The following is a 114,006-nucleotide window of genomic DNA, read 5'->3' as shown; positions in this document are numbered from 1 at the left end:
TTGCCGGTGAACACATTGCGGCCGCCGCGCTCGGCGATCGTGGGGTCGGCCAGCAGCGCCGCCTGTTCCTCGTCGCTCTCGGTGCACCAGATCAGCACGTCGGCCGAGCCCGGGTCCTCGGAGTCGGCGGCGAACCCCATCTGGGTGAGGAACTCGGTGCGCCACGGCGGTGTCATCGCTTGCGGGCCACCCTCGTCGAGGCGGCCGTGCAGTAGCAGCGCCTTCTTGCCGGCGAACTGGGGGTTGTCGGCGCCTGCCGTGGTGAACCGGTCGTCGACGGCCGCGATGAGTGCCTGCATCTCGTCGTGTTTGAACACCGCCTGACCGATGGTGGTGGCCTGGTCTTTCCACGGCTCGAAGAATGGGTCGTGGCCGGTCTGGGCGACGGTCGGCGCGATCGCGGACAGCCGTGTGTAGGTGTCGGAGTCCAGGCCGGCGTTGGTGGCGACGATCAGGTCGGGGTTCAGCGACGCAATCTGGTCGATCTGCACGCCGTCGGCGAGGCTGAGCACCACCGGCTGGGTCCCGCCCAATTTCGGTTGCGCCCAAGGCCATACGGCGAACGGCTCACCGCCGAACCAGTCGGTCACCGCGATCGGCACGACGCCCAGCGCCAGCAGGTCGTCCTGTCCGGTGAGTCCGGCGCTGACGACCCGGGTGGGTGGTGCGGGGATCTTGGTCTCACCGAAGGTGTGCTTGACCGTGACCGAGCCGTCCTCGGCGACGGTGCCCGGTTTGTCCGATCCGCACGCCGCGACCGCCGCGAGCGTCCCGGCCGTCAGCGCCAGGAAACTCCGCCGGGACAACGCAGCAGGCACCCGGCGAGAGTAGCTAACTCACTCAGGAGTGCGCGAGCTTCTTGTTGACCAGTCGGGTCAACCAACCCGGCGAGAACCGGGAGCCGACCGTGAGCATCTTGGTCTGCGAGCCGACGGGGAAGTGCACCTGGTGGACGGCGCGGCGCAGCCATGACGGCTCTGTCGCCTTGACGATGGCGTCGGCGATGTCCTGGGCGGTCAGGCGGATGCCGAGTGACTCCGTGGTTCCGGTCTTGACGTTCTCGGTCATCGCGGTCTGCACGTACAGCGGCCACATCGCGATCACCCGGATGCCGTAGCGACTCCACTCGATGTCGAGCGCTTCGGTGATGCCCCGAACGAAGAACTTCGTCGCGCTGTAGTTGGCCAGTTCGGCCTGACCGTAGATGGCCGACGCGGAGGACAGGTTCACCACGACGGAGTTCGGCGTGGAGCGCAGGTAACCGAACGCGGCATGCAGTCCGTTGACCACACCCTTGGTGTTGATGTCGATCTCCTTGAAATGACCGCGCAGGTCCATTTCCTCGAAGCGCCCGGCGCGCAGGATGCCGGCGTTGTTGATCATCACGTCGAGGCGGTCACCGGCGGCCCTGGCGAATTCGCCGACGCAGCGTGCCATCTCGTCGGGATCGGTGACGTCGAGGTGCCCGACGACGGCCTTGGCGCCGAGTCGGTCGATCTCGTCTGCCAGCGTCTTCAGTCCGACCTCGTCGATGTCGTAGCCCCCGACGGTGAACCCCTTCTTGGCGAACGTCAGCGCGGTGGCCCGCCCGATGCCTGCGGCGGCGCCGGTGATGAACACGGCCTTCTGTTGTTGAGCTCTCGGTGTGGTCATCACAGCGGCATACCCGCTTCGATGAAGTCCAGTGCACGCAACATGTCGTCCTCCACTGAGCCTTTCGTCCGATCGATGACGACCATCAGCGCCCCGACGACGGCGCCGTAGAACGTCCTAGCCGCGAAATCGTCGAGTCGCCTGCCCAGCCGATGGTTCTCCGCCTCGGCAAGTTTCCAGATGGACCGACGATAGGTGTCGAATTGCGCGGCCTTGAGTTCGGGTATCGAGAACACGATGCGTTGACGGGCCCGCTCGAGTTCCCAGCCCTTCTTCGACACCGTCGCCGCGGTGATCTCGATCGCGCGGCGAAACGCCTGCAGGGCCGGCAGCTGACGGGGTTGTGCCGCGAGCGCCTCGACCATGACGTGCTCGAGGTCGTCGGCCAGCAGCACCGCTTCCTTGGTCGGAAAGTACCGAAAGAAGGTGCTGGGCGCGATCTCCGCCGCCTCGGCGATCTGATCGATGGTGGTGTTGGCCCAACCGTTGTCCGTGATGAGCCGGATCGCCTCGCGACGGATTGTGTCACGGGTCCGCGCCTTCTTGCGCCCCCGCAGGCCGAGTGTTTGCTGGCTTCGCGCCATGGGGCGATTGTGTCAGGTCAGCGCCAGAGACACACCGAGTCCGATCATCGTCGTCGCGATCAGTGCGTCGAGGACGCGCCAGGTGAGCGGGGTGGCGAAAAGCCCGGCGAGTCGGCGGGCGCCTAGACCGAGGCAGACGAACCACACGGCGCTGGCGGTGACCGCGCCGATGCCGAACAGCCACCGCTGGCCGCGGTGTTCGTTGGCCAGCGTGCCGAGCAGGACCACGGTGTCGAGATACACGTGCGGGTTGAGCCAGGTGATGGCCAGGCAGGTGACCAGCACTTCGAGCAGACGGGTCGGACCGGCCGTCGACGGCGCCAGGGTCGACGGCCGCGCGGCGCGGCGCGCGGCGAGCAGGCCGTAGCCGGTCAGGAACAGCGCACCGCCGAACTTCGCCACGGTCATCGCCCCGGGGTGCGCCGAGATCAGCGCGCCGACGCCGGCGATGCCCGCCGCGATGAGCACGACGTCGGAGGCCGTGCACACCGCGACCACGGCCAGGACGTGCTCGCCGCGGATGCCCTGGCGCAGCACGAAGGCGTTCTGCGCGCCGATCGCGGCGATCAGGGTCAGCGACGCGACGAAGCCGACGAACAGCGGTGAGTCCACGGTGTCGACGCTGGCACGCCGCAGTGGATCAGTACAGCTAATGTTTCTGAATCCGCATTAGTGAACCTAATGCGAGCAGGCCGTCTGCTAGCCGGTCGGTACCGAGATCACCGGCGGGTTGGCGGCCGCCGGGTCGGGATTCTTGATCGGCAGTCCCATGAACCGGCGCGCGTTGTCGCCCAGATAGTCGTAGCTGCGGCGCTCGTCCATGTCCTCGGCGTACGTGTGGTACTTCCGGGGCTCCTCGAGGCCCTCGGGGTGCGGCCAGTCCGAGCCGAACAGCACCTTGTCCCATCCGACGCTGGTGACGACGTCGGCGACGTTGCCCTCCCAGAACGGGGAGACCCAGATGTTGCGCCGGAACACGTCGACGGGATGCTCCTCGAACGCTTTGGGCATCTTGCGGTAGATGTCGTCGAGTCCGTGGATCAGCGGGTGGATCCAGGAACTGCCGTTCTCCACGCTGGCGACGCGCAGTTTGGGGAACCGGGTGAGCGTGCCGTGACAGATCAGGCTGGTGATCATGTCGGCGATTTCGCGGTGGCCGAGCACCACCCACTTGAACGCCGACATCTCGAAGGCGCTGTTGGTGTCCGGCGGCTCCCACAGGTTGACGTACTGCTCAAGTGGCGGCTGGCTGCCGTGGATCACCACGGGCAACCCGAGCGACTCGACTTCGCGCCAGAACGGGTCGAACTCGGGCAGCGCGGGTGAGCGCCACCCGCGGAAGGTGTTCACCGGCGCGGGCTTGATCAGGATCACCTTGGCGCCGTTGTCGACGACGTATTCCAACTCCCGCATGGCGTTGTCGAGAATGCCCAGCGTGATAACCGGGGTGGAATAGATCCGGTCCTGGTAGGTGTAGCCCCACGTCTCCAGCATCCACTGGTTGAGCGCGTGGATGAGCGCGGCGGTGAGTTCGGGGTCTTCGGCCGCGGAGTGTTCCACCAGGTTGGCCAGCGTCGGATAGTTCAGGCACGCCTCGACGCCCTGGGCGTCGAGTTGCTTGATGCGCTCGTCGCGGTCGCGCGACGCCGCCGGCGGCTTGATCGGGGTGCCGCTCATCTCGCGCAGTGTCAGCCCTTCGGGATTGTTGTTGCCGTAGAACCGCTCGTGGGCTCCCGGGGCCGCCACCACTTCGAACGTCGGGTTGGGCATGTACTCGGTGATCTTGTTCAGGATCGCGATCCGGGTTCGCTTGCCGATCTTCACGAACTGCACGGCCTTGCGGTACTTCTCCGGCAGGTGGGTGGTCAGACAATCCGGAGTCTCATACATGTGCTGATCGGCGTCGAAGATCGGCACGTTCTGCGCGTCAAACATCGGCGAATCTCCTCTGTGGCGGGTGAGCCTAGCTTCGTCCAAGTTGACACTTGTGTCAAGTAGAAGCGCGAATCACCACCATAATGAGATGTGACCTGTGATCTTGCTGTTTGGCGAAAGCGTCAAGTACCGTCAGTGCCATGGTCGCCTCCACGCAGTCGCCAGCGGTCGATGTCGGCCGCGGCGAGCGCACCCGAGCGGTGATCCTCGAGGGCAGCCGCAGGCTGTTCTTGGAACGCGGCTACGCCGGGACGACGATCAACGCGATCACCGACGCGTGCGGGATTTCCCGCGCGGGGTTTTATACCTACTTCAAGGACAAACGCGAGGTCTTCAACATCCTCGGTGAAACCGTCTACCACGACACTCTGGCCGTGGTGGCGGAGTTCGAGAAGTTGCCTCGTCCGGTCGCGCTGTCGGACGTAACCCGCTGGGTGAAGACGTATTTCGATCATCTGGACACCCATGGCGCGTTTCTCATGGCGGCCCAGCATTCCGCTCCCGACGACGAGGAGTTCAAGCGCTCGCTTGCCCATACGTCCACCAGGACAGCGTGGAAACTCGGACAGGCGGTCGTCGGTGCGGGCGGACATCCGTACGAAGCGGTGGGCGTCTCGGTGATGGGTCTACTCGAACGCGCCTGGTACGCAGTTCAAACGCAGTCGGTACGCGTCGACAAAGACGAAGTGGCGGCCGTCGTCGCCGAGATGATCCACGCGATGACGCCTCAGGCGGAGAGCTGACGGTAGCGCTGCAGCCGACGCATGCCCGCAGCGGGCACCGGACCGTCGTGGGAGCGCAACGTGGCGTCGATGCGTGCGCGGACGCCGTCGACGTCGAACGCCGTTCCGATGGCGACCAAGCTGTTGGACCGAGCCGGCTTGGGCGGGGTCGCGATGTGCACCGAGGTGCCGACCACGTTGACGACATAACTGCGTGAGCGTGAGCCGGAGCGGACGTTGACGGTGCCCTTGAGCCGGTACACGCCGGCGGGTGGATCCTCGAGCAGGTCGACGAGGGCGCCGGGGTCGATGCAGCCCTCGCTGGTCGCGCTGACGGAGTCGGCGTGGACGTGGTGGTGTGCGTCGGCGAGCAGCAGTTCGCGAAAGGACAACTGTCCGGTCGCCTCGTCGGAATCGGCGACGTCGTAGAGCAACGCGGGATCCACCTGCCCGGCGATCGCGCCGACGACATGCGCATCCGGGTTGCGCTGGTGGACCCGTGCCTCGATTTTGTCGAGAACACCGGCGCGGTCCTCCCCTGCGATCTGGTCGAGCTTGTTGACCACCACCAGCGACGCCGCCCCGTATCGCGCGGGAGGCGTATCGCCGTCGTCCACGGTGTCGAAATGCGCGGTGACGTCGATGACGTCGACGATGCCGCCCGGCCGGATGCGTTCGACCCCGCTGAATCGGATGATCCGGGATATCGCGACGGGGTCGGCGAGGCCGCTGGCCTCTACGATGATGGCGTCCAGGCCGAGCCGTCGGTCGGAGAGTTTGGCCAGCGCTTCGTCGAGTCCACCCTCGTCGGGTAGACAACAGATGCAGCCACCCGCGATGGATGCGGGTTCGTCGACCTGCCCGGTCACCAGCGCGGCGTCCACGTTGAGTTCACCGAAGTCGTTGATGACCACGCCGATTCGGGCTCCGGGGCTCCGAAGAACATGGTTGAGCAGCGTTGTCTTGCCCGCACCCAGATAACCTGTCAACGCGATGACGGGGATCGTTCCCACTCTGCTCCTTCCCTCCGGCCGAGGCCAGTGTATGGGGTCGCGCGAAGCACAGCTCACTGCTGAAGAATTCGCTTGCGCATTAGCATCGTTGACGTGCGAATCGACGGACAGCAGCTGGCGGCGTTCGCTGCGGTGATCGAGCACGGCTCGTTCGACGTCGCGGCTACGCAGTTGCACGTCACCCCGTCGGCAATCAGCCAGCGCATCAAGGCGCTCGAACAGCGGGTGGGCCAGGTGCTCGTGGTGCGCGAAAAGCCCTGTTCGGCAACGGCTGCCGGAGTTCCGCTGCTGCGGCTGGCCGCGCAGACGACGCTGTTGGAGGCCGAGGCGATGGCCGAGTTGGCCGGCGGCGCACCCGCGGCACCGCGGATCACGATGGCCGTCAACGCCGATTCCATGGCGACGTGGTTCACCGAGGTGTTCACCGAACTCGACGATGTGTTGTTCGACATCCGGATCGAGGATCAGGACCATTCGGCCCGGTTGCTGCGCGAAGGCGTGGCGATGGGCGCGGTCACCACCGAGCGCACACCGGTGCCGGGTTGCCGGGTGCAGGCCCTGGGCGTGATGCGCTATCTGCCGGTCGCGGGCAAGGACTACATGAACAGGTATCTGCCCGACGGGTTCACCGCGCGTACGGCCGCGACGGCGCCCTCGCTGGCATGGAACCGCGACGACGCCCTTCAGGACATGCTGGTGCGCAAGGTGTTTCGCAGAGACATCGAAAGGCCCCTGCACTTCATCCCCACCGCTGAGGGGTTCGGCGCCGCGGTGCTGGCGGGACGGGGTTGGGGGATGTACCCGGAGAGCCTGGCCGCGCCGAACCTCGAGGCGGGCTCGTTCGTGCGCATCTGCGCCGCGTACCTGGACGTGCCCCTGTATTGGCAGTGCTGGAAGCTGGACAGCCCGGTCGTCGCCCGCATCACCGACGCGGTGCGACGCGCAGCGAGCGTGCTACGTCGTTCGCGATGAAGCCTCCGGCTCACTCGAAGGCGATGACCCCGCGGATGTTGCGGCCGGCCCGCAGATCCTTCATCGCTTCGTTGATGTCGTCGAGCTTGTACTTCTGGGTCACCAGTTCGTCGAGTTTGATGGTGCCCGCCTCATACATCGACAGCAGTTTCGGCATCGCGTCGCGCGGATTCATCTCGCCGTAGAGCACGCCCTTCAAGGTCTTACAGGAGCTGACCATATCGGGCAGGCTCAGCGGGACCATCAGATCGCTGACCTTGGCCATGCCGGTCAGCACGCAGGTGCCGCCCTTGCGTAGCAGCATCATCGCCACCATCACGAGGTCGGTCGGTACCACGCCGGGCGTCAGCACGACGCGGTCGGCCATGACGCCCCAGGTGATCTCCTTGACAAGCTCGAGTGCGGCGCCGGCGTCGATGGCGGTGTGCGTCGCACCGAAGGTGGGCGCGATCTCGCGTTTGAACTCATTCGGGTCGACGGCCACGATGTGTTTGGCGCCGGCCACCTTCGCGCCCTGCACGGCGTTCATGCCGATCCCGCCGACCCCGATCACCACGACGGTGTCACCGGCCTCGGTGCCCGCGGCCACCGATCCGGAGCCGAAACCGGTGGTGACACCGCAGGACACCAGGGAGGCCGCCTCGAGCGGGATCCAGTCGTGGATCTTGACCAGACTCCGTTCGGATGCGACGACGTACTCGGAGAACGTGCCGACCTGCATCATGGCCATCAGGTCCTCGTCGCCATTCGGACCGGACACGTGGCGCCTGCAGGTGCCGTCGGTGGTCATGGCCTTGCTGTAGAGATCGGCACCGACATCGCAGATGAAGGTGTGCCCGGTGGCGCACCAGCGGCAGTTTCCGCACGCCGGCAGGAACGAGATGGCAACGTGGTCACCGGGCTTGAGCGTCTTCACCTCTGGGCCGACGGCCTCGACGACACCGGATCCCTCGTGACCGCCCAGCATGGGAAACCATTCGGGCACCGGCACGCCGGAGGCCCGCATCATCTCCTCCATCTCGGGGCTCGGCACGCTGTCACCGGTATAGAAGTGCTCGTCCGAGTGGCAGATTCCGGCATAGGCCATCTTGACCAGCACCTCACCGGCGCGGGGTGGGTCCAGTTCGACGTCGGTGACCTCCCAGTCGACGCCGACTCCGCGCAGCACCGCGGCTCTTGATTTCATCTAGGACTCCTTTGGCCAGCCGACTGTCTTGGTTTCGGTGAAGATCTCAAGGCCCTCGATGCCGCACTGCCGCCCGACGCCGGATTGCTTGTAGCCGCCGAAGGGAGCGTCGGCGCCGTACCAGAGACCGCCGTTGATGCCCAGGGTCCCGGTGCGGATCCGGCTCGCGACGGACTTGGCCCGCTCCAGGTCCTTGGCGAACACCACGCCCGACAATCCGTAGATCGAATCGTTGGCGATGCGCACCGCCTCGTCGTCGCCGTCGAACCCGATGACCGACAACACCGGACCGAAGATCTCCTCCTGGGCGATCGTCATCCGGTTGTCCACGTCGGCGAAAACGGTCGGTTCGACGAAGAACCCCTTCGGAAGGTGTGCGGGAATGCTGCCGCCGGTGACCAGCCGCGCGCCTTCCTGCTTGCCCTTCTCGATATAGCCCATCACCCGGTCCTGCTGGCGTTTGGACACCTGCGGGCCCTGCAGCACCGACGGGTCGGTGGGATCGCCGTATTTGTTGTTCTCCATCGCGACCTTGACGATCTCGACGGCCTCGTCGTACCGGGAGTTCGGTACCAGCAGGCGGGTCGGCATCGCGCAACCCTGTCCGGCGTGCATGGAGATGAAGGCACTGCCGCCGACCGAGGCGCTGATGTCACCGTCGTCATCGAGCACCAGATACACCGACTTGCCGCCGAGTTCGAGGAACGTCGGCTTGACGGTCTCGGCGGCGGCCGCCATGATGCGCCGCCCGGTCGCCGTCGAACCGGTGAAGGCCACCATGTCGACCAGGGGGGAGGTCGAGAGCACCTCGCCGACGAGATGGTCCGAAGAGGTGACGATGTTGATCACCCCGGGCGGGATGTCGGTGTGCTCAGCGATGATCCGGCCGATGCGGGTGGCGTTCCAGGGCGTGTCGGGTGCGGGCTTGAGCACCATCGTGTTGCCCATCGCCAGAATCGGCCCGATCTTGTTGAGGATGATCTCGACCGGGAAGTTCCACGGTGTGACGACACCGACGACACCGACGGGTTCCTTCCACACTTCGCGGGCAGCCAGGGTGCCCATGCCGAACGCATCCTTGTCGGGAAGCGTTCGTTTCCAGGAGAACTGGCTGATCATGTCCGCGGGCCAGCTCAACGCCTCCTTGAGGGGCACGTCGAGCTGGGGTCCGTACGTGCTCAGCAGCGGGCAGCCGACCTCGGCGATGAGCTCGCTGCGGATCTCCTCGCGTTCGGCCTCCAGCGCCGCCTGCAGTTGACGCAGCCCGGCGGCCCTGGCCGCGCCGTCACGCGACCAGTCGGTGTGGTCGAACGCGTGCCGGGCGGCCGCCACCGCGCGTTCCATGTCGGCGCGGGTGCCGTCGGCGGTGCCGCCGAGAACCTCCTCGGTCGCCGGGTTGATGTTGTCGAACCGGCGACCGGTTTCGGATTCGACGAGCTTGCCGTCGATGAGCATGCGGGATTCGTGTGTCACGGGCGTTCCTTCACCACTGTCGAAGTTCGGCCACCGCGCCGGACGGTCGAGGAGCCAATGTCAGGTATGGAATGAAACTGCTGTTGCCACAAGCAAGTACGGAACGCACGACATCGACGAGGTGGTCGGCGTCGACGAGGCCACCCTGCATGTAGCCGTTGTCCATCCAGAACCGGATGGCGTCCTCCAGCGCCTTGGGGTCCCACGTCTTGTTGAACTCCGTCTGGGAGTCGCCCTCGCCGCCGAAGCAGTCACCGACCGCCAGTCGGGTGAAGCCGATGTTGGGATGCTCGATGCGCCACGCCTCGACGAGCTTGTCCAGGGCGGCCTTGGAGACGGCGTAAGCGCCGAGCAGCGGCCATGGCGCGGAGTAGGAGGCGCTCAGCGACGACAGGTACACCGCGGAACCGGCGGCCGCGGCGAGGTGGGGTGCGGCGGCCGCGGTGATGAGCGAAGCGCCGGTGACGTTGGTGGCGAACAGGTTTGCCCATTGCTCGGCAGAGACTTCGGTGAGGGGTGCGAGGACGCCCATCCCGGTGGTGTAGACGATCGCGTCCAGTCCGCCGAACTCGTCGACGACCTCTGCCACCGCCCGCCGGCAGGCGTCGGCGTCGGTGACGTCGCAGGTGACCGCAACCGCGCCGGTGCTGGCCTCGTTGGCGGCGTTGACCAGGCGATCGCGGCGTCTTGCCAAAAAGGCGACCCGCGCGCCCGTTTTCGCCAGCCCGACTCCGATGCACCTGCCGAGGCCTGCGGACGCTCCGATTACGGCAACTCGCAGTGGCGGCCGGTCCGGCATCAGATCTCCTTGAAAGAGGGGCGAACACACATTATCAGTTTGGTAGAAGCGTGATAATCAATAGCGGAAACATAGATTTCCGTTCGGGTGCCACCAGCCGGGCCCGGCCAATCAAAGGGCTAGCGCCTTAGTACTTCTCGGGGCTCGGTGGCGAAGCTGAGCAGCAACCGGTCGAGTACTTTCGCCGCTTGACGCCGCGCCCTGCCGGGACTCTTGGCATGCGCCACCAAAAGCGCCCCCTCCTCCAGCGATGCGACCAGCATGTGGGTCAGTTCGGCGACCGGAAGGTCGTCGATGACACCCTCGGCGATGGCGTTGCGAACCATCTCGTTGATCAGCGCGATGCTGTTGCCTTCTTGGATCGCGCGCAGGGTCTGCCAGCCCAACACCACGGGCCCGTCGACCAGCATGATGCGCTGCACCTCGGGTTCGGTCGCCGACTCGAGGAAGCCGTGGAGGCCCGCGCAGAGCCGTTCCCAGGAGTCCGCGCCGGACGGTGGGGAGGCCAACGACCGCAACGTGAGGTCGCGCTCGACCTCCTCGAACACCGCCCGGAAAAGCTCGGCCTTGTCCTTGAAGTGGTGATAGAAGGCGCCCCGCGTGCCGACATCCGAGGCGGTGACCAGGTCGCCGATGCTGGTGTTGAAATAGCCCTTCTCGACGAACAGGGCGCGGCCGGCGTCCACGAGGGTGCGTCGGGTTCGGTCTCCCCTCGCGCGCCGCTCCGAGTCTGTGCCCCCACGCCTGGCCATAGCGGTCATCTTAGCAACATTCATGTTGTAGGTTGCGGTGATGGCAGATGATCGTGTTCGCGCGTATGGCTGTGTGGCCCCACTGAAAGTCGGCCTGCTCAACGACTATCCGACCCGCGTGGGGACCGAGAACGACACGGTGGACGCGCTGCGGCTGGTGTTCGACGAGGCGGTCGCGGCAGACATCGTCGACCGGCCGATCGAGCTCGTCGAGCGCCACGTCATCGGCCTGCCCAACGGCACCTACCACGCCGTCGAGCGCGGATATGACGAGCTGGTCGACGAAGGTTGTCTGGCGATCTTCGGCCCCTACATCTCGGACAACGCGGTTCCGCTGACCGCGCACGCCAACCGGGTCGCCAGGGTCCCCAACATCATCCTGTCGGGGTCGGAGGGTGCGCTCGGCGAGTGGACCTTCGCCCTCAACAACGGGTCGATGCCGGAGGAACCGGTGATGCTGGCCGCGGTGCTGCTCGGGGACGGACGGTCGCGTATCGCCATTGCCTACGAGGCGTCGCTGATCGGCAAGGAGTACCTTGCGTTCGCCGAAAAGGCGTACTCTGCCGCGGGTTTGAAAGTTGTTGCCACGGTGGCTATCCCGCAGGTGGAGGCTGACAAGGCGGCGGTGGTCGCGGAGCTTCGCGCCGCCGAACCCGACGCCGTCGTGCACGTCGGCTTCGGTCATGGGTTGTGGGGATTTTCGGACGCACTGCTGGCCGCCGACTGGGACCCGCCGCGCTACACCACCACCGCGTTCGAGATGGCGCACATCAACGCCGATTGGATGCACCAGTTGCGGGGCTGGGTCGGGTTGGACAGCTACGACGAGCGAAACCAGGTCGGCCAGGCATTCCTGGACCGGTTCGAGGCGCGTTACGGCCGCCGGCCCGCGCACTCGATGCCGGGGCTCTGCCGCGATGTTGCCACCGTGATCGCCCGCGGACTGGCGGCGGCGCGCCCGCTGACCGGTGACGGGGTCAAGGACGGTATCGAGCAGGTGAAACTGGTTCTGGCGGCAAGCGGCGCGCCGGGCACGTTCCTGCGGTTCGGCCGCTACATCAGACAGGGCTGGCTGGGTTCGGACTACCTGATCGCGCGTCGGGTGCTGCCGGACGGCAGCGGGCACGTCTTTCACGCGACACCGAGCGAAAACTTTTGACTCTTGTCCGCCGAAACTGAGCTTGTGCCTCAAGATCCGGTGAATTTTCGTGCACAGCCTCAGTTTCGATGCTGGGCAAGCTGGATCGCCCCGAACACCGGCGCCGTGACGATTCCAGGCGGCTGCGCCAGCACATAGGGGATCGCACGCACGGCGCCCATCGCGATCATCAGATGCCCCGGCTGCGCGTGCTGTCCGGTGGGAGCCCGACCGTCCCAGCCGACGTCGAGTGCGAGCTCGAAACTCGGAACCCCCTTGATCACGGCGCGGATCAACGGCGCTTTCTCACCGGGCGCGAGCGGCGTGAGGCCCCACTGGGGTAGGTCGCGGGTGAGCACCCACTCCTCATGGATGGCAAGCAGCGGCCGACCCGACCAGTGGCCGATCCACGAGAACCGCTGTCCGACGACCGTTCCCGCCCCGATGGTGCCCGCGAGAACCTCGATGTCGTACGGCAGCGTCGTGGCGTCGACCGACACCTCGACGTGGTCCAGCGTGACGCCGAGAACATCGGCGGTCGCGTTGAGTGCCTGGCGGTATGCCATGTCGAGCTTCTTGATGATGGGTGAGTCGACGCTGACGTCCTCGGGCGGGCGGCCCATGCCCATGAGGTCGACGAGCATAGGACGGCTGTCGACGCCCGACACGTCGGTGGCTTCGTAGAGATCGATGCGGTCGATCGTCTTGCTCAGCCCGGTCACCGTCGCGACCAGCCGCTCGAACATGAATCCGGGGTTCTCTCCGGCGGCGTGGAAGCGCGACTGCCCCGCTTGACAGGCCGCCACGAACGCCGCCTCCGTTTCGGCGCCGTAGGTGGGCAAGTGGTTGTAGGACGTGGTGGTGATGACATTGGTGCCCGACGCCAGCAGTCGGCAGATGTCGTCGGCGTTGGTGTCGACGGTATGGGCCTTGCTGGCGGCATGGATGACGACGTCCGCGCCGAGTGCGACGATCTCGTCTTTGTCCGCGGTGGCCGACACCCCGGTGGTCGGAGGCAGGCCGCACAGCGCTCCGGCGTCCTGACCCGCCTTGGCCGGGTCGTACACCAGCACTCCGACCAGCTGGAAATCCGGGTTCTCGATGAGCTCTGTCAATGCGGCGCGTCCGACCGCCCCGGTCGCCCACTGCACCACTCGAACTGCCAATTCACCGCTCCGGGATCGAGTTTCGCAAACCTGCTGCGCTTAAGGGGGTCAACCTACAGTATGGTGGTTGCGACCGCCAGGGGGTATGTTGACAGCCATGTTTGAGCCCGCCAGCGTCGAGGAGCTCGAACAGAGCATTCGCGACGCGCAGGACAAATTCAACGAAGGCATGGGCGCCGACGGTGATGCCACGCCGTACCCGCTTCTGAAGGAACTTCGTGCGCAGGCGCCGGTGCACGCCGGGTGGCCCGAGATGGGCATGATCGGCAATTCCGGCGACGGGCCGCCGACGTTCACCGCCTACACGTTCGACACCGTCAAGGCGATCTTCACCGACCACATCACCTTCAGCACGCGGTGCTACGAAGACGTCGTGCGGCCGCTGCAGGGCCCGACGATTCTCGAGATGCAGGACCCCGACCATGCGGTCTACCGCAAGCTGCACGAGTTCGCGTTCGCGCGCTCGTCGATGAAGCGCTGGGACGTCGAACTGGTCGGCCCCCTGGTCGAGGGGGCCATGGCGAAGATCAGGGACGCCAAACGGGCCGATCTGGTCGATGCGGTGTTCATGCCGATTCCGGTGCGGGTGATCGCCGCGCTGTTGGGCCTCCCCGACTCTGACGTGTTGCATTTTCATCGGCTCGCGATAGATCTGCTGGGCTTCCGCGGCGACATGGAATGTGCGATGCGGGCGTCGGCGACCATGAAGGAGTATTTCGTCGACATCCTCGCCGACAAGCGCAGGTCGCCCAAGGACGACATGGTGTCGATCCTCGCGCAGGCCGAGATCAACGGTGTGACGATGTCCGACGAGCAGATCTACGGCTTCATGCGCAACCTGTTGCCGGCCGGTGCGGAGACGACGTCACGGTCGACCGCCAGCCTGGCGTACGCCCTGCTCACCCATCCCGATCAGCTCGACGCGGTGCGCGCGGACCGCAGCCTGCTGCCGGCGGCCATCGAGGAGGGCATCCGGTGGGAAACACCGTTGCTCAACTTCATGCGCGAGGTCACCTGTGACACCGAAATCGGCGGCGTCCAGGTTCCCGAGGGCGCGACGATGATGCTCAGCCTCGGCAGCGCCAACCACGACGAAACGCGCTGGACAGAACCGGAGAAGTTCGACATATTCCGGGAACGCAAGCCGCACATCGGATTCGCCCATGGCGCCCACGTCTGTCTGGGCATGCACCTGGCTCGGCTCGAAACCACCAAGATCTTCAACGCGCTGTTCGACGAATTGACGGGGCTGCGCCTCGACCCCGACGCGCCGCCGCCCTACATCACCGGCTCGGTGTTCCGATCGCCGTCACGCCTCGACGTGGTGTGGGACTGAGGAGGCGGTGACATGCCTCGAGTGATCCAATGGGCGACCGGCGTCACGGGCATGATGTCGCTGCGCCACGTCATCGGGCGTCAGGATCTGGACCTGGTGGGCGTGCGCGTCTACGACGACGCGAAGGCCGGCGTGGACGCGGGCACCCTGTGCGGGCTGGACGAGATCGGGCTACGCGCGAGCGCGGACCGCGATGACCTCATCAACACCGACGCCGATGTGGTGCTCTACATGGGCAAGGTGGAAACCGATACGCCCGGTTGCTTTGCCGACGTCTGCGACCTGCTCGCATCGGGTAAGAACGTGGTTGCGACCGGCAGCCGGTTCATTCATCCGCGGTCACTACACGAGTCGCTGGCTGACGACATCGAAAGTGCGTGCAACGTGGGAAGAACCTCGTTCCTGGGACTGGGTCTGTACCCGGGATTCGTGGCGGAGTCGCTGGCGCCTGTGCTCTCACGCCTGTCGCAGCGGACGAGCCGAATCAATGTCCGCGAGGTGCTCGACTACTCGACGTACGCCAGCCACGATCTGATCTTCAACGCCATGGGCTTCGGGCATGCACCAGAGGACACCACGCCGCTGCTGAGCAACACCGAGTACGCGGCGAGCGCATGGATGGGCAGCGCCACCGTGCTCGCACAGGCTCTGGGCCTGCACATCGAATCCGTCGAGGGATTCCGCGAAGTCGAGACGACACCAAGGACTTTGACCGTCGCCGCCGGCGAAATCCCGGCAGGCACCGTCGGCGCCATGCGCTTCGGTGTCGTCGTCGACTGCGGCGCAACCACGATCTCGGTCGAGCACCTCACCCGCATGGCCGACGATCTCGCGCCGGACTGGCCGACCGAGATCGGGTATACGGTCACCTTCGAAGGTGAGCCGAACCTGCGCATCCACCTCGAGATCGGTTCTCACGGAGAGGATCACGCCGAGCAGGGTTGCCTGGCCACCGCCATGCATGCGATCAACGCGATACCCGCAGTCGTCGCCGCCGAACCCGGACTCTACGACCTGTCCACGATCGTGCCGTTCGTCGGACCAAGTCCGTTACCAAAACCGGTGTAGCTGCGGATCAGTGGAAGGTCAGCCATCGTCGCGAAGCCGGCGGGCGCCGCGCAGACGGCCGGGATGGCGTTGACGACCTGCATCGCCACCGTGATGAGGCCGGCCCGAACATGCTCGGAGATCGACGCCTCGCGCGAGAAACTGGCCAGCGGAAAGAAGTGCGTACGCATCGACGGATCGCCCTCGATGGTCAACGTCCAACCGTCCAGCGGCGTGGGCCAGTGGTCGGGAAACTCGCCGCCGACGGTCCAGAGCGTCTCGAACTCGATCAGCGGCACGCCGTTGCGATGGCCGACGAAGTTCCAGCGCTGCCCCGCCGTCGTGCCTTGCCGTACCACGTGGTCGAAGACGTGGAGGTCCTTGCTCGCCGGCACGGTCTCCAAGGTCACCGAGACGTCATCGATGTCCGCGTGCAGGGCGTCGGACAGAAACCAGGTCTGCTCGACGAACAGCTTCGTCAGGAACCCCAGGTAGGTGTTGGCGGTCGGCGTCACCTCGTCGGTCGGTCGGCCGAACCACATTCCGTCGAAGGTGATCTCGGTGCTCTCCCACAGCGTCCAGTCAGCCCTCTCCTGCAGGGTGACCCGCTCGATCGTGCGGCTCATGCCCGACAGCGCGAGAGGCAGCACGCCGGAAAGATTGCCCGGGTTGAGGCCGCTGCCGTGAATGGTGCTGTTGCCCTTGATACATGCCGCCATCAACCTTTCCCGATCAGCCTCCGGAATTCGGCGTGGATGGAACAGGAACGACGGCGTCGCCACATTCTTGCCGCTCTCGAGCAGCGCGCAGACGTCGTCGAGGTCGGTGAACGACGGTGCGTACAACACGAGATCGGCGTCGAGCGCGAGGGTCGCGTCCACGTCGGTGGTGGCGGCGACCCCGATCGGCGGCCGGTTGACGAGCGTCCCGACGTCGACCCCGTTCTTCGTGTCGGTGTACACGCGGGCACCGACCAACTCGAGGTCGGGACGGTGATCGAGGATGGCGGTGACCATCTCGGTGCCGACGGCTCCGGTGGCCCACTGGATGACCCGCAACCGGCGGGTGCTGGAGGTCATGACCATCACCATTCCATGACATCGCCGATGATAATGTCTGTTCTCAATTACGGGCAAACAAAGTTCTCGACAGGAGCGTGCCATGCAGGATGTGCTCGGGTACCAGGGCAAATCGGTGGTCGTGACGGGCGCGGCGTCCGGCATGGGGCAGGCGACCGCGCAGATCCTCGTCGATCTGGGTGCGACGGTCACCGCCCTCGACATCAAACCGACGACGGTGCCGGTCGCCCGCGCGCTGCAGATCGATCTGCGTGACCGCGCCAGCATCGACGAGGTCGCCGCGGCCATCGACGGCCCGGTCGACGGGTTGTTCAGTTGCGCGGGGCTTCCCGGTCCGCCATTCAGCGAATGGGACACGATCCTGGTGAACTTCGTCGGGGCGCGTCATCTGGCTGAGCGTCTGGTGCCGAAGATGTCCGAGGGGTCGGCCATCAGCGTGATCTCGTCGTCGGCCGCGATCGGCTGGCAGGATCACATCAAGACCATCACCGGACTGCTCGAGACCCAGGGGTTCGAGGCGGCGGTCGAGTGGCTGACGGCGAACGAAAAGCTGTGGTCGTGGAGCGGTTACGCGTACTCGAAGTACATCATCGACGCGTGGGTGGGTTGGTGGTATCCCGACCTCGGGCGACGGGGCATCCGGATCAACTGCATCAACCCCGGTCCCACCGAGACGGCGATGATGCCGGCGTTCCAGGATCTGATGGGTAAGGACACCGTCGATCAGGCCGTCGGACCGGTGGGACGGTACTCGACCGCCGAGGAGCAGGCCTGGCCGTTGGTCTGCCTCGGTAGCCCGCGCTTCAGTTACGTCGGCGGTGAGGTGCTGTGGACCGACGGCGGCTGGAACGGCGCCATGACCATGGGCCGTCACCAGGCGCAGTGGGCCGACACCGCTGCCGGGGAGATGTCAAAGCACAGCTGACGGCGGTCAGATGAAGTCGGAGCCGCCGTCGACGTTGACCGCGGCACCGGTCACGTAGCCGTTCCGGCGCGACACGAGATACGCGGTGGCCGAGGCGATCTCCTCGGGGAGTCCGGCCCGGCCGAGGTCGCACGGATGGCCGTGGGTCCGCTCCACCCAGGCCATCACATCGTGCGGGTTCGCGGAATCCAGTCCATCGGCGGCCAGCGTGTCCTGGAGGATCTTGGTGAAACTCGACAGCGCCGCCTTGGTCGCGGTGTAGGCGACGAGCCGGGGACTTTGACGTTGAATCGAGTGGGCGGACAGGGTGGCGACCCGCGCCCACTCGGCGGCGCGCAGCATCGGCAGCGCTGCGCGCACCGACCGGACCGCGGCCATGGTGCCCAGGTCGAAAGCGGCCTGCCAGTCCCCGTCATCGAGCTCGTCAAAGGTGCCCGCGCCCGACCTACGGTGTGCACCAACACATTCAGCCGGTTCCAAGCCTCGTTCACCGCGGCGTATCCCGCCGCGATCGACGTCGCATCGGACATATCGACGCTCAGCGCGAGTACTTCGGGAGCGCCGGCGGCGCGGATCCGTTCGGCCGCTGAATCCAGCGCCTGCTGTCCGCGGGCCATGATCGCCACCGATGCGCCCTCGGCGCCGAGCGTTTCGGCGATCGCCAGTCCCATTCCCTTGCTGCCGCCCGTAACGACTGGGGTCGCACCTTCGAAGCCCAGATCCATTGCCAGTCTCTCCTATCGTCCTCTGCTCGTTCGGGGAGCGAGATGCACGATGTCGCTGACCACCGTGGGATTCGCGCGCGACATGGCGATCAACGACAGCATCGCGTTCGCCACGTCGGTTACCGCGGACATCTCGGCCGGAATCTGGCCTTCCTGGGCCCACACGCGGTACAGATCGGCCAGGAGGTCACGGTCCGCGCCGCGCAGAATCTCCGTTCCCCCCGTCGGGCCGACACTGACTCGGATCACCGCCAACTCCGGATGTTCGGCCCGCCACGATCGCAGTATCTCGTCCAGTGCGGCCTTACTCGCGTGATAGGCCGCGACACCTGAGCGGGGGCGACCCACATCGTGGCTCGACGCCACGAGCGTGACCGCGCCATCGGCGAGATGGGGGAGCGCCGCGCGCAGTACATGCGACGCGCCGACGGCGTTGACGGCGTAGGCGTGCAACCACGTTGTCACGTCGGTCTCCTCGATCAGCGCGAACGGCACCACGGCGCTGGTGAACACGACGGCGTCGAGTTGGCCGAATCTGGCGGCCACCTCGCCGATGACCCTCTCGATCGCGTGGGCGTCGGAGACGTCGAGTTCATGGGCGGAACCACCCAACCGCTCGGCCAGATCGGACAGCAGATCCACCCGCCTGGCCGCGAGCGCGACGTTGGCGCCTCTGGCGTGGGCAGCCCGTGCCAGCGCGTGCCCGATGCCCGAGGACGCCCCGATCACGAGCATCCGCGAGCCCTCGATATTGGAGTGCCGATCATTCATAGTCTGCTTCTCCTGCCGTGTTTCGCAGTCACTGGGTGGGAGTCGATGATTGCGCGGATCGTGTGCCGGCACCTGCCGCACTCCGCCCCGGCACCGCACGCTTCGGACACCTCACGGGAGGTTTTCGCGCCGGCGGCAACGGCGTCGGAAACCGTTTCGATGGTGACGCCGTGACACAGGCAGACATACATCAGTGCAGGTCCGTTCCCGCTGTCGGAGCCAGTCGCATCGCATGGACGAACCTCCCGACGAAAACGGGCGGATAGGCGCCGACTCCGGCGGACGCCAGCCAGTCCGAGGCGATGTCCGACCGACCAGCCCACTGCATCGCGGTGCGCTCACTCGCGAGCTGCTGAAGGAACAGCACCTCGCGGGGGGTGTCGAAGGCGCGGTAGACGAGCGTTCGACGTATCCCCGACTGCGCGAAGTCGTCGAGCGATTCCCGCACCCGGGCCAGGAAGGCCTCGACGTCCTCGACCCGAGTCACGGCTGAAACCACGACTTCTGTTCCCGGAGCCGGAGATTCGCCGAGGTCGAATCGCTCGACGGTCTCACCGGCGAACACGGCGGGAAGGTCTTCGACACCGACAGCGTCGAACCACTCGAAGAAGTACGGCGAGCGCAGCAGGTTCAGTAACGGTTCCTCGGTGCGGACACCGATGACGACCAGGACCTTTCCCGCCTCGAGGATCGATTCGTATACGAACGCGTAGTGCGCGCCGAGCTCGCGCAGGCTTTCCTCGTGGCGTGCGAGTACCGGTCCCACCCGCTCGGATCTGGCGATTCGAAACTCCACCGCGAAGACGAAGCTGCGAACGGCGGAACTCGCCATGGAGCCGCCTCCTTCGCCTTCAGGTGCGCCACTGCGGTCACCCACCCGCTACCGAGAATCTACATTCTCATCCCGGCGGTGCGTCGACGCGGCCCGGGGTGGGTCGACATCCGATCCGGAAAAGGGTCTTCACGCGGGCTGATAACGCTTACTCTCATGGGGTGACATACAGGGTGAAGGTTGAACCCTATTACGACCCGTTCGACTTCGACATCGACGACGATCCCTATCCGGTGTGGAAACAGCTGCGTGACGACGCGCCGCTCTATCACAACGACAAGTACGGTTTCTACGCGTTGAGCAGGTACTCCGACGTCGTCCGTGAGTTGGTGAACTGGAAGGACTACCGATCTGGCAAGGGCACCACGATCGAGATCATCCTCAACGGGGTCGACGTACCGCCGGGCATCATCCTGTTCGAGGATCCGCCCATTCACGACCTGCACCGACGTCTGTTGTCAGGCGTGTTCACCCCGCGTCGCATGGCGGCCATCGAACCCCTGGCCAGGGAATTCTGCCGGCACGCCCTGGAGCCCCTCGCGGACGCCGACAGATTCGACTTCATCGCCGACCTCGGCGCGTGGATGCCGATGCGCACGATCGGCTATCTGCTCGGAATACCGGAGGACAGCCAGGTCGCAATCCGCCAGAACACCGACCGGATGCTGGAGCTCACAGACAGCGGGCCTGTCGAGGTAGCCGATGACGTGCTGACCAGAACCGGCTCGATGCTCGAGGAGTTCATCGACTGGCGTTACGACCATCCCTCCGACGATCTGATGACCGACCTGGTCAACGCCGAGGTCGAGGAACTCGACGGCAGCCGTCGACGGCTCACGCGCGGCGAGGTGCTGACCTACACGGGCACCATCGTCGGAGCGGGCAACGAAACCACGACACGTCTGATCGGTTTCGCCGGCCAACTACTGTCTGACCACCCGGACCAGCGCCGCGAACTCGCCGCGGATTTCGGTCTCATCCCGTACGCGATCGAGGAAGTGCTGCGCTATGAGGCACCTTCACCCGTTCAGGCCCGCTCTGTTGCCCGAGATGTCGACCACTACGGCGTGAAGGTCGCCGAAGGCTCGGTGATGCTGCTGATCAACGGATCGGCGAACCGCGACGAGCGACAGTACCCCGACGCAGACCGGTTCGATATCCACCGGAGGCCCACTCACCTGTCCTTCGGGCGCGGTATTCACTTCTGCCTCGGCGCCGCGCTTGCGCGGATGCAGGCGCGTGTCGCGCTCGAGGAGGTGCTGTCGCGCTGGCCGGACTGGGAGGTGGACTACCAGGCGGCCAAGCGTGCGCACACCACCAGCGTCCGGGGTTGGGCGACGCTTCCGGTGAGCGTGTGAGATGACGAATACCGCAGACAGCCAACAGGTTCTCGGAGTCACCCCACCGGACGAAGCGCGGCTCTCGCCATGGCCCGCCAGGTTGGGGTGGGGTCTGTTCTTCTCCGGCTATCTGGCCTTCGCGATCGTGACCATCGCGACGGTTCAGACCGGCCTGCACGGGCACCCCGCGAAGACCAACCCGGATCCCGGTCCGGCTCCGTACCCGCCGTTCCTCGGCTTCGACAACTGGCCGCTCGCCGTGGCGTCCAGTTCGATTCCGCTGGCAATCGGTCTGATCAGCGTGCTGGGGTGGTTGTCCTGGCGGCAACGCAAGGTGCACTGGGCGGTCATCATCGCCTTCGCCGGACTAATCACGGGCGCGCTTGACCCCCTCGCCAACTGGGCGACGTTCGCGATCTTCGATCCGCGTATGCTGCACTTCCCGCTGTCGTGGCGATACGTCAACATCTCGCCGAATCTCGAACCCGCGCTGGCGTTCCTGGGCGGATACGCGGCCTACTATCTACTCAACGGGCTCGGCTTCCTGAAGTTGCACGACCGCCTCTTCGAGCCGGTGATGCGGCGCGCCGGTTGGTTGGCCTCACACCGGCTGATCCGGGTGTTCATCGGCGCGACGATCATTGCGATCCCGCTCAACGGCCTGATCCAGTTCAGTTGGATGCGGGCCGGCATCTTCTTCTACACCGAAGCCGTCGGGCCCGTCCTGCAGATCGGCCACATTCACTTTCCGCTGATCATGGCGGTCTACGATTCGGTGATCTTCGCGATGGTCGCGGTGATGTGTGTGCGCGACGAGAGCGGCGAACTGGTGCTGATCAACCGGATTGCGCGCTGGCTGCCGTCACGGCGAGGCCGCCCCAAGGTGACGCTGACCCGGCAACTGCTGGTATCCATGACGGTCGGTCTGGTGTCGTTCGCGGTGCCGTTGGCGGTGCTCGCCGGACTGCGCGAAGCAGGTCTTTCGCGACCCTCCTTCGACAAGAATCCCTATCCTGAGATGAATCTCTATGATCCGTACGGGCATCTGGAAGACGCCGGCAAACCAGGACCCTTCTACCGATGACTAGTGAACGTTACCGAGTGGTCCACGTGGGGACTGGGCTGACCGGCCGCGAGGCGTTGCGGGCGATCATCGACGACCCTGCGCTCGAGCTCGTCGGGGTGAAGGTGTCGACCCCGGAGAAGGTCGGGCTGGATGCAGGGGAGCTGTGTGGCGCACCATCTGTCGGAATATCCGCGACAGATGACCTCTCCGCTGTGCTGGCCCTGCAACCCGACTGTGTGACGTACTGCGCGACGGCGGTTCGGCGCGAAGAGGAGGCGATCGCAGACATCGCCAGGTACCTCGACGCGGGAATCAATACGGTGACCTTCTCGCTGATCCCGATGGTCTATCCCCGGTCCGCCCCTGCGGAATGGCGCAACGTCCTCGAAAAGGCGGCCACGAAGGGCAATTCGACGTTCTACGCGACCGGCAGCGAACCGGGGTTCATCAGCCTGAACATCCCCACCGCGCTGCTGACCGGGGCGGGTCGCGTCGACTCCTACCGGATGGACGAGTACGCGCTCGACCTCGACAAGTCCTACCCGATTTGGGACGTCCTGCACGAGTCCATGGGTTTCGGTAAGCCCGACGGCCATGTTCCGGTCCGTATCGCCTCCGGGAAGGTACGCAACGACTGGGGCGCGGTCGTGACCTACCTCGCCGACATCCTCGGTTTCGAACTCGACGGAATAGAACTGGATTGGGAGACGCTGCTGGCGCCGACCGATCTTCCGACCGCACTCGGCGTCATCCCCGAGGGAACGGTCTGTGCGCACCGATGGCAACTCGCCGGGATCGTCGAGGGCCGCCCCGCTGTCGCGGTCCAGTACTTCGCGACGGTCAGCAGCACCCCGTGGCCGGATCGCTGGCCCAAGCCGAGCCGCGAGGGCGAGGGTGGAATGGTGTTCCGCGTCAACGGTTCCCCCAACATGAGCCTCGAACTGTACCTCGAGCAGTCGGACACCGACCGGGTGAATCCCGGCATCACGGCCACCGCACTGGCGGCGGTCAACGCGATACCCGCTGTCATCGAAGCGCCGCCCGGCCTGATCGCCGACCCGCTGGCGGGACCGCCGGTCGTCACGCGACAGTCGAGCGCTTAGCTGCCCGTCACACCGACATCTACCGGTATCGCGGCGGCCGTGACGAATTTCGCGTCGTCGGATGCCAACCACGAGACCGCATTGGCGATGTCCTCGGAGGTGGTGATGACGTCCGGAATGAGTTGCTTGGTGAAGCCGTGCCGAAGCGCCGGATTCGACTTCGCGGCATCGGCCATCGCCTCGATCATCCGACCGCTTCCCATCGGCGTCGCCACCGAGCCGGGGTGCAGGCTGTTGACTCGGATGTGGTATTTGCCGAGTTCGGCGGCGAATGAGCGGGCCAGGGCAGTCACGGCGTGCTTACTGGCGGTGTAGCCGATCATGAATGGCTCGATCGTCAGGCCGGCCGCCGAGCCGACGAGGATGATCGAACCGCCCCGCCCGGCGGCGATGATGTGTTGTGCTCCGGCCATCACCGTGTTCCAGGTGCCAATGACATTGATGTCGATGGTGTCGCGAAAGTCACGTGGTGACACCTGATCCCACACCGCCGGTGCGCAGATGCCCGCATTGGCGACAATGACGTCGAGTCGCCCGAGCTCGGCGACCGCATCATCCACAACGGCGCACAATGCGTCGTGCTCTCGGGTGTCGACGATTGCGGTCACTGCCCGCCGGCCATGAGCCGTCACCATCTCCGCCGTCTCGGCAAGATCGTCCGGGGTCGCGGAATCGTAGGGGACGCTCGGGGGCAGCGGCCCTGCGATGTCGACGAGAATCACGTCGGTACCGTCGGCGCTGAGCCGAACGGCGTGAGCGCGGCCCTGTCCGCGGGCCGCGCCGGTGATGAGCGCGACCTTGTCGGTCATGTCTGGCACACGGCGCACGCTACCCCGACTGGAGAATCAGCATTACCGTTTTCGAGAAGGGGTGTTGCGAAAGTGATAGCTTCCGAATCATGGGTGTACTCGACGGCCAGACGGCGTTCATTCTTGGTGCATCGGCGGGAATCGCCCAGGCTGCAGCAGGCCTGCTGGCCGTCGACGGCGCGACGTTGTATCTGCTCGGCCGCTCCATGACGAGACTGGAAGCTACGCGTGACCGAATCCACAGCGTCGCACCAGAGGCGGAGATCGTCCTGCACAAAGGTGACCCCGAGGACGAAGACACCGTGAGAACGGCGGCACAGGCCGCCCACGATGTCCACAACCGGCTCGACATCGTCATCGGTACGGTCGCCAGCGGGGGCACGGGACCGCTGGTCGAACAGGATCTCGAGACCTTCACCAACTTCGTGATGGGCAACCTTCGCTCGAACTTCCTTGCGCTGCGCTATTCGGCGCCGCTGATGACGGGCGGCGGTTCCATCGTGTTCATCTCGTCGACATCCGCCAAGATTCCGATGGAGGGCCTGGGGCACTACTCGGCGGGCAAGGCCGCGCTCGAGATGTTCATCCGCGTCGCGGCCTCCGAGCTGGGCCCCCGCGGCATCCGGGTCAACGCGGTGCGTCCCGGCCTGACAGAAGCCGCCACCACCCAGGGCTACATTCACCTCGAGGAGTTGACGAGCAGCTTCCTCGAACGGGTGCCGCTCGGCCGGCTCGGCGTCTCGGCCGATATCGCTCCCGGCGTGCGCTACCTCGCCGGACCCGAATCCGCTTGGATGACGGGGCAGAGCTTCGCGATCGACGGAGGCAACGAGGTTCGAGGCGCACCTCGCGGACCGATGTTCACGGTCTAGCCGAACTGCAGTGCGTGGCGCGGCGCCGTGATCGGAAGATCGAGCGACGTCGCGATTCCCGGGGCCGCATCGACGACGTACGGGATGGCGTTGACGACCCGCATGGCCGTCGCCTCCATAGCGTTGGCGTTGCCTGACTCCGGCGTGTCCTCGGTGCCCAGTTTGAGGTCGCAGCGAATGTGGGGTTCGCCCTCGATGATGAGACGGTAGGTGCCGTTGGGCGCCGACGCCCACTCGGGCGCCAAGTCCGGGGCCATCCGGTTGATGTGCTCGATCGTGATCACCGGATGGCCGTCGACGACGCCGGTGGTCTCGGCGCGTACCGCGCCGCAGGTGCCCGCGGGGATGGTTCCGCATGCGACGTGCAGGTCGCGCGGCGTGAGGACCCGTTCGTAGGATTCGGTGACCTTCTCGAGTTCGACACCGAGGGCCTTGGCCACCAGTCCGATCGGCGGTCCCCACGCGAACTGTTGTGCGCCCTCGAGTTCCAGCAGGGGAGTGAAGTCGAGTGGCTTACCGAAGCCCATCGCGTCGATCATCAGATCGCGGTTGGGATACGCCGAGTAGTCGAAGATCTCCTGCGCGCGGATGGACCGGATGGTGTTCGACAAGGTGGTCAGCAGCACCGCGAACTGGTCGCCGGCGAAGCCGGGCTCGATACCCGAGGTGTAGATCGTGACCCCGGCGGCCTTCGCGGCTGCCCGCACCTGATCGGCCAGTTGCGGAATCCATCTGTCGGGGAACATCATTCCTGGAGTGTTGGTGGTCACGACGTTGAGTCCACCGTTGAGCAGACGTACGTAGTCACGCACCGCGGCGGCATCCATCTCGGGACTGGCCGCGCCGTAGACGACGCAGTCGGGTTTCAACGCGATGATGTCGTCGAGATCAGCGGTGGTCGTCACTCCGATCGGCCCCAGCCCGACGATCTCGCCGGCGTCGCGGCCGACCTTCTCTGCACTGTGCACCCACACGCCGACCAGGTCGAGGTTCGGTCGGCGAACGATTGTCCGGATCGCCAGGCTGCTGATCCAACCGGTCGAAATGACGGCAATCCGCAATGGCTTCACAGTCACGCCGCGAATCTACCCCAATGAGAATGATTATTTCCGAAATCGTGAAACGCCGTGTTCGAGTGGCCACTTGTTGGGCGTAGATCGACGAAGTCCGTGCCATAACTGGCCGCTCGGCGCTTAACGGTCGGCCAGCAACCCGCTCAGCTGCTTGGCGAGGTCTGACTTTTTGACCTTGCCGGTGGCAGTGAACGGCAGCGCGTCCTTGCCCGTGACCCAGATGAATTTCGGCACCTTGTATGCCGACAGACGATCGCGAAGTTGCGCCCGCAATGCCGCCGGATCCAGGTGCGCGTCCCCGCGAGGCACCACCGCCGCGGCCACGATGGTTCCATTGCGGTCCTCGGCGCCGACGACGTACGCCTCGAGCACGCCGTCGCAACCGGCGAGCGCCAGTTCCACCTCGCCCGGCGTGACGTTGGTTCCGCCGCCGGTCTTGATCAGATCGCCCAGCCGGCCGGTGAACTTGATCCAGCTGTCGTCGTACTCGACCCCGCAATCGCCTGTGCGGTAGTAGCCGTCTGGGGTGAACACGTCCTCGCGTTCGCGTTTGTGCAGCCGTTGCATCAGCGAGTATCCGCGCACCCAGATCTCGCCCTCGGTGCCCGGCGGGACGGGTTCGCCGGTGGCCGGATCGACCAGTAGATGTGACAGTCCCTCGACCGAGTAGCCGCCGGTCTCGCTGCGGTCGGGAGGCTGCGGCGGATACGGGTCGACCCCGACGTGGTTGCCGCACAGTTCGGTCATTCCCAATGCATTGGGGCCCTTCGGCCGGCGGTCGGGCGGCACCATCGCGGGCATGCTGGTGCGCTGCACTGAGCTGAGGTCGCGGTGCGCGAAGTCCGGATGCTCGGCGAGCGACTTGCCCTGTTGTGGCCAGCCCAGCGTGATCGTGGCGCGATGGCGCTCGATCAACTCGAGTGCCTCGGCCGCGTCGAACGCCGGTTGCGTGACGAGTGTTGCGCCGTGGTGGATCACCGCGTGGATGCCGGTGATCAAGCCGCCCACCCAGAAGAACGGCATCGCGGTGAACATCACCGTGTCGGCCGTGACGCCGTAGTGGAACGTGAGGTTGTAGGTGTGGCGCACCAGGGTGCCGTGCGTGTGCACCGGGGCTTTCGGGTCGCCGGTGCTACCGGAGGTGTAGATGATCATCACGTCGTCGGCCGGCGTCACGCAGGATTCGACGGCGACCAGGAAGTCGGCGTCGTATCCGGCGGTCGGTTCAGCCGGAACCGCTGATGCCCACCGGCGGTCGCATCCGCCCCATACCGCGATCCTGCGCAGATAAGGTGCACCGCGCAGGGCCAAGCTTTCCGGAGAGTCCTGTTCGGCCAACCCCGGCAGCGCCTCCTCCAGGCGGTCGAGGAAGTCGTGACCGCGAAAGCCCGACTGGGCGAGGACCGCGCGTAGATCGGCATGGCGGGCCGTCCACGCGAGTTCCGAGGCCTTGTAGAACGTGTTCAGCGGCACCGCGACCGCACCGATGCGCGTCGTTGCGAACCAGGCGATCGCCCATTCGACGCTGTTGGGCATCAGGATGCCGACGTGGTCACCCTTGCCCAGGCCCATGGCCAGGAGCCCGCTTGCCAGCCGGGCTGACTTCGCGTCGAGGTCCGAATAGGTCAGTGCCTGCCCGTCGGCGATCAGGAACGGCCTGTCCCCGAACCGGGCTGCGCACGACCTGACGAGAGTTGGGATCGTGGGCGTGATCGTCGGGAAAGGCACGGCGCGAGGGTCCTCCGCTCGGACGGGTTCTATCAGGATAATCTTCCTTTCAAGAAGCGAGAATACTGGTTCTCGCATACCGTGCCGGGTCGTACACTCCAGTCATGTCGCGCTCGGACCGGCTCGATCGCCTGGAGTCCAGCTTCGAGATCTCCCAGCTGCCCAGCCGCTACGCGATGGCGCTCGATGCGCGTGACCTCGACACGCTGGTCGGGCTGTTCGTCGAGGACGTCGACGCGGGGGCGCAAGGCAGCGGCAGGGCAGCCCTCAAGCGCTGGTACGACGAGGTGCTCCGGCGGTTCTACCGAAGCATCCACCTGATCTGCGGGCAGGTGGTCGATTTCGTGGACGCCGACCACGCGACCGGGTCGATCTACTGCCGCGCCGAACACGAGGACGGGGACGGCTGGTACGTCATCACCATGCGGTACGACGACGTCTACGAGCGGCGCGACGACCGTTGGTACTTCGTCAAGCGACGCGAACACCCCTGGTATTCAGTTGACGTGACCGAGCGTCCCGGACCGGAGTTCGTCCGGTGGCCGACCGACGTACCGCTGCGCGCGGCGATGCCGCACCGGATGCCGACATGGCGGGCGTTCTGGGACGGGGGTGACCCGACGCTGCCGCAGCGGCTGTCCCGACGGCCCTAGTCCGTTCAGCAACCGGTCCGATAGTGTGATTCTCATATCCGTAAATGGTGGTTAACACTTGCAGGAGGACATCATTACCGTCGACAAAGTGCTCAACGGGATCCGGGTGCTCGAGGTGGCCGCATGGACCTTTGTGCCGTCAGCGGGCGCAGTCCTCGCCGAGTGGGGCGCCGAGGTGATCAAGGTCGAGCCGCGTGATGGCGGTGACCCCCAGCGTGGCCTGGTGACCATGGGCCTCGTCGACGAAGGCGGTGGGTCGGTCAACTACATGATCGAGATCCCGAACCGGGGCAAGAAGTCGATCGGCGTGGACCTGCGCACGCCGGGCGGTCGGGACGTGGTCCGCGAACTCGCCAAGTCCTCCGATGTGTTCTTGACCAGTTACCTGCCGGAACGCCGCAAGAAGTTCGGCATCGACGTCGACGACATCCGTGAGGTCAATCCGAGCATCGTGTACGTGCGCGGTTCCGGCCACGGGCCCAAGGGGCCGGACAGCAACAAGCCCGGATACGACGGTGTCTCCTACTGGGCGCGCGGCGGCATCGCCACCGTCCTGACCGAAGACGCCGACGAGCTCGTGCGGTCCCGCCCGGCGTTCGGCGACCTCCTCGGCGGCATGACCATCGCCGGCGGCATCGCCGCGGCGCTCTACAAGAAGGCGACGACAGGCAAGGGGTCCGTGGTCGACGTGTCGCTGCTCGGACTCGCTGCCTGGAACCTCAGCCCCGACGTCGCGGTGAGCCAGATCCACGGTGGCAGTGCCATTCCCAAGTTCGGTCACGCCGACGCCCCCAACCCGCTGGTGGGGACGTACCGCACGAAGGACGGTCGCTTTGTGCAGTTGATGATGCTGCAACTCGACAAGTTCTACGCCGAGGCGATGCGGGTGATCGGCTTGCCCGAACTGGTCGACGATCCACGGTTCGCCGATCCCGCGTCGCGGTACACCAACCGGGTCGCCCTGATCGCGCTGCTCGACGAGGCGTTCGCCAAGCGCACCCTCACCGAGTGGCGCGCGACGCTGGCGCCGCTCTCAGGCGCCTGGGGAATAGTGCAGACGCCCGCGGAACTCTGCGAGGATCCCGCTGTCACCGCGAACGGGTATGTCGCACAGACCGAAACGGTCAACGGCGCACCGTTCTCGCTGCCGACCAACCCGGTCCAGTTCGACGAACAGCCGGTGATCCCGCCTGGGGCGCCCGAGCACGGCCAGCACACCGAGGAAGTGCTGATGGACGCCGGAATCGACTGGGACACCATCGAGAGGCTCAAGCAGTCGGGGGCAATCCTGTGAACGCGACGTCACCGGATGTCGACCACAGCTCCGCCGAGTTCGATCCGTTCTCGCAGGATTTCTTCGACGGGGCATACCAGACCTACCGCCGCCTGCGCGACGAGGCGCCCGTCTATTACAGCGCGCGGTGGGACTTCTGGGCGCTGACCCGCTACGACGACGTCGCACCGGCGACCAAAGACCACGAAACGTTCTCGTCGGCCAAGGGCGCCACCCTCGACATGGTCAAGGCACACGACGACGCCATCCCCGTGCCCAAGGTGATCATCTCGATGGATCCGCCCGAGCACCAGAAGATGCGCCGGCTGGTCAGCAACGTGTTCACCCCCCGCGCGATCGCCGCGCTGGAAGACATGGTGCGGGAGAAGGTCTACGAACGCATCGAAGCGTTGAACCCAGAATCCTTCGACGTGGTCGCCGATTTCTCGGCACTGTTTCCCAACGAGGTCATCACCACCATGCTGGGGGTCCCCAAGGAAGATCGGGACCAGATCCGGCACTGGCTCGATCTTCTGCTCGAACGTCGTCCCGGTGAGATCGCCGTCCCCAGAGAGGGATACGAGGCGTCGATGAACACCGGCCTGTACTACTACGACCTCGTCCAGCAGCGCCGGGCAGTGCCGCAGGACGACATGATCAGCCGGCTGATCGAGACCGAGATCGAACGTGACGGTGTGGTGGAAAAGCTCACCGATGTCGACATCACCGGCTTCGCGACGATGCTGGGAGGTGCCGGAGCCGAAACGGTCACCAAGCTGATCGGCAATGCCATGGTGGCGTTCGCCGATTTCCCCGACCAGTGGCGCAAGCTCCGCGAGGACCGCAGCAAGATTCCCGCCGCGATCGAGGAGCTACTGCGGTACGAAGCGCCGTCGCAGTATCAGGTCCGCACGGCGACAAGAGATGTCACCTATTACGGCACCACCATCCCGGAGGGCGCCGCGGTGTTGCTCGTCACCGGGGCCGCCCTGCGCGACGAGCGCAAGTTCGCCGACCCCGACCGGCTCGACATCGACCGCGAACGCATGATGGGCTTCAATCTTGCCCTCGGCTATGGCATCCACAGTTGCCTCGGAGCCGCGCTGGCGCGGATGGAGAGCCGCATCGCGCTCGGCGCACTGCTCGATCTCATACCCGAGTATCAGGTGGACCGCGACGGTCTGCGGCGGGTGGCGATGTCGAACGTCTGCGGCTACTCCAATGTGCCGGTGCGCAGGACGGGCTGAGGCTCGCGTCAACCCGGCGGGGCCGTCAGCGGATGTCGTCGGCCGTGAAAAGACTCGACCGGTGAGGACGACGGTGCGGCGTCCACTGCCTTCAACGCCTGGTGCTTGAAGGCGCACGCGGCGGCACTCAGGTGATGGCCGACGCTGGACGCGGAAGATGGTGCGGTGGGCCAACTTCCGCCCCACGCGACCACGTCGGCACCGTTTCGCCGGGTGGCCTCGGTGATGAAGCGACGGATGCCGCGGTGCCGGTCGAACATCGATGCGGCGAACGCCACGGCATCGGGCAGGTGCGAGCCGAAGTCGAAGGCGGACGGCAGAGTGCGGGCAGATACGCCGAGGATGCGCGGTGCCCGGGAATCGCAAACGGTCTCGAGATACAACTCCACACGCCAACCGGCGCGAAGCGCGTCCACAATGAGGCCCCCGGCCGCCGACGCGGCATCCGATGCTTCGGGCGCCAGCACCACCAGCCGATAGGGCGCTGCGCGTCCTCGCTCGGCCTGCTGCGACTGCCGCGCCGCCGATGCTGCTGTGGATTTCACCCAGACCCCCTTGAGCCGCCGCTGCCGATATCCAGGCTCAGCGTCGCCGGTCGACGAATCCGTTGACGACGTACGCCCGAACGAAGGCGGCCACCGCGTCGTCGTTGCGCATGTCGATGGTCGGCGAGGGAGTGGTGAACAGCGAGAACAACATTCGGGCGAACCACTCGGTCGCCGACGGCACATCCAGGTCGGCACGCACCTCACCGGTCAGCCTCGCCGCGGTCACATAAGGGGCCAGGAAGTCGGCGCACTCCTTGAGCAAGGTCGCGGCGTTCTTCGTCATCATGACGTTGACTTCGGCCGAGTCGAAGTACGCTTCCGGTTCGACGACCTGACGCGCCTGCGTGACGAAGACCGCGGCGCGTACCAACCGGCCCTCCAGGGTGCTGCCGCCGTGCCGGTCGATCGCCTTGGCCATGTTCCGGTAGAACCGCTGTGACGCCGCCTCCGCGCAGGCCGCGACGATGGTCTCCTTGTCCCGGAAGTATTCGTAGAACGTGCTGCGCGACACGGCGGCCATCCGGGCGATGTCGACGATGGTGGTCTTGGCCAGCCCGCGGGTGCGGAAGCAGGCGAAAGCCGCCGAGATGATGACATCTCGGGTATCGACCGCCACCGATTGACTCACGTCAGAAGCCACCGCACGACATTAACCACTCAGTGGTCGGGCGCCAGGATGAGGCCACTGGTCGGGACGCCGGTGCCAGAGGTGACGAGGACGTGCTCGACGTTGTCGACCTGGTTGTACGACGTGCCGCGGACCTGACGTACGCCCTCGGTGATGCCGTTCATGCCGTGGATGTAGGCCTCGCCGAGCAGACCGCCGTTGGTGTTGATCGGCATGCGGCCGCCCAGGGACAACTCGTCGACCGATACGAAGTCCTTGGCCTCACCGCGTCCGCAGAAGCCGAGTTCCTCGAGTTGCGTGAACACAAACGGGGTGAAGTGGTCGTAGAGGAATGCCGTCGAGATGTCGTCCGGTTTGAGCCCCGAGTCGCGCCACAACTTGTTACCGACCACACCCATCTCGGGCAGACCGGTGATGTCCTCTCGGTAGTAACTGGTCATCACCTCGCCGTCGTAGGCCGCACCCTGGGCCGCCGCGGCGATGACGGCCGGCGGCTTGGCCAGGTCTCGCGCCCGCTCGACGCTGGTCACCACCATGGCCACGCCGCCATCACTCTCCTGGCAGCAGTCGAGCAGCCGCAGCACCGGCTCGATGATCCACCGCGACTGCTGATGGGCTTCCAGGGTGATCGGTTTCTCGTAGAACCAGGCGTCCGGATTGCGTGCCGCGTGCTTGCGATCGATCACCGAGATCTTGCCGAAGTCGGCGTTGGTGACGCCGTAGGTGGTCATGTAGCGCTGGGCATGCAAAGCGACCCAGGCCGCCGGTGTCATGAACCCGAACGGCGCGTACGGCGCCATCCACAGCGGGGTGACGCCGGGTTGGCGTCCGGCGCCGCCGAACCGGAACCCGGAGCGCTCGTTGAACGCCCGATAGCAGACCACCGCCTCGGCGGCTCCTGTCGCGACCGCCATCGCGGCCTGCATCACCGTGCCCGCGGCCGCCCCGCCGCCGTGCGGGACACGGGTGAAGAAGCTGAGGTTTTCTATGCCGACGTTGCGGGCGACCTCGATCTCCTCGTTCTCGTCGACGGTGAAGGTCACCATGCCGTCGATGTCCTTCGGGCTCAGCCCCGCGTCCTCGATCGCGGCTTTGACTGCCTCGCAAGCCAATTGCATCTCGGTGCGGCCCGACTCCTTCGAGAACTCCGTCTGGCCGATGCCGACGAGCGCCGCCTTGCCGCCGATACCCGTCATGCCTCGACCCCGTCGAGCAGGCTCAGGACCGCGGTGCCCTTGACGTGGTCACCGAGGCTGTTGGTGCCCGTGAAGGTGACCTCTACGAGGCCTTCGCCATCCGAGGAGGACTTGCCGGTGACGCTGCCCTCGAACCGCAACGCATCGTTTGGATAGGCGGGCACCCCGAGCCGGATGGACAGCTTCTTGACCATGGCCTCGGGTCCGGCCCAATCGTGCAGGAACTTCACGCACAGCCCGTTGGTCGTCAGGATGTTCAGGAAGATGTCCTGGGATCCTTGGGAGTTGGCGAAGTCGCGGTCGTGGTGCACCGGCATGTAGTCGCGGGAGGCGATGGCTCCCGCGACGATCAGCGTGGTGGTGACGGGAACGTCCATCGGGGTGATCTCGTCGCCGACGTTGATGGAGTTCCACTTCAGCGTGGTGGTGGGGTTGAGCGTGGCAGTCATTGCGTCGGTCCTTCCGCATAGGTGTTGCCGAGCCGGGCGAGCTGCTGTGACGCCGACCCGAGTGAGAGCTCGATCTGTTTGGCCCACAGGAAGTAACGGGACAACGGATAGGTCACGTCGATGCCCATACCGCCGTGTACCTGCTGGGCGGATGCGGTGACGCGGGCCCCCGCCTCCGCGGCCCAGAACTTGGCGATCGCCGCTTCCCGCTCGGCGGGTCTGCCCTCGGCGATCAGCCACGCCGCATGCCAGGTGGTCCAGCGGATCGCCTCGGTGTCGATGAAAGCGTCGGCCAGCCGCTGTTGGACTGCCTGGAACGACCCGATCGGACGGCCGAACTGCTCTCGTTCGCTGGTGTAGGAGGCCGCCAGTTTCAGCGCACGTTCTGCGACGCCGATCTGCATCGCGCACAGACCGACCAGGGCCCTGGTGTACAGCGCCCGAACGATAGCGCCGTCGTCGTTGTCGGTGAGCCGCCAGCCGACCGCGTCCGTCAGTTCGAGGTCGGCGAACGGCTCGCCGTTGGTGGTCCGCGCCGGCGTCACATCCACTCCGCTGCCGCCGGTTTCGACGACGAACAGGCCGGGCCCGTCGTCGGTCCGAGCCGATACGACGATGGCCGCGGCCAGTTGAGCGGCGGGTACCAGCTCTTTGGTGCCGGTGAGTCGCCAGACGTCGCCGTCAGCGCGTGCGGTGGTGCGCGGGGCGGTCGGATCGGAGGTTCCCGGTTCGGACAGCGCCGCGGTCAGGAGCGTGCTGCCGTCGACCACTCCGGGGAGAAACCGTTGCTTGAGGGCCGAATCACCGTGCCGGGCGATCGTTTCGGCGCCCAAGGCGAGCGTCGCGTACACCGGAACCGGCGCCACGCTGTAGCCGACCTCGCTGAGTAGCACGCCGAGCTCGAGAAAGCCGCCGCCGGTGCCGCCGACGGATTCGGGCAGTGCGATGCCCAACAGATCGGCCGCCGCGAGTTCGGCCCAGAGTGCGGGGTCGTGACGTACCTGGCTCGATTCGAGCTCGGTCAGATGCTCGGGTGTCGCGCGGTGCTCGAAGAGCTGGCGGGCGACCTTGGCGACCGTCTCCTGCTCGTCGGTGAAGGTGAAGTCCACTCGTCGTTTCCTTCGCTCAGTGGGCGGGCCGAAATTGGTGCAAGACCAGCTCGTCCCCGCTGGGAAGGGCCTCGAAGGTCTCGTAGAAGGCCTCCACGGCCATTCCCACCTCGATCGCCTCGGGGGCGATGTCGCACAGGTTCGACACGATGCGGACGCCCTCGTCGAGTTCGATGAGCGCGACGACGTAGGGGTATTCGAGGAACGGCAACGGCGGGTACTGCGGCATCACGAAGCTGTACACCGTGCCGCGTCCGGTGGACACCACGTAATCCCAGTTCAATGACTGGCACTTACCGCACATCGGTCTGGGCGGAACCCGCAACGTCGTGCAGTCCGTGCACCGCTGGATACGAAGCTCATGGTCTTTGAGTCCCGACCAGAAGAACTCTGTGTCCGGGCTGATCGAGGGAGCGAGTCTGCTGGCCATTCAGTTTCCCGTCTTGAATCGCAGGGTGCGGAACCACTGGCGGCCGAGGACGTCGCCGTCCTGATCTCGGTAGGTGGTGACCCAGGTGACGAAGAAGCCGTTACCCATCGCCGTCTTCTTCTCATCCGAGATCGATTCGAAAACCGTCTCCGAGGTGATCTGGTCTCCGACACGGGGATAGCGCTCGATTTCGAACTCGGAGTTCGTCGCGATGATGCCGGTGTAACCGGCGTCGGAGAGAAACTGCAACGGGTTGGTCTTGATCTCGATCGGCACCCCGCCGCGCTCGTGGATGCCCGCGAGCTTCGGCGGCGGCATCGTCCAGGTCTGCAGCATCACCGGTGGGGAGACGATGCCACCGTAGCGGGAGTTCTCCGCGAACTCGGGATCGAGGTAGGCCGGGTTCATGTCGCCCAAGGCGTAGGCCCAGTGCCGAATCATCGCGGTGTTCACCGGATCCGGCGCGTGCACGGGCTTGCCGACGCCGTCGGTGGGTGTGCCGATGAGCGCGTCGAGGCGCTCGCGCAGGTCATTTTTGGCTGAATCGGTCACTGCTGGATTCCTTTCAAGACGCTCGCATATCGCGGGGTGCGCGCGGCATCCCCAGTCCGGCCATGGCAATGATGTCGCGTTGCAGTTCGTTCGCACCGCCACCGAAGGTGTTGATGACCGCCAGCCGGTAGGCGCTCTCGAGTTCACCCTTCAAGGGCGCGGTCTGCTCCTTGCGGGTACCGGCCTGGCCGACCACGTCGAGCAGCTCGCGGGCCACCTGCTGGGTGAGTTCGGTGCCGAAGACCTTCGCCGCCGAGGCCTCCCCCATCCCCAATGCACCGGAGCTCATGTTGCTGTTGACCCGCAGGTTGAGCAGTCGGTAGGCGGCGACCTGTGCCTCGACCCGGGCGAGCGCCTGCTGGACCCACGGCTGGTCGATCACCCGTCCGTCGTCGAGTGGCGTGGTTCTGGCCCATTCCAGGGTCTTGGCGAACAACGGTTCCAGCGCTCCGAGATTGCCCAGCGCGGCGCGCTCCAGGTTCAGCTGGTTGGTCACCAGCTTCCAGCCTTCGTTCTCGCCGAGCACGATGGCGCTCTCGGGGACCCGTACGTCGTCGTAGAACGTGTAGTAGGTCGACACCCCAGGCATGGTGGGCAGGGGTTTCCAGGAGAAGCCCGGTGCGTCGGTGGGCACGATGAACACCGTGATGCCCTTGTGCTTCTTGGCTTCCGGATCGGTTCGGGCTGCCAGCCAGATGTAGTCGGCGAACTCCGCGCCGCTGGTGAACATCTTCGAGCCGTTGATGACGAACTCGGCACCGTCGCGCACGGCCGCCGTCCGCAACGACGCCAGATCGCTGCCCGCGCCGGGTTCCGAGTAGCCGATCGCGAAGTCGACCTCACCCTTGAGTATCGCGGGTAGAAACTTCTGTTTCTGTTCCTCGGTGCCGTACTGGATCAACGTCGGGCCGACGGTGTTGAGCGTGACGAATGGCAGCGGCGCATGCACGCGACGCGCCTCTTCGCTGAAGATGTACTGCTCGAGTGCGGTCAGCCCACGCCCGCCGTACTCCACGGGCCAGGCCACACCCAGCAGGCCGGCGTCGCCGAGCGCCCGCCTGCACTCGGTCATCGCCGCGCCGCCCTCCATCAGGCCCGCCACGGCCGCGCGTCGTTCGGGCGTCATCACCGCCTCGAGGCGCTCCCGGAACTCGGCGCGAAGTCGCTCTTGTTCAGGGGTGTAGTCGAAATCCATCAAACGCTCGCTTTCAGCCGCACCGGCATGCGTTTGACACCGGGCACCATCGTGGCGCGCAACCGAGTCACGTCACCGGTCAACTCGATGCTCGGGTAGGCGCCGAGAAGCACCTCGAACATGATCCGTGCTTCCAGTCGTGCCAGCTGAGCACCGAGGCAGGCATGCTCACCGGCGCCGAAGGCGATGTGCGGGTTCGGGTTCCGGGTGATGTCGAACTGCTCGCTGGTAGCGCCGAAGATCTCCTCGTCACGGTTGGCCGAGCCGTAGAGCATCACCACCGTGTCGCCGGCCTTGATCTTCTGCCCACGGATCTCGACATCGGCGGTGGCTCGTCGTGCCATGTGCGTCACCGGGCTGGTGAAGCGCAGCATCTCCTCGACGGCGCAGGTCAGCAGCGACGGGTCCGAACGAAGCGTCGCGAACTGGTCGGGGTGTTCGAGCAGCACCGCGGTGCCGAGCGCGATGAGGTTCCGGGTGGTCTCGTTGCCGGCCACCAGCAGCAGGAACGAGAAGTTGAGCAGATCGGCGTCGGTGAGGCGTTCGCCGTCGACTTCGGCGGCGGCCAGGATGCTCAACAGATCGTCTTGTCCGGTGACCTCGCCGGAGCGGCGGGCCTCGATGAGCTTGGTGAAATATTCGTACAGCTCGCCGAGTGCCACCAGGTGATCCATCTCGATGTCCGGGTCTGCCGTCCCGACGGCGGCATCGGACCAGGTGCGGAACTTCTCCCAGTCCTCCGGGGCGGCGCCGAGCATCTCGGCGATCATCCTGGTGGGCAGGGGCGCGGCGATCTCCTCGGCGAACTCGTACTCACGGGAGGGATCGATGCCGTCGACGATGCCGTCGACGATCCGCCGGATGGTGGGTTCCAGCAACGAGACCTGGCGGCGGGTGAACCCCGCGTTGATGAGCTTGCGCAGCTGCCGGTGCCGCGGCGGATCGGTGAAGATCAGGTTGCCTTCCTGAACCGGCTCCGGCTGGCTGGGATCCGGAATCGTGATGCCGTACTGCGATGAGAACAACAGCGGCTGGCCGGAGACGAAGCGCACGTCCTCGTATTTGGTCAACGCCCAGAAGTTGGTGACGTCGTTCCACACCACCGGTGTGGTGTTGCGCAGTTCGCGATAGGCGGGATACGGATCGCCGGCGTAGAAGTCGGGGGAGTGCAGCGGGTGGGTCGAGGTCGGTCGGGACGTGGATTCAGTGGGCACCGCAGGCTCTCCTCAACACATCGGCCATCGGACAGATGCTGTCGCAGTGTCCGGTGCAATTGTGTCTACCGCACGTGAGTTAGGCCTGTCAATCGCCTATTAGCGCAGTAAATCGCGGTCTTTCGTTGACTAGCGGCGACAGATGGGTGTACACACATGACATCGATGTCGGACAGCCCACGTGTGAGTGGGACGGTCGGTCACCCTCAGTCGAAACTCAGGAAGGTCCAGTGATCTGATGGCCGCGTCGAGCCTCGTCGACAACTACGACCTCTTCATCGACGGCAGGTGGGTGGCGCCCGCTACCGGCAGGTATGACGTGATCGACCCGGCCACCGAAGCGGTCATCGCGTCTGCGCCCGACGCCGGGGTCGCGCAGGTCGAACAGGCGATCGCCGCCGCGCGGGCCGCTTTCGACAGCGGGCCTTGGGCGACTGCGGCGCCGCAGGAGCGGTCGCGGTGCCTGCAGCAGTTGAGCGATGCGCTGCTCGCCCACGGGGACGAAATCTACGGCCTCGCGCAGACCGAGTGGGGATGCACAGCAAACGAGCGACTGATCCATGTCGATGGGCCCGCCTTCATGGCTGGGCACGCCGCCGAGCTCGCGCTCGAGCCGGCCGAGGCGCCGATGGACGCCTGGGGCGCAGCGGGGACCACGCTGCTGCGGTACGAACCCCTCGGCGTGGTCGCGATCATGACGCCGTGGAACTTCCCGCACACCCTCAACGTCATGAAGGTGGGAGCGGCGCTGGCCGCGGGTAACACGGTGGTGCTGAAGCCCTCGCCGCTGACGCCGCTGGCGGGCTTGGCGCTGGCGCGAATCATCAAGGACGAGACCGACATCCCCCCGGGCGTCGTCAACGTCGTCACGCCCACCGGGCTCGAGGCGAGCAAGGCCCTGACCCTGGATCCGCGCGTGGACATGGTGAGCTTCACCGGCAGCTCGTCGGTCGGCCGCGAGGTGATGGCCATGGCGGCGGGGACGATGAAACGGATCCTGCTGGAATGCGGCGGCAAGTCGGCCTGTGTGCTGCTCGACGATGTCGAACCGACCGATGAACTGCTCGAGCGGCTGCTGTTCGAAGGTTGCACGCTGCACGCGGGTCAGGCGTGCATCCTCAACAGTCGACTCGTGGTGCCCGCCGCAATGCACGACACGGTGGTCACCCGGCTTGCCGATCTCGCACGCGCGGTGACGGTCGGCAATCCCGCCGACGACGGGGTGGCGATGGGCCCGTTGATCAGCGGGCAGCATCTGGAGCGGGTGCAGAGTTTTGTCCGGCGCGCTGAATCCGACGGCGCGAAGGTGGTGACTGGCGGGGCTCGTCACGAAAACCACTCGGGTGGATTCTATTTCGAGCCGACAATTCTCACCGATACGAGCCCCGACTCCTACATCGCGCAGGAGGAGGTGTTCGGTCCGGTGCTGACGGTCCTGCGTTACCGCGACGACGACGAGGCCGTGGCCATCGCCAACAACTCGGCGTACGGGCTCGGCGGTGCAGTGTGGGGTGGCGACGTCGACCGGGCCCTCGGGATCGCCCGTCGCATCAGAACGGGCCAGGTGTCGATCAACGGCACCATCCCCGGCGACGCACCCTTCGGCGGCTTCAAGCAGAGCGGTATCGGGCGTGAGGGCGGGGTGATGGGACTGCGTGCCTATATGGAGCCCAAGGCAATCGGGGTGCCGGCGTGAGTGAAGCACTGAGCGGGCTGCGGGTCGTCGAACTGGGAAGCGAGATCGCGGCACCGTACTGCACCAAGCTTCTGTGCGACCTCGGCGCCGACGTGTGCAAGATCGAATCGCCGCAGGGTGATCCGCTGCGCAGCTGGGGCCCGTTTCGCGACCACGCCCACCAGCACGGCGGACTATTCGAGTATCTGAACGCCGGAAAGCAGGGCCTGACAGTCGATCTCGGCACAACATCCGGTTTGGCACGAGCCCACGAGGTGATCGCGCAGGCCGACGTGCTCGTCGAGGATCTGCCTGCCGGGTCGGTCGACCGCTTCGAATGGGGACTCGATCACGAAGCCCTGCAACAGATCAACCCCGACCTTGTTGTCGTCAAGGTCTCCGACTACGGTCAGGAAGGTCCGCGGCGGGCGCATCCGTCGACCCCGCTGACGCTGCAGGCCGCCTCGGGATGGGTCAACACCCGGGAGTTCGGGCGGCCGCCGGTGCAGGCCGGAGGGCGCATCCCCGAATACATCGTGGGAGGCTATGCGGCTCTCGCGGCGTTGACCGCACTGCGCGTGGCCGACGCGCAGCAGGGCCGCGTCGTCGAAGCCGACGTCTCGGCCTTCGAATCGCTGTTGAGCACCCTGCCGTATCCGATGCTGCTGGCCGCGCGGCTGAAAGGCATGGGCCTGCCGACGAATTCGAAGGCGGCGCCGATGCTCGGCATCGTCCGGGCGGCCGACGGCTGGATCGGGATCAACTGTCTGACCGGACAGCACTGGCTGGATGTGTGCGCGATGATGGGGTTGGGTGAGTTCGGCGAACATCAACTCGCCATCATGCTCGGCGGTCCTGAGCGCGACGAGTTCTTCGCCAAGGCGCAGCCGTGGCTGGACTCGATGCCGGTGGCCGACCTGGTGGAACTGAGCCAGGCCATGCGGATTCCGGCCGCCCCGATCAACGACGGATCCTCGATTCTGGACTGTCCGCAGTACCGGGACCGCCATTTCTTCGTCGACGCCGGCCCCGACGGCGCGCGCTTCACACGTCCCGGGGCGCCATTCCGGCTGTCGAGGACCCCGGTGGGTGCCCCGCGTCCCGCGCCGCTGCTCGGCTCGGCCGACACGGTGCGGTGGAAAGGCCGGTGGAAAGACCACAACCAACGCGGCGCCACGAATAGCGGCGAGGCGGCAGCCGACGGTGCGAGCCCGTTCGGCGGCCTGAAGGTGTTCGACCTCAGTACGTTCTGGGCCGGTGCGTACCTCACGTGCTACCTCGGCGCGTTCGGCGCCGACGTGGTCAAGGTGGAGTCGATCCAGCGTCCCGATGGACATCGCTATTCGGGCTCGCTGCTGCGCAGCAGCGATGACTGGTACGAGATCGGGCCGTTGTGGCAGGGCACCAACCTCAACAAACGCGATATCACCCTCGACCTGAGCAGCGACACCGGACGAGAGTTGGCGCTGCGGCTGGCGGCCGACGCCGACGTGGTGATCGAGAACTTCTCGCCTCGGGTGGTCGAGCAGTTCGGGCTGGACTACGACTCGCTGAGCAAGATCAACCCCGGGGTGGTCATGGTCCGCATGCCGGGTTTCGGGCTGGAAGGGCCCTGGCGGGATTACGTCGGCTGGGCCTTGAACATCGAACAGTTGGCCGGGATGTCGGCGGTCACCGGTTATGCCGACGGTCCGCCGTGCAACCTGCAGGGTCCGGCGGATCCGATCGCCGGCGTGCACGCGTCGGTGGCGCTGCTCGCCGCGCTCGAGCACCGGCGCCGGACCGGCGAGGGGCAACTGATCGAGGTGGCGCAGATCGAGGTCGGCGCCGCGGTCACGGCCGAACCGGTCATCGAGTACTCGATGACCAAACGCGTGCGCGAACGTGAGGGAAACCGGCACCGCCACCGTGCACAAGGCGTATACCGCACGCAGGGCGACGACGATTGGATCGCCCTTTCGGTGCGGGACGACACCGACTGGGCCACGGTGACCGAGGTGATCGGCCGCCCCGATCTGCGCGACGACCCGAGATTCGCCTCGGCAAAGGCCCGGTTGCGCCATCACGACGAGTTCGACGAGGTGATCGCCGAGTACGCCGCGACCCGGTCGGCCGAGGAGTTCGCCGATGCGCTGCTGCGGCGCGGCGTGCCCGCGCAGAGATTGATGACCGGCGAGCGGATGTACGACGTCGACCAACTCGACGCCCGGGGATTCTACGAGGACCTCGAGCACCGGATCGCGGGACGGCAGCGTTTCCCCGGCTGGCCGTTTCGGATCACGCCCGGGCCGTCTCGCCACCACTGCTCGCCGTCGCCGACCCTTGGTCAGCACAACGACGAGGTGCTCGCTGAGCTCGGCCTGACGCCGGAGGAAATTTCGGACCTGCGTGAGCAGCAGGTCATCGGTGAGCGACTGCTGAATACTTGACCGTCGTTTCGGCGATTGACCGGCGCGATTGTTGTACAGTCTGCGCACGGATGAAAATGATGATTCTCAATCGTGGCGAATGCGCGTTCTAAGAGGAGGGCCGCATCGACAATGCATGAGGCGTCGCCGCGATACGGCTACCGGAGGCCGCTGGCGGGACTGCTGACGATCGCCGCAATCGTCTCGGTCTTCGCGCTGGCGGTACAACTGTTTCGCGGTGAACTGCTCACCGAGACCGTTCCGGTCACCGTCGTGGCGGAGCGCGCCGGCCTCGTGATGTATGCGCAAGCCAAGGTCAAGATGCGCGACGTCGAGGTCGGCAGGGTGTCCTCCATCGAGGAACTCCCGGACGGCAAGGCCGCCATCCATCTGGCCATCGATCCCGCCGAGATCACCTCGATTCCCGAGAACGTCGACGTGAACGTCGCCGCCAGTACGGTTTTCGGCGCCAAATACGTCGATCTGGTGCCGCCGACGGATTCGTCGCGAAACGCCCTGCGCCCGGGGCAGATCGTCGCTGCCCAGCACGTAACCGTCGAAATCAACACACTGTTCCAGAAACTCACCACCCTGGTCGCGGCGATCGAACCGACGAAACTGAACACCACGCTCACCGCCCTGGCGACGGCCTTGAGCGGCCGCGGCGAAAAACTCGGCCAAGCCATCACGGACATGAACGGTGTGCTGGCCGAACTCGACCCCAGCCTGCCGAACCTGAGTCACGACTTGTCCGTGGCGCCGTCGGTGCTGCATACCTTCGCCGAGGTTGCGCCCGATCTGATGCGCGTCCTGGAGAACTCGAGCGCGCTGAGCGGCACGGTCGTCGACCAGGCGGTGAACCTCGACCGGTTTCTGGTGAGCGTCACCGGTCTCGCCGACACGGGCAACGATGTGATCGGCGGCAACCGGCAGGCCCTCTCCGAGACACTGCACCTGCTGGTGCCGACCACCGATCTGCTCGATGAGTACCACCCGGCCCTGAATTGCCTGCTGTCCGGGCTGATCCCCCTGGTGAACGCACCGCCGCTGAGGCTGCCCGGCGCCGAGGTCAGCACGGGCTTCACCTGGGGGGTCGAGCGCTATCGCTACCCCCAGGACCTGCCGAAGGTCGCGGCCAAGGGCGGGCCGCAATGCGCGGGCCTGCCGGTTCCTTTCGAGAAACGACCTCCTTACCTGGTTGCCGACACAGGTGCCAACCCCTATCGGTACGGGAACTCCGGAATCGTCCTGAACGCAGACGGAATCAAACAACTGCTGTTCGGTCCGATCGACGGCCCGCCCCGCAACTCGATGCAGATCGGACAACCGGGGTGACGAAGATGCGCGCCACCTTCGCGAAGTTCGCCGTCTTCGCGGTCGTCATGTCGCTGCTGACTGCCGCCTTGTTGGTGGTCTTCAGCGAGCATCGAGGCGGCGCCTCCCACGGATACTCGGCGACGTTCCGTGACGCGACGGGGCTTGAGGTCGGCGATTCGGTACGCGCGGCAGGACTGCGGGTCGGCACCGTGAGAAGTGTGGCGTTGCAGCCGGACAAGACCGTCGTCGTCGATTTCGATGCTGACCGCGCCGTCGCGCTGACCATCGGCACCCACGCCGCGGTGCGCTACCTCAACCTTGTCGGCGACCGATACCTCGAACTGGTCGACCAACCCGGGTCCACCAGGCTGCTCCCGCCGGGCAGTCGGATCTCCGTCGACCACACGTCCGGGGCCCTTGATCTCGATGTCCTGCTCGGCGGCCTCAAACCGGTGATCCAGGGCCTCAATGCCTCGGATGTCAACGCGCTCACCGGCTCGCTCATCGGAATCATGCAGGGCCAGGGCGGCACGGTGGAGTCGCTGTTCTCGCGGACGTCGTCATTCACCAATGCGTTGGCCGACAACCACCAGATCGTCGAACAACTCATCGACAATCTGAATCGCGCGATGGGCACGCTCGCAAAAGACGGTGAGCGTTTCACCGCCAACATCGACCGGTTGCACCAACTTGTCGCCGAACTGTCGGCCGAGCGCGAACCGATCGGTACCGCCATCGACGGGCTCGCCGACGGCACCTCCTCATTGGCCGACCTACTGACCGAAGCAAGGTCACCGCTGGCGGGCACCATCACGGAATTGAGCAGGCTGGCGCCGAACCTGGAGGCCGGCAAGGAAAGATTGGACGCTGCGCTCACCAAGGCGCCGGAAAACTACCGCAAGCTGGCCAGGATCGGGGCCTACGGCGGCTTCCTCAACTACTACCTCTGCGGAATTCAGGTCCGGGTCAGCGACCTGCAGGGTCGCACCGCGGTGTTTCCGTGGGTCAAACAGGAAACCGGTAGGTGCGCCGAAAAGCCATGATCAAATACCGTGAATCGAACCTGATCCGCGCCGGGATCCTCGGCGCAGTCCTCATCGTGTTGATCATCGCGGTGGGGCTGCAGCCCGAGCGAATCATCAGCTGGGCGACGACCATTCGCTACCAGGCGCTCTTCGCCGAGGCCGGTGGGCTGACCGCCGGTAACGAGGTGAAGGTCTCGGGAGTCAAGGTCGGGTCGGTCACGGGCGTGTCGCTGCAACGAGGTAAGGCGCTAGTCGACTTCACCGTGGACAGCACCGTGGTCCTCGGATCGGAAACCACGGCGCACATCCGCACCGGCACGCTGCTCGGCGAACGCATCCTGACCTTGGAGTCGGCCGGTACCGGTTCGATGGGCGCTCGGGACGTCATACCCGTTTCGCGCACCGCCTCGCCCTACTCGCTCAGCGAAGCGATCGGGGATCTGACCGCGAACACCGCGGGAACCGATCTCGGTTCGCTCAATCACTCGTTGGACACGCTGTCGGCCACCATCGACCAGATTGCTCCGCAACTGGGGCCGATGTTCGACGGGCTGTCCCGGCTGTCGAAATCGATCAACAGCCGCAACGACACGGTGGCCGACCTGCTCGACGACACCGGTGCGGTAACCAAGATCCTCGCCGACCGCAGCCAGCAGGTGAACCAGTTGATTCTCAACGCCAACGACCTGACGGCCGTCCTGGTGCAGCGACGACATGCCATCGTCGCGCTGCTGAACTCGACATCAGCGCTCGCCCAACAACTCTCCGGTGTAATCGCCGACAACGAGCAGGAGCTGGCGCCGACACTGGAAAAGTTGAACACCGTGTTGGCGGTGCTGGAGAAGAACCGCGACAACCTCGCGAAGGGACTTCCCGGGCTCACCAAGTATCTGACGACACTCAGTGAGATCGTCGCCAACGGGCCGTACTACACCGCCTACGTTCCGAACCTCATTCCCGGGCAGTTCACCCAACCGTTCCTGGACTACCTGTTCGGCTTCCGGCGGGGAACCAACGCCGGTCAGCCACCCGACAACGCCGGGCCTCGCGCCGAACTTCCCTTCCCGTACAACGGAATCCCGCTGGAGCCACGATGACCGTCAGGAATCCCCGGGCCGCGCTCACAGCGGCACTGCTGATCGGACTGCTGGTGGCCGGCGCGGGCGTGCTGGTGCGCGGAACGTTCTTCGCATCGAGAACACTGACGGCTTATTTCGTCAAGACGACTGCGATCTATCCCGGCGACGAAGTGCGGGTCGCCGGGGTGAAGGTGGGGCTGATCAAGTCGATCGAGCCGGACGGACCGCAGGCGAAGGTCACCATGGCCGTCGACCACGACGTCCCCGTGCCCGCGGACGCCAGCGCGATCATCGTCGCACCGAACCTGATCGCCGCACGCTATGTCGCGCTGACCCCCGCCTATGAGACGACCGGACCGACGATGCCCGACGGCGCGGTGATTCCGATAGAGCGCACCGCGATACCGGTCGAGTGGGACGAAGTCAAAGAACAACTCACCCGATTGGCGACCGAACTCGGCACGAGCGGGGATGCACCGGACACATCGGCGGCGCGCTTCATCGACAGTGCTGCCAACGCCATGGGCGACAACGGAACCCGGCTTCGTACGATGTTGGCCCAGCTGTCGGAGTCAGGCCGGATACTCGCCGACGGCAGCGGCAATATCGTCGACATCATCGAGAACCTGGCCACTTTCATCGGCGCCCTGCGCGACAGCAACGCCCAGATTGTGCAGTTTCAGGACCGCTTCGCGACGCTGACCAGCGTTCTCGACGGCAGCCGGTCGGATCTGGATGCGGCGCTGACCAACGTCTCGGAAGTCGTCGACGACGTGGGGCGGTTCGTCCGAACAAGCCGGAATCAGACCGTCGAACAGGTGCAGCGGTTGACGAACGTCACGCAGGTGCTGGTCGATCACCAACGCGCCTTGGAACAGTTACTGCACGTGGGCCCGACCGGGATCGCCAATACCCTCAACTTCTTCGATCCGAGGGATGGCGGCATCGTCGGGACGTTCGCCTTCGCGAACTTCTCGAATCCGGTCCAGCTGATCTGCGGATCGATCGCCGCGGTGGAGAACGTCACATCCGCACAGAGCGCGAAACTGTGCGCCGACTATCTGGGTCCCGCGTTGAGCACGATGAACTTCAACTACCTACCGCTGCCGATGAACCCGCTCCTGGCCGCGGTCCCGCCGCCTCAGGATTACCTCTACACCGAGCCGCGCCTGGCGCCGGGCGGGGAGGGACCGAAGCCGGGACCGCCGGAGATGCCGCCGGCGGTGTCGGCGTATACCGGACTTCACAACGACGTGCCGGCCCCACCGGGATACGGCCCGACACCCGCTCCGTCGGCGCCCACGAATCTTCCCGAGATGATGCTTCCGCCGATACCACCCGGAGCCCCACCCTCATGATCGGTTTGCGGTTCGCGAAACGTGTTGTTGCCGTGGCATGTTGCATCGTCGTCAGCGCTACCGGCTGCAGCTTCACCGGGTTGAACTCGCTGCCGCTGCCCGGTGCGGTCGGGCGAGGCCCGGGTGCCGCTGTCTACCACATCGAACTGGCCAATGTCGGCACCCTCGAGTCGAACTCGCCGGTCATGATCGACAACGTCGTGGTGGGCAGTGTGGGTGTGATGAAATTCGACGACTGGCACGCCGACGTCGAAGTGTCGGTACTGCCGGACGTCGTCGTACCCGCCAATTCGGTGGCAACCGTAGGGCAGACGAGTCTGCTGGGGTCGATGCACATTGCCCTCGATCCGCCGGTCGGTGAGTCGCCGAAAGGCGCCCTGCCACCCGGGTCGACGATCCCGCGGTCAGCGACGTCGACCTACCCGTCCACCGAACAGACGCTCACATCTGTCTCGACTCTCGTTAACGGTGGCGGCGTCGGGCAGATCGGTGACATCGTGCGCAGTCTCAACGTTGCATTCTCGGGCCGCGAACCACAGGTGCGAGACCTGCTGGAGCGCCTCGACCGGTTCGTTGGAGTCTTCGACAGTCAGCGCGGCGATGTGATCGAGACGATGAAGGCACTCGATCGTCTGTCCGGCACCCTGGTGGCGCAACAGGACGTGCTGACTTCGGCGTTACGCGACATTCCCCCCGCCCTCGATGTGTTGATCGCCCAGCGGCCGAACCTGACAACGGCATTGGAACGTCTCGGCACCTTCGGTGACACCGCCACTGCCCTGGTCGACGACGCCGGCGCCGACCTGGTGGCCAATCTCAAGAACCTCGATCCGACACTGAAATCGCTGGCCGACGTCGGACCCGATCTGGCGAAGGTTCTGGGCTACCTGCCCACCGCGCCCTTCAACCAGAACATCATCGACCGCGGCGTCCGCGGGGACTACATGAACCTGTACATCATCTTGGACCTGACAACCGCTCGGTTGAAACGCACCCTGCTGGCGGGAACCCGGTGGGAGGATCAGCACGCTCAACTCGTGCCGGCCCCCGGCGATATCGGTTACGACGCCTACTACTCCAGAAACCCACTGGGTGCACCTATCTCGCCGCCACCGGCCACCTATGAGGACTCGTTGCGAATCGTGCCGCCGCCACCGCCAGGAGGTGGTCGCTGATGTTCACCCGGCTGATCCGTGTGCAACTCGTCATCTTCACCATCGCGTCCATCATCGGCATGACCGCGATGGCCGTGGGCTACCTTCAGGCCCCGACGCTTCTCGGAATCGGCAGGATCAGCGTCACGCTGGAGCTGCCCTCGGGAGGCGGCCTCTACGAATTCGCCAATGTCACTTACCGTGGGGTGAAGGTCGGCACGGTCGCAGACGTGACATTGACATCGACCGGAGCCAAAGCCACACTGTCGCTTGATACTACGCCCAAGATACCCGCCGACTTGGTCGCCGAGGTACACAGTCTCTCGGTCGTCGGCGAACAATACGTCGACCTGCTGCCGCGCAACTCGTCGCCGCCGTACCTGCAGGAAGGTTCTGTGATCTCGACGGGCAGCGTGCCCCAGCCGACAGGACCGATGCTCGACACGGCCAGCACGCTGCTGGACAGCATCCCCAGGGAGCGCCTGGGCGCGTTGCTCGACGAATCGGCGAAGGCGCTCGACGACGCCGGATACCATCTCGGCTCGCTGATCGATTCGGGGGCGACGGTGGCCCACGGCTTGCAAGGAGTGTCCGGACAGACCAGGGCGCTGATCGACGACACTGTGCCGCTGCTCGACGGCGCCGTGCAATCAGCGGACGCGACGCGGATATGGATGCGCAGCCTGGCCGGCGTCACCGATCAGTTGGTCGCCAACGACCCTCAGGTGCGCCCGTTGCTACAGGAGGGCCCTGCCGCCTTCGACGAGGTCAGCAGGCTGATGAGCGAGGTGAGACCGACGCTGCCGGTGCTGCTCGCCAACCTGACCAGCCTCGGCAAGGTCGCGGTGACCTACAACCCCTCGCTGGAGCAACTTCTGGTGCTGGTGCCCTCCTTCTTCGCTGGCCTTGGGGCGTTGTCGCACATCGCCAACGCAACCGGACTGCCGCTGGGAAACTTTCGGGCCGGCATGGGAGACCCGTCTGCGTGCACCGTCGGGTTCCTCCCACCGTCGCAATGGCGAAATCCAGCCGACACCACGACGGTCGACACCCCCGATGGGTTGTATTGCAAACTGCCGCAGGACTCTCCGCTCATGGTCCGTGGCCTTCGCAACCTGCCCTGCATGGCACATCCCGGTAAACGCGCCCCGACAGTCGAAATCTGCGACAGCGACGAACCTTACGTTCCTCTCGCGCTTCGGGAGCACGCGGTGGGCCCGTATCCGCTCGACCCCAACCTGATCTCCCAGGGAATCCCCCCGGACGACCGGGTAACCAGGGACGACCACCTGTACGGTCCCGTCGAAGGCACTTCCAACTCGGCGGCGGTGACCACTTATGACCCCAGGACCGGGCGCTATCTCGGCGCCGACGGACTGGCACGCACCCAGTCCGACCTGATCGAGCCGTCGACACCCAAGCGCTGGCAGGACCTCGTGTTCCCGGTGCACGAGTAGGCGAAGGGGCCCAGTATGTCGCGAACGAACCGGATGCTGGCCATCCTGGTGCTGCTCGTGGGGTGGGGCGCCGGGGGCCTCACACCGACGATCGCCAGCGCTGATCTCGACCGGTTCGCACTGAACGGCACGTTCACCGCGATCTCGGACGGTGTGTTCGCGAAGACGAACGAACGGCGCGAGAGACAGGCGACGGTGGTCAGCACGTGGACGATCACCACGTCATGCCGGACGGCGATCGACTGCTCGGGACGAATGACGAGCGATCAGGGCTGGACCGCGGACGTCACCTACACCGAGCCACTGTGGTACGTCACGCGCACGCTGCCGGACTGGCTGAAGTGTCCGGACGGGACGGCCGTGCCCGGCCAGCAGACGTTCAAGTTCTTCGAAGACCAGTTCGACAAGCCCAACCTGCGGGGGTGGGACAACACGCTGGCTGTAAGCGGGGCATGCGGGGTGAACAAGGTTCTCAACATCGAGATGCCGTTCAAGCTGATCCCGATCGGATGAGCCCCAACTGCTCGATCGCGTTGCCGCCCATGATCTTCGCCTTTGCCGTTTCGGAGACGCCGTCGAGCCGGTCCACGAAACTCAGCGGGTCGCCGATGCCTTCCGGATGAGGGAAGTCGGACCCGAACATCACGTGGTCCTCGCCCATGATGTCGATGATCCCGGCCAGGTCGTCCTCGAGAAACGGGTGAATGTAGATGTTGCGCTTGAACACCTCGACGGGGTGTTCGTCGAATTCCTTCGGCATGATCTTGTACGCGGTGTTGAGCTGGTCGAGCAGGTTGCGCACCCACCCGCTGCCGTTCTCGACACACAAGATCTTCAGATCCGGGAAGCGCGACAGCGCACCGTGGCAGATCAACGCCGCCAGGGTGTCCTCGATGGCGCGGTGGCCCATCACCACCTCGCGCAGCGCGCTGGGCTTGAACGACAGGTACTCGTCGCCGCCCTCCCATTCCATCAGGTGCTTCTGGTAGCCGCTGTCGGAGGCGTGCAGGGTGACCGGGATGCCTGCGTTGACGACCTCCTCCCAGAACGGGTCGAATTCGGGCAGCCCCATGGAGCGCGATCCACCGAACCGGCTCGGCACCGGCGCGGGCCGGACCAGGAAGGTCTTCATGCCGCGCTCGAGACCCCAGTGGAACTCGCGAATGGCCTCGTCGACCAACGGCAGGCAGATGACGGGCGTCGCGAAGATCCGGTCGTGGTAGTTGAACGTCCAATGCTCGTACATCCACTCGTTGAGCGCATGGATGATCGCGTGGGTCAGGATCACGTCGTCGGTGGTGCGTTCCTCGATCAGACTGGCGAGGGTGGGGTACATGACGCACTGGTCGAGGCCCAACTCGTCCATGAGCTCGAGACGGGGGGCCGGTTCCTGGTATGCGGGGATCACATCCATTGCCTCGCCGATGAATTCGCGGAAGTTCAACCCTTCGGGATTGTTCCCCATGAAGTAGTCTTCGGCGCTGCCGGGCCGCGCCACCCGTTCGAAGGTCGGGTTCGGGATCATATGGCTGATGTGGTTTTTCACGACGAGCTTCGGCCGCCCGTTGACCTCGACGTAGCCGACTTTGCCGCGGTGTTCCTTCGGCAGGTACTTCGTGAGGGCGTCCGTGGTCTCGTACATGTGGTTGTCGATGTCGAAGACCGGGTACGGCAGGGACCGGGTAGCCATGTGGCCGACCTCCTCAGAGCAGCGAATATGACCGTTTACGGTAAGTGAGAATGACGTTATCACCAAAGCGTCGGCGACATCCATACCGGGTTCAGCCGGCGGCGAGGTCCTTCCACGCCTGGACCACCGCGTCGGTCGTGGTCACCGTCGCGAGCAGGGCCAGCGAGTTGTCGATGACCGACTCCGCATACTCCCGCGGATAGCCGCTCACCGCGTCGCGAGGCAGGACGAACTGGTAGCTGCGGTTGACGGCATCCATCACGAAGTTCGGTATCGCGATGTTGACCGAAACACCGACTCCCACAATCGTGCTGATATTCAGGTTGCGCAGCACAGAGTCGAGGTCGGTGCCCGTCATGGGGCCGACGCCGTGCAGACGAGTCAGGACGATGTCGCTTGGGTCCTCGCCGAGCTCCGGTAACAGGGAGGCGCCGGGGCTTCCCGGCGTCAAGTCGGCGGGAAAGGACTTGCCCGCCATGAACAGCCTGGCGTTGGTGTTGGCCCCGCGGTTGTCTGGGCGCCTCTGAATCAGGCAGTGCACCACCGTGACGCCGGCCGCGCGCGCGGCGTCGAGCAGCCTGGCGATGTTCGGGATCGCCTCGCGACGCGCCTCCTCGGCGAGCATCGGCAGGCCGGCTTGCGGGCCGATCACCCCGCCCTGGCACTCCTGGGTGACCAGTGCGGTGGTGGCTGGATTGATCAGGTCGAGCAGGCTTGGTTGCGGCATGAGAACACACGTTATCGTGAGTCGGCAATTTATGTTTACAGGAGTGCAGATGGACAGCTGGGAGCTGGAGGTGCGGGAGTCCGTTCGTCAGACGCTGTCCGACTACACCGCGGCCACCGAACGTTTCGACCTCCACTCGCTGGCGCAGTGTTTCGCGCCCGACGGTGTCCTGGAATTCAGCGGCGGTGCCGAACCGCTGACGGGGCCCGCGGCCATCGAAGCGGGTCTCGCTGCGGCGATGGCCCAGGAGCCGGGTGCGGCCAAGCGAGGTCCGTCGCACGTCCGCCATCACGTTTCGAGCATTCGCTTCGGCGCGGTCGCGCGGGATCGTGTCGAGGTCAGCAGTTACTTCGCGGTGCACACCGACGTCGGGCTCGACCACTGGGGCCGTTATCGCGATGTCCTGGTACCGGTCAACGGGCGGTGGTTGTTCGCACACCGGCGGATCGGTGTCGACGGCTTTGCCGCCGACAGCCTCATGCGGTGATGAACTCCTCGGCGAACGCATGTGCGCGTTCGAGGACTTCGGCGCGGTTGGTGCCCTGGGGAGCGATGGTCAGCCAGGTCACGCCCATCGCCTCGAGTTTCGCGATGGTGGCGTGGCGTTCGTCGGCCGATCTGCTGTCGTCGAGCATGGTGCCCGCCGAGAAGCAGATGTCCAGCGGCTCGGTGCGACCGATCTCGGCTGCGTACTTCTTGGCCCAGCCGATCGCCGCCTCCAGTTCCTCGAGCGTGGAGATTTCGGCAGTGCGCGACGCCGTCGCGTAGCCGAAGGTGTTGAAGGGTGCCCAGCCTTGGGCACGTGTCACCGCGCGCCGCACGGCGGGTTTGCTGTTGCCGCCCACCCAGATCGGTGGAGGAGCCACAGGAACCGGTCGCAGCCGGACTCCGCGCGCGTTGAACGACGTGCCTTCGTAGGCGGTGTCCTCACCGGTCATCACCTTGGCCAGCACGTCGAGCGCTTCGTCGAGCAATGCCCCGCGGTTGTCGAAATCGACTCCCAGCGCCTTGAATTCGGGCTTGAGATAGCCGGCTGCCGTGCCGAGGATGAGCCTGCCCCCGGACAGCACGGCAAGGCTGTGGATCGACTTCGCGCCCAGGAAGGGGTTGCGGTAGGCGGCGATGTAGACGTTGGTCAGCAATTTCACGTCGGTGGTCGCCGCGGCCGCGAACGACAGCGCGACGAACGGATCCAGCGCGTGGTGTCCGCCGTGGTCGAGCCACTTCGCGTCGGGTGCGGGGTGGTCGGTGACGTGCACCGCGGCGTACCCGTTGGCCTCGGCGACGCGGGCGATCTCCGCAATCGCCTCGGCGGTGACGAACTCCGGCACTGCCTCCACCCGTTGGGTGGGCAGTTCGAGCGAGTACGAAACGGGCATCGTCGTCCTTCCGGCTAGTGGCTTGATCTAGTGGCTTGATGTGGTGACCAGGGTGGCCAGGCGTTGGGCGTGGTAGTCGGGGCTGCCGAAGATCAACTGGGTGGCTTTCGCGCGACGGACGTAGAGGTGTGCGTCGTGCTCCCAGGTGAACCCGATGCCACCGTGGATGCGCATGTTGTCCAGTGCCACCTGGAGAAACGCCTCCGAGCAGGCCATCTTGGCCACCGAGGCCGCCACGGCCCGCTGTTCACCGTCGGGAACCTCGGCGGCGTGCTGCAACGCGGACCGGGCGCCCTCCACCAGTACGAGCATGTCCGCGCAACGGTGCTTGACGGCCTGAAAGCTGCCGATGGCGCGTCCGAACTGGATCCGTTCTTTGGCGTAGCGCACGGCCATGTCGAGGCAGCGTTGCGCCGCACCCACCTGTTCGGCGGCGAGCGCGACGATCGCGAGGTGGTATGCCCGCTCGAGGCCGGCGGCCGCGCCGCCGTCGGCGCCGATGAGGCGGGCGGGGACGCCGTCGAAGCTCAGCTTGGCCACCTTGCGCGTACGGTCGAGCGTTGCCAGTGGTTCGCGGGTGAGCCCGTCGGCGTCCGCGCTGACCGCGACCAGAGAGATGCCCGCGTCCGTACTCGCCGCGGCCAGAATGATATTCGCCGTGTGTCCGTCGATAACCCGTTCGGCGTCTCCGGAAAGCCGGTAGCCGTCGCCGTCGCTGCGCGCCGTCAACGTCACCGCGTCGGGATCCCAGGCATCGAGAGTTCCGTTGAGAACAACGGTGGCGGTTTTCGAACCGTCGGCGAGGGACGGTAGGTACTCGCTCATCGCGATCGTGTCTGCGCTGCCGAGCAGCGTCGGGATCGCCAGTGCGACCGTGGAGAAGAACGGGGCGCACAGCAGGACCGCGCCCGTTTCCTCGAAGACCACCGCGAGTTCGGCCAGGCCGGCGCCCGCACCACCGAACTGTTCGGGCACGGCGATGCCATGTAGACCTAACTCGTTGGCCATCTGGGACCACACCGCCGGATCATGGCCCGCTTCGGTGGCCATCAGCTCGCGGACTCGACTCGTCGGCGAGACCGACCCCAGGAACTCGCGCACTGCCTGCCGAAGTGCGTCGGTCTCGCTTCCGGTCATGGGGGCCGAGGATAGTATGTTTTCTGGATTAGGAGAATACGGATTCTCGGGTGTGAAGGAGCCGGCAGTGACGACCAAACTCGATTACGAGATCTTTGACTGCGATACGCACTGCTACGAGACCCGTGATGCGTTTACTCGGTATCTGCCGAAGCAATTTCACGATCGGGCCATCACCCCGGTGCGGGCGGCCGATGGAAATGAAGTCATCCTCGCCGGTCATCGGGTTGCCACCTTCAACAGCGAGGCCGGCCTCGGTTTCGACCTCGCCTACCGACCGGGGTCGCTCAAGGAGATGCTCAAGCAGATGGGCTCGGGCAACCCCGATGAGACCTACCAGCCGCAGCCGATGCAGCCGGAGTGGCTCGAGCGCGAACCACGTCTGCAGGTGATGAGACAACAGAACGTCGAACGCGCGGTCGTATTCCCGGCGGGAATGGCGTTGGCCGCCGAGCACTATGTCGACGACACCGAGGCGCTCTACGCCAACCTGCGCTCGTTCAATCGCTGGTTCGACGAGACGTGGGGTTTCAACTACCGGGACACGATCTACGCCACCGCGCTGCTGTCGCTGCGGGATCTGGATTCCGCGATCGCCGAAACGGAGGCGATCATCGAGCAGGGAGCCCGCTTGGTGCTGTTGCCGACCGGGCCTGCCTACGGCCGTTCGCCCGGGGACCCCTACTTCGACCCGATCTACGCACGGTTGCAGGAAGCCGGCTGCACCCTGGTGTTCCACATCCAGCCCTTCTGGTACTTCGACGCCATCTCACCGGCCTGGGGGCACAACCCCGACCCCGCCGCCTGGCACATGTCGGCCTGGCAGTGGATGAACGTCTACGGCCAACGGCCGATCGAGGACACACTGTCGGCGCTGATCTTCGACAACCTCTTCGGCCGCTTCCCCGGGCTCAACGTGCTGGTCGCCGAACACGGCGCCGAGTGGGTCCCGCAGTTCGTCATCCACATGGACAAGAGTCGCGGCATGGGCCGCAACGGGCCGTGGATCGGCGGCAAGCTCACCGAGCGTCCGTCGGAGATCTTCCGCAGGCACGTCGGTGTGGTCCCCTATCCCGAGGACGACATCCCGGCGATCGTGGCGCGGTTGGGCTACGACGAATGCCTGCTGATGGGCTCGGATTATCCGCACGCCGAGGGGCTGGCCGAGCCCGCCGACTTCGTCAAGCTGCTCGACCCGCTCGATGACGCGGCCAAGAAGCGGATCATGCGCGACAACGCCGATCTTCTGCTCGCCTGGAGCTAACTGCGGTATGACGCAAGAGGATTCGGCGGACGTCGACCTCGATCTGCTGCGCGCCGAGGCGCGAGACTTCTTGGCAGGCCGGGGCGCCCAGAGCTCCGTCAAGGAGCTGGCGGCCATGGATTGGACCGGGTTGCTCGTCGACGAAGACCTTGGCGGCAGCGGGTGGCGGCCGGTGGAGACCACACTGCTCGCCGAGGAACTTGGTCGCGCACAGAGTGCGGCGCAGTGGCTCGGTTGCGTCATTGCCGCGTCGGCGCTGGGTTCGGCGCCGGGCGCGGCGCGCGACCGGTGGCTGCCCGGAATGCTCGACGGGACTGCCACGGCAGCGTGCGCGCTGACAGGCGATGTCGTCCGGGTTGCCAGTGCGGATGCGATCGACATCGTTGTCACGCTGGGCCCCAACGGAATCCAGCTTTTTGAGGGGGCCGACACGCTGCCGCGAGAGCACGACGACGAGCTGTTGGACGTCAGTCGTGGAGTCTGGCGAGTGCAACTCGGCGAGGCGCAGGGCACGCTCATCGGTGGACCCGAACGAGCGGACCAACTGCTTGCACTGGCCAGGGTCCTGCTCAGCGCGGACTCACTCGGGGCGTTGTCGGCGACATTCGACCGATTGGTCGGCTACCTCAAGGAGCGGGTGGCCTTCGGCGTGCCGATCGCGAGTTTCCAAGCGATACAACACCGGTTGGTCGATTTGTTGGTCTTCGAGGCGAAGGCCCGCGCGGTCGTCATGAAGGCCGCCCGGGCCTCGGCCGCTGGTGCTGACGACGCGCTCACCCTGTCCGCGGTAGCGCACGCGTTCGTCGCCGCCAAGGCCACCGCCGCGGTCGACGAGTGCATGCAACTGTCCGGCGGTATCGGATTCACCTGGGAGTATCCTCTGCACCACGAACTGCGCCGGGTGTTCACCAACGCCTTTCTGCTGGGCACGGCCCGATCCAGCAGAGCGCTTCTCGCCGACAGGGGCGGCTGGTGAACGCCCCGCGGCCAACGGAGGGCGAGTTGGCCGAATTCCGCAGCCGGATCAGGGCGCACATCGCCGAACATGCGCCACCATTCGAGGCGAGGGAAGGACGTCGGGCGCCGGACACCGCCGAGCAGCAGAACCAGCTGCGCACGTGGTTCGCGTCCTTGTTCGACGCGGGATTCGTCGGCGCGGATTGGCCGGTCGAGTTCGGCGGCCGCGCTGATCATCACCCGTTGCACGATCGCATCGTCTCCGAGGAGATCCTGCGCGCCCGCGCGCCGCGGCCGGTGGACCAGGTGAATCTGGCGGCTCATGTGCTGCTGCACTTCGGATCCGACGAGCAGAAGTCGACGCTGTTGTCGCCGATAAGGCGCAGCGAGCATGTGTGGTGCCAGCTGCTCAGCGAACCCGATGCGGGCAGCGACATCGCCGCCGTCCGGAGCAAGGGCGTACCGCAGCCCGACGGATCCTGGGTACTCGACGGACAGAAGACCTGGATCACCGACGGGCACTGGGCCGATATGGGTCTGGCGCTGATCCGCACCGACCCGTCGTCGTCGCGCCACCACGGACTGTCGGCGTTCATCGTGCCGCTGTCGGCGCCAGGGGTGGAAGTCCGCCCGATCCGAACGATCAACGACGCGATCGAGGTCAACGAAATTTTCTTCGACGGTGTGCGGCTCTCCCCGGACAGTCTGATCGGCGAACCAGGCCAAGGCTGGTCGATCATCATGGCGGGTTTGGACTTCGAGCGCTTCGGCATCGGCGGCAACGTCATCTTGCTGGAACTCTTGATCGACGACCTCGTCACGGTCGCCTCGCACGGTCTCATCGACGGCGTGCCCGGCACGCAGCACGAGGACATCCGCCAGAAGGTCGCCGAGTTGGCCGTGGAGGTGGAGGTGGCCAAGGCCTTCATCGACGACCACGTCGAACGTCTGGTCGCCGACGCCGAGCAGGTGGGCGACGGTTCGATCGCGAAGCTCAGTTTCGCCGAGACGTATCACCAGGTGTCGGCCTACGGCGCTGAGCTGGCCGCGATGGTTTGCACCGTCGACGCCGATCCGGGCGTCGGGCTGGCCAAACAACGTCTGAAAGAATGCTGGCTGTGGTCGCGGGCATACACCGTGTCCGGTGGGAGCAACGAGATGATGCGCAACATTCTGGCCAAACGGCGTCTGCTTCTCCCTTCCCGCTGATGGCGCAGACGTACTGGAGCCTGATCGACGCGGCGGCGCAGGCGTATCCGGACCGGGTCGTGCTCGTCGACGATTTCGGCCGCAGCCTGACCAACGCACAGTTGCGCGATGCGGCGCAGCGTACCGCCGCGGCGCTGGCCGAGCGGGGCGTCACCGACGGCACGGTGGTCTCCTGGCAGCTGCCGACCACGCTGGAGACGATGGTGGTGATGGTGGCGCTGACCCGGCTCGGCGCCGTCCAGAACCCGATCCTGCCGATCTGGCGTGAACACGAAGTCGGTTTCGCTACAGCACAACTCGGTACGGAAGTCATCGTGGTGCCGGGTAGATGGCGCGGGTACGACCATGTGGCGTTGGCCGAGGACCTGGTGAGCAAGCGGCCGATGACGGTCGTGGTCGTCGACCACGAAGCACCGCTCACCGACGGGCTGCGCCTGCCCGCGGGCGATCCGGCGACGCTGCCGCCGGTGCCGACGTCGGCAACGCTGCCGCGATGGGTGTACTACTCGTCGGGCACCACCGCGGCGCCGAAGGGGGTGCGGCACTGCGACCGCTCCGTGATCGCGGGATCGGCAGGAGTGGTCGGCATGGTCGGAGCGTCGAGCAGCGACGTCAACCCGATTCCGTTCCCGGTGTCACACATCGGCGGCGCCGCGATGTTGGCGGCCAGCCTGTTGACCGGCATGCGACTTGTCTTGTTCGACGCGTTCGATCCGGTGTCCGGCCCGCTGGCCATCGCCGCGCACCGGCCCACTCTGCTCGGCACTGCGACACCGTTTTTCGTCGCCTACATGGCCGCGCAACGCGAACACGGCAGCGAGCCGCTGTTCCCGAACCTGCGGGGCTGTGTGGGCGGCGGTGCACCGATCACCGCGGAGTTGGGTCGCCAAGTACGCGAAACGCTTTCGGTCGCCGGGGTCGCGAATTCCTGGGGTCTGACCGAGTTCCCGGTGGCCACCTCACCGCGGCCGGATGCCGAGCCCGAGGTGCTCGATCACACGGTCGGCAGGCCGGTGCCCGGGGTGTCGGTGCGGGTGGTCGACGAGTCCGAGCGCGACGTCGGCGCGGGTGAGGAGGGTGAGTTGCGGCTCAAGGGACCGCAGTGCTTCCTCGGCTACGTTGACGAGACCTTGAACGCCGACGCGTTCGACGCCGACGGCTGGTTTCGCAGCGGTGACCGCGGCCGCATCGACGCCGACGGCAATGTCGTAGTGACCGGACGGATAAAGGACGCCATCATCCGCAACGCGGAGAACATCTCGGCGCTGGAGATCGAGGGTGTGCTGGCCACCCATCCGGCGGTGGCCGACGTCGCGGTGATCGGCGTGCCCGACCCGCGCACCGGTGAACGGGTGTGCGCGGTCGTGGTGGCCCGCCCCGATACCGAGGTGACGTTGGCCATGCTCGCCGAGCACTGTCAGGCGCTCGGGCTCAGCAGGCACAAGTCACCGGAGAGCCTGGAGCTGGTCGAGGCGCTGCCGCGCAACCTCACCGGCAAGGTGTTGAAAAACGAACTTCGCGTGCGGTTCGCGTGAGTCACACGCCTATTAGTTGCTTGAGGTTGGCGCCCATGACCTTCGCGGTGGTCTCGGCCGGAAGGTTGGCGAGTTCCTTGACGAAATCCGCGGGTTGGGCGAGACCCTCGGGGTGCGGGTAGTCCGAGCCGAACATCACGCGGTCGGCGCCCAGCAACTCGATGAGCTGCGACATGTCTTCCTCGTGAAACGGATTGATCCAGACGTGCCTGCGAAAGACGTCACCAGGGTGCTCGTCGAAATCCTTCGGCCGCTTGCGATACACCCGGTCGAACACGTCCAGCAGGCGGTAGGCCCACGAACCACCGTTCTCGACAACGCCGATGCGCACCCCGGGGAAGCGCTCGAAGACCCCGTGCGCGACGAACGCCGCCAGGGTGTCGAAGATGTTCCTGCTCTCCTCGTAGATGAAACCGCGCAACTTGCTCAACGCGAACCCGTTGAACTCCGCGGCATCCTCCCAGTCGTCGACGTAGCGCTCGTAACCGGAATCCGAATTGTGCATCTGTACCGAGATTCCCGACGACTCCACCAGGCGCCAGAAGTCGTCGAACTCGGGCAGTGCGGGGGAGCGCGACGTGCCATCCTCACGCGGGACGGCCGCAGGCCGGATCAGCACCGTCCGGGCGCCGTTGTCCAGGCACCACTCCAGTTCCTTGACCCCCAGCGCGGGATCGTTCAGTGAGATCGCGGGGACGGGGAAGATCCGGTTCTGATAGTTGAACGTCCAGTCCTCGAGCAGCCACCGGTTGAACGCGTGCGTGACGGCGTGGGTGAGCTCGGTGTCGGACTTGGTCCTCTCCTCGAGCATCCCCGCGGTCGTCGGGAACATCACCGCACCGTCGACGCCCTGACGGTCCATCAACGCCAGGCGCAGGTCGGGGCGGCGGAACTCGTCGGGGCAGCGGATCGGCTCGGCGAGCTCGCGCAGCGTCTTGCCGTCGGGATTTATGCCCCGGAAGTAGTCGGACCAGGCGCCCGGCGTCGGGATCACCTCGTATGTCGGGTTGGGGATCGTTTCGGTGATGACGCCGAGAATCTGAAGTTTCTTGCGGCCGTTGACGTCGACGAATTTCAGCGCGTCCGAGTACTTCTCCGGAAGATAACGCGTGTAGGCGTCGATGGTTTCGTACATGTGGTTGTCGGCATCCCACACTTCGAAGGCGTTGGGCTCGGTCATCGTCGATTCCTCTCACTCGCCCCGGCGAGACGATAGCGTCGTTATCCTAAAACGAGAGGATACATTCTCGGTCGGTGTCGAGCGTACCCGGATGTGGGCCCTTCGTTTTCTGGCCGGCAACCGCAGCGACGTGCGGCAAGCAGTCGATGTCGCGGTGACGCGCTCTGGCAGCACGAGGTGGTCGACCGCCCACAGGCGGGCGAATCCGTGTCCTTCGGCGGCGTGCACGAAATCCCGGAGGACAAGTCCGGTTTCCATGGCGGTGCCTTCTACGGATTCGTGTAGTGGCCGCCGTCGATGCCCAGGGTCTGTCCGGTGACGTAGCGCGACTGAGGACCGACAAGGAAGGCGACGGCGGCACCGATATCGCGTTCCGGGTCGCCGATACGGCCCAACGGGATTCGGTGCGAGAGGCGCTCCTCCATGGCGGGCTCGGCCTCGATGGCGGCGGTCATGGCGGGCGAATACGCCAGGGGCGAGACGATGTTGACCGTGATGCGGTGAGGCGCCCACTCTCGCGCCAGGCTCTTGGCGAAGCCGCGCAGCGCGCCCTTCATGGTGGCGTAGAGCGGCAGCGTGGCGCTGCCTTCCATGCCTGCCGGGGAAGTCATCACCAGAAACGATCCACCGCGCTCTTTGAGCGCGGGATAGGCCGAAGCGGCGCAGTGGTGGGCTCCACTCAGCGACACCGAGAAATGGTCGGTCCACAGCGCGCGGTCGACGTCGACGAGCTGGTGGGGTTGGCTGGACATAGTGCTCGTGGCGTTGTGCACCACCGCGTCGAGTCGTCCTGTGCTGGTAACGGCCAGGTCGACGGCCCCGGCGACCGAGCCGGAGTCGGTCACGTCGCAGCGTACCCAGGTCGCCCGATGGCCTCGCGAGCCGATCTCGGCAACGACGGCCTGCCCGGTCTGCGATCTCGTGGCCACGATGACGTGGGCTCCCTCGGCGGCCAGCGCCATCGCGATGCCGCGGCCCACGCCGGCTCCGGCGCCGGTCACCAACGCGGTCAAGCCGGTGAGGATCACGGCAGCATCACCGACCCGCCGTCGGCGACGATCGTCTCGCCGGCGAGATGGGCGAGGTTCGGCTGGAGCAGGAACTTCACCGACTCGGCGACGGTGTGGATCAGGGTGGAGTCGTCGACCACCGCCGGCGCGGTCAGATGCCCGGCCGCAGCGGCGCCGTCGTCGGTGAACATGGACAGCGGGACGGCCACCAGGTTGGCGCCGATGCCCTGCGAAGCCCATTGGCGGGCAGCGGATTTCACCATTGCCCGAATCCCCTCGAGGGCGGTGGTGTACGCAACCAGGCCGGCGGCGCCCGCCATCCCGATGGTCGGGACGACCACCACGATCCGACCGCCCTCGGCGCCGAAAGCTGCCCGTGCCCGTTGCAGCGCAGACAGTGTGCGCCACATCGAGTCGTCGACCAGGCGACGCCAGTCCTCGCCGCTCAGCGTCACCACGTCGGCCGGTGGTGGACATGGGTCTGCGATGACGACGGCGCCCGTGACCTCGGTGGGTATTTCGGATTCTGACGCGACCAATACCGCGTCGAGTTCCGCTGTCAGCGCGCTGGAAGGTCCCTCGGGTGGACCGAAGACGACCGTAGGAGCAGCCACGTCACCGTCCCGACCGGTGCACGTCGGCGAGGGCGACGAGTTCGCGTTTGACCACCTTGCCGACGTCGTTGCGCGGCAGTCGATCGACGAAGACCACACGCACCGGGACGCGGTACGGCGTCAGGCGCTCACGGCACCAGGCGATCAGCTCCCGCTCGCCGATCCGGTCGTCGGCGCGCACGACGAAGGCCCACGGCACTTCGCCGAGGCGTTCGTCGGGTATGCCCACCACCGCGGCTTCTCGGATTCCGTCGGCGGCCAGAAGCACGTCTTCGACGGTGCCGGGAAACACCTTCAGCCCGCCGCGGTTGATCATGTCCGACACGCGGCCGTCGAGCCACAGAAACCCGTCGTCGTCGAACCAGCCGAGATCACCGGTGTGGAACCAGCCGTCGTCGGTGAGCCTGTCGACAAATGCGGGGTCGATCTTGCGCGCCGCTGTCGTCGGGGTGCGGACCATCACCTCGTCATCGGCGATCTTGACGTCGATACCCGGAAGCGGCCGTCCCACCGAGCCCAGTTTGGTCTCGCCCCATTCACGGGCGTCGGCGGCCGACCAGCCGACGACCTCACCGCCGAGTTCCGTCTGGCCGTACGAGTTCAACACGATCACACCGAACTTGTCACGGAACCGCGCGGCTTGAACCGGGGAGAGCGGAGCAGTGATGGATCGGACGATCTTCAGCGGCGACAGGTCTGTGACCGATTCGTCGTGCAGGACCATGGTCAGCGCTGCCGGCGGCAACACCGTGGAGCGCAGCTGGTGGCGCTGCACCAGCGCTGCGAAGTCTGCAGGCGAGAACCGGTCCATCAGCACGACGCCGGAGCCCGCCCGGAAGGCGAACAGTACCTGGTAGATACCAGCCCACAGCGACAACGACAGTGGCACCAGATTGGGCATCGGCGCACGATTGTCCTTGCGGCTCCGCCGTTTTGCTCCCCGTAGTTTCGCCAGCAGCCGGTCGATCAGGTCGAGCACGGTGGTGTGGCGCAGCGGCACCGGCTTCGGCGGCCCGGTGGTCCCGGAGGTGAACTGCAGCAACGCGACGTCGGGGTCGTACTGCCGGGTGCCCGCGGGTGGTGGTGGCGACGAGTTCAGCGTCCACGCCAGTCTGGTTCCGGTGATGACGGGCAACGAAAACGTCGAGAAGCGATGGGCCAGTGCGGGCGTCGTGATCACTGCGACCGGTGTCAGGGTTTCCAGCTGGACGGCCAACTCCGCATCCGCCGCTCTCGGGTTCAGCGGCGCGTAGACGCCACCGGCCCGCCAGGTGCCGAACAGTGCCGCGACCGTGGTGGCGTCGTTGGGTAGCATCGCCGCGACCACCTGACCGGTCGTCAGCCCGGCATCGGTGAGCACCGCGCCCAGCTGATCGGCGCTCGTGGTCAGGTCGGCCCGGGACACGTCGACGTCCAGTGTGTGCACGGCGGTGTCGGGAAGTTCGGACAACAGATCGGCGAGACTCACGAGTCCGCTTCCAGCGGCTGCCAATTGGGAGGCCGCTTGTCGGCGAATGCCTGCGGGCCCTCGTTCTGGTCGGGATGGCCCCACATCGACGTCAGGTGTTTGGCGCCTTCGCGGCATGCATCGGTCAGTCCGTGCTCCAGCGCACCCCACAGGGCCCGTTTGGTGGCCCGCATCGCCGCGGGTGAGTTCCTGGCGATCTTCTCCGCCAATTCCTGCGCGACGTCGCGCAACCTTTCGGGCGGATCGACGACCTGGCTGATCATGCCGAGTTGGTATGCGCGCTGGGCGCTGAGCCGTTCGTGGCTGCCGACCAGCGCCATCCGCAGCACCGCTTCGGCGGGCATCTTCCGCATCAGCGCGATCGTCTCCATGGCGCTGACCTGACCGATGGACACGTGCGGGTCGACGAACGTGGCGTCGGAGGCCGCGATCACCACGTCGGCGTCGGCGACCCAGTGCAGTCCGCCGCCCGCACACACGCCGTTGACCGCGGTGATGACCGGCTTACCCACATTGCAGTGCCTGCCCGTGAGTTTCAGGTCCATCGTGCGCATGGTCTCCCGGTACTGCTGCACGCCTTCGCCATCGAGATCGTCGACGTCGGCGCCCACCTGAAAGGCCCTGCCGTTGCCGGTGTGCACGATCACCCGCAGGTCGGGGTCGGCGTCGAGTTCCGCCCACGCCTTCGGGAACTCTTCACGCATCACCGAGTCGTAGGCGTTGAGCCGATCGGGCCGGTTGTTGATGATCCAGCCCACCGGGCCGCGACGCTCGACGATCAGCCTCTGATAGGTCACGAAACCTCCACTGAATCAAGTGGTTGCCAGCGCGCCGGACGCTTCTCGCGCCACGCCTGTGCGCCTTCGGCGTGGTCGGGGTGGTCGCGCAAGCGCCAGATCTCGCCAGCGGCCGCCGTCCTGGCCTCGGACAGGCCGACCTCCAGGCTGTGCCACAGCGCTTTCTTGGTGGCCCGCATCGCGGTGGGGGAGTTGGTCGCGATGGCCGCGGCCAGCTGCCCGGCCGCCGCCCGCAGCTCACCGAGCGGCACGATCTGCGAGACGATGCCCAGCTCGTACGCGCGTTGGGCGGAAATCCTCTCCCCCTTGCCGCTCAGTGTCATTCGGGTGATCGCCTCCATCGGTGACTTGCGAAGCAGGGTGATCGCCTCGTACGCGACGGCCTGGCCCACCGACACGTGCGGATCGACGAACGACGCCTCCTCGGCGGCGATGACGATATCGGCGTCGGCGACCAGATGCAGGCCGCCGCCCGCGCACACCCCGTTCACCGCCGCGATCACCGGCTTCCACACGTCACAGTGCCACGACGAGATCTTCAACTCGGCGTCGCGCGTGCGGCGAGAATGTTTGCGCATCGCCTGCTTGTCCCTGGCCACCTGGACCACGTCCATACCGGTGCAGAACGCCTTGCCGTCGGCGGTGTTGACGATGACACGCACCTCGGGGTCGGCGTCCAGCCGGGCCCAGGCGGCCTCGAGCTCGTCGAGCATCAACGCATCGAACGCGTTGCCCGCATCGGGCCGGTTCAAGATGAGCCACCCGACGCCGTCGGACTTGTGCACGGTCAATCGCTGGTAGACGCTCATGACCGCGGAATCTCCTTCCAGGGCTTACCCTTCCACGGATCAGGTTCTCTGGGCAGCCCGAGCACGCGCTCGCCGAGGATGTTCTTGTTGATGTCGGTCGTGCCACCCTCGGTGCTGTTGGCGAGGCTGCGCATCATGCCCTGGACTTCGCGTGGCAGTGCATCGGGGTCGTCGGTCGCCGGCCATGCCACCGCGGCGGTGCCCAGCAGGTCCACCATGAGGTCCTGGATCTGCTGGTTGAGCGTGGCCTGATGGACCTTGCCGATGGAGGACGCCGCGCCGGGAGATTGTCCGGCCGAAAGGGCCGCGCGCACACGGGCGTTGGTCCAGCCGCGGATCTGCTCTTGCGCCCACAGCCGCATGATCTTGACCCGTACGACGGGGTCGTCCCAGCGTCCGGTTTCGCGGGCCAGGGAGATCAGCCGTTCCGCGCTGGATCCGCCGAGGCGGCCCATGCCGCCGGAGCCCGAACCCGACACCATCTGTCGTTCACTCGACAGGGTCGACGCGCTGACCCGCCAGCCGTCGTTGACCTCCCCGACCCGATTTGCGTCGGGCACCCGGGCCCCGTCGAGGAATACCTCGTTGAACTCCGACTCACCGGTGATCTGGCGCAGCGGCCGCACCTCGACGCCCGGTTGGCGCATGTCGAGCAGAAAGTAGGTGATGCCCCGGTGTTTGGGCTGATCGGGATCGGTGCGGGCGAGCAGGATCGCGAAGTCGGCCTCATCGGCCCAGGTGGTCCACACCTTCTGTCCGGAGATCACCCAGTGGTCCCCGTCGCGCACCGCCCGGGTCGCCAGCGACGCGAGATCCGAGCCCGCGCCGGGCTCGCTGAAGAGCTGACACCACTTCTCCTCGTTACCCACGATGGGCGGCAGAAAGCGCCGCCGCTGCTCTTCGGTGCCGTGGCTGAACAGGGCCGCGGCGGTGTTGTTGAGCCCCAACGGGTTGAGCCGGGTCAACCGCAGCGGTGCGAGCACACTCTCGATCGCGCGAGCGACGTCGTTGCCGATGCCAAGGCCGCCGTGTTCGGGCAGCCAGGTCGGTGCCACCAGTCCCGCACGGGCGAACGTCGGGTACCAGTCGCGGTAATCCTGTGGTGTGCGAACGGACCTCAACGCGGCGGGCCCCTCGGCCGCGGCGGCACGCCAACTGGCCGGCACCTCGGCCTCGATCCACTGCCGCACCACACTGACGGCGTCGGCCGCGGATGTTTCCGGCGTGATCGGCAATGGCGTCATCTCGTCGTCAACGGCCCTTGAAATCCGCGTCGCGCTTGTCGCGGAAGGCGCCCAGGCCTTCCTTGAAGTCCTCGCTGCGGCTCGACAGTTCGAGCGCCATCGCCTCGTTCTGCAGATGGCGGTCGAGATCGAGCCCGTTGGCACTCTGCAGCAGCCACTTGGTCAGACCCAGGGCCACCGTCGGTGCGGCGGCCAGCTGGTCAACGAGTTGGGTTGCGGCAGAGTCGAGTTCGTCATCAGGATGGGCCTCGTGGATGATGCCCCACTCGGCCGCGGCGGCTCCCGACAGCTCTTCGCCGAGCATCAGCAACCGACGGGTGCGCACCATCCCGACCAGCCGGGGTAGCAGCCAGGCCGCGCCGCTGTCGGGGGTGAAGCCGCGCGCCATGAACGGCTCCCAGAACCGCGCGTCTTCTGCGGCCACACAGAAGTCCGATGCCATGGCGACGTGGAAGCCCAGGCCCGCGGCCCAACCGCGGACCACGGAGACGACCGGAACCTGTGTTTCGAGGAGCAACGGAATCAACCTGTTGGCCTTGTTGGGCAACCGGCGCTGGGTGCTGCCCACCCGGGGTTTGCGCTCAGAGCGCGCGTTGTTGGCGATCAGATCCGCCCCCGCGCAGAAGTCCGGGCCTTCGGCGTCGATGCGGATGACGCGCACCGATTCGTCGGTGCCCGCGGCGACGAGGTGGCCGATCATCGCGTCGAGCACGGTGTCGTCGACGGCGTTGCGCCGGTCGACGCGGTCCAGCGTCAGGCACAGCACAGCGCCGTCGTGTTCGGCCCTCAACCCGGAAACGCTCGAGTACGTCACGGCGGGTTCAACGCTCCCGGAACTGGGCCGACACGGCCGTCAACAGATCGGTGAGGTTCGTCGCACCGCCCGGCGGATCCGGCAGTCGGACCGGGCCACGGTCCCTGCTCGGCAACAGGATCGTGGCATGGCCGGGCGCGGTGATCTGGCCGCGGTGATTGGTGGCCGCGAGGTCGACGTCGACGGCCGGCCGGTCGCCCTCGGCGAGGTACTTGCGCGTGATGACACCGCTGATCGTCTGCAGGTCGCCGACGTAGTTGAACAGCCGGAACTCGCAGTCCAGCTTCCACAGCCAGGCGTCGTCACCCATCCAGTCGGTGCACAGGTGGATCAGCCATGTCTCGCGCATCCGGCCGTAGTCGAACGTCGTCGGGTTCCCCGCATTTCGGGCGGCGTCCGGCTCCCAGTGCACGCGCTGTGCGACGTCGGGAATCCCGTGTCCGTTAGGGGTGTAGAAGCGCGGGATGCGTTGCCGGTTACGCCAGGCCAGCCGCAGCGGGCGCACACCGTACATGCCGGTGCCCATGCCGACGTGCCAGCACACCATGTCGGTGACGGTCAGCGGGCCCTTGGTGAGCGGGCCCAACTGGTCGCCCTCGGCCACGTCTTCGAACCAGCGCGGCTCGGCGCCCCTGGGGGCCTCGCGTGCGTAGCGCTCGTCGAGCTCGGCGATCTCGTCGGCGGTCCATGTCTTGAGTTGCACGGACTCGTACTTCTTGCGGCCCCGGGCCTTGCTGCGCTCGGTGCGGATCATGTTCCGGTACTGACCGCCCAGGATGCTGCCTTCGTCGTCGCAGAACACCTGCGCCGACCACTCGTGCACTGCGCGCCCGGCGAAGTCGCTGCTCTTGTCGAGCGCGGCGACAAGGGCGTTGCGCCGGAAGATTCGTCGGTTGGCGCGCAGCGGCGCCCACCACTCCCGTGCCGAGGAGGCATAGAAGGCGTGTACGCCGCGCAGTGGGTCGCCCTTGGTCGCCGCGCGGTCCTCGTCGGAGAGTTCGGTGACCTCGTCCTCGCCGATCAGGGTGTCGCCGCCGACCAGTGCGGGAGGCGCGATCGGTTCACCCCACACCGATTTCGTCGCGTACTCGGGATCCGACCACAGCGGGTTGGCGTCACCGTAGCTTTCCGCGACGATCCGGAAGGTGTCCTCGTTGGGGCGGCGATAGTGCGGTGGCTGGGTGTGCGGGACGGCGATGCCGACGGTGGCGCGCAACCTGGCCAGACCGTCATCGGTGATCTGGCCCGCTGCCGAGGACTGGGTCACGCATCGCCTCCTGAGTTCGGCCCAAACCGTCCCGCGGACGTCGGCGGAAATTAAGATACCCGAAAAACGGAAACGTCGTTAACGCAGGGGTGAGCCAGTTGATCGAGGAAGAGTCAGGCATCCGGGTCGCGATCGGAACCGACGGTGTCTGCCGGATCACGATCGACCGGCCGGATGTAGGAAACTCGTTGTCCCCGTTGGCTCGTGACGCACTGACCGAGGCCTTCGACCAGGCCGACGAGGACCCGTCGGTGCGGGCGGTGTTGTTGCGGGCGGCGGGGGACCGGCACTTCTGCGCGGGCGCCGGATTGGGGCCGCATTCGACACAGTCGCCGTCGGAGAAGAAGCCCGGCGACATCGCCCGGATGCTGCAGAAGGGATGGCAACGACTGGTCGCCTCGGTGCTGGACTGTGACAAGCCGGTCGTGGCCGCGGTCAAGGGTGCGGCCGCGGGCGCAGGCGCCAGCCTGGTCCTCGCCAGCGATCTGGTCGTGATGTCCACCGAGGCGAAACTGGTGGAGGCATTTGTCCACCGCGGCATCCTGCCGGACTCCGGCGCCATATACCTGCTGACCAGAATTGTCGGGCTGCGGAAGGCGACCGAACTGCTGATGCTCGGCGAACCCGTCGACGCCGCGACCTGCGAGCGGCTCAGCCTGGTCAACCGCGTGGTTGCACCGGACGAGACCGACGTCGTCGCCGAGGAACTGGCCGGACGACTGGCCGCCGGCCCCACGGTCATGCTCGCACTGACCAAACGCCTGCTGTCGGTGTCGTCGGAGTCGGGCCGGGACCGCGCATTCGAGCAGGAGGCCTGGGCACAGGAGGTGGTGTCGCACACCGCCGATCTGCAGGAAGGGCTGGCGTCGTTCGCCGAGCGTCGTCGACCGAACTTCCAGGGTCGCTGACGTCAGGCGTTGGTGGGCCCGCCGCGAATGGTGAACGTGGCGGGGTCGTCGATCTCGTCGATGGCCGCGGCGACGGATTCCGCTGTCAGTGAGCGGTTCTCGACGCCCTGGGTGACACCGATGAACACTCGCGACACCTTGCCCGCACCCACTGAATAGATGTGGGCGGTGCGGTCGCAGTCACGGTGACACAGGTAGACGACCACCGGGGTGACCAGTTCCGGGTCCATTGCCTTGCCGGCGTCGCCCATGATGTCCTCGGTCATCCGGGTGCGGGCGATCGGCGCCACGGCGTTGACGGCAATGCCGTTGCGGGCGCCCTCGATCGCCAGCACGTGCATCATCCCGACCAGGCCCATCTTGGCGGCGCCGTAATTCGTCTGCCCGAAATTACCGAACAGGCCCGTGCCAGAGGTCGTTTGGACGATTCTCCCGTAATTCTGCTCGCGCATGACCGGCCATGCGGCGCGGGTGACGTTGAAGGCGCCGGTCAGGTGCACCGACATCACCGCGTCGACCTGTTCGGCGGTCATGTTCTTGAACGCGGCGTCGCGCAGGATGCCGGCGTTGTTGACGAGGATGTCGAGTCGGCCGAAGGCCTCCACCGCCGCGGCCACGATCGCGGCGCCGCCCTCCTCGGTCGCGACGGATTCACCGTTGGCGATCGCGGTGCCGCCGGCGGCGGTGATCTCGTCGACCACCGCTTGGGCGGCCGAGATAGAGGCGCCGCTACCGTCGACCGCGCTGCCCAGATCGTTGACCACGACGCGGGCGCCTCGACGGGCGAGTTCGAGTGCGTGACAGCGGCCGAGGCCCCCGCCCGCACCCGTGACGACGGCTACCTGATCTTCGAAAGTCATTTGCGGCATGCCCGAGAGGTTACATTTACGTTGACGAGAATCGGTATTTGCATCGGAGGACGCCATGAGTGGGGGTCGCGCGCTGCTGCGCCATGCGACGCAGCGAGCCGACGGACTGCGGTCTCGGTATCGGAAGGCCGGCTTCTGGTCGGACGGGCCGCTCGATGTCGTGCGCCGCGCCGCCGAGCGGTATCCGACGCGACCGGCACTGTTCGCTCGCGGAATCGAGCTGACCCACGCAGAACTCGACGAACGGGTCGATCGCGCGGCGCACGCGCTACGGGACGCCGGTGTCGGCGCCGCGACGCCAGTGGTGGTGGTGGCCGGAAACGACGTCGACTCCGTCGTCGCAGTGCACGCGGTGACCCGGGTTGACGCGGTGGTTCTCCTCGTACCGCGCAGCGCGGGTCCGGCGCAGGTCGCCGATATCGTGGCGCGCACCGGCGCCGAGTACGGCGTGGCTTTGGGCTGGCCGCCCGTCGACGACCCGGCGTTGCGCCACGCCTGCCGCTGGATCGACACCCATGCGTCGGACCCGCCGGGGCCCCTCCGACCGACGCGACCGGCCGACGAGCCGTCCTTCGTGCTCTACACGTCGGGCACGACCTCTCGGCCCAAGGGGGTCATCCACTCGCTGAGCACCTTGGTCAAGGCGTCGCAGAACTACATCACCGCGGCCGGTCTCGGCGCCGACGACCGCATCTTCCTGATCAGCCCACTGGCCTCGGTCACCGGGGTGCTGCAGGGGTTGTTCATCGGTCCCATGCTCGCTGTGCCGGTGGTGCTCGAGGACCGCTGGGACCCCGCGGCCACGTGTGAATTGCTGCTGTCCTCGGGTGCCACGTGGTACGGCGGACCGGACCGGCTGCTCGACCGGCTGCTCGACGAAGCGGTCGCCCGCGAGCAGGCCGTGCCGCTGCGGGCGGTGTATCTCGGCGGCACGATGCTCGATCGGCGCATCGTGGAACGGGTGGAGGACGATTTCGGCATCGTCGTCATGCGGGCCTACGGATCGTCGGAGGTGCCGGTCAGCACGTCGGGGTTGCGTACCGAGAGCAGGGCGGTGCGCCACGCGGACGACGGGGTGGCGCTGCCCGATGTCGAGGTCCGGGTGGGGTCTGCGGCCGAACCGGCCGAGTGCTGCATCAGGGGCCCGCACGCATTGCTGGGTTACACGGACAGCGAGGACGACGTCGACGCGTTCGACGGAGACTGGTTCCGAACGGGCGACGTGGCCGAGGTCAGCGAGAACCGGGTGCGCATCGTCGGGCGGATCAAGGACATCGTCATCCGCAACGGGATGAAGATCCCGGCGGCCGAGGTCGAGGAGGCGGTGGCCGGTGTCCCCGGCGTGCGTGAATGCGCCGCCTATTCGGTCGCCGACGCGACCACCGGCGAACGGCTCGCGATGGCCGTGGTGCTCCAGGACGGCGTCGAGTTGTCGCTCGCCGACGTCACCGGGGTGCTGGTGGCGGGTGGGCTGCCGAAATACAAGCTGCCCGAGGAGTTGGTGTTCTGGGACGAGCCTTTGCCGCTCAACGCCAACGGCAAGGTGCAACGCAACACGCTCGAGGCGCGGTCGACGGGGCGGCCGCGGGTACTGGCCGACCGCCTCCGCTGAGCCTCAGGTGGCCGGGCGAAAGACCGGCACGACGAACCCGTCCTCGCCGTCGCGGAAGGCGATCTGTAGGTGCATGCCGGCGTGGAGTTGCTCGACGGGGCAGTCGACGAGTCGCGTCATCAGCCGGGGACCTTCCTCGAGGTCGACCATCGCGACGACATAGGGCACGTCGTCGAAGGGTGCGGCATTGCGGTGGATCACGCTCCACGTGTACAGCCGTGAGCGCCCGGTCGCGGGTGTCAAGCGCACGTCCTCGCTCCAGCAACGGGGGCAGAACGGGCGGACGTACAAGGAGTTTCGGCCGCACGCGCCGCACCTGTTGACCATCAGGGTGCGGTCCTGGACCGCCGACCACCAGGACTCGCTGTCGGTGTCGATGGTCGGCCGGTGCGGCCCGCTGGGCGCCTCCATCACTGCCTCCCGAGGATCATCGTCGCACTGTGGGTGAAGAACCCGCCCATCGCATGCACGCACGCCAAGCGGGCTCCGTCGACCTGTCTCTCACCGCATGCACCGCGCAGTTGCCGCACCGCCTCGACCATCAGGAACATTCCGCGCATGCCCGGATGACACGAGGCCAGCCCACCGCCGTCGGTGTTGGTGGGCAGTGCTCCGCCGGGGCGCAATGCACCCGAGCCGATGAACGGACCGCCCTCACCTTTCGCGCAGAAGCCCAGATCCTCCATGGTGAGCAGCACGGTCGAGGTGAACGAGTCGTAGAGCTGGCAGACGTCAATGTCGGACGGTGTGACGCCGGCCTGGGCGAATGCGCGCGGACCCGACTGTGCGGCCGCCGATGTGGTGAAGTCGGCCCACTCGCTCATGCTCACGTGGGACGCCGCGTCGGCGGCGCCGAGGATCCAGACCGGCTGGTGGGCGCAGTTCTTCGCGACCCGTTCGCTGGCGAGGACGACCGCACCGCCGCCGTCGGTGCGCAGGCACACGTGTTTGGACGTGAACGGATCGGCGAGCATCGGTGCCGCTGCGACGTCGGCGGCGGTGATCCGGCCTCGCTCAAAAGCGTTCTCGTTCATGGCCGCCCATTCGTGTGCGGCGACAGCGACCTCGGCAAGTTGTTCTTCGGTGGTGCCGTACTCGATCATGTGGCGCCTGGCTGCCATCGCGTACTTGGCGATCAGCGTGGCGCCGTAGGGCGCTTCGAACTGCATGGTGCCCCCGGTGCCCATCGCCGCCGCCGAGGCCCGCACCCGGCGCTTGACGTCGGAGCGTGCGGTCGACCCGTAGGTGAGCAGGGCCACGTCGATCTCGCCCGCCGCGATCGCCGCTGCCGCGTGCCCCGCCATGACTTCCCACGACGATCCGCCGACATTGGTGGCGTCGACCCACCTCGGCCGCAGGCCCAGGTATTCGCTCACCTCGACGGGTGGCAACAACGTCCCGTGGCCGCCGAAGCCGTCGATGTCGTCCTTCGTCAGGCCGGCGTCAGCGACCGCGCGACGCGCCGCCTGAGCCATCAGCGCCATCGCCGTCTTGTCGGGCACCCGCCCGCAATCGGACAGTGCGGCACCGACGACCGCGACCCGGTTCTCGGACATACCTAATGGTTACCACAGGTGATAATGGCGTTAACGACATAGTGGAATCCTCGTTCTCGGTCGGTTACCGTGGGTGCGTGCCGGGACCGCTTCGAGATGCCCTACGGGGTGATCGCCTGGTGCTCTGTCTCGCGCTGCTCAACGCGCGCACCCCGGACGTCCCGGCGATCGCGGCGGCCTGCGGCTACGACGCCGTCTACGTCGACCTGGAGCACACCTCGTGCTCACTGGAAACCGCGCAGATGCTCTGTGTCGCCGCGCTCGGCGCCGGTATCTCGGGTCTCGTGCGGGTGCCATCGCAGGACCCCAGTGTCATCGCCCGTGTCCTCGATGCCGGCGCTGTCGGAGTGATTGTGCCGCACGTGAATTCGGCGCAAGAGGCACAGGCGGTCGTCGACGCGGCTCGATTCCCGCCCGTCGGCCACCGGTCCATTTCCGGCCCCAACGCGGTGAGCGGATACGCGCCGCGCCCGGCCCCCGAACTCACCGCTGAGCTCGAGCGCCGGACCGTGGTGGCGGTGATGATCGAAACGCCCGCGGCGGTGGCCGGGTGCGACGAGATCGCAGCCACCGACGGGGTCGACATGGTGTTGCTGGGGGTCAGTGACCTGACCGCGGAGATGGGCATCCACGGGCAATATGAGAATGAGCATTTCCACCGTGCAGTAGACTCGGTCGCAGCGGCCTGTCGGACACATGGTGTGGCGCTGGGAGTGGCTGGGATCAAGTCCCTTGACCTGCTGGGACGCTTTGCAGGCCGGGGATTGCGATTCATCTCGGCGGGAACCGACGTCGGGATGATGACCGAGGCCGCCACGGCCCGTGCAGATGCGCTGCGTGAGCTCGAGAGCCGCACGGCGAGCCGATAACCGAAAGGTCGTCACGACAACAGGAGGACGGATGCCCACCGCGATCTACACCGAGCAAGTCGCCGACCCGATGGCATGGACCGGCGCCGACTTCTCCAGCAAGGAGGACTTCGCCTTCGACCTGTCGCCACGCAATGTCGCCGCGCTGGAATCCATTCTGGCCAAGACCGCCCACAAGGACCGCGACGACATCACGCCGGCAGACGCCCGGCACCCCGATCTCGACGAGGATCTCGCACGCCTCTACCGGGACCTGATGTTCGGCAAGGGCCTGGCATGCGTGCGCGGCTTCCCGGTCGACCAGCACTCGATCGAGGATCTGGAACGCATCTACTGGGCGTTCTGCACGCACCTGGGTTATTTGGTGTCGAACAATTCCTTCGGTCACCGCATGGTGCGCGTCCAGGAAGAGGTGCTGCCCAACGGGGTTCAGCCCGCCCGCGGTACGAAGTCCAGTGCCGAGCTCGCGATGCACAACGACGCGGCCGACATCCTGTCGCTGCTGTGCGTGTACCCCGCGGCGCAGGGTGGTGAAAGCCAGTTCGCCAGCGGACCGGCCGCGCACAACCGGATCCTCGAGGAGCGTCCCGACCTTCTGCCCGTCCTCTACCAGGGGTTCCCCCATCATCGGCGCAGCGAGCAACCCGACGACCAACCGGACGTGACGCCGTATGACGTACCGGTGTTCTCGCAGATCGACGGGCGCATCTGCATCAACTTCACGTACAGCAGCATCCTGCCCGCGATGCACACACTCGACCGGGAGTTCACCGCCCAGCAGAACGAAGCCATCGAGTTGTTGCGCACCATCCTGGTCGAGCAGCAGGTCGAGTTCCGGCTGGAGTCCGGTGAGGCCGCGGTGGCCAACAACTTCGCGATGTGCCATTCGCGGTCCGACTTCGTCAGCAGCACGGATCCGAAGAAGGCGCGCTGCTTTTTGCGGGCATGGATGGAGGTGCCGCGTGAGGACCGCCGCCTGCCCGTCGGGCGGGAGTACTTCCACATGGAGAACAAGGACCTGCGGCTGGGCTATGACCCGGTTCCCGGACGCGACGGAACGATCGCGCGCAACGACTACAAGAACGTGAACGACGAACTGGCCGACATGTTCAAGGCGGCTCAAGCGAAACCTAAAATCAAGCGATGAGAACCCGCCCGCGGCTGGTCTACGAGAGATGGACCGATCCAGTCGCCGGAGACATCCTGGCCGAAAGTGACGTCGAGGTCGTCAACCTCGACCTCAGCGCTCCCGACGAACAAGGTTGGGCGACACTGGAATCCGCTCACGGGTATCAGGTGGCCACCCGGACCGACGTCGCCTCGGTCACCGACGGCGCGCAGTGGCTGGCGGGGCCGGCGCTTCTGAACCGGTGTCGGCAGCTTCTGGCCGTGTGCTCGGCGGGCGCTGGTTACGACGTGATCGACGTCGCGGCGTGTACGCGCGCGGGAATCGCGGTGTGCAACAACTCCGGGCCGGGCGCCGAGGCGGTGGCCGAACATGCGCTCGGTCTGATGCTCGACCTGGCCAAGAAGATCACCGCAGCCGACCGGGCGCTGCGCAGCGGCCCGCTCGGTGATCGCCTGGCGCTGCGGGGCAGTCAATTGCTTTCCAAGACGCTCGGTGTCGTCGGGCTGGGCGCCATCGGTGGCCGGCTGGTTCAGTTGTGCGCCCCGTTCGGGATGGACATCCTGGTCTTCGATCCCTACGTCGACGAGGCGACCGCCCGGGCCAGGGGGGCGACACTGGTCGGGCTCACCGAACTGGTGGAACGCTCGGACTTCGTTCAGGTCACGTGTCCGTTGACCGAAGAGACCCGCGGGCTGTTCGGCCGCGCCGAGTTCGCCGCGATGAAGCCGTCGGCGTACTTCATCACCACCGCACGCGGTCCGGTGCACGACGAAGCGGCACTCTACGACGCCTTGGTCAGCGGCGCGATCGCCGGTGCGGGGCTCGATGTGTTCCACGAGGAGCCGCCGCGACACGACAACCCGCTGCTGCGGCTCGACAACGTGGTTGCCACACCCCACGTCGCGGGCATCACCGTCGAGGCCGTTCGCGACATCGCGGTCGCCACCGCCGCACAGTGGCAGGACATCTTCGCCGGGCGCATGCCACCCCGGCTGCTCAATCCCGAGGTGTGGCCGCGTTACTGCGACCGCTTCCACGAGATTCTGGGAATCCGACCAACCGCCCGCGACACGGCAGCTGTGGAGTGAGATGAGCAATTACGACACCATCACGTTCGAGGTTTCCGGTCACACCGCCTGTGTGACGCTGAACCGGCCCGACGTGCTCAACGCGATCAACGACGAGATGATCGCCGAGCTCGCCGAGGTGTACGCCGAAATCGAACGTTCGCAAGATATCTGGACTGTGATTGTGACGGGTGCCGGCCGCGCGCTGTGTGTGGGCGCCGACGTCAACAAGGCCGCCGACCACGACATGGAGAACGCGCCGGGCATCGACAATCAAGGCGAGCCCGTGCTGTCCTCGATGCGTCAGTGGGACGCACCGCAGGAGGCGACCCCACCGTGGCTGCAGATGACCAAGCCGATCATCTGTGCGGTCAACGGAATCGCCTGTGGCGCCGGCATGGACCTGGTCACCACCGCCGACATCACGATCGCCTCCGAGCGTGCGGCGCTGATGGATCCGCATGTGAGCATCGGGGTGACGTCGGGCCGGGAGGGGGTCAGGCTCGCGCGAATTCTGCCGCTGCCCGTTGCCATGCGGTTGATCCTGATGGGCAAGCACGAACAACTCGACGCGCAACGCGCCTACGAATTGGGAATCTTCACCGAAGTGGTGGCCCACGACACGCTCATGGAGCGCGCCTGGGAGATCGCCGAAGTCGTGAACTCCAATGCCCCTCTTGCTGTCCGAGGCTCCCGGATGGCGGTGCGCAAGGGCTTGACACTGCCGATCTACGAAGCCGAACTCCTCGCGGAGAACTACCGCATGAAGGTGGCACTGACCAAGGACGCCCTTGAGGGTCCGCGCGCATTCCTGGAGAAGCGCAAGCCGGACTGGAAGGCCCTGTAGCCCCTTCTAGACCATCCCGAAGAAGGTCTTGGCGTTGGTGGACAGGACCTTTCGCTTGGTCTCCAGGTCCAATCCCTCCGTTGCCTTGTTGGCGACGTCGAGGCTCTTGGGCCAGTTCGTGTCGTTGTGTGGGTAGTCGGTCTCGAACATGAGTTGATCGGGCCCGACCAGGTCGAGAATGCGAAACGCCACCGGATCGCCGAAGGTCGAGAACCACACTCGCCCGGGCACCTGCGTGCTCGGAGGCTCGGTCAGCAGCGGGTGGATGCCACCCCACGCGCGCCGGTCCTCCCAGACCTCGTCGACACGTTGCAGGTAGTAGGGGATCCACCCGGCTTGCGCCTCGGCGAAGGCCAGCTTGAGTTTCGGGAACTGCTTGAGCTTGCCGGAGAACAACCAGTCCACCAGCGCGATGGTGCAGTTGACCGCCATCAGCGCGCTGGTGACCACATGGGGGGAGTCCGGGGAAGACTTCGTCAGCGAGGAACTCGAGCCGATGTGCAGCATGATGCCGACGTCGTTGCGCTCACACGCGGCGAAGAACGGATCCCAGTAGCCGCTGTGGATGGACGGCAGGTCCAGCCGCGCCGGTAGCTCCGAGAAACACACCGCGGGCATGCCCTTGGCGGCCACGCGTCCGACCTCCTTGACGGCCAACTCGACGTCCCAGAGGGGGATGATGCCGAGGGGGATCAGCCTGCCGTCGGAATCGCCCGCCCACTCGTCGATCTGGAAGTCGTTGTAGGCCTGCACGCAGAGCAGCGCGAGTTCCTTGTCCTGGCCGTAGAGGAAACGTTGGCCGCAGAAGCGGACGAGCGTGTTCGGGAAGCAGGCGGACGCCTCGATGCCCGCGATGTCCATATCGGCGAGCCGGTCCTTGGGCCGGTAGCAGCCGGGGCGCATCTCGTCGTAGGTGATCGGGTCGGTGGTGAGTTCGTCGACGTCGTAGCCGGCGGCGGCGCTGATGAGTGGAATCGGGATGATCTGATCCTCGTAGTGCCAGATGTCCGCGTCGCGGCCGTTCTCGTCTTCGACGAACGAGACATCCGAGGTGACTGTCGGATCCATGCGTCCGCGGTGCCGGACGATCCTGGGCCCGATTTCGCGGTAGCGCGCAGGCAGCCGGCTGGTCCACAGATCGGCCGGCTCCACCAGATGGTCGTCCGGCGAGACGATCAGGATGTCTGTGCTCACGCTGCACTCCTTCGCAAGCGGCCCGGGGCGGCTGGCCGCGAAACTGTGATTCCCGCATGCGAGAATGGCCGTTTCCAGACTAGCGTACGCGGATCTTCCGGCGAGTCATAGTCGGACACCAGCACGGCTGGGCGTCTCCCGGTTCACAAGAACGCGTATTCTCAAATCATCATGACTGCTAAGAAGCGTGCCGACCAAGAAGTCGAAACCGACCTCGAGCTTGTCGAGGCCGAGATCGAGATGCCGACCAGTTGGCAGGAGCGAACGATCGAGCGACGGCTGAGTCAGGCGCGGGCGCGTGCCCTGGCCCGCAGCTCACGGTTTCTGGCCACGGCGCTCGAACTGGTCGAGGAGTCCGGGCGGGCCGACTTCACCATCCAGACTCTCATCGACCGGTCCAATCTGAGTTTGCGCGCGTTCTATCAACACTTCGCCGGCAAGGAAGAGCTGTTGTTGGCGCTCTACGAGAATGCCACCAGCCAGTTCATCGAGGCGATTCGGCACGAGGTCGCGGCCGCGGAGGGTCCGATGGCGCAACTGGAGGCGTTCTGTCGCGGGTTCCTCTCCCGCGCCGAATCCTCCGAGGCGATCGGCGGCCGCGTGATGACGATCTACAACCTGAGCCTCGAGATCGAGCGTCCCGCGGACTTCGCCAAGATCTGGGAACCGCATCAGAAGCTGCTGACGAAGATCCTCACGTCGTGCTCGCGTGCGGGGTTGGTGCGCAAGGACATGACCCCCGCGCAATTGACGACGCTGCTGAACTCGACGCTGATCGCGCTCGCGCAAATCGGCGTGTTCCATCTGGGTGGCAAGGGCACCGAACTCACCGAGGACCAATTGTGGGCCTGGTGCCTGCAGGCGCTCACTCCGCCCGAAGGAACGGCCACGCCGAAGGCGGTCACCGGCAAGGCGGCGGCGAAGCGCACCACCGCACGCAAGCCGGGCCGGCCCAGAAAGCTAACGGGGTAGCCCGAGTCCACGCGCAGCGATGATCGAGCGCTGCACTTCGCTGGTGCCCGCGTAGATGGTGGTGCCCAGGGAAAACCGCATCAGGTGCTCGAATCGGCCCTGCTCCGGAGCGGACGGCTCGAAGTAGCTGCGCATGGCGTCCGGTCCGATCAGTTCCACGATGTCTTGACTTGCGCGGACCAGGGATTCGGTGCTGAACACCTTCGACATCGGTCCCTCGGCGATCGGGGTCTGCCCCTCCTCGGCCATCCACACGCACCGGCGTTGGAGCAGCATCGAGACTTCGTACTCCATCGCGACCCTCGCGATCCGTCGCCGGACGTCGGGCTTGTCGAGCTGCCGCGCGCCGTCGGGGGCTTCTGCGGTTTCGGCCCAGCGTTCGGCGTGGGTCAGCAGTCGAGCGATATGCGGCCCCCAGCCCGAGGCGTGTTCGTCCTGTAGCGACAGACTCAGCACCTGCCAACCGGCGTCGACCTCGCCGATGCGCCACTCGTCGCCGATGCGGACGTCGCTGAAGAACGTGATGTTGGTGCGCTCACCCGAGAGTGTCCAGACCGCCTGCGCCTCGAAGCCGCTGGACCCCAGCGGCACGAGAAACATCGTCAGACCCTTGTGTTTGGGCTTCTCCGGACTGGTTCGGGCTAGCAGGAAGATGTAGTCGGCGATGTGGCCGTTGGTGGTGAACATCTTGGAGCCGTTGATGATCCACTGGTCACCATCGCGCACGGCCTTGGTGGTCGCCGCCGCGACGTCGCTGCCGCACTCCGGTTCGGTGAACCCGAGCGCGATGGTGACGTCGCCCTTCATGGCGCCGGACAGGATGCGGTCCTGCATCGTCGGATTGCCCACCTCACGGATGATCGAAGCCACCATGCGCGTCGTCTCCGACAGGTATACGGGGGCATCCGAGCGCATCAGTTCTTCGGTGAGCACCTGGTCGTCCCATGCGCTGCGATTCTGACCGCCGTGCTCGGGTGCCCAGGTGGGCGCGAACAAGCCCTTGTCGACCAGGCCCTTGGCAAAGTCGTCGTCGTGTGCGACCCCGCTGCGGTACAGCTGTTCCTCGAATTCGGCCGTCATCACCTCGCGCAGATGGGCCCGGACCTCGGCACGATATGCCTCTGTCTCGGCATCAAGCTGAAAATGCATGGAGTGGAACCGATCCTGTCTCACGAGGCTGGGTGGTCGACGTGGACGATAATGTTACTCTCAAAATTGAGAGTAACCATATCCGGGATGTGATGGGACTGCAGCGTGGACTTGAGCGTTTCCGACGAACAGCGGCAGCTCGTCGACGCGTTCGCAGCCGTCTACCGGCGGGAGTCGACGTCGCAACGGGTGCGCGCTGCCGAACCGCTTGGCTTTGACGCCAAGCTGTGGCAGTCGCTGACAGCCACCGGCCTCGTCGACATGGCGGTCGACGAGGCCGCGGGCGGTGGCGGCGCATCCGAACTGGATCTGGCGCTGATCGCCGAACAGTTCGGCCGCGCGATCGCATCGGCCCCCGTCGTGGAGACACAGGTGGCCGCCCGACTGCTCGCCAGGTGCGGTGACGCCGGAACCGGCCCCCTCGACCGGGCGCTGTCCGGCGACCAACTGGTCACCTTCGCCCCCCGCGCCGCACGCGGTGGCGCATTGGAACTCGTGCCGGGCGGCGCGGTCGCGGATGCGGCCGTGGGGTTTGTCGACGGACGTCTGATCGTCACCCCGGTCGGAACCAACCGCCGCCCGGTGCAGAATCTGGGCTCGCTGCCGCTGGCCGACGTCGACATCGGTGACGCCACCGTGCTCGCCGACGGGGCGGACGCGGCCCGGTTGTTCGACGGCGCCCTGAATCTATGGCTGGTGCTGACTGCCGCGGCACTGGCCGGCGCGGCGAAAACCGCCGTCGAGATCGGTGTCGAGTACGCCAAACAGCGCCATGCGTTCGGCGTGCCGATCGGCTCGTTCCAGGCGGTGTCACATCCGTTGGCCGACAGCGCTACTGCCGCCGACGGAGCGCGGCTGCTGGCGCTGAAGGCGGCGTGTGCGTTCGCCGACGAACCCGAGCGCACCGAAGAACTCGCGGCGATGGCGTTCGCATTCGCCTATGAAACCGCCCGCGACGCCACCTATCGCAGTCTGCACGTCCACGGCGGATACGGCTTCGGCATGGAAAGTGACATCCAGCTCTACTACCGCCGCGTCCGCGGTTGGGCGATGGTGTACGGCGAGTCCGGGGTGGCGCTGGACCGGGTGGCCGACGCCCGCTACGGACCGGTGCCGGGCTGACTCGGCGGGCGTGGATCCATCACTGCGAAGCTCAGCGTCGCGCGCGCAGCGGGCCGGTCCCTGGCCATGTCGACCACGTCGACGGCGACGACGATCAACCGCTTGCCGGCGCGCACCAGGGTGGCGGTCGCTCGCGCGGGCCCACCCATGATCGGCGCCAGGAAGTGGATTGACATGTCCGCGGTGCCCACGCCCGCGGCGGAGTGCGCATGCTTGACCGCCAACCGGCCCGCGGCGACGTCTATGAGGGTGGCGACCAGCCCGCCCTGCAACGCGCCGCGGATGTTGACCAGATCCGGCCTGTGGTGCAGGTCCATGACCACGGTGTCGTCGGTGTCGACGACATCGTAGAAGGGCAACTGGGCGAACAGGTGTCCTTCGATGGTCACCGGCATCGGTTCGCCGGTGGCGGTCATCCGTCGGCTCGCACTTGATCCTTCACCGCCAACACCACCGGGGGCGCGGTGCGCCAATTCGGCACGCCCTGCTCCTCACCCGCGGTGGCGCGCTTGTCGTCGCGCACCCCGACCCAGTGTGAGTGGTTGAGCTGGTGCAGGGTGAAGCAGGAGTGCAGCGCGTTGTAGAAGCCCATGTTGTCCACGGACTGGTTCACCGATTCCTTGATCAGCAGGGCGGCCATCGTGGGCACCTCGGCGATGCGCCGCGCCATTTCCAGCGTGCGGTCGGCCAGTTCGTCGCGCTTGAAGATCTTGCTCACCATGCCGAGCCGGTAGGCCTCCTCGATGTCGATGGCGTCACCGGTGAGCATCAACTCCTTGGTGCGGCGGGGGCCGAACTCCCACGGGTGCCCGAAATACTCCATGCCGCACATGCCCAGCCGTGTTCCGACGACGTCGGCGAACCGGACCTCCTCGCTGCCCACGATCAGGTCGCACGCCCAGATCAGCATCAGGCCCGCCGAGAACACGTCACCGTGGACCTGCGCGATCGTGATCTTGCGCAGGTTGCGCCAGCGCAGGTTGTTCTGGAAGAAGTAGTGCCACTCCTGCAGCATGATCTTCTCCGCACCCTCGCGGGTGCCGCCGTCGATGGCCGCCGTCGGATGCTGGTCGGGCCCCGGCATGAATTCGGCGCGGGCCTGTTTGGAGCCGATGTCGTGTCCGGAGGAGAACATCGGCCCCTCGCCGGCGAGGATCACGACGCGGACGACGTCGTCGGCCTCGGCGCGCCGGAACGCATCGTCGAGTTCGACCAGCATTCCGCGGTTCTGCGCATTGCGGGTCTCCGGGCGATTCAACGAGATCCGCACGATCTGACCGTCATCGAACGTCTCCCACTTCAAGAACTTGTATTCGGTCACGGTCTCCTCCATGGTGTGCGGTAATCGTGTTATCGATATATGAGAAGGTATGTTCTCACAGGTTGGCTGTGGCTACGAAAGGGTGTACATGGCAGACTCGCAGCGCAACCCGAGGGTAATCCTGTGGGGGCCGGGTCAGGTCGGGGTGGGGGCACTGCGGGCGCTGATCGCGCATCCGGGCCTCGAGTTGGCGGGCGTCGTCGTGCATGCCGAAGCCAAGGACGGTCAAGACGCCGGCGCGTTGTGCGGTATGCCCGCGACCGGTGTGATCGCCACCCGCGACATCGAGGCCGCACTGGCACTCGACGCCGACGTGGTGGCCTACTTCGCGTCCGGGGACTACCGCTATCGCGAGGCCGCCGAGGACATCGCCCGCTGTCTGCGGGCCGGAAAAGACGTGGTCACCACATCGCTGGTGCCACTGTGTTATCCGCCGGCCGCCGACACCGAAACCGTCGAACTGATCGAGGCCGCCTGCGCCGAGGGCAACAGCACCTTCTTCAACAGCGGTGTCGACCCCGGCTGGGCCAACGACGTCATCGCGCTGACGATGACTGGCTTCAGCAGCCGCGTCGACACCATCACGATGCTGGAGATCCTCGACTACGCCCCGATCAACCAGCCCGAGATCATGTTCGACTTCATGGGTTTCGGTCATCCTCCGCAGCATCCGGCGCCACTGTTCGACCCCGCCCGGCTGGCCGCCTTGTGGGCGCCGACGGTCCATCTGGTCGCCGACGGTGTGGGCCTTCCGCTAAACCGGGTGGACACGACGATCGAGAAGTGGCTGGCGACCGATCGCTACGAAGTGGCCTCGGGCTGGATCGAACCGGGCACCATGGGCGGCATGCGGTTCAAGCTCGCGGGCATCGTCGACGGCGAGCAGCGCGTGGTGCTCGAACACATCACCCGGATGGGTGAGCACTCCGCGCCCGACTGGCCGCAGCATCCCTCGCCGCACGGTGGCTACCGGGTGATCGTCGACGGTCTGCCCACCTACACCGTCGACGTCGAGATGCACGGCCGCGGAAACAACATGCGCGGGTTGACGTATGCGACCGTGATGCGTGAACTCAACGCGATACCGGCGGTGATCGCGGCGCCGCCCGGACTGTTGTCGACGCTGGATCTGCCGTTGGTGACCGGCCCGGTGCGCGGTGGCCGTTGGACCGGCACGGCGGCGCCGACATACCCGCGATGACCGCCGACGTGTGGGAGGTGATGCGCACCGCCTCGGCGGTGCGGCGGTACCGACCCGATCCCGTCGACGACGCCGTGCTCGAGCGTTGCCTCCAGGCGGCCACCTGGGCACCGTCGGGCGGTAACCAGCAGCCGTGGCGGTTCGTCGTCGTGCGGGCACCCGAAACGCGGGCGGTGATCACGGCCGCCGCGCTGCGCACCTGGGAGGTGATGGCCGAGTTCTATGGCTTCGACGCACCGGTACAGGACGCGACCGATCCGAAGTCGCGGGTACTGCGGGCGATGCGCGAGCACATGCACGTCGGTGGCGCGGCCCCGGTGTGTGTGGTGTTCTGCGTGCAACCGCAGCGCGGTGCGAGCGATCTGCAGCAGGGCGGGTCCATCTTTCCCGCGGTGCAGAACTTCTTGTTGGCGGCGCGGGCGCAGGGCCTCGGTGCCGCGATCACGCTGTGGCACGACGCGTGCGACCGCGAGCTTCGCGAACTGATCGGCATTCCCGAGGATTGGCGGATCGCCACATTGGTCACCGCGGGGTGGCCGCAGGGCGGCCATCACCCGGTGCGCCGCAAGCCGGTGTCGGACGCGGCCGCGGACGACCGATGGGACCACGCCTGGGGCTCGTGACCGAGTAGGGCTAGCCGTCATCCGGTGCGGACGTCCGCCGTTGACGGGCACGGCGCTTGCCCTCGTGCATCGCGGCCACCCGCGCGACCGGGATCGTCCGACCGTGTTCGATCACGTCGGTCGGTAACCGTTGGGGTTCGGGCATCAGTTCCGCCCACGGGTCGCGGTCGGCCAACATGTCGATGGCGGTGTGCACCGTGAAGTCCCCGGGGCGCACCGAGTCCAGATCGGCCCAGGCCACCGGATAGGACACCGGCGTGCCGGGCCGCAGCCGCGGGCTGTAGGCGGCCACGATCGTCGCGCCGCCCGCGCGGGTCGAGTCGACGAACACCTTGCCGCCGCGGTCCTCGACGATGTACGCCGTGGTCGCCACCTCCGGGTCGAGCGCCGCGGCGTGGCGGATCCAAATCGAGCACCAGATGGGTGGGCAGGTAGATGTCGGGGTGCCAGGCCCAGCGTGGGGTGGTATTCGACGGCGCGCTGGTTGGCCAGCCACAGCAGGGTGCGTCGGTCGTCGCACAACGCATAGCGCACCTCCCGCCGCGACGCCTCCGCCCAGATCGACACGGTGCGCACCCAGTCGGGGGTGTAGCGGGGCACATTCTTCTGCATGAACGGCGCGCGGCCCCGCAGCACCCGCAGCACCGTCAACGGGCGGCCGGCCAGGACCGGCAGAATCCGGTCGGCCACCGCGTCGAGATAGTCGGTCAGGTCACGCTTCGTCGCGCCGGCCTGCGGGCTCAGCGGCTGATCGAGGTTGGTCAGATCCACGCCGTCGCGCTGCTCGGAGGCGCTCACCCGGCCCAGCGTAAGCGTGCGACGGGCGCGGTGTGGCGCACGCCACAAATCGTCGTGTCAGGTTTGGCGATCGCGCTGGGTGGAACCACTGTCGACATGACTGAACACCACAAGGCCGGACAGGCCCGCAAGGGCCTCATCGACACGGTCAAGGGCAAGGCGAAGGAAGTTTTCGGCGCGGTGACCGGCAACGATTCGCTGACCGCCGAGGGACAGCTCGAACAGACCCAGGCGCAGGCCCGCAAGGAGGCCAACACCGTGGAGGCCGTCGCCGACGCCGAAACCGAGCAGGCCAGAGAGGATCTCGCCGAGGCCCGGCGGGACGCCGCGGGCGAGCGGATGGCGGTCAACGCCGAGACGCAGGCCGAGAAGTCCGCGATCGAAAACCAGCGGGCCGCCCAGAAGCAGGCGACCACCCAGGCCGCGCACCGTGACCTCGCCAAGGAACGCACCGACGCCGAGGCAGACGCGCAGCGCCGCGCGCGACAGGCCGAGGCCGCCGAGCAGGCGCAGAGTCGCGCCGCGGCCGCCGAGGTCGACGAAGCCCTCGACGACCACCAGCAGGCGGTCCGCGAATCGGCCGGCGCCCGCGCCGAGGCCGACCGCCTGCGGGAGCAGGCCGAGGACTTGACCGCCGAGGCCGACGTGCCCGAAGACCGTCCGTAACCGGTTGACACACAGGAGTTTCAAATGAACATCACCGACATACCCTTCGCGGTGCTGCGGTTTCAGTACTCGCTGGCCCGCTTCCCGCTGCAGGTGATCGGGCACCAGTTGGCGGCCCGGATGGACGACGAGGCACCCGCGCGGCTGTTCTACGAGCGCTCCCTTGGTGTGCTCGACGCGACCGTCGGCAACGCCCTCGGCGACGAGCAGGTCGAACGGCGGGGTGCGGCGCTGATCGAGCGCAGCGACGCCCTACGTCGCGCAGCCCGGTTGGACGCCGAAGCGACGTCGACGATCAAGGCCGCCGGCTCCGAGGTGAACCAGACCCGCGAAGAGGCCAAGCAACGCCAACAGAGCGCCCGCGAAGCCAAGAAGCAGGAAGTCCAGCAGGCGCGCGAGGACACGCAGAAGCGCAAACGGGCCGCGGTCGAGACTGCCCAGAAGCGAATTGCCACCGGTCAGAAGCGGGCCGACGGGGTCGCGGCGCGGCGCAAGGACGACGTCGATGCGGTCAAACGCAGCGAGCAGGCCGGAATCCGGGCCGCCGAGCAGGCCGCCGCGGCACAGGCCGACGCCGAACTCGAGGACGCGTCGCGCAAGCGGGTCGCGGCCGCGGGCAAGCGCGCGCAGGCCGACCGGGTGGAAGACCTCGCCGAGGCCGAAAAGCAGAAGCGCAGGGGCTCGAACGGCTCCTGAGCCTCAGTGGTGGGCGCGGCGGGTGAACGGCAGCAGATGTACGACCGTGGCCACCGCGGCCCCGACGATCAGCCCGATGACCGCGGAGGCGGCCGTGTTGACCAGCCAGGCCAGCGCGGCGCCGACGCCGGGCACCGCGTGACGCACCAGCTCCTCGAGGTGGTGCACCAACCCGTACAGGGCGTGGAAGCCCAGTGTGTCGGTACCCAGTAGCAGGATGTGACCGCCGACCCACAGCATCGCCACCGTGCCGATGATCGACAGCGCGGACAGCACTTTGGGCATCGCGGCGACCAGCGCCCGACCCGTCTTCTGCGCGACCGTCGAGGTGCGCTGGGCCAGGCCGAGGCCGATGTCGTCCATCTTCACGATCAGCGCCACCACGCCGTACACCGCCGCGGTGATGACCAGCGCGACCACCACCAGGATGATCAGCCGCGACCAGAACCGTTCGCCGGCCACCTCGTTGAGCGCGATCACCATGATCTCCGCGGACAGGATGAGGTCGGTGCGGATCGCGCCCGCGGTCATCTGACGCTCGGCGTCGGCGCCGGCGGCCTGGACGGGTGCGCCGTGCGCATCGGAATCTCGGTGGCCGCTGATCCAGCCCCAGACCTTCTCGGCGCCCTCGAAGCAGAGGTAGGTGGCGCCCAGCATGAGGATCGGGGTCACCGCCCACGGCGCGAACTCGCTGAGCAGCAGCGCGGCGGGCAGGATGAACAGCAGTTTGTTGCGCAGCGAACCGATCGCGATCCGCCTGATCATCGGCAGCTCGCGGTCGGCGGTGATGCCCTGGACGTACTGCGGTGTCACGGCGGTGTCGTCGATGACGACCCCGGCCGCCTTGGCGGTGGCGCGTCCGGAGGCCGCGCCGATGTCGTCTATCGATGCTGCGGCCAACCGGGCCAGCGCGGCGACGTCGTCGAGTAGTCCGAACAGACCTGCGCTCATCGCGTCTCCGTCATGACAGGAGGTTACCCACGCTTGCTCACATCCCGATCAGTGATTCGATCCAGCCGCGGGCGAAGTAGACCAGGAAACCGGCGGCGACGATCCACAGCAGCGGGCTGATCTCGCGGGCCTTGCCCGCCGCCGAGCGCAACACCGCCCAGGCGATGAACCCGACGCCGATACCGTTGGCGATGGAGTAGGAGAACGGCATGACGGTCACGGTCAACACGACCGGAAGAGCAACGGAGAACTCGGAGATGTCGATGTGGCGAATGTGGGAGGCCATCATCGCTCCGACGGTCACCAGCGCGGCCGCCGCCACTTCCGTCGGCACGATCGAGGCCAGTGGAGAGACGAACATCGCGACCAGAAACAGCGCGCCGGTCACCATGTTCGCCAGACCGGTGCGCGCGCCTTCGCCGATCCCGGCACCGGATTCGATGAACACCGTGTTGGACGAGGCGGAGGCCGCACCGCCGGCGACCGCGCCCGCGCCCTCGACGATCAACGCCGATCGCAGTCGGGGGAAGGTGCCCTGATCGTCGGCAAGGCCGGCTTCGCGGGCCAGACCGGTGAACGTGCCCATCGCGTCGAAGAAATTCGCGAAAATCAGTGTGAACACGAACATTACGGCCGCGAGGATGCCGATGCGGCCGAAGCTGCCGGACAGGCTGAACTCGCCGACCAAAGACAGGTCGGGCAGCGCGAACGGCGAGCCCGACAGGGTCGGCACCGACAGGCTCCAGCCGCCCGGATTGTCGACCGCCGAGCCGAGGCCCCAGATCGCCTCGATGACGACCGCGAGCACCGTGCCCGAAACCAGCCCGATCAGGATGCCGCCGCGCACCCGGCGCACCACCAGGATGCCGGTCAGAAGCAACGTGACCACGAAGACCACCGTCGGCACGCCGCCGATCGAACCGGCGCCGTCGGCACCGAGGCCCACGGGTGGTGACGCCACCCCCGTCGACCCGATGAACCCGGCGTCGACCAGTCCGATGAACAGGATGAACAGCCCGATGCCCGCCGTGATCGCCAGCTTCAGCTGCATCGGCACCGCGTCGAAGACCAGCCTGCGCAGACCAGTGGCCGCCAGGATCACGATGATCACCCCGTTGATGACCACCAGCCCCATCGCCTCGGCCCACGTCAGCGAGCCGACCAGCGTCGTGGCGACGAAGGAGTTGATGCCCAGCCCGGCGGCGAACGCGAACGGCAGCCGCGCGAACAGGCCGAACAGGATGGTCATCACGCCCGCTGCCAGCGCCGTCACCGCCGAGACCTGGGCGAAGTCCAGCCGGTTGCCCGTGACGTCGGCGCTGCCCGACAGGATGATCGGGTTCAGCACGATGATGTAGGCCATCGCGATGAACGTGACCAGACCGCCGCGCATCTCGGTGGCGACCGTCGACCCGCGCGCCGAGATCTCGAAGAAGCGGTCCAGGCGATTCACCCCTCGACCTTAAGGGGCATGCGGTCGCTCAGCGAGGGTCGATGCGGTTGCGCAACCGCTCGGCGGGGTAGACCGACGCACCGGCGGCGCGAACTCGTTCGGCCAAGGCGCGGTCGGAGGTCGCCACCCACAACAGCGCGGGGTCCTCGGCGGCGCGCACCAACCGCACGATCTGGTCGTCGGCGGCGTTCGCCGCGGCCTTCGGCGCGGAGGTCACCGTGATCACCGCCGATTCGAGCGGGGGCGTCAACGGATGCTCGAACACCACGGTCACGTCGGCACCGTCGGTCACCACCCATTGTTCGAGTTGTTCGACCAATGTCGCCATCGCACGGCGGCGATCTCGCCACCAGCCATCGGGCCGTGACCCGATCACGTTCATGCCGTCGACGATCCAGCGCATGCGCTGTGTGCGGTCACCGGCGGCTGCCCGCCTCAGTGGGCGACGTGCAGAACCCGCTTGGCGGCGGTGTGCCTACGGCCCAGTAGAAATCCGAGCCAACGAATGTCGAGTAACACCTGGAATCGACCTCTCCTGTCAGGCGGTCTTCTTGGTCAGCAGCGGAAGCAGCCGACGACGTTCTTCGATGTTCTCGGCGAACTGCTTCAGCGCGTCGGGAACCGACGATGCGATCGGGAAGTCCACCCCGGACGCCCGCACCAGGCGGCGCACCGGTGCACTTGCGGTCATCGCCCACTCGACACCGCTGTGAAAGCACCGGCCGTCGACCGCGGACAGAAGCGAAACAGCATGCGAGCTAACGGAACTGACCTCATCGAGGTCGAGAACATAGGGCTTCTCCGCAAGTACGAAGCGGAGTGCGAGCGCGGTGACCCGGTCCACGTTGGTGTCGTCGATGACGCCGTCGACCGCCACCACGGTGGCTAACTGGCGACACACTGCTCGAACCTGGGCCCCAGCGCAGTCAAATGCCGGATTGCCGTACATTGCGCCTCCCTTGATCACTTGTTGACCAAGCTAGCGAGCCAAAGTAAGGCATCGGGGAGCTAGAGCTAAGCCTTTGGTAAGAACCTGTTTTGGCGCCCTCAGCAAATTCGGTTCAGCCGCCGCGCGGCCACGGGCTGTAGTCGGCGAGCAGGGGCTCCTGCGGGGGCCGATCGTCCTCGGCCACGTGCTGCAGGTTGATCCGGATCCGGTACCAGATCGAACTCGGCCCACGCATACCGTCGACCAAAATGTCTGCGGGCTCGAGCTTTTCGGCCGCGGCCGGCCATTTTTCCCGCCAGGTGTCCAGCGCCGCCATCGCCTCGTCCTTGGTCTTGGTGCGGGCGATCTCGATCAGTGGTTTGGTGGAGACGCGCCGGCCGGTGCCCTTCTTCGCGCCGCGCGGCGCCTTCTCGGGCGGCCCCAACTGCTCGGCCAGGTCGAGCAGGGCCGTCACGTCGCCGGGCGTGTCGTCGATGCCCTCCCAGGGGTCGCCGAGGCTCGCGAACCGTTCGGGCACGGTCGCGACGGTGAACGCCTCGGGTCGGCAGCCGTCGACCTCGTCCCACCGCAGCGGCGTCGAGACGCGGGCGTCCGGCGTCGCGCGCACCGAGTAGGCCGACGCCACCGTGCGATCGAACGCGTTCTGGTTGAAGTCGACGAATACCCCCTCGCGTTCCTCCTTCCACCAGCGACTTGTCGCCAGCCCCGGAGCCCGCCGTTCGACCTCCCGCGCGATGGTCTGCGCGGCCAGCCGGACCTGCCGGAACGGCCACCGGCGGTGGATGCGGGCATAGACGTGGAAGCCGCGCGACCCGGAGGTCTTGGGCCAGGCCGTCAAGCTGTGGTCCTCGAGGACGTCGCGGACCACCAACGCCACCTCGACGATCTGGTCCCACTCCACCCCCGGCATCGGGTCCAGGTCCACGCGCAGTTCGTCGGGATGGGCGAGGTCGTCGGCGCGCACCGGGTGCGGGTTGAGATCGACACAGCCGAGGTTGATCGCCCACGCCAGCCCCGCGGCATCACCGATCACCGCCTCCTTCGCCGAGGTGCCGGAGGCGTATTTCAACTCCGCGACGTCGACGAAGTCGGGCCGCTTGGCCGGCGCCCTCTTCTGGAACACCGCCTCCTCGGTGATGCCCTTGACGAACCGCTTGAGGATCATCGGCCGGTCGGCCACCCCGCGCAGCGCACCGTCGGCCACGGCCAGGTAGTAGTCGATCAGATCGAGCTTGGTCAGCCCGAGTTGCGGGAATACGACCTTGTCGGGATGTGTGACGGTGACCCGTCGGCCGCCCACCTCCAGCGGTGTGCCCTTCGACGGGGATCCGGCCATATGGCCATGGTAATTTCCCGGTCGCGCCGCGACCCGCGTCACTAAGGTGGGGCTATGCCTAAGCTAACTGATCTTCCGGTGCAGGCAGCGTCTGTGATCCAGCAGTATCTCGAGCGCGGCTCGGCGGAGCTGCACTACGCCCGCAGGATGTTCGAGGCCGGTGCCCTCAAACTCGAGGCCCCGCAGAACATCGCCGCGCTGGGACTGGACATCCGGCGCTGGGGCGAGATCGGAATGATTCCCGCGCTCAATGCGCGGCGCCACCCGGACCGGACCGCGGTCATCGACGACGACGGCGAGATCACGTTCGCCGAACTCGACGACGCCGCGCACGCGGTGGCCAACGGGCTGCTGGCGATGGGGGTCAGGGGTGGCGACGGCGTCGCGATCCTCGCGCGTAACCACCGCTGGTTCTTGATCGCCCTCTACGGCGCGGCCCGTGTCGGAGCGCGAATCATCATGCTCAACAGTGAGTTCTCCGGGCCGCAGATCAAGGAGGTGTCCGAACGCGAGGGCGCCAAACTGGTCATCTACGACGACGAGTACTTCCAGGCCGTCTCGAAGGCCGACCCGCCGCTGGGCCGGTTGCGGGCACTCGGCAAGAACCCGGACAGCGACCAGCCGTCGGCGAGCACCGACGAGACACTGGCCGACGTGTGCGCGCGAAGCAGCGGAAAGCCCGCCCCGAAGGCCGCCAAGCGTTCCTCGATCATCATCTTGACCAGCGGCACGACCGGAACTCCCAAGGGCGCCAACCGAAGCACACCGCCGACGCTGGCACCGATCGGCGGCGTGCTGTCGCACGTCCCCTTCAAATCCGGTGAGGTGACCTCGCTGCCCGCGCCGATGTTTCACGCGCTGGGCTTTCTGCATGCCACCATCGCGATGATGCTGGGCACCACCTTGGTGCTGCGGCGGCGGTTCAAGCCGGCCACCGTGCTCGCCGACGTCGAGCAGCACCGGGTGACCGGCATCGTCGTCGTCCCGGTGATGCTCTCGCGCATGCTCGACGCGCTCGACGAGATGGACCGCAAGCCCGACCTGTCGGCCCTGCGGATCGTGTTCGTCTCCGGCTCTCAACTCGGCGCGGAACTGGCCACCCGGGCGCTCAAGGAGCTCGGCCCGGTGATCTACAACCTGTACGGGTCGACGGAGATCGCGTTCGCGACAATCGCACGGCCCAAAGACCTTTCAGTCAACCCGGCCACCGTCGGCCCGGTGGTCAAGGGCGTCAAGGTCAAAATCCTCGACGACGATGGCAACGAGGTGCCGCAGGGACAGGTGGGCCGGATCTTCGTCGGGAACTTCTTCCCGTTCGAGGGCTACACCGGCGGCGGCCACAAGCAGATCGTCGACGGGTTGATGTCCTCGGGCGACGTCGGCTACTTCGACGAGAACGGCCTACTCTACGTCAGCGGCCGCGACGACGAGATGATCGTCTCCGGTGGTGAGAACGTCTTCCCCGCCGAGGTCGAGGATCTGATCAGCGGTCACCCCGACATCGTGGAGGCCACCGCGCTCGGCGTGGAGGACAAGGACTGGGGTCATCGACTGCGTGCGTTCGTCGTCAAGCAGGAGGGCGCCGAGGTCACCGAGGACGACATCAAGAAATACGTCAAGGAACACCTGGCCCGGTACAAGGTGCCGCGCGAGGTCGTCTTCCTCGACGAGTTGCCGCGCAATCCGACCGGCAAGATCCTCAAACGCGAACTGCGGGAGATGCCCGTGGGTGACGCGGAAGAAGGCTAGCTGTAGCTCGCGTTGATCGCGGCGCCCGGCACGGCCAGGCACACCAACGTCAGGATCAGCAAAAACCAGCCCGCGCCCTGCCACGGGAACCAGGCGGCCCGCGCCCGCCACTGTCGATACGTCTTGACGAACGCGCCGATGCCGCCCAGCATCAGCAACCCGGGCACCGCCGACGCCACCACCACCGACTCGCGCGCGAAAAACGCGTAGATCGCGAACACGACAGCCGTCAACGCGACGACCACACCGACGTATTTGATTGCCGCGCGGAAAGTCTCGGGACGGTCGAAACGTTTCTCGACATCGTCAGTCATGGTGGTGTGGTTCCCCTGCCGGTGTCGAGTGAAACAGTGCTCAGTGCGGACCGTTGATGTACCAGGACAGGCACCCCGGGATGCCGCGACACGCGATCACCGCGGTCTGGTCGGCGGTGCCACCGGGCGGCTTGCCCTGGCGCGGCCCGACGTTGCAGGACGGCACATACGGGTTGCCCGGGATGAAACCCGGGTAGCACGGTGCCGTCCGGTACTGATCGACGGGCTGTGCCGATGCCTGGGTCGCAACGAGCATCGGCGCGAACAGAAGTCCCAGCGCCGCGGCGCCGGTGACGATCAGCGTGCGCAGGGTGCGCAGGGTGCGAATTCTCATCAATACTGGCCGTTCTTCGAAGCGATACGTCGATCCTACGCCGCTGCGCCACCGATTTTAGGGATCGCGAGGCAGGCCGAGCAGCCGCTCGGCGATGATGTTGAGCTGCACCTCCGTGGTGCCGCCGTAGATCGTCGTCGCCCGGCTGGCCAGCAGATACTCGGTCCACTTGCCCATGGGCGTCTCGGGATCGCCGATGGCGGCGTCGGTCCCGAACGACGACACCGCGAACTCGGCGTAGCCCTGGCCGGTCCGCATCGACAGCAGCTTGGAGATGGCCGCCGCGGGCATCGGGTCGCCGCCGGCCAGGGTCAGCAGGGTAGACCGCATGTTGAGCACCTTGGCGGCGTGGCCCTCGGCGATCAGGTGCCCGGCCCGGTTCTGCGCGATCTGGTCGAACTGCCCCTCGCGGATGAAGTCGACGAATCCGTCCAGGTTCGGCAGGAACGGCGCCTCACTGCTGCCGATCGACACCCGTTCGGCGGTCAGCGTGGTGCGACTGACCTCCCAGCCGCGGTTGACCTCGCCGAGCACCAGATCGTCGGGCACGAACACGTCGTCGAGGAACACGGTGTTGAACATCGCGTTGCCGGTCAGCTCACGCAGCGGCTTGACCTCGACACCGTCGCTGCTCATATCGAGCAGGAAGTAGGTGATCCCGCTGTGCTTGGGGGCGTCGGGGTCGGTGCGCGCGAGCAGCATGCCCCAGTGCGACAGCTGGGCTCCGGTGGTCCAGATCTTCTGTCCGGTGATGCGCCAACCACCGTCGACCTTGGTGGCCTTGGTGGTCAGGCTGGCCAGGTCGGACCCGGCACCCGGCTCGGAAAACAGTTGGCACCAGATCATTTCGCCGCGAAGCGTCGGTGGCAGGAAACGCTGCTTCTGTTCGTCGGTGCCGAACGCGACGACCGACGGAATCAGCCAGGTCGCAATGCCCATCGTCGGCCTGCGCACCCGGCCGCTGGCGAACTCCTGGGCGATGATGATCTGCTCGACGGGGCCGGCCCCGCGGCCCCACGGCTTCGGCAGGTGGGGGACGACCCAGCCGCCCTCGGCGATCGCGGGAGTGCGCTCCTGGCTCGGAATCGCTTTCAACGCAGCGACTTCCGCGCGGATCTCGGCACGCAGTTTCTCGGTGTCCGGATCGAGGTCGATGTCGAGCGGCCGCATTCCGGCGCCGGTCGCGACGTCGACCACCTGCTGCGGATAGTCGGCCGCGCGGCCGAAGGAGGCGGCCAGCACCAGCGCGCGACGGTAGAAGACGTTGGTGTCGTGCTCCCAGGTGAAGCCGATACCGCCGTGCACCTGGATGCAGTCCTGGGCGCAGTGCAGCGCGGCAGCCGGCGCCAGCGTGGCCGCGACGGCGGCGGCAAACTCGAAAGCGGCTTCCTCCGGCGACTTCCGGCCGAGCTCGTCGATGGCGCGGGCGGCGTCCCACACCGCCGCGGTCGCGCGCTCGGTGTCGGCGATCATCCCGGCGCACTTGTGCTTGATCGCCTGGAACTGACCGATCGGCCTGCCGAACTGTTCGCGGATCTTCGCGTACTCCGTCGCGGTGTCGGTGGCCCACCGGGCCACGCCGATGCATTCGGCGGACAGCAGCGTGGAGATCAGCGCCCGCGCGTGAGTGCGGCGCAGGTTGCTCAGCACGCGGGTGTCGTCGACCTCGACGGCGTTGGCGCGTACATGCGCCACCGGGCGCAGCGGGTCCACGCTCTGGACCGGTTCGATCTCCAACTGGTCGGCCTCGAGCACCACCCACGCCTCGCCGCTGTCGATCGCGACGGGCAGGACCAGCACCGACGCCTGCGCGGCGGCGGGCACGGCGCGGGCCTCGCCGCGGATCACCAGTCCGGCGCCGTGGCGGGTGGCGGTCAGCGTGGAGTCGAGGGCGTAGGCGGCGATGGCCTCACCGGAGGCCAGGTCGTTGAGCACCTTGGCCTCGGGGTCGTGGGCGGCGATCAGCGCGCTGGCGACCGCCGAGGGCACGAACGGGCCCGGCACCGCGCCGTAGCCGAACTCGGCGATGACGATCGCCAGCTCGAGGATGCCGAAGCCCTGCCCGCCCACGGGTTCGGCCAGGTGCAGACCCTGCAGGCCCTGTTCGGCCGCGGTCTTCCAGTACGGCGGCGGGTTGGGGATCGGCGTCTCCAGCGCTTCGTGCAGCACCTCCGACGGCGCGACGCGCGCCACCAGCGACCGCACCGAATCGGCGAGGTCGTTGTGCTCAGGAGTGATAGCGATCGGCATGAATGCACCTCAATTGTGGCGGTTGTGGGCGGTCGGGGTCGTTACGTCTCCCTATTAACCGGTCGGTTGGGACTCACGATACCGTTCACGACGTTGGCCAGTGCAGCGCCGTCTCGCAGCCGTCTGCAGTTCTGAACCGCCTCAGTGAGGTAGCGCCGCATGGTGTCCACGGTGTACCAGGTGACATGCGGGGTGACCACCACGTTGTCGAGCGTGAGCAGCGTTTTACCGGGCGGAACCGGTTCGACGGCGAACACGTCGAGTCCCGCGGCGGCCAACCGCCGGGCCCGCAGCGCCTCGGTCAGCGCGATCTCGTCGATGATCTGGCCGCGCGAGGTGTTCACCAGCACCGCGTCGGGTTTCATTCGGGCCAGCGCGGTCGCGTCCAGCAGGCCCAGCGTCTGATCGGTCAGCGGCAGGTGCAGCGACACGATGTCGCTCTCGGCGAGTAGTTCGGGCAGGTGCCGCCACTGCGGTGAACCGTCGTCGCGGGTGCTGGTGTGCAGCACGGTGGCACCCATCGCCGCCACGATCCGCTCCACCCGCTTGGCGACGTTGCCGTAGCCGACCAGCCCGACCGTGCAGCCGCCGATGTCGCGGACCGTCTCGCCGAGGGTGGGGTCCGACGGCCAGCCCCTGCCCTCACGGGTGGCCCGGTCGAGTTCGATCAGTCGGCGCAGGGCGGCCAGCATCAGCAGCACGGTGCCCTCGGCCACCGACGGCGCATTCGCGCCCGGCATGTTGGCGACCGCGATGCCCAGGCTGGTCGCGGTCTCGACGTCGATGGTGTTGACGCCTGCGCCCATCTTGTGCACGAGTCTGCATCGGTGCGCCTTCTGCAGATCCTCGCCCGGAATCGGCCGCAGCACATGCCAGATCACGTCGGCTTCGGGCAGCTCACGGTAGTACGTTTCGTCGTCGCCTTCGCCGCAGTAGCGAATGTCAAGCCAATTACTCTCGGGCGCAAGGAATTCCGTCACCTTGTCGCCGGGCTCGAAGTGGGCCAGAACTCTCAGCGCCATCGTTTCGCTATCCATTTCGCGATGGTATCGGCCTTCTCGCTGCGCGCGCCCGGGGTGGTGAAGTAGTGGTCGGTGTCGATCGAGTACTGCGTCTTGTCGGTGCTGGCCAATGCGTCGTAGATGCGCTGGGCATCCGACGGGAATACACCGGTGTCCTGCTCGGCGTTGATCACCAGTGCGGGACAGGTGATTCGGGCCAGGTGCGGTTCGGCGCGGGTCTGTGCGTGGCGCAGGCTCCACATGCCGATCCAGTTGCGCAGCGTGCTCGCCGCGGCGATGCCGAACGGCGACCGATTGGCCTTCGCCGGCACGCCGGCGTAGCACATGTTCGCGGGTCGCCTCGTCGGCTCCAGGGTGGGGTCGACCATGCGGGGGTCGGCCCAGGTGCGCAGCACCGTGAAGGGCCGGTCGGAGAAACCGGCGGCGCGGACGCGTCGCAGCTCGGCCGCGGCCCAGTCGGTGATGGCGTGATTCCGCGCGACCTGGGCGGCCCGGTAGCGTTCGACGAAGTCCGCGGAGTAGGGCGGGCCGTTCTCCTCGTTGAACAGGTCGAGATCGGGATCGGTGGCCACGGCGTCGTTCTCGTCGACAACCGACGCGTCCATCCAGGCCGTGAGCACGTCCGGACGGCCGGGGTGCGCGGCGCTGGCGATGTAACCGTCGGCCGGGACCAGATCGGTGAGGCCGAGCGCGGGCCGCATCCCCTCCAGCGGCATCACGTGCGGGGCGACGGCCTGTGCCTGATAGGCCGCCATCAACGAGCCGCCACCCGAATTGCCCAGCAGCACCACGGTCTCCACGCCCTGCACCTCGCGCAACCAGCGCACCCCGACGCCGATGTCGACAAGCGCGTGGTCGAGCAGAAACGTGCTCTCGAATCCGCGGTAGCGGGTGTTCCAGCCAAGGAAACCGATGCCCCGGGTGGCCATATAGTCGGCGAGATAGTGCTCGGAGAAGTCGATCTGATAGTGCGTGGCGATGATCGCGACCTTGGGCTTGCGGCCCACCCCGCGGTGGTACAGGCCCTGGCACGGATGGCCGCCGGCGCCTGCCCGGCGTGCGGTGGGTGAGGTCAGGCCGACGAACTCGCGGGTGACGCCCGGTGTGCCCGCGCCGCCCAGTGTCCTGGTCATCTGTCTTCCTTTTTGTAGATCGTCCGGTAGAAGATCGTGGCGAGGGTCTGCACGCAGGTTCCGTCGTCGACCGTGCCGGCGGCCTCGCCGGACAGTTGGACGTAGCAGAACTGGTTGAGCATCGACACCAGTGCCACCGCGACCAGATGTGGATCGTCGTCGGTGCAGAAGCCTTGGCGCTGAGCATGTTTGACCATCCGGGTGACCAGCGCAATCGGCAGTGAACAGATGTCGGCCCAGTATTCGGCGAAGTCGTCGTTGATCATGGCCATCTGTGACACGCTGATCATCTCGGCCAACCGGTTGCGGTAGGTGTCCCAGTGCGCGGTCACGGCCTGGTTGCAGCGTTCCCAGTTGGTCAGTCCGGGTTCGGTGGCCGCCTGGGCTCGTTCCCGCGCCTCGTCGCGGAACCGAAGGGCCCACTGGCGGACCATCGCCTCCTTGGAGTCGTAGTAGTTGTAGAACGAGGCGGTGGATTTGCCGGCTTCGGCGGCGATATCCGAAACCGTCGCCGCGAGAATGCCTTTGCGCGCGATCACCGCGCGGGCCGCGGCGTCGATGGCGGCCTGTGTCTGGCGGCCCCGCAGGGTGGGCGACTGCATACGTGGGCTGACGGTCACCTTCACTCCTCGACACCATTGAGCGAAACTGAACCTGATGTTAGATTCAGTTCACGTTCGTGGCCAGAGGTTCGCCCGAGGAGGCACGACATGATCAAGCCGAACAATCCCAACACCGAGTTCGAACTCGGTGGGATCAACCACGTGGCGCTGGTGTGCTCGGACATGGCCAGAACCGTCGACTTCTACAGCAACGTGCTGGGCATGCCGCTGATCAAATCGCTTGATCTACCGAACGGAATGGGCCAGCACTTCTTCTTCGACGCGGGCAACGGCGACTGTGTGGCGTTCTTCTGGTTCGCCGACGCGCCGGATGCGGTGCCGGGCATCTCTGCGCCCGAGGCCATTCCGGGCATCGGCGACATCGTCAGCGCGGTGAGCACGATGAACCATCTGGCGTTTCATGTGCCCGCGGAGAGGTTCGACGAGTACCGGCAACGACTCAAGGACAAGGGCGTGCGTGTCGGCCCGGTGCTCAACCACGACGAGAGTGATGCCCAGGTCTCCGCCACATTGCACCCCGGCGTCTACGTCCGGTCGTTCTACTTCCACGATCCCGACGGCATCACTCTCGAGTTCGCTTGCTGGACCAAGGAATTCACCGAACAGGACGCGAAAGCCGCGCCGAAGACGGCCGCCGACCGCCGGCCCCGCGTCACCGTTTGACGCCGGGACTACCGGGGGTGCGCGGCGAGGACGTCCAGGGTGGTGGCCAACTGGTCGATGAGTTGCTCGGGCGCCAAGTCGAGTTCGCCGGACAGCCAGGTGCTGATGGTCTGGCCGACGCCGCCGACCACGAAGTATGAGGTGGCCCTGACCGATGCGGTGTCGGGCGCACCCAACGCGCCCGCGTGTGCGAACAGCAGCGCGGCGAACAGCGCGGTGGACTCCGCGCGTTTGCGCACGATGACCGAGTTGGACAACTCCACGCCGAACAGCAGCCGGCCCACCCGGGCGTCGGCCGCGACAGCGTGCACGACGTTGGCCATGCCCGCCCGCGCCTGCTCGTCGGGCGGCGCCGCGGCCACCGCGGCCTGCGTGGTGGTGGCGATGTCGGCGATCACCGAGTCGAAGACCGCGCCGACGAAGTCGTCCTTGTCGGAGAAGCTCTCGTAGAAATAGCGGACGCCCAGCCCGGCTTGCCCGCAGATGGCGCGCACGGTCAGCTCCGCGGGATCGCGGTCACCGGCCCCGAGCAGCTCCAAACCGGCCTCCAGCAGCCGACGCCTGCGCTCTGCGAGGCGGTCGGCAGCATCCACGCCGCGGTAGGGCCGAACCTGAGCCATACGGCCATCTTGACACCCGGCGGTCAGGACGGGCAATATCAGGAAACACACGTTCTCACATTTGTGACGGCGGATAGAGACAGAGGTGCCCATGACGATCAGTGAGCCGATCCAGCACGTCGAACGTCCGGTGAGTGAAACCGCCCCCGCGCCCGCCCCCGCGGCCAAGCGGCGCCGTGGTGCTGACTTCGAAGACGGCCTGATGGGGGTCGCACTGCTGGCCGGTCCGGCGAACGTGATCATGCAGTTGGCCCTTCCCCCGGTGGGCTACGGCGTGATGGAGAGTCGCGTCGAGAGCGGGCGGGTCGACCGGCATCCGATCAAGCGCGCCCGTACCACGTTCACCTATCTGGCGGTGGCGACCATGGGCACCGAGGAGCAGAAGGCCGCGTTCCGGCGCGCGGTCAACCGTCAGCACGCCCAGGTGTACTCACTGGACGACAGCCCGGTGAAGTACAACGCCTTTGACAAGAACCTGCAGATGTGGGTGGGCGCCTGCCTCTACAAGGGCGGCGTGGACGTCTACCGGATGTTCATCGGCGAGATGGACGAACAGACCGCCGACCGCCACTTCGAGGAGGGCATCGCGCTGGGCACGACGCTGCAGGTGCCCGAGGAGATGTGGCCCAAGAATCGCGTGGAGTTCGACAAGTACTGGCAGGAGTCGGTGGAGAAGGTGCACATCGACGACGCCGTCCGCGAATATCTGTGGCCGATCGCCGCGGGGCGGGTGCGCGGGGTCAGTCTGCCCGGGCCCATCCAGCGCCGCATCGACGAATTCAACCTGCTGATCACCGGCGGATTCCTGCCGCAGCGCTTCCGCGACGAGATGAGGCTGGACTGGAACGCCGACAAGCAGCGCCGGTTCGACCGTCTGATCGCCGTGCTGCGGACGGTCAACAACATGCTGCCGCGGTTCATTCGGCAGTTCCCGTTCAATGTGTTGCTCAAGGACCTCGACCGGCGCATCAGGACCGGCCGGCCGCTGGTGTAGCGATCCGGTAGACGTCGATCTCCTCTGGTAGCCCCTTGAGTCGTTGCGGCCCAAGGCCTTCGAAGATCAGAGCCGATCCGGCAGACAGATCACGCACTGTCCTGCTCGCCAATACCTCGCCCGCTTTAGCCAATGCGCCGATGCGGGCACCGGTGTGCACTGCCAGTCCGCTCCACTCGGTTCCGCGGCGTTCACACTCGCCGGTGTGGACTCCGGCCCGAATGCGGATGCCCCTGGTCGCGAGGGCGGGCACAAGCTCCAACGCGCACCGCGCGGCCTTGGTAGGGCCGTCGAAAAGCGCGAAGACGCCGTCGCCGGTGTGATTGACGCGCACACCGCCGAACCGGGCCAACACCGCGTCGATCAGCTGGTCGTGCATGTCGAGTTGGTGGCGCCAGTGGGCATCACCCGCCGCGCCCAACTGTTCGGTGGAGCCGACGATGTCGGTGAACAGCATCGTCTTCAGGACGCGCTCGTCGGTGGGCCCGCCCGGTTCCTGGCAGACGAATGCCAGCGAGGCGTCGATCAACATGTCGAGAATGTCGAAACTGTTGTGTGCACCGGCGGGAAACTCCATGAACCGCGCACCGGGAATCCCGGCGGCCAGAGCCTTCACGGACTCGATCGGAACGAATCCGTCCCCCGGCCGGGCGCAGACCAGCGTCGGAGCCCGGATCGATCCCAGCACATCCCGTACGTCGACCTCGACCAGCGCCTGCCACCAGAATCGCGCCAACGTCGGACTCGCGACCGAGCGTTGCAGCTTGCCGAAAAGTTCTCGCACTCCGGGGGTATGCGCGGTATCACCGTGGAACACCTCCGCGAGCGCGCCGTACCCCCAGTTGTCGTCGATATCCGCCAATTGCGTGGTGATCTGCTCGGGCGTGAAACCCCAGGGGAAGTCCGGCAGTTGCTGGGAGAAGCGCGCCGCGGTCGCATACAGCAACAGCGAATGAACGCGGTCGGGGTACGTCGCGGCGAACAGGATGCAGTCCGTGCCGCCCTCACCCGTGCCGATCAGGACCGGCAGTTCATCGCCTGCGGACTCGATCACGGCCCGCAGATCGTCCATCCGCTCGTCGAGGGCCGGCGGGTGGGTGACGGGGTCGGACAACCCGGTGCCGCGCCTGTCCATGGCGAGCAGTCGCGCGGCCCGCGAAAACCGCTCGATCAGAGGGGCGTAGGGACTGTCCGGAGAGTCGTAATTGTCGACGTTGCCGACCACCCATCCCGGCACCCACACCATCAACGGGCCCGACTCCCCGAAAATCCGGTATGCCAGGCGCACGTCGCCGTTGCGCGCGTAGTTAACCCCCCGGTCAGCCACGTGAATATAGTGACACTGTCTCGTCGGCTTGGTCGCAGAATCCGACGCGATCAAGCTGGTCAGCGCCCCACGTAAGTCTCGACAGTTAGCTTATGCAATGCTAACTTCTCGAAAGTTAGCCTGTCATAACTACGGGGAGACGACGGCGCGTGCCGCTACCAACGGATCTTGCTGCGACTTCGCGCGTCGACCACGGTGTGGTCAGCCGATTCGCCACGTGTTGCCGGGCGCTGGGCCTGACGGTTCACGACCGGAAACGCCCGGCCGACCTGGCTGCTGCGCGGTCCGGCTTCACCGAACTGACCCGCATCGCCCGCGAGCAGTGCGACGCGTGGACCGGGCTGGCCGCGGCGGGTGACACCAGCGCACGGGTCATCGAGGCGGTGTGGCAGACGGTGGCCACCGCCGGGCTGCTGCAGCGCCAGATCGAGCTCGCCGCGGGCGATCTGGCGTTCACCTACGACACCGGCTTGTACCTGCAGTTCAGCGCCACCACCGCCGATGATTTCCAACTGGCCTACGCCGTCACGCTCTGCGACGCCGGTGACTTTGCGGCCGCCGACGAGCTCGTCGAACCGCTCATCGCCCGGCGGCCAGGCTGGCTGCAGGCCCGGTGGGTGCGGGTGGCGATGTGCTACCGCACCGAGCGTTGGTCGGATGTGGTGCGCCTGCTGACCCCGATCGTCACCGACACCTCGTTGGACGAGACGTATGCCCACGCGGTGCGCGTCGCGCTGGGCACCTCGTTGGCGCGGCTGGGCATGTTCGCGCCCGCACTGTCTTATCTGGAGGAGCCGGCCGGGCCGATCGCCGTGGCCACCGTGGACGCCACGCTGGTCAAGGCGCTCGCGCTGCGCGCCCAGGGCGAGGAGCTCGACGCCGCCGACGTGCTCGCCGAGCTCTATGCGGCCAATCCCGAGAACGAACAGGTCGAGATCGCGCTCTCGGATTCGTCGTACGGCATCGTGCCGACGACGGCCGCGCGCATCGAGGCCCGGTCCAATCCCTGGGATCCCGCCACCGAGCCCAGCGAGTCCGATTTCGTCGACCCCGGCGCCAAGGAACGCAAGGCGCACCTGCTGGTCGAGGCCGAGGCCGAGCTCGCCGAGTTCATCGGCCTCGAAGAGGTCAAGTATCAGGTGGCCCGGCTGAAAAGCTCTGTCGCGATGGCCATCCGCAGGCAGGAACGCGGGCTGACCGTCGCCCAGCGCACCAACCACCTGGTGTTCGCGGGCCCTCCCGGCACCGGTAAGACGACGATCGCGCGCGTGGTCGCCAAGATTTACTGCGGCCTGGGCATCCTCAAGAAGGAAACCGTGCGCGAGGTGCACCGCGCGGACCTGATCGGCCAGCACATCGGTGAAACCGAGGCCAAGACCAACGCGATCATCGACAGCGCACTGGACGGTGTGCTGTTCCTCGACGAGGCCTACGCGCTGGTGTCCACCGGCGCCAAGAACGACTTCGGCCTGGTCGCGATCGACACCCTGCTGGCGCGTATGGAGAACGACCGCGAGCGCCTGGTCGTCATCGTCGCCGGCTACCGCAAGGATCTCGACGCGTTCCTCGACACCAATGAGGGTCTGCGATCACGGTTCACCCGCAGCATCGACTTCCCGTCGTACACCCCGCACGAGCTCGTCGAGATCGCGGAGCGGATGGCCGAGAAGCGCGACAGCATCTTCGAGTCCGCGGCGCTGGCACACATGGAGTCGCTGTTCGACAAGCTGGCCACCGCCACCACACCCGACGCCAACGGGGTCCAGCGGCGCAACCTCGACATCGCCGGTAACGGCCGGTTCGTCCGCAACCTCGTCGAACGCTCCGAGGAGGAGCGCGAGTACCGCCTCGACCACGCTCCACGCACTGCCGGTGCCGAGGACTTCACCGACGCAGAACTGATGACCATCACCGACGAGGATGTCACCAAGTCCGCGCTCCCGTTGCTTCGCGGCCTCGGCCTGACGGTGACCGAATGACCGGCCCCGACCAGCAGGACCGTCGGGCGTTCGCCTCGCGCACTCCAGCCAACGACAACCCCGAGCGGGTGGTGCACCGGCGCGGCTTCGTCACGCGTCACCAGGTCTCCGGCTGGCGTTTCATCATGCGCCGCATCGCATCCGGTGTCGCACTGCACGACACCCGCATGCTCGTCGACCCTCTTCGCACCCAGTCGCGCTCGGTGCTCGTCGGCGCACTGGTGCTCGCCACCGGAATGGCGGGATGCTTTGTCTTCTCGCTCATCCGGCCCGGCGGGTCGGCCGGTGACGACCCCATTCTTGCCGACCGGGCCACCTCCGCGCTCTACGTGCGGTTGGGCGACCAACTGCATCCCGTGTTGAACCTGACCTCCGCGCGGCTGATCGCCGGGCGCCCGGAGAACCCGAGCACCGTCAAGACCAGTGAGATCGACCAGTTCCCGCGGGGCAACCTGATCGGGATTCCGGGAGCGCCGGAACGCATGGTGCAGAACGAAACTCGTGACGCCGACTGGACGGTGTGCGACGGACTGTCGGGTCCGGCCGTCGGGGTGACGATGATCGCGGGACCGTTGACCGACGGCGGCGAACGCGCCGCGCCGCTGCCCGCCGACGAAGCGGTACTGGTGGCCAACGCAGACGGGCCGAACGCGGGCACCTGGTTGCTGTGGGACGGCCGTCGCAGTCCGATCGACCTGAACAACCGCGCCGTCACCGCCGCGTTGGGGCTGCCCGCCGAAGGGCCCGAGATCCGGCCCGTTGCACCGGGTTTGTTCAACGCCGTTCCCGAAGCGCCCGCGCTCACCCCGCCGGTGGTCGCAGGCGCCGGCGGAGCCCCGAGCTACCAACTGCCGGTGCCCGCACCCGTCGGGTCCGTTGTCGTGTCCTACGACGCCAACAACACGCTGCGGCACTACGCGGTGCTGCGCGACGGGCTGCAACAGATTTCACCGGTGCTGGCCGCGATCCTGCGTAACGACAACTCCTTCGGACTCGACCAACCACCGCGACTCGGCGCCGACGACATCTCGCGGCTGCCGGTGGCCAGCGAGCTCGACGACGGCGCCTACCCACGTCAACCGGTGACGCTCGTCGACGCCACGGACGCGCCGACGACATGCGCGAGGTGGACGCGGCCCGCCGACGCCACCGGCAGCCGAATCGAACTGCGCGCCGGGGTGACCCTGCCCGTGGCCGAGTCACTTCGACCCGTGAGCCTGGTGGGCGCGGGCAGCGCAACCACCGCCAACCAGGTCGTGCTGACCCCCGGCAGCGGCTACCTCGTGCAGACCGTCGACGGGGCCTGCTTCTGGATCAGCGACACCGGCGTCCGGTACGGCCTGGACACCGACGAGGGCGACGACACCCTGACGGCCCTCGGCCTCACCCCGCCCGCCCTGCCCATTCCATGGTCGATGTTGAGCCAGTTCGCGCCCGGCCCCACGCTCGGACGCACCGATGCGTTGCTCGCCCACGATGCGCTCGCGGCCGACCCCCGACCCGCCGTCGTGAGGGAGGTCGGTTGATGAGCCGGCTCATATTCGAAGCGCGCCGCCGGATCCCGGCGCCGGCCGCCCGCAAGGGCACCATCACGATCGAACCACCGCCGGAGCTGCCGCGGTTGGTGCCGCCGTCGCTGCTGCGCCGAGTGCTGCCCTACCTGATCGTGATCCTCATCGTCGGCATGATCGTGGCGCTGGTGGCCACCGGGATGCGGCTGATCTCGCCGACCACACTGTTCTTCCCGTTCGTGTTGCTGCTGGCCGCCACCGCGCTCTACCGCGGAACCGACAACAAGATGCGCACCGAGGAGATCGACGCCGAACGGGCCGACTATCTGCGCTACCTGTCGGTGGTGCGGGACAACGTGCGCGCGCACGCAGCCGAGCAGCGCGCGGCGCTGGAGTGGTCGCATCCGGAACCGACCCAGCTCGTCGACGTGCCCGGCACGCGCAGGCAGTGGGAACGCGACCCCGGCGACGCCGACTTCCTGGTGGTGCGCGCCGGTCTGCACGATGCCCCGCTCAACGCCGCGCTGCGGGTCAAGGACACCGCCGACGAGATCGACCTGGAGCCGGTGTCGCACAGCGCACTTCGCGGTTTGCTCGACGTTCAGCGCACGGTGCGCGCGGTGCCGTCGGGCATCGACCTGACCAAGGTGTCACGCATCACGGTGCTCGGCGAACCCGAGGACGTGCGCGGCGCCTTGCGCGCCTGGGTCACCCAGGCCGTCACCTGGCACGATCCCGCGGTGCTCGGTGTCGCGCTGGTTACGCCGGACGTCGAGGACGACGACTGGTCATGGGTGAAGTGGTTGCCCCACAACGACATCCCAGAGGTCTTCGACGGTGCCGGGCCCGCGCGCTACCTCGCAGGCGACGCCAGAGAACTGCATTCGATGCTGTCGCCGGTGCTCGAGGACCGGGAGCCGTTCGGTGCGGGCGCCGAATTCGGCGCCAGGCACCTGCTGGTCGTCGTCGACGACCCAGACGCCGATCTCGATGCCGTGGTGCCCCACGGTGGCCTGGCCGGGGTGACGGTGGTGCATCGCAGCACCGAAGCACCACATCGCGAACAGTACGCCGACCCCGAGCGCCCGATCCTGCGCTTTGTGGAGGGCGGGCTCGAGCGCTGGCAGGGTGGCGGATGGCAGCGCTACGTCGACGCCGCCGACCGGCTCGACGTGGCCACCGCCCGCCACGTCGCGCGCAGGCTCTCGCGCTGGGATTCCAACCCCAGCCACGCCCGCACCGGCAACACCGGGGTCGCGACATTCAACACGCTGCTGGGAATTCAGGATGCCGCCGCCCTCGATGTCGCGAGCCTGTGGGCGCCGCGGGCGCGCGCCGACGAACTGCGGGTGCCCATCGGGGTGACCGCCACCGGTGAGCCGCTGATGTTCGACCTCAAGGACGAGGCCGAGGGCGGGATGGGCCCGCACGGGCTGATGATCGGCATGACCGGTTCGGGCAAGTCGCAGACGCTGATGGCGATCCTGCTGTCGCTGTTGACCACTCATTCCGCTGAGCGGTTGATCGTGATCTACGCCGACTTCAAAGGTGAAGCCGGGGCCGACATCTTCCGCGACTTCCCCCAGGTCGTCGCGGTCATCTCCAATATGGCCGAAAAGCGTTCGCTTGCCGATCGATTCGCGGACACCCTGCGCGGTGAGGTGGCGCGGCGCGAACAGTTGCTGATGGAGGCCGGCCGCCGGGTGCAGGGCAGCGCGTTCAACTCTGTACTCGAGTACGAGGCGGCGATAGCCGCCGGTCATGACCTGCCGCCGCTGCCGACACTGTTCGTGGTCGCCGACGAGTTCTCGCTGATGCTGTCGGATTACCCGGAGTACGCCGAACTGTTCGACTATGTGGCGCGCAAAGGCCGGTCGTTCCGCATCCACATCCTGTTCGCGTCGCAGACGCTTGATGTGGGACGGATCAAGGACGTCGACAAGAACACCTCGTATCGCATCGGTTTGAAGGTGGCCAGTCCGGCCGTCAGCCGCCAGATCATCGGTGTGGAGGACGCCTTCCACATCGAGTCGGGCCCCGAGCACAAGGGGGAGGGCTTTCTGGTGCCCGCCCCCGGCGCCGTGCCGATCAAGTTCCGCAGCACCTATGTGGACGGTATCTACGACCCACCGCGGGTGGAGAGGTCGGTTGTGGTGCAGTCGGTTCCGGTGCCTCAACTGTTCACCGCCGCACCGGTGGAGGCGGCCGCGGACACGGTCGCGGTCACCGAGCCTGCCGCGCACGAGGACCGCCCGCCGCGCAAGCTCATCGCCACCATCGGGGATCAACTCGCGCACTACGGGCCCAAGGCGCCGCGGCTGTGGCTGCCGCCGCTGGACGAACCAATCCCGCTCGACGACTTGTTGGCGCGTGCCGACGTGCCGGAGCGGAACTGGCGCTGGCCGCTCGGTGAGATCGACCGGCCGTTCGCGATGCGGCGCGATCCGCTGATCTTCGACGCCACCTCCGGGGCGGCCAACGTGCTCATCCACGGTGGGCCGAAGTCGGGTAAGACCACCGCGTTGCAGACGTTCATCCTGTCGGCGGCAGCGCTGCACTCGCCTCGGGATGTGACCTTCTACTGCCTGGACTACGGCGGGGGCCAACTGCGTCCACTCGAAGCCCTCGCCCACGTCGGCAGCGTCGCGTCGCCGCCCGAGCCCGAACGGATTCGGCGCACCTTCGGCGAGCTCGAACAACTTCTGCGCGCCCGCCAGGCCCGCGGCCACTCGGGTAACGGGCACCGCGACGAGTACGGCGAGGTATTTCTCGTCATCGACAACCTCTACGCGTTCACCCGGGACAACACCGACACGTTCAACACCCGAAATCCGCTGCTGGCCAAGGTCACCGAGCTGGTCAACACCGGGATGTCCTACGGCATCCACGTCGTCGTCACCACGCCGAACTGGCTGGAGGTGCCGCTGGCGATGCGCGACGGGCTGGGGCTGCGCCTGGAACTCAAGCTGGCCGATCCTCGTGACAGCAACGTGCGAATCACCGGGGCGTTGCGCAGGCCCGCCGAAGCGGTGCCCGCCGACCAGCCGGGTCGGGGCCTGACCATGGCCGCCGAGCACTTCCTGTTCGCGCAACCGGCGTTGAGCGACATCGCGGTCATCAACGCCCGCTACCCGGGTGAGACCGCACCGCCGGTACGACTGCTCCCGCAGGATCTGTCCCCGGCCGCGGTCGCGCCGCTGTACCCGGCCCCCGAGCGGGTGGTCGTAGGGCAGCGTGAGGAAGACCTCGCACCGGTGGCGGTGGACTTCGCCCACAACCCGTTGCTGATGGTGTTCGGCGACAACAAGTCCGGCAAGACCACGCTGCTGCGGCACCTCATCCGCACGATCCGCGAGCACTCCACACCGGATCAGGTCGCGTTCACCGTGATCGACCGCCGGCTGCACCTCGTCGACGAACCGCTCTTCCCGGACAACGAGTACACCCCCAACATCGACCGGGTCACCCCGGCCATGCTCGGCCTGACGGCGCTGTTGGAGCAGCGTCGGCCACCGGCGGGTCTGACCCCGCAACAGCTGGCCGGCTGGACCTATGAGTCCGGCAACGACAGCCACACCCAGTACCTGATCGTCGACGACGTCGACCAGATCCCCGACACGCCCGCGCTCAGCGGACCCTTCGCCGGCCAGCGGCCATGGACCGGGCTGATCGGCTTGCTGTCGCAGGCAAGCGAACTCGGCCTGCGCGTCGTCGTCACAGCACGGGCCACCGGTTCCGCGCACGCCGTGATGACCGCCCCACTACTGCGTCGGCTCAACGAGTTGCAGGCCACCACATTGATGTTGTCGGGTAATCCCCAGGACAGCGGAAAGATCCGCGGCCAGCGGTTCCGCCGACTACCCGCCGGTCGCGCCATGCTGCTCGACGACGGCGACGCCCCGACGTTCGTTCAACTCGTCAACCCGTTCGCGGACGAAGCCGCAATTCCCGGTAATCCGAGAAACACAGGAAGGGAGTCGATCTGATGACTCTTCGCGTCGTCCCCGAGGGCCTCGCCGCGGCGAGCGCCGCCACCGAAGCCCTCACCGCCCGCCTGGCCGCCGCCCACGCCGCCGCCGCGCCACTGATCGGGACCGTGGTCCCGCCCGCCGTCGACGCGGTGTCGCTGCGCACCGCGGTGGGGCTCAGTGCGCACGGTGTACAGCACAATTCGGTCGCCGCCCAAGGCGTCGAAGAATTGGGCCGTTCCGGGGTCGGTGTCGGCGAGTCCGGCACCAGTTATGCCGCCGGTGACGCCATGATCGCTGGTTCCTATCTGGCCGCCGGAAGCTGACCATGACCGCCCCCATCTGGATGGCCCTCCCCCCGGAGGTGCATTCGGCGATGCTGAGCAGCGGACCCGGCCCCGGGTCGCTGCTGGCGGCCGCGGGGGCGTGGCAGACACTGGCCACCGAGTACTCCACCGCCGCCGCCGAATTGACCGCCCTCATCGGCGCGGTGCAAGCAGGTGCGTGGGAAGGTCCGAGCGCCGAGCAGTATGTTGCCGCGCATGCGCCGTACCTCGCGTGGCTGGCACAGGCCAGTGCCAACAGCGCGGCGTCGGCCGTACAGCACGAGGCGGCGGCCGCGGCGTACAGCACCGCGCTGGCGACGATGCCGACCCTGGTCGAACTCGCGCTCAACCACGCGACGCACGCCGTGCTGACAGCCACGAACTTCCTGGGCATCAACACGATTCCGATCGCGCTCAACGAAGCCGACTACGTGCGCATGTGGATTCAGGCCGCCACCACGATGAGCACCTATCAGGCGGTGTCGGAGGCCACGGTGGCGGCCACCCCGACGACGGCGCCGGCGCCGTTCCTGTTGGCGCCGGGCGTCGGCGAGGCCGGTTCGTCGATGGCCACCGCCCAGCAGTCCTTCGCCCAGGTGCAGGCGGCCGACGCCGGTTCGGCGCTGGTCAACGCCGACGTCATCTCGCAACTGTTGCGGGTGTTCGGGCAGTTCTACCAGATGTACTCGGAGTACACGTACTCGCTGTTCGAGCCGATCATCAACTTCATGGCCGATCCCATCGGCAACACGCAACAGTTGATCGTCGGGCTGTTGACCAACCCGGGCCCTACCCTGGTGACCTACGGACCGTTCCTGTTTGCCGTTGCCTATCAGGCGGTTTCGTGGGTCGGTGCCGCGGTCACCTATCCCAACCTGCTGATCACCACCTGGGCGGCACCGCTGGCACTGGGTATCGGTGGCCACTTCCTTCAGCAGTACCTCAACCCGCCTGCGCCCGAAGCGGTGCCGGAGCCGGCACCGGCACCCGCGCCGACCCAGCCCACCCAGACTCCGCGTGCCGAGCCGACCCTTCCCCCCGTCACCGCGGTGGCGCCAACCGTGCCGGCGGCCCCCGCCGCGCCGGCGGCGTCGGTGGCCGCCGGCGCCGCACCCGCAGGTGCGGCACCCGCCCCGGCCGTCGCGGCCGCGGTGCCCTATGCGGTGGCAGGCCCGGGCCCCGACGAGGGATTCACGCCTACGCTTCGCGAGGGCACCGGTGCCAAGGCGCCGGCATCCGACATCGTCGCGTCCGCGGCCGCCGCGTCGGCCGCGTCGTCGCTGGCCAAGCGCAAGGCGCGTAGACGCCGCGCGGCCCCGGTGCACGAGCGCCAGTACGCCGACGCGTACATGGACTACGAGCCCGAGCCTGACGAGACACCCCCCGAACCCCGTCGCCCACACATGACGGCATCGGAAACGGGCGCGGGCACAGTCGGTTTCGCCGGTGCGAAGACAAGGTCCGAAACCGCTGAGGCCACCGGCCTGACCGAGCTCGGCGGTGACCCCTTCGGGGGCGGCCCCACCGAGCCGCTGCTGCCCGGTGACTGGGATCCAGAGGGAGGTTCGCGGGACTGAACACACCCTCTGCTCACCACCGTCCGCGTCTACTCACGATCCGAAAGGAAAACCCATGAGCCACCTCGACGCCCACATTCCGCAGCTGGTCTCCTCCGAGGCCTCCTTCGCCGCCAAGGCCGCGCTGATGCGCAGCACCATGGCCCAGGCCGAACAGGCCGCGCAGTCCGCCCAGGCCTTCCACATGGGCGAGTCGGCGGCTGCGTTCCAGGCCGCCCACGCCCGCTTCATCGAGGTCTCCGCGAAGATCAACTCGCTGCTCGACATCGCGCAGATCAATCTTGGGGACGCCGCGGGCACCTACGTGGCCGAAGATGCCGCTGCCGCAAGCACCTACACCGCAATCTGACCGACGAACTGACGACAAGGGAGGGTTCTGATGTCTCAGATCATGTACAACTACCCGGCGATGCTGGCCCACGCGGGTGAGATGGCCGGTTACGCAGGCGCCATGCACGCTGTCGGCGCCGACATCGCCAGCGAGCAGGCGGCGTTGGCCGGAGCCTGGCAGGGTGACACGGCCATGACGTATCAGGCGTGGCAGACGCAGTGGAACACCAGCCTCGAGGAACTGGTCCGCGCGTACCGGGCGATGGCCTCGACCCACGAGACGAACACCATGTCGATGAGCGCCCGCGACGCGGCCGAAGGCGCCAAGTGGGGCGGCTGAGCGCCGGTGGGCGTTAACGCAGTCGAGCTGACCGCGGAGCAGGCCTGGTTCATCGCCGACGTATCGGGCGCGGGCAGCTTCCCGTGGGTGCTGGCCGTCACCGCGCCCTACAGCGAGGTCGCCGCGCGGGCGGCGGTGGAGACCAGGATCGCCGGCGAGTTGGTGAAGCTGGGCGTGATGGAGCCCGACGGTACCGTCGATCCGCGCATACGGCAGTGGGTCACGGTGACGTGTCGGCCCAGGCGCTGGCTCGAGCTCAGATTCGTCAGCGGGACGGGAAACATGTTGCGCGGCCATGTCGCACGAGCCGGCGACGACCAGTCGATCGTCGCGCTCCGAAGCGGGGGACTGATCACCCTCACGGCGCTCGATGTCGACCATCCGCAGGCACTGGTGCCCACCCTGACCGCTGGACTGCCGGGCCGGCCGCCGGCCCGCTTCGACGAGTTCACCATTCCCGCACGCACCGGCGCCCGCGCCGACGAGCGGTT

General features: G+C 66.7%; 110 protein-coding genes and 2 pseudogenes (2 of these 112 running past the window's edge). 50 read left to right on the top strand and 62 right to left on the bottom strand.

The features are described from left to right. The 5 genes from ABQE89_RS02985 to ABQE89_RS02965 form a co-directional block, all read right to left on the bottom strand. Nucleotides 1-818 carry the 5' portion of an ABC transporter substrate-binding protein gene (locus tag ABQE89_RS02985; RefSeq protein WP_448413966.1) on the bottom strand. Its footprint begins 94 nt before the window's first position, so 818 of the gene's 912 nt are visible here — the first part of the coding sequence; its start codon is at nt 816-818; the stop codon falls past the left edge of the window. 22 nt (nt 819-840) lie between these two features. Beyond that, on the bottom strand, nt 841-1,653 hold the full coding sequence (locus ABQE89_RS02980) for an SDR family oxidoreductase (RefSeq protein ID WP_448413964.1): 813 nt from the start codon (nt 1,651-1,653) through the stop codon (nt 841-843). Beyond that, the gene (locus tag ABQE89_RS02975; RefSeq protein WP_448413962.1) at nt 1,653-2,237 is read right to left on the bottom strand and encodes an acyl-CoA-like ligand-binding transcription factor; all 585 of its coding nucleotides are present in this window, start codon (nt 2,235-2,237) and stop codon (nt 1,653-1,655) included. Before ABQE89_RS02975 ends, ABQE89_RS02980 begins: the two co-directional genes overlap by 1 nt. A 12-nt stretch (nt 2,238-2,249) precedes the next feature. After that, nucleotides 2,250-2,849 carry a LysE/ArgO family amino acid transporter gene (locus ABQE89_RS02970; RefSeq protein ID WP_448413960.1) on the bottom strand — a complete coding sequence of 200 codons (600 nt, stop codon included), beginning with the start codon at nt 2,847-2,849 and terminating at the stop codon, nt 2,250-2,252. 87 nt (nt 2,850-2,936) lie between these two features. Beyond that, on the bottom strand, nt 2,937-4,172 hold the full coding sequence (locus ABQE89_RS02965) for an amidohydrolase family protein (protein ID WP_448413959.1): 1,236 nt from the start codon (nt 4,170-4,172) through the stop codon (nt 2,937-2,939). 140 nt (nt 4,173-4,312) lie between these two features. On the opposite strand from ABQE89_RS02965, the gene ABQE89_RS02960 reads away from it, so the two are divergent. Further along, the gene (locus ABQE89_RS02960; protein ID WP_448413958.1) at nt 4,313-4,915 is read left to right on the top strand and encodes a TetR/AcrR family transcriptional regulator; all 603 of its coding nucleotides are present in this window, start codon (nt 4,313-4,315) and stop codon (nt 4,913-4,915) included. Here the strand turns inward: ABQE89_RS02960 and ABQE89_RS02955 are convergent. After that, the gene (locus tag ABQE89_RS02955) at nt 4,900-5,907 is read right to left on the bottom strand and encodes a CobW family GTP-binding protein (protein WP_448413956.1); all 1,008 of its coding nucleotides are present in this window, start codon (nt 5,905-5,907) and stop codon (nt 4,900-4,902) included. The genes ABQE89_RS02960 and ABQE89_RS02955 overlap by 16 nt on opposite strands. Nucleotides 5,908-5,991: 84 nt before the next feature. On the opposite strand from ABQE89_RS02955, the gene ABQE89_RS02950 reads away from it, so the two are divergent. Continuing rightward, the gene (locus ABQE89_RS02950) at nt 5,992-6,879 is read left to right on the top strand and encodes a LysR family transcriptional regulator ArgP (RefSeq protein ID WP_448414195.1); all 888 of its coding nucleotides are present in this window, start codon (nt 5,992-5,994) and stop codon (nt 6,877-6,879) included. Nucleotides 6,880-6,889: 10 nt separating this feature from the next. Here ABQE89_RS02950 and ABQE89_RS02945 read toward each other — a convergent pair whose 3' ends face one another. The 4 genes from ABQE89_RS02945 to ABQE89_RS02930 form a co-directional block, all read right to left on the bottom strand. Beyond that, complete coding sequence (locus ABQE89_RS02945) at nt 6,890-8,065, bottom strand: NDMA-dependent alcohol dehydrogenase (protein WP_448413954.1); 1,176 nt, start codon at nt 8,063-8,065, stop codon at nt 6,890-6,892. Further along, complete coding sequence (locus ABQE89_RS02940; protein ID WP_448414193.1) at nt 8,066-9,520, bottom strand: aldehyde dehydrogenase family protein; 1,455 nt, start codon at nt 9,518-9,520, stop codon at nt 8,066-8,068. A 28-nt stretch (nt 9,521-9,548) separates the two neighbouring features. After that, nucleotides 9,549-10,337: an SDR family oxidoreductase gene (locus ABQE89_RS02935; protein WP_448413952.1), complete on the bottom strand. Its 789-nt coding sequence runs from the start codon at nt 10,335-10,337 to the stop codon at nt 9,549-9,551. A gap of 119 nt (nt 10,338-10,456) precedes the next feature. Beyond that, entirely contained in the window at nt 10,457-11,089 is a 633-nt protein-coding gene (locus ABQE89_RS02930; protein ID WP_448413950.1) for a TetR/AcrR family transcriptional regulator, read from the bottom strand. Nucleotides 11,090-11,129: 40 nt separating this feature from the next. Here ABQE89_RS02930 and ABQE89_RS02925 point away from each other — a divergent pair, with 40 nt between their 5' ends. After that, nucleotides 11,130-12,248 carry an ABC transporter substrate-binding protein gene (locus tag ABQE89_RS02925; protein WP_448413948.1) on the top strand — a complete coding sequence of 373 codons (1,119 nt, stop codon included), beginning with the start codon at nt 11,130-11,132 and terminating at the stop codon, nt 12,246-12,248. 59 nt (nt 12,249-12,307) lie between these two features. On the opposite strand, the gene ABQE89_RS02920 is transcribed toward ABQE89_RS02925, so the two are convergent. Further along, the gene (locus ABQE89_RS02920; protein WP_448414191.1) at nt 12,308-13,378 is read right to left on the bottom strand and encodes an NAD(P)H-dependent amine dehydrogenase family protein; all 1,071 of its coding nucleotides are present in this window, start codon (nt 13,376-13,378) and stop codon (nt 12,308-12,310) included. A 112-nt stretch (nt 13,379-13,490) separates the two neighbouring features. Here ABQE89_RS02920 and ABQE89_RS02915 point away from each other — a divergent pair, with 112 nt between their 5' ends. After that, on the top strand, nt 13,491-14,729 hold the full coding sequence (locus ABQE89_RS02915; RefSeq protein WP_448413946.1) for a cytochrome P450: 1,239 nt from the start codon (nt 13,491-13,493) through the stop codon (nt 14,727-14,729). A gap of 12 nt (nt 14,730-14,741) precedes the next feature. Beyond that, entirely contained in the window at nt 14,742-15,797 is a 1,056-nt protein-coding gene (locus ABQE89_RS02910; RefSeq protein WP_448413944.1) for an NAD(P)H-dependent amine dehydrogenase family protein, read from the top strand. Here the strand turns inward: ABQE89_RS02910 and ABQE89_RS02905 are convergent. Further along, entirely contained in the window at nt 15,737-16,855 is a 1,119-nt protein-coding gene (locus ABQE89_RS02905; RefSeq protein ID WP_448413942.1) for an NAD(P)H-dependent amine dehydrogenase family protein, read from the bottom strand. The genes ABQE89_RS02910 and ABQE89_RS02905 overlap by 61 nt on opposite strands. Before the next feature lie 82 nt (nt 16,856-16,937). On the opposite strand from ABQE89_RS02905, the gene ABQE89_RS02900 reads away from it, so the two are divergent. Beyond that, the gene (locus ABQE89_RS02900; RefSeq protein WP_448413940.1) at nt 16,938-17,780 is read left to right on the top strand and encodes an SDR family oxidoreductase; all 843 of its coding nucleotides are present in this window, start codon (nt 16,938-16,940) and stop codon (nt 17,778-17,780) included. A 6-nt stretch (nt 17,781-17,786) separates the two neighbouring features. Here the strand turns inward: ABQE89_RS02900 and ABQE89_RS02895 are convergent. The 4 genes and pseudogenes from ABQE89_RS02895 to ABQE89_RS02880 form a co-directional block, all read right to left on the bottom strand. Further along, nucleotides 17,787-18,505, bottom strand: a pseudogene (locus ABQE89_RS02895) (SDR family NAD(P)-dependent oxidoreductase). Nucleotides 18,506-18,517: 12 nt separating this feature from the next. Then, a complete protein-coding gene (locus ABQE89_RS02890) occupies nt 18,518-19,276 on the bottom strand; it encodes an SDR family oxidoreductase (protein WP_448413938.1) in 759 nt (252 codons plus the stop codon). Next, nucleotides 19,273-19,467 carry a (2Fe-2S)-binding protein gene (locus ABQE89_RS02885; RefSeq protein ID WP_448413936.1) on the bottom strand — a complete coding sequence of 65 codons (195 nt, stop codon included), beginning with the start codon at nt 19,465-19,467 and terminating at the stop codon, nt 19,273-19,275. The genes ABQE89_RS02890 and ABQE89_RS02885 overlap by 4 nt, the downstream gene beginning before the upstream one ends. Next, nucleotides 19,467-20,108, bottom strand: a complete 642-nt coding sequence (locus ABQE89_RS02880; protein ID WP_448413934.1) for a fatty-acid--CoA ligase — start codon at nt 20,106-20,108, stop codon at nt 19,467-19,469. Before ABQE89_RS02880 ends, ABQE89_RS02885 begins: the two co-directional genes overlap by 1 nt. A gap of 161 nt (nt 20,109-20,269) precedes the next feature. Between ABQE89_RS02880 and ABQE89_RS02875 the strand changes: the two genes are divergently transcribed. Genes ABQE89_RS02875 through ABQE89_RS02865 form a run of 3 tightly spaced genes read left to right on the top strand, consistent with a single transcriptional unit; the run spans nt 20,270 to nt 23,617 of the window. Then, the gene (locus ABQE89_RS02875) at nt 20,270-21,466 is read left to right on the top strand and encodes a cytochrome P450 (RefSeq protein ID WP_448413932.1); all 1,197 of its coding nucleotides are present in this window, start codon (nt 20,270-20,272) and stop codon (nt 21,464-21,466) included. Nucleotide 21,467: 1 nt separating this feature from the next. After that, complete coding sequence (locus tag ABQE89_RS02870; protein WP_448413930.1) at nt 21,468-22,532, top strand: hypothetical protein; 1,065 nt, start codon at nt 21,468-21,470, stop codon at nt 22,530-22,532. Next, nucleotides 22,529-23,617 (top strand): NAD(P)H-dependent amine dehydrogenase family protein, encoded by a 1,089-nt coding sequence (locus tag ABQE89_RS02865; RefSeq protein ID WP_448413928.1) that lies wholly within the window; start codon nt 22,529-22,531, stop codon nt 23,615-23,617. Before ABQE89_RS02870 ends, ABQE89_RS02865 begins: the two co-directional genes overlap by 4 nt. Here ABQE89_RS02865 and ABQE89_RS02860 read toward each other — a convergent pair. Beyond that, entirely contained in the window at nt 23,614-24,426 is an 813-nt protein-coding gene (locus ABQE89_RS02860; protein ID WP_448414189.1) for a mycofactocin-coupled SDR family oxidoreductase, read from the bottom strand. The two genes, ABQE89_RS02865 and ABQE89_RS02860, sit on opposite strands and share 4 nt — an antisense overlap. An 89-nt stretch (nt 24,427-24,515) precedes the next feature. Between ABQE89_RS02860 and ABQE89_RS02855 the strand changes: the two genes are divergently transcribed. Beyond that, on the top strand, nt 24,516-25,298 hold the full coding sequence (locus tag ABQE89_RS02855) for an SDR family NAD(P)-dependent oxidoreductase (RefSeq protein ID WP_448413926.1): 783 nt from the start codon (nt 24,516-24,518) through the stop codon (nt 25,296-25,298). Here the strand turns inward: ABQE89_RS02855 and ABQE89_RS02850 are convergent. Then, the gene (locus tag ABQE89_RS02850; RefSeq protein ID WP_448414187.1) at nt 25,295-26,329 is read right to left on the bottom strand and encodes an NAD(P)H-dependent amine dehydrogenase family protein; all 1,035 of its coding nucleotides are present in this window, start codon (nt 26,327-26,329) and stop codon (nt 25,295-25,297) included. The two genes, ABQE89_RS02855 and ABQE89_RS02850, sit on opposite strands and share 4 nt — an antisense overlap. Before the next feature lie 162 nt (nt 26,330-26,491). After that, complete coding sequence (locus ABQE89_RS02845; RefSeq protein WP_448413924.1) at nt 26,492-28,099, bottom strand: class I adenylate-forming enzyme family protein; 1,608 nt, start codon at nt 28,097-28,099, stop codon at nt 26,492-26,494. Between the two features lie 104 nt (nt 28,100-28,203). On the opposite strand from ABQE89_RS02845, the gene ABQE89_RS02840 reads away from it, so the two are divergent. The 3 genes from ABQE89_RS02840 to ABQE89_RS02830 are packed head-to-tail and all read left to right on the top strand — an operon-like array spanning nt 28,204 to nt 31,272. Continuing rightward, nucleotides 28,204-28,752 (top strand): nuclear transport factor 2 family protein, encoded by a 549-nt coding sequence (locus ABQE89_RS02840; protein ID WP_448413922.1) that lies wholly within the window; start codon nt 28,204-28,206, stop codon nt 28,750-28,752. Between the two features lie 58 nt (nt 28,753-28,810). Next, the gene (locus tag ABQE89_RS02835; RefSeq protein ID WP_448413920.1) at nt 28,811-30,046 is read left to right on the top strand and encodes a CaiB/BaiF CoA transferase family protein; all 1,236 of its coding nucleotides are present in this window, start codon (nt 28,811-28,813) and stop codon (nt 30,044-30,046) included. Then, a complete protein-coding gene (locus ABQE89_RS02830; RefSeq protein WP_448413918.1) occupies nt 30,043-31,272 on the top strand; it encodes a cytochrome P450 in 1,230 nt (409 codons plus the stop codon). Before ABQE89_RS02835 ends, ABQE89_RS02830 begins: the two co-directional genes overlap by 4 nt. An 8-nt stretch (nt 31,273-31,280) precedes the next feature. On the opposite strand, the gene ABQE89_RS02825 is transcribed toward ABQE89_RS02830, so the two are convergent. Genes ABQE89_RS02825 through ABQE89_RS02785 form a run of 9 tightly spaced genes read right to left on the bottom strand, consistent with a single transcriptional unit; the run spans nt 31,281 to nt 38,551 of the window. Then, nucleotides 31,281-31,817: a hypothetical protein gene (locus ABQE89_RS02825; RefSeq protein ID WP_448413916.1), complete on the bottom strand. Its 537-nt coding sequence runs from the start codon at nt 31,815-31,817 to the stop codon at nt 31,281-31,283. A 37-nt stretch (nt 31,818-31,854) separates the two neighbouring features. Further along, complete coding sequence (locus ABQE89_RS02820) at nt 31,855-32,460, bottom strand: TetR/AcrR family transcriptional regulator (RefSeq protein WP_448413914.1); 606 nt, start codon at nt 32,458-32,460, stop codon at nt 31,855-31,857. Nucleotides 32,461-32,477: 17 nt separating this feature from the next. Further along, complete coding sequence (locus tag ABQE89_RS02815) at nt 32,478-33,644, bottom strand: lipid-transfer protein (RefSeq protein ID WP_448413912.1); 1,167 nt, start codon at nt 33,642-33,644, stop codon at nt 32,478-32,480. Then, entirely contained in the window at nt 33,641-34,093 is a 453-nt protein-coding gene (locus tag ABQE89_RS02810; protein ID WP_448413910.1) for a MaoC family dehydratase, read from the bottom strand. The genes ABQE89_RS02815 and ABQE89_RS02810 overlap by 4 nt, the downstream gene beginning before the upstream one ends. Continuing rightward, nucleotides 34,090-35,202 (bottom strand): acyl-CoA dehydrogenase family protein, encoded by a 1,113-nt coding sequence (locus ABQE89_RS02805; protein WP_448413908.1) that lies wholly within the window; start codon nt 35,200-35,202, stop codon nt 34,090-34,092. The genes ABQE89_RS02810 and ABQE89_RS02805 overlap by 4 nt, the downstream gene beginning before the upstream one ends. Before the next feature lie 16 nt (nt 35,203-35,218). Further along, entirely contained in the window at nt 35,219-35,632 is a 414-nt protein-coding gene (locus ABQE89_RS02800; RefSeq protein WP_448413906.1) for a Zn-ribbon domain-containing OB-fold protein, read from the bottom strand. Next, a complete protein-coding gene (locus tag ABQE89_RS02795) occupies nt 35,633-36,184 on the bottom strand; it encodes an FAS1-like dehydratase domain-containing protein (protein WP_448413904.1) in 552 nt (183 codons plus the stop codon). 13 nt (nt 36,185-36,197) lie between these two features. Further along, nucleotides 36,198-37,379 carry an acyl-CoA dehydrogenase family protein gene (locus ABQE89_RS02790; RefSeq protein WP_448413902.1) on the bottom strand — a complete coding sequence of 394 codons (1,182 nt, stop codon included), beginning with the start codon at nt 37,377-37,379 and terminating at the stop codon, nt 36,198-36,200. After that, entirely contained in the window at nt 37,379-38,551 is a 1,173-nt protein-coding gene (locus ABQE89_RS02785; RefSeq protein WP_448414186.1) for a cytochrome P450, read from the bottom strand. Before ABQE89_RS02785 ends, ABQE89_RS02790 begins: the two co-directional genes overlap by 1 nt. Before the next feature lie 280 nt (nt 38,552-38,831). Between ABQE89_RS02785 and ABQE89_RS02780 the strand changes: the two genes are divergently transcribed. From ABQE89_RS02780 to ABQE89_RS02740, 9 genes are all read left to right on the top strand, one after another. Beyond that, the gene (locus ABQE89_RS02780; RefSeq protein WP_448413901.1) at nt 38,832-40,289 is read left to right on the top strand and encodes an aldehyde dehydrogenase family protein; all 1,458 of its coding nucleotides are present in this window, start codon (nt 38,832-38,834) and stop codon (nt 40,287-40,289) included. Then, nucleotides 40,286-42,697, top strand: coding sequence for a CaiB/BaiF CoA transferase family protein (locus tag ABQE89_RS02775; protein WP_448413899.1), 2,412 nt, complete (start codon nt 40,286-40,288; stop codon nt 42,695-42,697). Before ABQE89_RS02780 ends, ABQE89_RS02775 begins: the two co-directional genes overlap by 4 nt. A 111-nt stretch (nt 42,698-42,808) precedes the next feature. After that, on the top strand, nt 42,809-44,011 hold the full coding sequence (locus ABQE89_RS02770; protein WP_448413898.1) for an MCE family protein: 1,203 nt from the start codon (nt 42,809-42,811) through the stop codon (nt 44,009-44,011). 5 nt (nt 44,012-44,016) lie between these two features. Continuing rightward, nucleotides 44,017-45,036 carry an MCE family protein gene (locus tag ABQE89_RS02765; protein WP_448413896.1) on the top strand — a complete coding sequence of 340 codons (1,020 nt, stop codon included), beginning with the start codon at nt 44,017-44,019 and terminating at the stop codon, nt 45,034-45,036. Further along, the gene (locus tag ABQE89_RS02760) at nt 45,033-46,115 is read left to right on the top strand and encodes an MCE family protein (RefSeq protein ID WP_448413894.1); all 1,083 of its coding nucleotides are present in this window, start codon (nt 45,033-45,035) and stop codon (nt 46,113-46,115) included. Before ABQE89_RS02765 ends, ABQE89_RS02760 begins: the two co-directional genes overlap by 4 nt. Further along, nucleotides 46,112-47,455 carry an MCE family protein gene (locus tag ABQE89_RS02755; RefSeq protein WP_448413892.1) on the top strand — a complete coding sequence of 448 codons (1,344 nt, stop codon included), beginning with the start codon at nt 46,112-46,114 and terminating at the stop codon, nt 47,453-47,455. The genes ABQE89_RS02760 and ABQE89_RS02755 overlap by 4 nt, the downstream gene beginning before the upstream one ends. Then, nucleotides 47,452-48,630: an MCE family protein gene (locus tag ABQE89_RS02750; RefSeq protein ID WP_448413890.1), complete on the top strand. Its 1,179-nt coding sequence runs from the start codon at nt 47,452-47,454 to the stop codon at nt 48,628-48,630. The genes ABQE89_RS02755 and ABQE89_RS02750 overlap by 4 nt, the downstream gene beginning before the upstream one ends. Further along, a complete protein-coding gene (locus ABQE89_RS02745; protein WP_448413888.1) occupies nt 48,630-50,066 on the top strand; it encodes an MCE family protein in 1,437 nt (478 codons plus the stop codon). The genes ABQE89_RS02750 and ABQE89_RS02745 overlap by 1 nt, the downstream gene beginning before the upstream one ends. Before the next feature lie 15 nt (nt 50,067-50,081). Further along, a complete protein-coding gene (locus ABQE89_RS02740) occupies nt 50,082-50,579 on the top strand; it encodes an Rv2253/PknI dimerization domain-containing protein (protein ID WP_448413886.1) in 498 nt (165 codons plus the stop codon). Here the strand turns inward: ABQE89_RS02740 and ABQE89_RS02735 are convergent. Both ABQE89_RS02735 and ABQE89_RS02730 read right to left on the bottom strand, forming a co-directional pair. Further along, nucleotides 50,557-51,756: an amidohydrolase family protein gene (locus ABQE89_RS02735; protein ID WP_448413884.1), complete on the bottom strand. Its 1,200-nt coding sequence runs from the start codon at nt 51,754-51,756 to the stop codon at nt 50,557-50,559. The genes ABQE89_RS02740 and ABQE89_RS02735 overlap by 23 nt on opposite strands. A gap of 91 nt (nt 51,757-51,847) precedes the next feature. Then, nucleotides 51,848-52,483 carry a cysteine hydrolase family protein gene (locus ABQE89_RS02730; protein ID WP_448413882.1) on the bottom strand — a complete coding sequence of 212 codons (636 nt, stop codon included), beginning with the start codon at nt 52,481-52,483 and terminating at the stop codon, nt 51,848-51,850. 49 nt (nt 52,484-52,532) lie between these two features. On the opposite strand from ABQE89_RS02730, the gene ABQE89_RS02725 reads away from it, so the two are divergent. After that, complete coding sequence (locus tag ABQE89_RS02725) at nt 52,533-52,970, top strand: nuclear transport factor 2 family protein (RefSeq protein WP_448413881.1); 438 nt, start codon at nt 52,533-52,535, stop codon at nt 52,968-52,970. Here the strand turns inward: ABQE89_RS02725 and ABQE89_RS02720 are convergent. Both ABQE89_RS02720 and ABQE89_RS02715 read right to left on the bottom strand, forming a co-directional pair. Further along, nucleotides 52,960-53,862 carry a TIGR03619 family F420-dependent LLM class oxidoreductase gene (locus tag ABQE89_RS02720; protein WP_448413879.1) on the bottom strand — a complete coding sequence of 301 codons (903 nt, stop codon included), beginning with the start codon at nt 53,860-53,862 and terminating at the stop codon, nt 52,960-52,962. The genes ABQE89_RS02725 and ABQE89_RS02720 overlap by 11 nt on opposite strands. A 27-nt stretch (nt 53,863-53,889) precedes the next feature. After that, on the bottom strand, nt 53,890-54,999 hold the full coding sequence (locus ABQE89_RS02715) for an acyl-CoA dehydrogenase family protein (RefSeq protein ID WP_448413877.1): 1,110 nt from the start codon (nt 54,997-54,999) through the stop codon (nt 53,890-53,892). Nucleotides 55,000-55,066: 67 nt separating this feature from the next. Here ABQE89_RS02715 and ABQE89_RS02710 point away from each other — a divergent pair, with 67 nt between their 5' ends. From ABQE89_RS02710 to ABQE89_RS02695, 4 genes are read left to right on the top strand one after another with little or no spacing between them, the layout of a single operon-like run. Beyond that, nucleotides 55,067-56,263: an amidohydrolase family protein gene (locus tag ABQE89_RS02710; RefSeq protein ID WP_448413875.1), complete on the top strand. Its 1,197-nt coding sequence runs from the start codon at nt 55,067-55,069 to the stop codon at nt 56,261-56,263. A gap of 7 nt (nt 56,264-56,270) precedes the next feature. Then, nucleotides 56,271-57,239: an acyl-CoA dehydrogenase family protein gene (locus tag ABQE89_RS02705; RefSeq protein WP_448413874.1), complete on the top strand. Its 969-nt coding sequence runs from the start codon at nt 56,271-56,273 to the stop codon at nt 57,237-57,239. Beyond that, nucleotides 57,236-58,429, top strand: coding sequence for an acyl-CoA dehydrogenase family protein (locus tag ABQE89_RS02700; RefSeq protein ID WP_448413871.1), 1,194 nt, complete (start codon nt 57,236-57,238; stop codon nt 58,427-58,429). Before ABQE89_RS02705 ends, ABQE89_RS02700 begins: the two co-directional genes overlap by 4 nt. Further along, nucleotides 58,429-59,964 carry a class I adenylate-forming enzyme family protein gene (locus ABQE89_RS02695; protein ID WP_448413869.1) on the top strand — a complete coding sequence of 512 codons (1,536 nt, stop codon included), beginning with the start codon at nt 58,429-58,431 and terminating at the stop codon, nt 59,962-59,964. Before ABQE89_RS02700 ends, ABQE89_RS02695 begins: the two co-directional genes overlap by 1 nt. 1 nt (nt 59,965) lies before the next feature. On the opposite strand, the gene ABQE89_RS02690 is transcribed toward ABQE89_RS02695, so the two are convergent. The 9 genes from ABQE89_RS02690 to ABQE89_RS02650 all read right to left on the bottom strand — a co-directional run bounded on the left by ABQE89_RS02690 (nt 59,966) and on the right by ABQE89_RS02650 (nt 69,167). Continuing rightward, entirely contained in the window at nt 59,966-61,144 is a 1,179-nt protein-coding gene (locus ABQE89_RS02690) for an amidohydrolase family protein (RefSeq protein WP_448413867.1), read from the bottom strand. A 269-nt stretch (nt 61,145-61,413) separates the two neighbouring features. Next, nucleotides 61,414-62,172 carry an SDR family NAD(P)-dependent oxidoreductase gene (locus tag ABQE89_RS02685; protein WP_448413865.1) on the bottom strand — a complete coding sequence of 253 codons (759 nt, stop codon included), beginning with the start codon at nt 62,170-62,172 and terminating at the stop codon, nt 61,414-61,416. Then, nucleotides 62,169-62,768 (bottom strand): SDR family oxidoreductase, encoded by a 600-nt coding sequence (locus ABQE89_RS02680; RefSeq protein WP_448413863.1) that lies wholly within the window; start codon nt 62,766-62,768, stop codon nt 62,169-62,171. The genes ABQE89_RS02685 and ABQE89_RS02680 overlap by 4 nt, the downstream gene beginning before the upstream one ends. Before the next feature lies 1 nt (nt 62,769). Continuing rightward, on the bottom strand, nt 62,770-64,236 hold the full coding sequence (locus ABQE89_RS02675) for a class I adenylate-forming enzyme family protein (RefSeq protein ID WP_448413860.1): 1,467 nt from the start codon (nt 64,234-64,236) through the stop codon (nt 62,770-62,772). After that, nucleotides 64,233-65,033: an enoyl-CoA hydratase/isomerase family protein gene (locus ABQE89_RS02670; protein WP_448413858.1), complete on the bottom strand. Its 801-nt coding sequence runs from the start codon at nt 65,031-65,033 to the stop codon at nt 64,233-64,235. Before ABQE89_RS02670 ends, ABQE89_RS02675 begins: the two co-directional genes overlap by 4 nt. Continuing rightward, complete coding sequence (locus tag ABQE89_RS02665) at nt 65,030-65,842, bottom strand: enoyl-CoA hydratase/isomerase family protein (RefSeq protein WP_448413856.1); 813 nt, start codon at nt 65,840-65,842, stop codon at nt 65,030-65,032. Before ABQE89_RS02665 ends, ABQE89_RS02670 begins: the two co-directional genes overlap by 4 nt. Next, the gene (locus tag ABQE89_RS02660) at nt 65,839-67,086 is read right to left on the bottom strand and encodes an acyl-CoA dehydrogenase family protein (protein WP_448413854.1); all 1,248 of its coding nucleotides are present in this window, start codon (nt 67,084-67,086) and stop codon (nt 65,839-65,841) included. Before ABQE89_RS02660 ends, ABQE89_RS02665 begins: the two co-directional genes overlap by 4 nt. Nucleotides 67,087-67,093: 7 nt before the next feature. Further along, complete coding sequence (locus ABQE89_RS02655; RefSeq protein WP_448413852.1) at nt 67,094-67,900, bottom strand: enoyl-CoA hydratase/isomerase family protein; 807 nt, start codon at nt 67,898-67,900, stop codon at nt 67,094-67,096. Nucleotides 67,901-67,907: 7 nt separating this feature from the next. Then, complete coding sequence (locus tag ABQE89_RS02650; protein WP_448413850.1) at nt 67,908-69,167, bottom strand: hypothetical protein; 1,260 nt, start codon at nt 69,165-69,167, stop codon at nt 67,908-67,910. Between the two features lie 98 nt (nt 69,168-69,265). On the opposite strand from ABQE89_RS02650, the gene ABQE89_RS02645 reads away from it, so the two are divergent. Beyond that, nucleotides 69,266-70,075 carry an enoyl-CoA hydratase/isomerase family protein gene (locus ABQE89_RS02645; RefSeq protein WP_448414185.1) on the top strand — a complete coding sequence of 270 codons (810 nt, stop codon included), beginning with the start codon at nt 69,266-69,268 and terminating at the stop codon, nt 70,073-70,075. Between the two features lie 2 nt (nt 70,076-70,077). On the opposite strand, the gene ABQE89_RS02640 is transcribed toward ABQE89_RS02645, so the two are convergent. Beyond that, nucleotides 70,078-70,944 (bottom strand): SDR family NAD(P)-dependent oxidoreductase, encoded by an 867-nt coding sequence (locus tag ABQE89_RS02640; RefSeq protein WP_448413848.1) that lies wholly within the window; start codon nt 70,942-70,944, stop codon nt 70,078-70,080. Nucleotides 70,945-71,050: 106 nt separating this feature from the next. On the opposite strand from ABQE89_RS02640, the gene ABQE89_RS02635 reads away from it, so the two are divergent. Further along, nucleotides 71,051-72,556, top strand: a complete 1,506-nt coding sequence (locus ABQE89_RS02635) for a class I adenylate-forming enzyme family protein (RefSeq protein ID WP_448414183.1) — start codon at nt 71,051-71,053, stop codon at nt 72,554-72,556. 3 nt (nt 72,557-72,559) lie between these two features. Here the strand turns inward: ABQE89_RS02635 and ABQE89_RS02630 are convergent, their stop codons facing one another. Continuing rightward, the gene (locus tag ABQE89_RS02630; protein ID WP_448413845.1) at nt 72,560-72,967 is read right to left on the bottom strand and encodes a Zn-ribbon domain-containing OB-fold protein; all 408 of its coding nucleotides are present in this window, start codon (nt 72,965-72,967) and stop codon (nt 72,560-72,562) included. Further along, on the bottom strand, nt 72,967-74,112 hold the full coding sequence (locus tag ABQE89_RS02625) for an acetyl-CoA acetyltransferase (protein WP_448413843.1): 1,146 nt from the start codon (nt 74,110-74,112) through the stop codon (nt 72,967-72,969). Before ABQE89_RS02625 ends, ABQE89_RS02630 begins: the two co-directional genes overlap by 1 nt. 5 nt (nt 74,113-74,117) lie before the next feature. On the opposite strand from ABQE89_RS02625, the gene ABQE89_RS02620 reads away from it, so the two are divergent. Genes ABQE89_RS02620 through ABQE89_RS02605 form a run of 4 tightly spaced genes read left to right on the top strand, consistent with a single transcriptional unit; the run spans nt 74,118 to nt 78,024 of the window. Next, the gene (locus ABQE89_RS02620; protein ID WP_448413841.1) at nt 74,118-74,981 is read left to right on the top strand and encodes an HpcH/HpaI aldolase family protein; all 864 of its coding nucleotides are present in this window, start codon (nt 74,118-74,120) and stop codon (nt 74,979-74,981) included. A 31-nt stretch (nt 74,982-75,012) separates the two neighbouring features. Beyond that, complete coding sequence (locus ABQE89_RS02615) at nt 75,013-76,128, top strand: TauD/TfdA family dioxygenase (RefSeq protein ID WP_448413839.1); 1,116 nt, start codon at nt 75,013-75,015, stop codon at nt 76,126-76,128. Then, nucleotides 76,125-77,198, top strand: coding sequence for a hydroxyacid dehydrogenase (locus ABQE89_RS02610; RefSeq protein WP_448413837.1), 1,074 nt, complete (start codon nt 76,125-76,127; stop codon nt 77,196-77,198). Before ABQE89_RS02615 ends, ABQE89_RS02610 begins: the two co-directional genes overlap by 4 nt. Before the next feature lies 1 nt (nt 77,199). Further along, nucleotides 77,200-78,024 (top strand): enoyl-CoA hydratase/isomerase family protein, encoded by an 825-nt coding sequence (locus ABQE89_RS02605; RefSeq protein WP_448413835.1) that lies wholly within the window; start codon nt 77,200-77,202, stop codon nt 78,022-78,024. 6 nt (nt 78,025-78,030) lie between these two features. Here the strand turns inward: ABQE89_RS02605 and ABQE89_RS02600 are convergent, their stop codons facing one another. Next, entirely contained in the window at nt 78,031-79,218 is a 1,188-nt protein-coding gene (locus tag ABQE89_RS02600; RefSeq protein WP_448413833.1) for an amidohydrolase family protein, read from the bottom strand. Between the two features lie 171 nt (nt 79,219-79,389). On the opposite strand from ABQE89_RS02600, the gene ABQE89_RS02595 reads away from it, so the two are divergent. Then, on the top strand, nt 79,390-80,190 hold the full coding sequence (locus ABQE89_RS02595) for a TetR/AcrR family transcriptional regulator (RefSeq protein ID WP_448413831.1): 801 nt from the start codon (nt 79,390-79,392) through the stop codon (nt 80,188-80,190). Here the strand turns inward: ABQE89_RS02595 and ABQE89_RS02590 are convergent. Then, the gene (locus ABQE89_RS02590) at nt 80,179-81,339 is read right to left on the bottom strand and encodes an acyl-CoA dehydrogenase family protein (RefSeq protein ID WP_448413829.1); all 1,161 of its coding nucleotides are present in this window, start codon (nt 81,337-81,339) and stop codon (nt 80,179-80,181) included. The two genes, ABQE89_RS02595 and ABQE89_RS02590, sit on opposite strands and share 12 nt — an antisense overlap. Before the next feature lie 105 nt (nt 81,340-81,444). Here ABQE89_RS02590 and ABQE89_RS02585 point away from each other — a divergent pair, with 105 nt between their 5' ends. After that, nucleotides 81,445-82,461 (top strand): acyl-CoA dehydrogenase family protein, encoded by a 1,017-nt coding sequence (locus ABQE89_RS02585; RefSeq protein ID WP_448413827.1) that lies wholly within the window; start codon nt 81,445-81,447, stop codon nt 82,459-82,461. Here the strand turns inward: ABQE89_RS02585 and ABQE89_RS02580 are convergent. Beyond that, complete coding sequence (locus tag ABQE89_RS02580) at nt 82,440-82,856, bottom strand: PaaI family thioesterase (protein WP_448414181.1); 417 nt, start codon at nt 82,854-82,856, stop codon at nt 82,440-82,442. The two genes, ABQE89_RS02585 and ABQE89_RS02580, sit on opposite strands and share 22 nt — an antisense overlap. Nucleotides 82,857-82,873: 17 nt before the next feature. After that, a complete protein-coding gene (locus ABQE89_RS02575; RefSeq protein WP_448413825.1) occupies nt 82,874-83,782 on the bottom strand; it encodes an enoyl-CoA hydratase in 909 nt (302 codons plus the stop codon). An 88-nt stretch (nt 83,783-83,870) separates the two neighbouring features. Here ABQE89_RS02575 and ABQE89_RS02570 point away from each other — a divergent pair, with 88 nt between their 5' ends. Next, entirely contained in the window at nt 83,871-84,983 is a 1,113-nt protein-coding gene (locus ABQE89_RS02570) for an NAD(P)H-dependent amine dehydrogenase family protein (RefSeq protein ID WP_448413823.1), read from the top strand. Continuing rightward, nucleotides 84,980-85,606 (top strand): nitroreductase family protein, encoded by a 627-nt coding sequence (locus ABQE89_RS02565; protein ID WP_448413821.1) that lies wholly within the window; start codon nt 84,980-84,982, stop codon nt 85,604-85,606. Before ABQE89_RS02570 ends, ABQE89_RS02565 begins: the two co-directional genes overlap by 4 nt. A gap of 10 nt (nt 85,607-85,616) precedes the next feature. On the opposite strand, the pseudogene ligD reads toward ABQE89_RS02565, so the two are convergent. After that, nucleotides 85,617-86,404 (bottom strand): annotated as a pseudogene (gene ligD, locus ABQE89_RS02560) (non-homologous end-joining DNA ligase LigD). Between the two features lie 96 nt (nt 86,405-86,500). Here ligD and ABQE89_RS02555 point away from each other — a divergent pair. Together ABQE89_RS02555 and ABQE89_RS02550 are read left to right on the top strand one after the other, a co-directional pair. Continuing rightward, nucleotides 86,501-87,070, top strand: a complete 570-nt coding sequence (locus tag ABQE89_RS02555) for a CsbD family protein (RefSeq protein WP_448413819.1) — start codon at nt 86,501-86,503, stop codon at nt 87,068-87,070. Nucleotides 87,071-87,094: 24 nt separating this feature from the next. Next, a complete protein-coding gene (locus ABQE89_RS02550; protein WP_448413817.1) occupies nt 87,095-87,766 on the top strand; it encodes an IF2 family translation initiation factor in 672 nt (223 codons plus the stop codon). A 3-nt stretch (nt 87,767-87,769) separates the two neighbouring features. Here the strand turns inward: ABQE89_RS02550 and ABQE89_RS02545 are convergent, their stop codons facing one another. The 5 genes from ABQE89_RS02545 to ABQE89_RS02525 form a co-directional block, all read right to left on the bottom strand. Continuing rightward, the gene (locus ABQE89_RS02545) at nt 87,770-88,717 is read right to left on the bottom strand and encodes a DUF808 domain-containing protein (protein ID WP_448413815.1); all 948 of its coding nucleotides are present in this window, start codon (nt 88,715-88,717) and stop codon (nt 87,770-87,772) included. 37 nt (nt 88,718-88,754) lie between these two features. Beyond that, nucleotides 88,755-90,170 carry an NCS2 family permease gene (locus tag ABQE89_RS02540; protein ID WP_448413814.1) on the bottom strand — a complete coding sequence of 472 codons (1,416 nt, stop codon included), beginning with the start codon at nt 90,168-90,170 and terminating at the stop codon, nt 88,755-88,757. Between the two features lie 28 nt (nt 90,171-90,198). Then, nucleotides 90,199-90,573, bottom strand: coding sequence for an NYN domain-containing protein (locus ABQE89_RS02535; protein ID WP_448413812.1), 375 nt, complete (start codon nt 90,571-90,573; stop codon nt 90,199-90,201). A 135-nt stretch (nt 90,574-90,708) separates the two neighbouring features. Then, nucleotides 90,709-91,071: an STAS domain-containing protein gene (locus tag ABQE89_RS02530; RefSeq protein ID WP_448413810.1), complete on the bottom strand. Its 363-nt coding sequence runs from the start codon at nt 91,069-91,071 to the stop codon at nt 90,709-90,711. A gap of 160 nt (nt 91,072-91,231) precedes the next feature. Continuing rightward, nucleotides 91,232-92,455: a DNA polymerase domain-containing protein gene (locus ABQE89_RS02525; RefSeq protein ID WP_448413808.1), complete on the bottom strand. Its 1,224-nt coding sequence runs from the start codon at nt 92,453-92,455 to the stop codon at nt 91,232-91,234. A gap of 54 nt (nt 92,456-92,509) precedes the next feature. Between ABQE89_RS02525 and fadD2 the strand changes: the two genes are divergently transcribed. Then, nucleotides 92,510-94,204, top strand: a complete 1,695-nt coding sequence (gene fadD2, locus ABQE89_RS02520; protein ID WP_448413806.1) for a long-chain-fatty-acid--CoA ligase FadD2 — start codon at nt 92,510-92,512, stop codon at nt 94,202-94,204. Here the strand turns inward: fadD2 and ABQE89_RS02515 are convergent. The 6 genes from ABQE89_RS02515 to ABQE89_RS02490 are packed head-to-tail and all read right to left on the bottom strand — an operon-like array spanning nt 94,201 to nt 99,877. Next, nucleotides 94,201-94,518, bottom strand: a complete 318-nt coding sequence (locus tag ABQE89_RS02515; RefSeq protein ID WP_448413804.1) for a hypothetical protein — start codon at nt 94,516-94,518, stop codon at nt 94,201-94,203. The two genes, fadD2 and ABQE89_RS02515, sit on opposite strands and share 4 nt — an antisense overlap. Nucleotides 94,519-94,558: 40 nt before the next feature. Further along, on the bottom strand, nt 94,559-94,852 hold the full coding sequence (locus tag ABQE89_RS02510; protein WP_448413802.1) for a hypothetical protein: 294 nt from the start codon (nt 94,850-94,852) through the stop codon (nt 94,559-94,561). Nucleotides 94,853-94,909: 57 nt separating this feature from the next. After that, complete coding sequence (locus ABQE89_RS02505; protein ID WP_448413800.1) at nt 94,910-97,102, bottom strand: acyl-CoA dehydrogenase family protein; 2,193 nt, start codon at nt 97,100-97,102, stop codon at nt 94,910-94,912. A gap of 41 nt (nt 97,103-97,143) precedes the next feature. Next, nucleotides 97,144-98,139, bottom strand: coding sequence for an NAD(P)-dependent oxidoreductase (locus tag ABQE89_RS02500; RefSeq protein WP_448413798.1), 996 nt, complete (start codon nt 98,137-98,139; stop codon nt 97,144-97,146). Next, entirely contained in the window at nt 98,115-99,257 is a 1,143-nt protein-coding gene (locus ABQE89_RS02495) for an alpha/beta hydrolase family protein (protein ID WP_448413796.1), read from the bottom strand. The genes ABQE89_RS02500 and ABQE89_RS02495 overlap by 25 nt, the downstream gene beginning before the upstream one ends. Next, nucleotides 99,254-99,877 (bottom strand): TetR/AcrR family transcriptional regulator, encoded by a 624-nt coding sequence (locus tag ABQE89_RS02490; protein WP_448413794.1) that lies wholly within the window; start codon nt 99,875-99,877, stop codon nt 99,254-99,256. Before ABQE89_RS02490 ends, ABQE89_RS02495 begins: the two co-directional genes overlap by 4 nt. A 90-nt stretch (nt 99,878-99,967) precedes the next feature. Between ABQE89_RS02490 and ABQE89_RS02485 the strand changes: the two genes are divergently transcribed. After that, nucleotides 99,968-100,543: a VOC family protein gene (locus ABQE89_RS02485; protein WP_448413792.1), complete on the top strand. Its 576-nt coding sequence runs from the start codon at nt 99,968-99,970 to the stop codon at nt 100,541-100,543. An 8-nt stretch (nt 100,544-100,551) separates the two neighbouring features. On the opposite strand, the gene ABQE89_RS02480 is transcribed toward ABQE89_RS02485, so the two are convergent. Beyond that, a complete protein-coding gene (locus tag ABQE89_RS02480; RefSeq protein WP_448413790.1) occupies nt 100,552-101,163 on the bottom strand; it encodes a TetR/AcrR family transcriptional regulator in 612 nt (203 codons plus the stop codon). Nucleotides 101,164-101,254: 91 nt separating this feature from the next. Here ABQE89_RS02480 and ABQE89_RS02475 point away from each other — a divergent pair, with 91 nt between their 5' ends. After that, entirely contained in the window at nt 101,255-102,157 is a 903-nt protein-coding gene (locus ABQE89_RS02475; protein WP_448413788.1) for an oxygenase MpaB family protein, read from the top strand. On the opposite strand, the gene ABQE89_RS02470 is transcribed toward ABQE89_RS02475, so the two are convergent. After that, nucleotides 102,132-103,484, bottom strand: a complete 1,353-nt coding sequence (locus ABQE89_RS02470; RefSeq protein WP_448413786.1) for an adenylate/guanylate cyclase domain-containing protein — start codon at nt 103,482-103,484, stop codon at nt 102,132-102,134. The two genes, ABQE89_RS02475 and ABQE89_RS02470, sit on opposite strands and share 26 nt — an antisense overlap. Nucleotides 103,485-103,633: 149 nt before the next feature. On the opposite strand from ABQE89_RS02470, the gene eccA reads away from it, so the two are divergent. The 8 genes in view from eccA to ABQE89_RS02430 are tightly spaced (at most 55 nt apart) and all read left to right on the top strand, a layout consistent with a single transcriptional unit that may run on beyond the window. Continuing rightward, a complete protein-coding gene (eccA, locus tag ABQE89_RS02465; protein ID WP_448413784.1) occupies nt 103,634-105,463 on the top strand; it encodes a type VII secretion AAA-ATPase EccA in 1,830 nt (609 codons plus the stop codon). After that, nucleotides 105,460-106,989 (top strand): type VII secretion protein EccB, encoded by a 1,530-nt coding sequence (eccB, locus tag ABQE89_RS02460; RefSeq protein WP_448413782.1) that lies wholly within the window; start codon nt 105,460-105,462, stop codon nt 106,987-106,989. The genes eccA and eccB overlap by 4 nt, the downstream gene beginning before the upstream one ends. Beyond that, entirely contained in the window at nt 106,989-110,960 is a 3,972-nt protein-coding gene (eccCa, locus tag ABQE89_RS02455) for a type VII secretion protein EccCa (RefSeq protein WP_448413781.1), read from the top strand. Before eccB ends, eccCa begins: the two co-directional genes overlap by 1 nt. Beyond that, the gene (locus ABQE89_RS02450) at nt 110,960-111,268 is read left to right on the top strand and encodes a PE family protein (RefSeq protein WP_448413780.1); all 309 of its coding nucleotides are present in this window, start codon (nt 110,960-110,962) and stop codon (nt 111,266-111,268) included. Before eccCa ends, ABQE89_RS02450 begins: the two co-directional genes overlap by 1 nt. A gap of 2 nt (nt 111,269-111,270) precedes the next feature. Beyond that, the gene (locus ABQE89_RS02445) at nt 111,271-112,845 is read left to right on the top strand and encodes a PPE family protein (RefSeq protein ID WP_448413778.1); all 1,575 of its coding nucleotides are present in this window, start codon (nt 111,271-111,273) and stop codon (nt 112,843-112,845) included. A gap of 55 nt (nt 112,846-112,900) precedes the next feature. Next, nucleotides 112,901-113,194, top strand: a complete 294-nt coding sequence (locus ABQE89_RS02440) for a type VII secretion protein EsxS (RefSeq protein ID WP_448413776.1) — start codon at nt 112,901-112,903, stop codon at nt 113,192-113,194. 30 nt (nt 113,195-113,224) lie between these two features. Beyond that, nucleotides 113,225-113,515, top strand: a complete 291-nt coding sequence (locus tag ABQE89_RS02435; RefSeq protein WP_448413774.1) for a WXG100 family type VII secretion target — start codon at nt 113,225-113,227, stop codon at nt 113,513-113,515. A gap of 6 nt (nt 113,516-113,521) precedes the next feature. After that, on the top strand, nt 113,522-114,006 hold the 5' portion of the coding sequence (locus ABQE89_RS02430; RefSeq protein WP_448413772.1) for an ESX secretion-associated protein EspG. Its footprint extends 391 nt past the window's final position; 485 of the gene's 876 nt are visible here — the first part of the coding sequence; the start codon lies at nt 113,522-113,524; the stop codon falls past the right edge of the window.

The organism is Mycolicibacterium sp. XJ1819, from assembly GCF_053483675.1.
Note: the sequence above shows the minus strand (reverse complement) of the source record. Positions and strands in the feature narration are given on the sequence as shown.

Coding starts and splice junctions, on each gene's coding strand:
- eccCa (WP_448413781.1), top strand. CDS start 106,989: ATGAGCCGGCTCATATTCGAAGCGCGCCGCCGGATCCCGGCGCCGGCC.
- ABQE89_RS02640 (WP_448413848.1), bottom strand. CDS start 70,944: ATGCCGCAAATGACTTTCGAAGATCAGGTAGCCGTCGTCACGGGTGCG.
- ABQE89_RS02450 (WP_448413780.1), top strand. CDS start 110,960: ATGACTCTTCGCGTCGTCCCCGAGGGCCTCGCCGCGGCGAGCGCCGCC.
- ABQE89_RS02485 (WP_448413792.1), top strand. CDS start 99,968: ATGATCAAGCCGAACAATCCCAACACCGAGTTCGAACTCGGTGGGATC.
- ABQE89_RS02945 (WP_448413954.1), bottom strand. CDS start 8,065: ATGAAATCAAGAGCCGCGGTGCTGCGCGGAGTCGGCGTCGACTGGGAG.
- ABQE89_RS02475 (WP_448413788.1), top strand. CDS start 101,255: ATGACGATCAGTGAGCCGATCCAGCACGTCGAACGTCCGGTGAGTGAA.
- ABQE89_RS02800 (WP_448413906.1), bottom strand. CDS start 35,632: ATGGCCAGCAGACTCGCTCCCTCGATCAGCCCGGACACAGAGTTCTTC.
- ABQE89_RS02735 (WP_448413884.1), bottom strand. CDS start 51,756: ATGGCTACCCGGTCCCTGCCGTACCCGGTCTTCGACATCGACAACCAC.
- ABQE89_RS02505 (WP_448413800.1), bottom strand. CDS start 97,102: ATGCCGATCGCTATCACTCCTGAGCACAACGACCTCGCCGATTCGGTG.
- ABQE89_RS02940 (WP_448414193.1), bottom strand. CDS start 9,520: ATGCTCATCGACGGCAAGCTCGTCGAATCCGAAACCGGTCGCCGGTTC.
- ABQE89_RS02745 (WP_448413888.1), top strand. CDS start 48,630: ATGTTCACCCGGCTGATCCGTGTGCAACTCGTCATCTTCACCATCGCG.
- ABQE89_RS02975 (WP_448413962.1), bottom strand. CDS start 2,237: ATGGCGCGAAGCCAGCAAACACTCGGCCTGCGGGGGCGCAAGAAGGCG.
- ABQE89_RS02555 (WP_448413819.1), top strand. CDS start 86,501: ATGACTGAACACCACAAGGCCGGACAGGCCCGCAAGGGCCTCATCGAC.
- ABQE89_RS02705 (WP_448413874.1), top strand. CDS start 56,271: ATGACGCAAGAGGATTCGGCGGACGTCGACCTCGATCTGCTGCGCGCC.
- ABQE89_RS02810 (WP_448413910.1), bottom strand. CDS start 34,093: ATGACTGCCACGCTCAACCCCACCACCACGCTGAAGTGGAACTCCATC.
- ABQE89_RS02535 (WP_448413812.1), bottom strand. CDS start 90,573: ATGCGCTGGATCGTCGACGGCATGAACGTGATCGGGTCACGGCCCGAT.
- ABQE89_RS02435 (WP_448413774.1), top strand. CDS start 113,225: ATGTCTCAGATCATGTACAACTACCCGGCGATGCTGGCCCACGCGGGT.
- ABQE89_RS02760 (WP_448413894.1), top strand. CDS start 45,033: ATGATCAAATACCGTGAATCGAACCTGATCCGCGCCGGGATCCTCGGC.
- ABQE89_RS02515 (WP_448413804.1), bottom strand. CDS start 94,518: ATGACTGACGATGTCGAGAAACGTTTCGACCGTCCCGAGACTTTCCGC.
- ABQE89_RS02755 (WP_448413892.1), top strand. CDS start 46,112: ATGACCGTCAGGAATCCCCGGGCCGCGCTCACAGCGGCACTGCTGATC.
- ABQE89_RS02615 (WP_448413839.1), top strand. CDS start 75,013: ATGCCCACCGCGATCTACACCGAGCAAGTCGCCGACCCGATGGCATGG.
- ABQE89_RS02855 (WP_448413926.1), top strand. CDS start 24,516: ATGGGTGTACTCGACGGCCAGACGGCGTTCATTCTTGGTGCATCGGCG.
- ABQE89_RS02595 (WP_448413831.1), top strand. CDS start 79,390: ATGACTGCTAAGAAGCGTGCCGACCAAGAAGTCGAAACCGACCTCGAG.
- ABQE89_RS02695 (WP_448413869.1), top strand. CDS start 58,429: ATGGCGCAGACGTACTGGAGCCTGATCGACGCGGCGGCGCAGGCGTAT.
- ABQE89_RS02725 (WP_448413881.1), top strand. CDS start 52,533: ATGGACAGCTGGGAGCTGGAGGTGCGGGAGTCCGTTCGTCAGACGCTG.
- ABQE89_RS02570 (WP_448413823.1), top strand. CDS start 83,871: ATGGCAGACTCGCAGCGCAACCCGAGGGTAATCCTGTGGGGGCCGGGT.
- ABQE89_RS02915 (WP_448413946.1), top strand. CDS start 13,491: ATGTTTGAGCCCGCCAGCGTCGAGGAGCTCGAACAGAGCATTCGCGAC.
- ABQE89_RS02815 (WP_448413912.1), bottom strand. CDS start 33,644: ATGACGGGTATCGGCGGCAAGGCGGCGCTCGTCGGCATCGGCCAGACG.
- ABQE89_RS02480 (WP_448413790.1), bottom strand. CDS start 101,163: ATGGCTCAGGTTCGGCCCTACCGCGGCGTGGATGCTGCCGACCGCCTC.
- ABQE89_RS02935 (WP_448413952.1), bottom strand. CDS start 10,337: ATGCCGGACCGGCCGCCACTGCGAGTTGCCGTAATCGGAGCGTCCGCA.
- ABQE89_RS02525 (WP_448413808.1), bottom strand. CDS start 92,455: ATGGCCGGATCCCCGTCGAAGGGCACACCGCTGGAGGTGGGCGGCCGA.
- ABQE89_RS02965 (WP_448413959.1), bottom strand. CDS start 4,172: ATGTTTGACGCGCAGAACGTGCCGATCTTCGACGCCGATCAGCACATG.
- ABQE89_RS02765 (WP_448413896.1), top strand. CDS start 44,017: ATGCGCGCCACCTTCGCGAAGTTCGCCGTCTTCGCGGTCGTCATGTCG.
- ABQE89_RS02750 (WP_448413890.1), top strand. CDS start 47,452: ATGATCGGTTTGCGGTTCGCGAAACGTGTTGTTGCCGTGGCATGTTGC.
- ABQE89_RS02925 (WP_448413948.1), top strand. CDS start 11,130: ATGGCAGATGATCGTGTTCGCGCGTATGGCTGTGTGGCCCCACTGAAA.
- ABQE89_RS02495 (WP_448413796.1), bottom strand. CDS start 99,257: ATGACCAGGACACTGGGCGGCGCGGGCACACCGGGCGTCACCCGCGAG.
- ABQE89_RS02930 (WP_448413950.1), bottom strand. CDS start 11,089: ATGGCCAGGCGTGGGGGCACAGACTCGGAGCGGCGCGCGAGGGGAGAC.
- ABQE89_RS02445 (WP_448413778.1), top strand. CDS start 111,271: ATGACCGCCCCCATCTGGATGGCCCTCCCCCCGGAGGTGCATTCGGCG.
- ABQE89_RS02630 (WP_448413845.1), bottom strand. CDS start 72,967: ATGGAGGCGCCCAGCGGGCCGCACCGGCCGACCATCGACACCGACAGC.
- ABQE89_RS02900 (WP_448413940.1), top strand. CDS start 16,938: ATGCAGGATGTGCTCGGGTACCAGGGCAAATCGGTGGTCGTGACGGGC.
- ABQE89_RS02690 (WP_448413867.1), bottom strand. CDS start 61,144: ATGACCGAGCCCAACGCCTTCGAAGTGTGGGATGCCGACAACCACATG.
- ABQE89_RS02740 (WP_448413886.1), top strand. CDS start 50,082: ATGTCGCGAACGAACCGGATGCTGGCCATCCTGGTGCTGCTCGTGGGG.
- ABQE89_RS02510 (WP_448413802.1), bottom strand. CDS start 94,852: ATGAGAATTCGCACCCTGCGCACCCTGCGCACGCTGATCGTCACCGGC.
- ABQE89_RS02660 (WP_448413854.1), bottom strand. CDS start 67,086: ATGACGCCATTGCCGATCACGCCGGAAACATCCGCGGCCGACGCCGTC.
- ABQE89_RS02590 (WP_448413829.1), bottom strand. CDS start 81,339: ATGCATTTTCAGCTTGATGCCGAGACAGAGGCATATCGTGCCGAGGTC.
- ABQE89_RS02840 (WP_448413922.1), top strand. CDS start 28,204: ATGTCGCGCTCGGACCGGCTCGATCGCCTGGAGTCCAGCTTCGAGATC.
- ABQE89_RS02770 (WP_448413898.1), top strand. CDS start 42,809: ATGCATGAGGCGTCGCCGCGATACGGCTACCGGAGGCCGCTGGCGGGA.
- ABQE89_RS02980 (WP_448413964.1), bottom strand. CDS start 1,653: ATGACCACACCGAGAGCTCAACAACAGAAGGCCGTGTTCATCACCGGC.
- ABQE89_RS02870 (WP_448413930.1), top strand. CDS start 21,468: ATGACGAATACCGCAGACAGCCAACAGGTTCTCGGAGTCACCCCACCG.
- ABQE89_RS02730 (WP_448413882.1), bottom strand. CDS start 52,483: ATGCCGCAACCAAGCCTGCTCGACCTGATCAATCCAGCCACCACCGCA.
- ABQE89_RS02720 (WP_448413879.1), bottom strand. CDS start 53,862: ATGCCCGTTTCGTACTCGCTCGAACTGCCCACCCAACGGGTGGAGGCA.
- ABQE89_RS02580 (WP_448414181.1), bottom strand. CDS start 82,856: ATGCCGGTGACCATCGAAGGACACCTGTTCGCCCAGTTGCCCTTCTAC.
- ABQE89_RS02715 (WP_448413877.1), bottom strand. CDS start 54,999: ATGACCGGAAGCGAGACCGACGCACTTCGGCAGGCAGTGCGCGAGTTC.
- ABQE89_RS02550 (WP_448413817.1), top strand. CDS start 87,095: ATGAACATCACCGACATACCCTTCGCGGTGCTGCGGTTTCAGTACTCG.
- ABQE89_RS02960 (WP_448413958.1), top strand. CDS start 4,313: ATGGTCGCCTCCACGCAGTCGCCAGCGGTCGATGTCGGCCGCGGCGAG.
- ABQE89_RS02790 (WP_448413902.1), bottom strand. CDS start 37,379: ATGGATTTCGACTACACCCCTGAACAAGAGCGACTTCGCGCCGAGTTC.
- fadD2 (WP_448413806.1), top strand. CDS start 92,510: ATGCCTAAGCTAACTGATCTTCCGGTGCAGGCAGCGTCTGTGATCCAG.
- eccB (WP_448413782.1), top strand. CDS start 105,460: ATGACCGGCCCCGACCAGCAGGACCGTCGGGCGTTCGCCTCGCGCACT.
- ABQE89_RS02905 (WP_448413942.1), bottom strand. CDS start 16,855: ATGACCTCCAGCACCCGCCGGTTGCGGGTCATCCAGTGGGCCACCGGA.
- ABQE89_RS02440 (WP_448413776.1), top strand. CDS start 112,901: ATGAGCCACCTCGACGCCCACATTCCGCAGCTGGTCTCCTCCGAGGCC.
- ABQE89_RS02605 (WP_448413835.1), top strand. CDS start 77,200: ATGAGCAATTACGACACCATCACGTTCGAGGTTTCCGGTCACACCGCC.
- ABQE89_RS02610 (WP_448413837.1), top strand. CDS start 76,125: ATGAGAACCCGCCCGCGGCTGGTCTACGAGAGATGGACCGATCCAGTC.
- ABQE89_RS02620 (WP_448413841.1), top strand. CDS start 74,118: ATGGTTACCACAGGTGATAATGGCGTTAACGACATAGTGGAATCCTCG.
- ABQE89_RS02860 (WP_448414189.1), bottom strand. CDS start 24,426: ATGACCGACAAGGTCGCGCTCATCACCGGCGCGGCCCGCGGACAGGGC.
- ABQE89_RS02910 (WP_448413944.1), top strand. CDS start 14,742: ATGCCTCGAGTGATCCAATGGGCGACCGGCGTCACGGGCATGATGTCG.
- ABQE89_RS02880 (WP_448413934.1), bottom strand. CDS start 20,108: ATGGCGAGTTCCGCCGTTCGCAGCTTCGTCTTCGCGGTGGAGTTTCGA.
- ABQE89_RS02865 (WP_448413928.1), top strand. CDS start 22,529: ATGACTAGTGAACGTTACCGAGTGGTCCACGTGGGGACTGGGCTGACC.
- ABQE89_RS02780 (WP_448413901.1), top strand. CDS start 38,832: ATGGCCGCGTCGAGCCTCGTCGACAACTACGACCTCTTCATCGACGGC.
- ABQE89_RS02565 (WP_448413821.1), top strand. CDS start 84,980: ATGACCGCCGACGTGTGGGAGGTGATGCGCACCGCCTCGGCGGTGCGG.
- ABQE89_RS02625 (WP_448413843.1), bottom strand. CDS start 74,112: ATGTCCGAGAACCGGGTCGCGGTCGTCGGTGCCGCACTGTCCGATTGC.
- ABQE89_RS02890 (WP_448413938.1), bottom strand. CDS start 19,276: ATGAATGATCGGCACTCCAATATCGAGGGCTCGCGGATGCTCGTGATC.
- ABQE89_RS02885 (WP_448413936.1), bottom strand. CDS start 19,467: ATGTATGTCTGCCTGTGTCACGGCGTCACCATCGAAACGGTTTCCGAC.
- ABQE89_RS02500 (WP_448413798.1), bottom strand. CDS start 98,139: ATGGATAGCGAAACGATGGCGCTGAGAGTTCTGGCCCACTTCGAGCCC.
- ABQE89_RS02545 (WP_448413815.1), bottom strand. CDS start 88,717: ATGAGCGCAGGTCTGTTCGGACTACTCGACGACGTCGCCGCGCTGGCC.
- ABQE89_RS02665 (WP_448413856.1), bottom strand. CDS start 65,842: ATGAGCGTCTACCAGCGATTGACCGTGCACAAGTCCGACGGCGTCGGG.